This window comes from Tistrella mobilis (assembly GCF_039634785.1).
Classification (GTDB): domain Bacteria; phylum Pseudomonadota; class Alphaproteobacteria; order Tistrellales; family Tistrellaceae; genus Tistrella; species Tistrella mobilis.
Genome location: NZ_JBBIAB010000003.1, coordinates 228,824 through 341,831 on the forward strand (window position 1 = coordinate 228,824; position 113,008 = coordinate 341,831).

Here is a 113,008-nt window from a genome sequence, read left to right on the forward strand (position 1 = left end):
CCCGGCCTTCGACGCGCGGGATGTTGATCCAGTTACGCATCGGCGCTCAACACTCCGCGCTTGATCTGGTCGAGTTCCATCGCCTCGAACAGCGCCTTGAAATTGCCTTCGCCGAAGCCCTCATTGCCCTTGCGCTGGATGATCTCGAAGAAGATCGGGCCGATGACGTTTTCGGTGAAGATCTGCAGCAGCATGCCGACATGATTGTCGGGCAGACCGTCGATCAGGATATGGTCGCGGCGCATCCGCTCCAGATCCTCGCCATGGTTCGGCACGCGGGTGTCGACCATGTCGTAATAGCTGGAAGGCGTTTCCAGGAAGGCGACGCCGCGATCGCGCATGCCCTCGACCGAGCGGAAGATCGCCTCGGTGCCGAGCGCGATATGCTGAATGCCCTCGCCGTTATAGGCCTGGAGGTATTCCTCGATCTGCGACTTGTCGTCGGCCGATTCGTTGATCGGGATCCGGATCTTGCCGCAGGGGCTGGTCATCGCGCGCGAATGCAGGCCGGTCAGCTTGCCTTCGATGTCGAAATAGCGGATCTCGCGGAAATTGAACAGCTTGGTGTAGAATTCCGCCCAGTGATTCATCCGCCCGCGATGGACGTTGTGGGTCAGATGGTCGATATAGGTGAGGCCCTGATCATTGGCGGCGGCCTCCGCCCCCTCGATCGGCTCGAAATCGATGTCGTAGATCGTGCCCCGGGCGCCGTAGCGGTCGACCAGATAGATCACGCTGCCGCCGATGCCCTGGATGGCCGGGATGTTCAGCTCCATCGGGCCCACCTGGCCCAGATGCGGCTTGGCGCCCAGTTCCAGTGCGCGCTTATAGGCGAAGCGCGCATCCCTGACCCGGAAGGCCATGGCGCAGGCGCCGGGGCCGTGCACCCGGGCGAAGGACTGCGCGAAGCTCTCGGGCTCGGCATTGACGATGAAATTGATGTCGCCCTGGCGGTAGAGGGTGACGTCCTTGCTGCGGTGACGCGCGACGGCGGTAAAGCCCATCCGCTCGAACAGCGCCCCCATCTCCACCGGGTCGGGGCTGGCAAACTCGACGAACTCGAAGCCGTCGGTGCCCATCGGGTTCTCGAAACCGAACGGCGTATCGCCGCCAATCCTGCTTTCCGCGCTCATCGCTTTCCCCCTCGACGTGCCACGGCTACCATCCTGCCCCCGGGACGGCACGCGGACGACGCCCCGCAGGACTGCGAGGGTCGGGAGACCGGGCCTTCCGGGGCTCGACGTCGCCGTCGGCACCTGATAGTTTCATTTGTAACCAAGTTGCCCCCGGACCCGGGCAATGTCAAGCGGAGGCCATCATCCGGTGAGCGAAAGCGCCAGCCCTGCCCCCGGTTCCAATCCTGCCCCCGGTTCCAATCCCGCCCCCGCCCCCAGTGCCGAGCCGGGTTCCGGTTCCGGCGGCCGGCCGAACCCGGCACGCGGCGAGGACGGCAAGAGCCTGAGGCTGGAGCGTTTCCTGCCCTACCGGCTGTCGATCCTGGCCAACCGGATCTCCTCCACCCTGGCCCGCGCCTATGCCGAGACGTTCGACCTGACCATTCCCGAATGGCGGGTGATGGCGGTGCTGGGCCGGTTTGCCCCCCTTACCGCCAATGCGATCTGCGAGGCGACGCAGATGGACAAGGTGACGGTCAGCCGCGCCGTGCAGCGGCTGGAGCGCGCCCGGCGGATCGAGCGCACCACCGACGCGGCCGATCGCCGCCGGGTGCTGCTGCGGCTGTCGGCCGACGGGCTGGATGTCTATGGCCGGATCGCGCCGCTGGCGCTGGATTACGAAGAACGGCTGATCGCCGAACTGACGCCCGAGGAACGCGACGCCCTGGTCCTGCTGATCGATCGCCTGACCGACATGGCCGCCCGCACCGAGATCTGACCGGATTCATCAACCATAAGTGGATGAAATGGACAAGACTGCCAGGCGGCGGTGCCCTGCGCCGGCAGATGGGTGTGGCAGAATGTGACGCGGCGCAGCACATTTATCGGCTTTGTGTCGTTTTCGATCGATATTTTATGCAGATGACTTCTGTGAAAACTGGCGGAATACAGCCGAATTCTATGCCGTGACAGCCTTCCAGCCCGTGGGTCCACGATGTGTGCACCGCACGATATATCCTCTTGTTGCGCTGCCGCATCCTGCTCTACAGTTAAAGCAGGGTGACATACAGGCGTGACACTTCGGCATCGCAGGATCGGTGCAGCCCCCGGGTGGATCGCCTTCAGCGCGTGACATACACAAGCAATACGCGGCAAACCGCGACCGGAAACGCCTGCTGCGACCGGAAAAAGTGATAGGGGGTTTGGTGATGACCAGTCAGATGCCACTTGCCGTGCGTGCCGCGGCCGATACCGTCGCCGCCGAAGCCGTTTCGGCGCAGAAGGTCCGCGGCCTGATGCAGGGGCTGAGCGACGACGTCCGGCGTTTTTCCAGCGGCAACCAGGAAATCGCAGCCCGCACCCGTCTTCTGGCCCTGAACGCGGCGATCGAGGCCGCCCGCGCCGGCAATGCCGGTCGCGGCTTTTCGGTGGTCGCGGGCGAGGTCAAAAGCCTGGCCGAACAGGCCGACGGCGCCGCGAAACGCTTTCAGGAAGAGATCATCGGCCGCATCGCCGAATGCGAGGCGGTGACCCAGCGGCTGGTGGGCCAGCGCGGCCAGGAACTGGCCCATGGACTGGTCCAGCTGATCGTGCGCAATCTGTATGAACGCACCTGCGACGTGCGCTGGTGGGCGACCGACACCGCCTTCTGGGAGGCGCTGGAACAGCCATCGCGTGAGGCGCTGGAACACGCCGCCATGCGGCTGTCGGTCATCCACCGCTACTACACCGTCTATACCAATCTGGTGCTGACCGACGCCTCGGGCCGGGTGGTCGCCATGGCCGACGACCGCTTCCAGCGCATGCGCGGTGCCGATCTCTCCCGCGAGGCCTGGGTTCGTGACGCGCTCGCCACCCGCAGCGGCGACGAATACATCGTCGACGATGTCCGCGCCGATGCCATGCACGACAACCGCTCGGTGCTGGTCTATGCAACCGCGGTGCGCGAAGGCGGACGCACCGACGGCCGGATCATCGGCACGCTCGGCATCTATTTCGACTGGGAACGCCAGGGCCGCTCGATCGTGGTCGACGAACCCTCGCTTTCGGCCGACGAATGGACCCGCTCGCGGGTGCTGCTGCTGGATCGCGCCCGGCGCGTGATCGCCGCGTCCGACGGCCAGGGGCTTTACCAGACCTTCCACCTGTCGACCGACGGCGCCAAACAGGGCACCTACATGACCGGCGACACCGTGATCGGCTTTTCCGAAACCATCGGCTATCAGGAATATGACGGTCTGGGCTGGATGGGTGTGGTCGTCCAGCGCATGAGGTAAGCCTGGGGCTGCCGTCGGCCGCCCGGTCCGCTAGGATGGGGCGTCCGGCCGCAGCACCCGCCTTCCGCGCGGTCCGGCCAGCCCGGAGCCCGAGCCGCGAGCCATGACCAGCCCCAGCCTTCCCCTGCCCCAGGGCCGCCCGCAAAGCCGGCGCAACCGTCTGGTGCGCCGCCTGCGCGCGATAACCGGCGCCATCATGCTGGTCTTCGTCACCGGCCATCTGATCGCCCATGCCAGCGGGCTGTTCGGCATCGGCGTTGCCCAGAAGGTGCTGGACGTCACCATGGCGCCCTGGACGGTGCCGCCGGGCAGCCTGCTGCTGCCGGCGGCCTTCCTGCTTCACGCAAGTCTGGGCCTGCGCGCGCTCTATCTGCGCCGCAGCCTGCGCATGCCGCCCACCGAGGCGCTGCAGCTGGCGCTGGGCCTGCTGCTGCCGATGCTGCTGGCGGCCCATATCACCGGGGTCGATGCCGCACTCAGCGTCGATGCGGGGGTCGACAGCTATACCCGGATCATGGCCCTGCTCTGGACACCCACCGGGGCGCTGCGCCAGTTCGTGCTGCTGGGGGTGGTCTGGCTGCACGGCATGATCGGTCTCGGCTTCTGGCTGAAGGGGCGCGGGGCCGGGGCGGGCTGGATCGCCGCCTGGCGGATCGGCGCCTGGGCGCTGCCGCTCGCCGCCCTGCTGGGCTTCCTGGATGCCGGCCGCAGCGTGGCCGGGCTGATGAAGCTGGGGCTGCTGTCGCCGACGCTGTCTGCCCTGCCCGCCGATCTCCATGCCCGGGCCCAGGCAAACGAGTTTGCGATGATTGCGAATTGGACCTTCGCAATCTTCGCAACCTTCGCCGCCCGCGGCCTGCGCCACCTGATCTCGCTGCGTCATGGCCGGGTCGTGGTGACCTATCCGGGCGGACGCACGGTGCGGATGCTGCCGGGCGGTTCGGTGCTGGAGGCAAGCCGGCTGGGCAATGTGCCCCATGTCGCGGTCTGCGGCGGCCGCGGCCGCTGTTCCACCTGCCGGGTGGAAATCGTGCGCGGGCTGGAAAACCTGCCGCCGGCCGATGCCGAAGAATCGGCCCTGCTGTCGCGCATCCGCGCGCCCGCGGGCGTGCGGCTGGCCTGCCGGCTGCATCCGACCGGGCCGGTGACGGTGCATCCGCTGCTGAAGGCCCAGGGCCGCGGCCGGCGGCCGTCGGAGGATCCGATGGTGCATGGCGGGCGCGAAAAGCGGGTCGCGATCCTGTTCACCGACATCCGCGGCTCTACCGCCATCGCCGAACAGCGCCCGCCCTATGACATCATGTTCCTGCTGGAACGCTATTTCGAAACCATCGGCGGCGCGGTCGAAGCGGCCGGCGGCACGCCCAACGCCTTTGTCGGCGACGAGGTGATGGCGATCTTCGGTGCCGATGGCGGCGATGGCCCTGAAGATTTCGCCGCGGCGGCGACCCAGGCCCTGCATGCGGCAGGCGAGATCGCCCGCCGGCTGGAGGTGCTGAACCGCAGCCTGGTGCGCGATCTGGGCCAGCCGCTCAGGATCGGCATCGGCATCCATGGCGGGCCGGCGGTTGTCGGCCGGCTGGGTTATGGCGAAACCCGGATGCTGACCGCGGTGGGCGATACCGTCCATGTCGCCCGGCGGCTGGAAGAGCTGACCAAGGCCCATGCCTGCCTGCTGGTGGTGTCTGACGACATCCTGCAGGCGGCGGGACGGGCGCCGGCGACGCTGGATGCCAGCTGCCACGAGATCACCGTCCGCGGCCGGGTGGAGCCGCTGGCGGTGCATGCGGTGCCGGCCGTGGCGGTGGACCGGCTGGGGGGCTGAGCCTCAGCCGGGCCCCGATGCGGGCGCCAGATCGAAGATCGCCCCCTCGCGCTTGGATTCGGCCCGGATCTCCGAGATCGGATGACGGCCGCCCGGCCGCAAACCTCAGGCGACGCCTGCCCTGAGCGTGGTCAGCCGGGTTTCGATGGCGTCCCACACATCCCGTTCGAGCGTAACGCCGTCGAGGCGGTCGATCTCCTGGATGCCGGTGGGACAGGTCACGTTGATCTCGGTCAGGTGGTCGCCGATCATGTCGATGCCGACCAGGGTGAGCCCCCGGGCACGGAGTTCCGGCCCGACCGCTTCGCAGACCTCGCGGTCGCGCGCCGTCAGCGTGGTCTTCACCGGCCGGCCGCCGACATGCATATTGGCCCGGGCCTCGCCCCGCTGCGGCACGCGCAGCACCGCGCCGCGGGGCTCGCCCTCGACCAGGATGATCCGCTTGTCGCCCTCGCGCACCGCCGGCAGATATTTCTGGATCACCAGCGGCTCGCGCCCGCGGAGCGCGTGAAGCTCCAGCAGCGCGCCCAGATTCTCGTCATCCGGCCTGACCCGGAACACCCCCAGCCCGCCGAAGCCATAGAGCGGCTTGATCACGATGTCGCCGTGTTCCTCGCGGAAGGCACGGATCTCGTCGACCGAGGACGACACCAGGCTGGGCGGCATCAGGTCGGGGAAACGGGTGATGAACAGCTTCTCGGGCGCGTTGCGCACCTGCACCGGATCATTGGAGACCAACGTCCGCGGGCCGGCATGCTCCAGCAGGTGGGTGCTGGTGATGTAGGCCATGTCGAAGGGCGGATCCTGACGCAGCAGCACCACATCCATCTCGCGGAGCGGAACGCGTTCCTTGGGGCCCAGGCGGTAGTGATCGTCGCGCACCCGCTGCAGCCCCAGAGGCCGCATCCAGGCCACCGCGCCCTCGGGGGTGAGGCTCAGATCCGAGGGCTGGTAGTGATAGAGGTTATGGCCGCGGCGCAGGGCCTCCAGCCCGAGCATGAAGGTCGTATCGCCATCGAAGTTGATGGTCTCGATCGGGTCCATCTGCAGGGCGACGGTCAGCGCCATATGTCCTCCGGGGCGGTTCTGGAGCGACCGGGACGGGGCTGCGGTTTGGAGATGCAGGGGGCCCGCCAGACGAAAAACTCTCTGGCCGGCACCCTATCATTCTATCATGAGTTGGTCCAGGCCTGCGATTGCACCCAAACCGACGGTTTTGTGATCGGTCACCCCGAGACGACCGGAGCGTCCAGCTCCGGATAGTGGCGGAAAATCCCGTCCTGGTTGAATTCAATCCGGCGGTCGCTGCCGAGATAGGCGGCGATCCGCGGCAGGGCCGCCACGCGATCGACCAGCGCCTCCACCCCCGGCCAGCGCCCGGCAAGACCCGCCATGTGGTTGGGGAAGGCGTAGCGCAGGCCCAGCACGGTCTGGAACAGGCCCAGATCGGCATAGGAAAGACCGGCGCCCACCAGCCAGCCCGATGCGGCCGGGTTGCGGGTCAGCACCTGTTCGTACCAGCCGAGGAATTTGGGGATCCGCTGGTCGCGGAACCCCGCCGCCCGGCGTGCCGCCTCGGGCTTCTGGTCCTCGTAATAGTCCCAGGAGCCGAGCGGGTGATGGACGTCATGGGCCTCGTTCACCAGATCGGCGGTGGTGAGCGCGATCTGCCGCGCAAACAGCCGCGCCGCCTCGTCGGCCGGGGCCAGCCCGTAGGTCTCGCCCAGATAGGCGCAGATCAGCGGCGTCTGGGCGATCAGCAGATCGCCATCCTTCAGCACCGGGCAGGCGAAGGGGGCGAAGGGCTCGCGCTCATCCCCCAGCACGCGCAGAAGCCCGTCCATGCCGCCGCCCTGGCGTTCGGCCAGGCGGGCCATGTCGCGCCAGGGGGCATCGATCGCGACAAGCACCAGGCGGACATATTCGCCCCGCCCCGGCAGGCCCGGCCAGTAGTAGAGTTCCATGCTCATGGGGGTGGGGCTCCTTGGCTGAACCGGGAACCGCCCCCCGCACCCGGCTCAGATCAGGCCGGCGAGCGGTGAGGACGGGTCCGCATAGAATTTGCGCGGCATGCGCCCGGCCAGATAGCCGAGGCGCCCGGCCTCGACCGCGGCCTTCATGGCGCGCGCCATCATCACCGGATCCTTCGCCCCGGCGATCGCGGTGTTCATCAGCACGCCGTCGCAGCCGAGTTCCATGGCCACCGCCGCTTCCGAGGGCGTGCCGACACCGGCATCGACCAGCACCGGCACTTTTGCCTGCTCGACGATGATCCGGATGTTGACCGGGTTCTGGATGCCGAGCCCCGAGCCGATCGGCGCCGCCAGCGGCATGATCGCGCAGCAGCCCAGATCTTCCAGCTTCTTCGCCACGATCGGGTCGTCGCTGGTGTAGACCATGACGTCGAAACCGTCGCGGATCAGGGCCTCCGCCGCCTTCAGGGTTTCGGTCACGTCGGGATAGAGGGTCTTGTGATCGCCCAGGACTTCCAGCTTGACCAGGTTCCAGCCGCCGGCTTCACGTGCCAGGCGCAGCGTGCGCACGGCATCGTCGGCGGTGAAGCAGCCGGCGGTGTTGGGCAGGTAGACGTAGCGCTTCGGGTCGACGTAATCCATCAGCATCGGCGCCGACGGGTCGGTGACGTTCACCCGGCGGACCGCCACGGTCACGATCTCGGCACCCGAGGCCTCGATCGCGCGGGCGGTTTCCTCAAAATCCTTATACTTGCCGGTGCCGACCAGCAGGCGCGAGGTGAAGGTCCGGCCGGCGACGACGAAAGGATCTTCCACGGGCGCGGCGGACGCGTCGGCGCCGCTGCCGCCGCCGATGAAATGCACGATCTCCAGCCGGTCGCCATCGGCCAGCTGCGTGGTCTCGAACGCGGCCCGGCGGACGATCTCCAGATTGCGTTCAACCGCGATCTTCCGCGCATCCAGCCCCAGCTGGCTCAGAAGCCCGGCGACGGTCGGCTCGCCTGCAACCTCGCGGGCCTCGCCGTTGATCATCAGTCGCATACCAGGATCTCCGCTCCACGTGATGTTCGGGCGCGGGTGGCGGAACGCCCGCTTCGAACGGCGTTGCGCCCCGCGGCACGGGTGCTTTATAACGCAGGGCTGACGTGGCGTCCTCTCCTAATCACCGTTCACGGGGTATCGACAGCCCGCATGGCGCCGACCATCCTGGTCCTGAACGGACCGAACCTGAACCTGCTTGGCACCCGCGAGCCCGAGGTCTACGGGCATACGACGCTGGACGACATCCGGCGTCTGTGCGAAGCCCGTGCCGCGGCCCTGGGGCTGGCGGTCGATTTCCGCCAGTCGAACCACGAAGGCGTTCTCGTGGACTGGGTACAGGACGCCCGCACCTCTGCGGCAGGGATCGTGATCAATCCCGCTGCCTACACCCATACCTCGGTCGCCCTGCTCGACGCGCTCACCGCGACGGCACTGCCGGTGATCGAGGTGCATTTGTCGAATATCCATCGTCGCGAAACGTTCCGGCATCATTCCTATGTGTCCCGGACGGCGGTCGGCGTGATCTGCGGCCTGGGGGCCACGGGTTACGCGCTGGCGATCGAGGCGATGGCCGGGCTGATCCCTGGGGGACAGGCCCGCGCGGCCACGAAGGACCAATCGCATGTCTGACACCAAGGCTCGTGCCGTCGATACCGGCCTGATCCGCGAACTGGCGCTGCTGCTCGACGAGACCGGCCTGACCGAGATCGAGGTCGGCGCGGGCGAGGGTCGCATCCGCATCGCCCGCCAGGCGCCGGCGCAGATGACCGCCCCGCAGATGCTGTTCCAGGCGCCCGCCGCCGCCGCGGCCCCCGCGGCGGCCCCGGCCGCCGCAGCCCCTGCGGCACCGGTTGCCGCCGATCCCGCCAGCCATCCGGGCGCCGTGCCCTCGCCGATGGTGGGCACCGTCTATCTGGCCCCGGAACCGGGTGCGCCGGCCTTCGTCGCCGAAGGCCAGAGCGTGCGCGAGGGCCAGACCCTGCTGATCATCGAAGCCATGAAGGTGATGAACCATATCCGCGCCCCGCGGAGCGGCACCGTCAGCCGGCTTCTGGTGCAGAACGGCCAGCCGGTGGAATTCGGCGAGCCGCTGGCGATCATCGAGTGACGCGGGAGCGATCATGTTCGAGAAGGTGCTGATCGCCAATCGCGGCGAAATCGCATTGCGCGTCCATCGCGCCTGCCAGGAGATGGGCATCCGCACCGTTGCGGTCCATTCCACCGCCGATGCCGATGCCATGCATGTCCGTCTCGCCGACGAGAGCGTGTGCATCGGCCCGGCGCCCGCGCGCAATTCCTATCTGAACATCCCGGCGATCATCGCCGCCGCCGAAATCACCGGCGCCGAGGCGGTCCATCCGGGCTATGGCTTCCTGTCCGAGAACGCCCAGTTCGCCGAGATCGTCGAGGCCCATGGCCTGACCTTCATCGGCCCCACCCCGGACCATATCCGGCTGATGGGCGACAAGATCGAGGCCAAGCGCGCCGCCAGGGAGCTGGGCCTGCCGCTGGTGCCCGGCACCGACGGGCCGGTGACCGACGAGGCCGAGGCGATGAAGATCGCCCGCGAGATCGGCTTTCCGGTGCTGGTCAAGGCCGCCGCCGGCGGTGGCGGCCGCGGCATGAAGGTGGCCGAAAGCGCCGAGGGCCTGCGCGAGGCGCTGCAGACCGCCCGCGCCGAGGCCAAGGCCGCTTTCGGATCGGATGCGGTCTATCTTGAGAAGTATCTCGCCAATCCGCGCCATATCGAGATCCAGATCCTCTGCGACACCTTCGGGACCGTGGTGCATCTGGGCGAGCGCGACTGTTCTCTGCAGCGCCGCCATCAGAAGGTGCTGGAAGAGGCGCCGTCGCCGGCGATCGATGCGGCCGACCGCGCCCGCATGGGCGAGATCGTCGCCAATGCCATGCGCAAGCTGGGCTATCGCGGCGTCGGCACGGTGGAGTTCCTCTACGAGAACGGCGAGTTCTACTTCATCGAGATGAACACCCGCCTGCAGGTGGAACATCCGATCACCGAGGCGATCACCGGCATCGATCTGGTGCGCGAGCAGATCCGGGTCGCCGCCGGCCAGCCGCTGGGCTTCACCCAGGAGGACGTACGCGTCCAGGGCCATGCCATCGAGTGCCGGATCAACGCCGAGAACTCCGAGACCTTCGCCCCCTCGCCGGGGCTGGTCGACACCTATCACGCCCCGGGCGGGCTGGGTGTGCGCGTGGACAGCGGCCTCTATCAGGGTTATCGCATCCCGCCCTATTACGACAGCCTGATCGCCAAGCTGGTGGTCCATGGTCGCAACCGCAACGAGTGCATCATGCGGCTGCGCCGGGCGCTGGAGGAATATGTCGTGGGCGGCATCGACACCACCCTGCCCCTGCATCAGCGCATCGCCCGCCATCCGGATTTCGTCGACGGCGTCTACGACATCCGCTGGCTGGAGGCCCTGGTCGCCAATCGCGGCTGATCCGGGAGCATCATGCATCAAGGGGCGGGCGGGCCGGAGGCGTTTCCGGCCCGCCCGTCTGCGTTTGACCCATGCCCCCTTCTCGCGGAGCCCCGTCATGGCCGGTCTCTTCCCCGATCTGCAGACCCCCTGCCTTGTGGTCGACGAGGCGAAGATGACCGCTAATCTCGACCGGATGGCCCGGCGGATCGCCGGGCTCGGCGTGGGCTTCAGGCCGCATCTGAAGACCGCCAAATCGGTGGAGATCGCCCGGCGGATGCTGCCCGACACAGGCGGGCCGGCCACCGTCTCCACCCTTCGCGAGGCCGAGGTCTTCGCGGCGGCGGGCGTGCAGGACATCCTTTATGCGGTCGGCATCACGCCCGCCAAGCTTGATCGGGTGCAGGCGCTGAGGGCCCGGGGCTGCGATCTGGCGGTGATCCTGGATTCCGCCGGACAGGCGCAGGCGGTTGCGGCGGCCGGGGCCGGTGCCGGCCCGATCCCGGTGCTGATCGAGATCGACTGCGACGGCAAGCGCGCGGGCCTCGCCCCCGATGCCGCAGAGATCATCGAGATCGGCCGGATCCTGCACGAAGGCCGCGCGGAACTTCGCGGGGTGATGACCCATGCCGGCGGCAGCTACGACGTCTCGGGCGATGAGGCCCATGCCGCCTTCGCCGAACGCGAGCGCCGGGCGGTGGTGACGGCGGCAGACCGGCTGCGCGCGGCCGGCCTGCCCTGCCCCGTGGTCAGCGTCGGCTCCACGCCCACGGCGCTTGCCGCCCGTGACCTTGCGGGCGTGACCGAGGTCCGCGCCGGGGTCTATGTCTTTTTCGATCTGGTGATGGCCGGGATCGGCGTCTGCGCGGTAGACGAGATCGCGCTCTCCGTCGCCACCACCGTGATCGGCCACCGCCCCGACCGGGGCTGGACCCTGGTCGATGCCGGCTGGATGGCGCTGTCGCGCGATCGCGGCACGGCCGGCCAGGCGGTCGATCAGGGTTATGGTCTGGTGGCGGATGCCGCAGGCCGGGTGATCCCGGATCTGATCGTCACCGGCGCCAATCAGGAACACGGTATCCTGGCCCTGCGCCCCGGTGCGGTGGCCACGCCGCCGGACCTGCCGGTCGGCACGGTGCTGCGCATCCTGCCCAACCATGCCTGCGCCACCGCCGCACAATTCGACGCCTATCATGTCATCCCGGCGGATACTGGCGCCGCCCCGGCGGTCTGGCCGCGTTTCGGTGGCTGGTGACCGGGATGCGGCCGCATGTGGCCGCAACCGGTGACGCGACATCATAAACCGGACCGCCCAGACTTCCCCGGTCAGCCCCGCCCGCCAGCCCGGCGGCGCGGCGCACCATACCGGGGATCATCAAGATGCCGATCTTTACCGCCTGCCTTATCTGCGTGACGGATTTCGGGGCCGTCGGCGACGACGTGACCGACGACACCGCCGCCATCCAGGCCGCCATGGACCATGCCGCCAGCCTGCCCACCGGCGGCTCGGTGCTGTTTCCGGCCGGCTACTACCGCATTTCGGCGCCGCTCATTCAGGACAGCCGGGTCTTCCTGACCTCGGGCGGCGGCCTGTGGGACGTGGTGATCCGCCCCACCACCGGCTTCACCGGCTCGGCGCTGATCAAGACCCGCGGCTTCGACACCTACAATGCCGGCAACTATTCCAGCGTCCGCGACGATGGCATTCCCTATGGCTACGGCGTCTGGGGCCTGGCGCTGGACGGCATGCAGGCCGTCAGCCGCTGCTATGAAGGCTACGGCAAGTTCCGGTACATGAAGATCACCTGTACCGATGCCGTCGACGACTGCTTCTTCCATGCCTGCGGCAAGGATCCGGGCATCGAGACCACGCCGGTCGACGGGGTGATGCGCGACCTCTGGGAAGGCGTGCTCGACATCGACACCGCCCGCAGCGGCCGCTATGGCGTGCACTTCATGGGCCCCCACGACGCCCATATCATCCGTTCGGTGAACGCGCTGCACAGCGACTGGCACTTCTTCATCGACTATGATGACAACCGCGACGGCGGCTGCCGCATCGGCCGCGTGCACACCTATGGCGGCAGCGGGCGCGGCGTCCGCTTCAGGTCTTCGGTTCAGGGCGATCACGTGATCGCCGAGAACGGCGTCCTGATCGAGGGCTATACCGAAACCCTGCTCAACATCATCCAGACCCGCAACTCGTCCTCGCCCGCCTGCGTGCAGATCACCGGCCCCTGCGACATCGGCATGATCCGCGCCAACTGCAACATGGGCGACGTTTATCCGGCGGCGAACGGTGTGGAGGTTTCGGCCTCGCGGGTGAAGATCGGCCAGATGCGCGTTCTCGGCGCCAGCGGCGGCGGGGCCGGCACCGGCCTGGTGATCGCCAGCACCGCTTCGGACTTCTGGGTCGGCAAGGCCGATATCCGCGCCTTCGGCGCCGTCGGCGGCCAGGGTCTGTCGATCGACGGTGCGGACAATGTCCGGATCAACGGGCGCATCTCGTCGTGCAAGACCAACGCCTCCTTCGCGCCCGGCTGCGACGACTGCCATGTGGAATTCGACAGTTACGTTCTGACCGGTCAGCAGCATTTTTCGGGCAGCCCGGGTGCACGCTCCAAACTACTGATCAACGGCTTCGGCGCGACGACGATGGCGAAAGAAGCGGTGGTGGCAGATACCGTCGATACCTCGATCAGTCAGTACGTGTCCAAGACCCTGGTCTTCCCGCGCCCGCTCTCGTATACGCCCAGCCCGGCTCAGGTGAATGTGGTGATGCTGCCGCCATCTGCGCCGCTGGCGGCCGCCCGGCCGGCACGGATCGTGGCGGTTTCCGATACCGAAGCGACGGTCGAATTCGAAGTGACCGGTGCGGTCGCCGGCTCCACCCAGGGTTTCGAACTGCGGGTCGCACCCTGACACACCGAAGGATGACACGGCGATGATTCGCCGCGTCATGTTGACCTGGCGTCACCGGCTTCCGATCTGAAAGGGCGATGCGGCCGGCAATCCGTCGGCCGCGTTACCGTTCAACGACCGGGACCGCCGCCCTTGTCCGCCTCTCCCTTCGATCGTCTGGGCCTGGAAGCCCGCCGCCTTGCCCGCCGCCTGACGCCCGAGGCGCTGGCCGAAGAGGCGGCGTCTCTGCTCGACCGGCCGCTCCGGCTGGGGGTGACCGGTCTTGCCCGGTCGGGCAAGACCGTGTTCACCACCGCGGTTGCCCGCGCCCTGCTGTTTCCCGACCGCCTGCCCTTTCTGCAGGCCCGCGCCGACGGCCGGCTGATCGGCGCCGAGCTGCGCCGGCCGGGCGATCCCGAGATCCCCCGCTTCGCCTACGAAACCCATCTGGCGCGGCTGGCCGGCAGCGATGGTGAGATGCCGGGCTGGCCCGCCTCCACCCGCATGCTCTCGCAACTGCGCATGGGGCTGCGCTGGAAACCGGCCGGCATGGTCAACCGGCGGATCAGGCCTGTACGCGAGCTGACGCTCGACATCATCGACTATCCGGGCGAATGGCTGCTGGATCTGGCCCTTATCGAACGCAGCTTCGCCGACTGGTCGGCCGAGGCGCTGGCCATGCTGCGCCAGGGCAAGCGGGCAGAGCTGGCCCGCCCCTTCCTCGCCCGGCTGGAAACCCTGGATCCGGCCGCCCCGGCCGACGACGTGACGCTCGCCGAGCTCGGCCAGGGCTGGAGCGCGCATCTGATCGCCTGCCGTGCGGCGGGACTTGCCGTCTCGCGCCTCGGCCCCGGCCGTTTTCTGGTGCCGGGCGATCTGGAAGGCGCGCCGGTGCTGGCCTTCTCCCCCCTGCCGGAGCCCAAGGGGCGCGCACCCTCGGGCAGCCTGTATGCCGTGGCGGCGGAGCGTTTTGACCAGTATCGCAAGCGTATCGTCGGCCGCTTCTTCCGCGAGCATTTCGCCCGGCTGGACCGCCAGGTGGTGCTGGTCGACCTGCCCGGCGCGCTCAGCGCCGGGGCCGACGCCGTGGAGGATCTGAAACTTGCCCTGACCGAAAGCCTGGGCGCCTTCCGCTATGGCCGCGGCCACGGCATGATCGGGCGGCTGCTGTCGGGCGTGCGCATCGACCGGGTGCTGTTCGCCGCCACCAAGGCCGACCAGGTGCCGGCCGCCCAGCACGCCCGGCTGGACGCGCTGATGCAGTCGCTGGTGGCCGATGCCGCGCGCGCGATCCGTTTCGAGGGCGCCGAGACCCGCACACTGGCCATCGCCGCGGTCAAGGCGGCGGAAAGCGTGTTCGCCGAGCATGACGGCCGCAACCTCGCCTGCGTGCGCGGCCGCATCGCCGGCCGCGAGCGGCCGTCGGTGGTCTATCCGGGCGAGTTGCCGGCCGATCCGGCCGAGGCGCTGGCCAGGGCCGCCGGTGGCGGTTTCGACTTCCCACCCTTCCTGCCGCCCGAGGGTCTGGTCCGCAACGGCCACGGGATGGCCCATATCCGCCTGGATCAGGCGCTGGATCATCTGATCGGAGACCGGCTCGGATGACCGACCGCCCGCGCATTTTCGACGAACCGGCCGCAACGCCGCCCCGCCGTCCGGCAGCCCCCCATGCGGCGGCGTCCGGCCCGCTGGAGCTGCCCGAAGCGGCCGCCCTGACCGCACGGCCGGCGGAAGAGGCGGCACTGCCCGCCACCGTACCCGGCCGCGGGCTGATGCCGGATCTGGCGCCCGGGGCCGCGACGCGACGCACCGGCCGCCGGCTGCTCTGGGGCGGGCTCGGCGGCCTTGCCGTGGCGCTGATCGGCTTCGAGACCTGGGATCTCGCCACACGCGCCTTCGCCCATGCCGACTGGCTGGGCTGGATGGTCACCGGGCTGGGCGTCGCCACGCTGGGCGGGCTCGGCATTCTGGGCGGCGCCGAGATTGCCGCACTCCGGCGGCTCGCCCGGGTCGACGGGCTGCGGAACGAGGCGGAGCGGCTGGTGGCACCGGAAGCCCTGCACGACCCCGCCGCAGCGGCCGACGCCACAGCCCTGTCCGCACGGGTCGCGGCGCTCTACGAGGCCCGGCCGGGGCTTGCCGCCGCGCGGGCCGATTTCGCCGCCCAGCTGACCGATGCCCATGACGCCGCCGAGGCGCTGGCCCTGACCGAACGCCTGCTGCTGGCCCCGATCGATGCCGAGGCGCGGCGGCTGGTGCTGCTGGCCGCCCGCGACACGGCGCTGGCCACCGCCGCCAGCCCGGCGGCCCTGCTGGATGCCGCGGTGGTGCTGTGGCGCAATGCCCGGCTGGTGCGCGAGGTGGCGGCACTTTACGGCGTGCGCCCGGGCCGGATCGCCAGCCTGAAGATCGTGCGCCGCAGCCTGGGTGCGGCCGCCGTCGCCGGCATGGGCGAGGCCGGCCAGGATACCGCCGTCGACGCGCTGGGCGGCGGGCTTGCCGCCGCGGTCTCGGCCCGGCTGGGCCAGGGCGTGGTCAACGGCCTGGTCGCCGCCCGCATCGGGCTCGGCGCCATGGAGGCCTGCCGCCCCCTGCCCTTCCGGGCGGTAAAGCGGCCGCGCACGACCGATCTGCGCCGCGACATGATGCGGATGCTGACGGGCAATTGACGGCCACTCTTGCCACCCGGCGCCACGGGGTGCAGGTTGGGTGCCGGCTGCAGGTCGGGGACCGGGGCGACGTTGAGGAACGCGGCCGGCCACCCCACATCTGGAGCAGTTTCCTCCCCAGGGACATCCGGCATGCATCTGACGCCCGACCTGCTGCTGCGCGCCTATGTCTGCGGCATCTTCCCGATGGCCGAGTCGGGCGACAAACCCGAACTCTACTGGGTCGACCCCGACCGGCGCGGCGTGCTGCCGCTGGATGGCTTTCACCTGCCGCGCAAGCTGCGCAAGACCATCCGCCGCCAGCCGTTCACCGTGACCGTGGATGCCGATTTCGAGGGCGTGATGTGCGGTTGCGCGGCCCCCGCCCCCGGGCGCGAGCGGACCTGGATCAATGACGAGATCCTGGCGCTTTATACCGAGCTGCACCAGATGGGCCATGCCCACAGCATCGAGGTGCGGGAGGGGGCTGAACTGGTCGGCGGGCTGTACGGCGTGTCGCTGGGGGCGGCGTTTTTCGGCGAAAGCATGTTCAGCCGCCGCACCGATGCCAGCAAGGTGGCGCTGGTCCATCTGGTGGCCCGGCTGAAACGCGGCGGCTATCGGCTGCTCGACACCCAGTTCGTGACCGACCATCTGACCCGCTTCGGCGCGATCGAGATCCCGCGCGGGGTCTATCAGGACCGGTTGCGCAATGCGCTGGGCATCAGGGCGAGCTTCATCCCCGAGCCTTTCGGCTTCGGCGCGGGCACGCCCGATCAGGTGCTGGCGGCGATCGACGGACCGGTGGCACAGCCCCGGCGACGGCGGCCGCGCGATCCGATGGACGATGCCGATGCGGTGGTGTTGGAGGTCTGAGCGGGATCAGCCCGCGGGCTTCGCGGAGCCCTCGTCCGACGGCTCCGGCGCCTTGTCGACGCAGGAGATCGGCCAGATGTCGTAGATCGGGTTGTCGAGTGCGTTCAGACCCGGCGAGGAGGCGAACATCCAGCCGTCGAAGATCCGCTCGGTCGGTGCCGAGGCGGTGGTCTGCTGCACTTCCAGGAAGACCCGGGCCTCGGGGGCCTGTTCCGGCGGCGCGCTTTCGCAATAGCGCACGGTGATCACCAGCGAGCCGAATTCGACCGGCTGGTCGATGGGCGCCACGATCCGGCTGATCCGCGCCGTCACCTTGTTCAGGCCGTTGAAGATCGCGACCTTGCCCGGGATGCCGCCCGTTCCACCCGTCTGCTGCTGCGCGGCGGCAGGGCCCGAGGCCAGAAGCAGGGCGCCGAGCGCCACGGTCGCAAGGCTGCGCATCCTGATCATTCCGCGAACGGATCCTTCTTCGCCGCACCGCCGGTGGCGGGGGCTTCGGCACCGGCCGGCTTCTCCTCGCCGCTGCCGCCGGACGAGAAGAGATAGCGGCCGATCAGCGATTCGAGGCTGACCGAGGACTGGGTATAGGTGATCGCCTGGCCCGGCTGCAGCATGCGATCATCGCCGCCCGGCACCACCGAGACGTATTTGTCGCCCAGCAGGCCCGAACTTGCGATCTCGGCCGAGCTGTCGGCCGGCAGCTTGATCGTGGGGTCGATCGACAGCGTGATCTCGGCGCGATAGGTCTCGGGGTTCAGATGCTGGCCGGTGACGCTGCCGACCTTGATGCCGCCGATGCGGACCTCCGAGCCGGGCACGATGCCGTCGACACTGTCGAAAGCGGCGGTCAGGGCGTAGCCACTGCCGCTGCCGCCGCGCCCGGCGCCGGTATAGGCATGGACGGCGAAGCCGACCGCGACCGCGATGACGGCCGCGCCGAGCAGGGTTTCGACGACACTGCGCTGCAAGCTCTGCTTCCTTCCGGCCGTTGGATCCGGATCAGCTGCGACGGCCGGCAATGGGGGCCGGCCGGCAGATACCCGATCAGATCAGGACGGCGTCCAGGGTTCGTAGTCACCGGTGGCCTTGGGCCGCTCGCCGCCGGCCAGGATATGGCCCTTGGGCAGATAGGCTTCGGCACTGCCGGTGTGGTTCGGCTCGAACGGCTTTTCCCAGGTCTTGCGCGCCAGCGGCGCCTCGACCGGGGTCTTGTCGGTGGTGCCGTGCAGCCAGCGATGCCATTCCGGCGGCACCGTGGTCGGGTCGACACCCTTGCCATAGGTCACCCAGCGCCGGGACGGGTTGTCCTTGTGCCGGAAATAACGGTTCCCGAACTCGTCCTCGCCCACGGACACGCCGTGGCGCAGGGTGTAAAGACGTGTCATGAGATTGGTCATGGGGTCCACTATCCGGATGACTGGCCGCCGCCAAGATAGGGGTTGCCCCCCGGGTGCGCAAGCCTCGGCCGTGCAGGGCGGGCATATGTGCCGTGCAGGGGTGGCCGCGGCGCTGCATTACGCATCGATGACAGTCATCCTGTCCACAGGCCGCTTGTGGAAAACCCGGGGAAAAATCGCCCGGTTCCGGCGCGGAATCAAGGCACTCCGGGGCTTTGCGCGGATGCTGCGCGAACGCGCCGGCGCGCCGGGCTTATCCACACATGACCACACCATATAGATAAAATCCCCCACAAGACCCCCTAGATATTGTAAGGCAGGGCGCTCGGAAAACACTTGCGGCGTGGGGCCGTGCAGGCTTACGATCCGGGTCAGACGGGCAGGCCGAAGACATCTTCCTCGGGGATCCCGCCGCAGATTTGGCGCCGGTCCGGCCGGCGACCTTCGGACATAACCCCAACCCGACAGACCCGACCCCCGACACCACACCCCGCGCGCCCGGGAACGAACCGATGCAGTCGATGCGCCGGTGGCCGGGCTTCGGGGTGTTTCCGTGCCCGGGGCGTCGTTGCGTCGCCATTTTCCGTTGAATCCCACGCGAGCGGGCCCCAAGCCGCCCGCCAGCATGATGGAGGCAGGATACGATGCGGATCGCCCGCAAGCTCACCGTCGATGGCCGCTCCCCTTACCAGGGGATCGAGATGCGGACCGCCACCAGCGAAATCCGCAACCCCGACGGCTCGGTCGTCTTCAAGCTCGAAAATATCGAGGTGCCCGCCTCGTGGTCGCAGGTCGCCTGCGACATCATCGCGCAGAAGTACTTCCGCAAGCGCGGCGTTCCCGCCGTCACCCGGCGCGTGCCCGAAGAGGGCGTGCCCGAGTTCCTGTGGCGTTCGGAACCCGACGAGGCGGCGCTGGCCGCCCTGCCCGAGGGTGAGCGCTATACGGGGGAGCGCACCGCCGCCCAGGTCTTCGACCGCATGGCCGGCACCTGGGCCTATTGGGGCTGGAAGGGCGGCTATTTCGACAGCGAAGCCGATGCGGCCGCCTATCGCGACGAGATGTGCCGGATGCTGGCCGACCAGATGGCCGCACCCAACTCGCCGCAGTGGTTCAACACCGGCCTGCACTGGGCCTATGGCATCGACGGCCCGGCCCAGGGCCATTATTACGTCGACCATGTCACCGGCGAGCTGACCCGCTCGGCCACGGCCTATGAACACCCGCAGCCCCATGCCTGCTTCATCCAGTCGGTCTCGGACGATCTGGTGAACGAGGGCGGCATCATGGACCTCTGGGTCCGCGAGGCGCGGCTGTTCAAATACGGCTCGGGCACCGGCACCAATTTCTCGTCGGTGCGCGGCGAGGGCGAGCCGCTGTCGGGCGGCGGCCGCTCGTCGGGCCTGATGAGCTTCCTGAAGATCGGCGACCGCGCCGCGGGTGCCATCAAGTCTGGCGGCACCACCCGCCGGGCCGCGAAGATGGTGGTGGTCGATGTCGACCATCCCGATATCGAGGCCTATATCAACTGGAAGGTGATCGAAGAGCAGAAGGTGGCGGCGCTGGTCACCGGCTCCAAGCTCGCCAACAAGCATCTGAACGCGGTGATCAAGGCCGCCTCGGATCTGAAGGTGGCCGAGGACGACCGCTTCGACCCGCGCCGCAACCCGGCGCTGAAGGCCGCGGTCAAGGCCGCCCGGGCGGCGCTGATCCCCGAGAATTACGTTCAGCGCGTCATTCAGTTCGCGCGCCAGGGCTATACCGAACTCCACATCCCGGTGTTCAACACCGATTGGGATTCGGAAGCCTATCTGACCGTTTCGGGCCAGAACTCGAACAATTCGGTGCGCGTCACCGATGCCTTCCTGAACGCGGTGCTGGCCGATGGCGAGTGGACGCTGACCCGCCGCACCGACGGCAAGGCCGTGCGCACCATCCGCGCCAAGGATCTGTGGGAGCAGATCGGCAACGCCGCCTGGGCGAGCGCCGATCCCGGTATCCAGTTCGACACCACGATCAACGACTGGCACACCTGCCCCGCCCACGGCCGGATCAACGCGTCCAACCCGTGTTCGGAATACATGTTCCTCGACGACACGGCCTGCAACCTGGCGTCGCTGAACCTGATGACCTTCCGGCGCGAGGACGGCTCGTTCGACATCGAGACCTACGAGCATGCGGTCCGGCTGTGGACCGTGACGCTGGAAATCTCGGTGCTGATGGCGCAGTACCCCTCGGCGACCATCGCCCAGCTGTCCTATGATTTCCGCACCCTCGGCCTCGGCTACGCCAATCTGGGCGGCCTGCTGATGGCCTCGGGCCTTGCCTATGACAGCCACGAGGGCCGCGCCCTTTCCGGTGCGCTGACCGCGATCATGACCGGTGTCGCCTATGCGACCTCGGCCGAGATGGCGAAGGAACTCGGCACCTTCCCGAAATACGCGCCCAATGCCGAGGCGATGCTGCGGGTGATCCGCAACCATCGCCGCGCCGCCCATGGCGCGAGCGAGGGCTATGAGCAGCTGTCGGTGGCGCCGGTGGCGCTGGACCACGCCAACCTGCCCGATCCGCGCCTGGGCGATGCCGCCCGCCGCGCCTGGGACCAGGCGCTGGAGCTGGGCGAGGCCCATGGTTTCCGCAATGCCCAGTCGACCGTGATCGCCCCCACCGGCACGATCGGCCTGGTGATGGATTGCGACACCACCGGCATCGAGCCCGATTTCGCGCTGGTGAAGTTCAAGAAGCTCGCCGGCGGCGGCTACTTCAAGATCATCAACCGCACCGTGCCCGAGGCGCTGGCCAGGCTCGGCTATGAAGAGCCGCGGATCCGCGCGATCATCGACTATGCGGTCGGCCGCGGCACCCTCGCCGGCTCGCCCGCCATCGGCCATGACGCACTGCGGGCCCGCGGCTTCGACGATGCCGCGATCGAGCGGCTGGAGAAGTCGCTGGGCCAGGCCTTCGAGCTGAAATTCGCCTTCAACAAGTGGACGCTGGGCGCCGAGTTCTGCCGCGACGCGCTGGGCTTTACCGATGCCCAGCTCGACGATCCGGCTTTCGACATGCTCCAGGGCCTGGGCTTCTCGAAGGACGAGATCGAGGCCGCGAACATCTGGGTCTGCGGTGCGATGACGCTGGAAGGCGCGCCGGGGCTGGAAGCCCGGCACCTGCCGGTCTTCGACTGCGCCAACCCCTGCGGCCGCAAGGGCACCCGCTACCTGTCGGCCGAAGCCCATATCCGCATGATGGCGGCGGCGCAGCCCTTCATCTCGGGCGCGATCAGCAAGACCATCAACATGCCGAATGCGGCCACGGTGGAAGACTGCAAGGCGGCCTACATGCTGTCCTGGCGGCTGGGCCTCAAGGCCAATGCGCTCTATCGCGACGGCTCCAAGCTCTCGCAGCCGCTGAACGCCATGATCCTGGACGACGATGTCGAGGACGTGGAAGAGGCGGTGGCCGAGTTCGCAGCCAGGCCCGCCGCCGAACAGGCGCGCGTGGTGGCCGAGCGGATCGTCACCCAGTATGTGAGCGAGCGCCAGCGCCTGCCCCATCGCCGCAAGGGGTACACCCAGAAGGCGGTGGTCGGCGGCCATAAGCTCTATCTGCGCACCGGCGAATACGAAGACGGCAAGCTGGGCGAAATCTTCATCGACATGCACAAGGAAGGCGCCGCCTTCCGCAGCCTGATGAACGCCTTCGCCATCGCCATCTCGATCGGCCTGCAGTACGGCGTGCCGCTGGACGAATATGTCGACGCCTATGTCTTCAGCCGGTTCGAGCCCTCGGGCATGGTCGAAGGCAATGACGCGATCAAGATGGCGACCTCGGTGCTCGACTACGTGTTCCGGGAACTCGCGATCTCGTATCTGGGCCGCACCGACCTTGCCCATGTCCAGCCGGTCCAGGCAGCCGATCTGCTGCCCGACAGCGTGGGCCGCGGCGTGCGCGAGGGCACCCGCGAAGACGGCCAGGGCGGCACCCCCACCCCGGCGCCCGCGGTCGCCGCGGCCATGGGGCTCGCCAGCGCCGGCTTCGTGCGCAGCAATCTCTACGTGCTCCGCGGCGGCGCGGGCGGCAACACCGCCACCGCCTATGCCGAGCCGCATGCCCATGCGCATGAAGACCTGTCGCCGACCGCCATCGGCCGTGCCGAAGTGGTCGACGAGCGCCTGGAGGCGATCCGCATCGCCCGCCAGAAGGGCTTCGAGGGCGACCCCTGCGGCGAATGCGGCAACATGACCCTGGTCCGCAACGGCACCTGCCTGAAATGCGTCACCTGCGGCTCGACCAGCGGCTGCTCCTGACCGGCCGGGCGGCCCGTCCGCCCCTGCCTGCACCCCGATGACCACCCGACGCCGCCCCGGTTCCGACCGGGGCGGCGTTCGGTTTTGGTGGCAGCGGCGGCCCGCCATGCCTAGAGTCAGGGCCATGGCCCAGGACATCGCCCCACCCGCCCTCATCGTCCCGGCCGAGTATCCAGAACTCCGGCTGCTCGCCTGGAACCGCGATCCGGCACGACCGCTGCCGGAAGCGGAGGTGTTTGCGCTCTACGAGGCCAATTGGCGCCATGTCGACCAGGACCGCCTGACGCCCCGCGAACGGGCGCTGATCGACCGCCTGACCCGGCGCTGGGGGGCCGGGCGGATGCTGGTCCGATGACCGGCTATCGTCGCCCCGAGCATCAGGCGGTCGCGGTCCTGCTCGATCGGCTGGACGCGGCGGTTCTGGAGGCGGGCGCCTGCCGCTTCGGCGGTGGCACCGCGATCGTGCTGGCGCTTGGGGAATACCGGGTCTCCGCCGATGTCGACTTCCTTTGTGCCAGCACGGAAGGGTATCGCTTCCTCCGTCAGCGCATCTTCGACGGCGGGTTCGGAAGCCTGTTCAGAGCCCCCGTCACCCTGCCCCGCGGCCACCGCGCCGATCAGTACGGCCTGCGTGCCCTGATCGAGATCGACGGCCGACCGGTGAAGTTCGAAATCGTCCGCGAAGCCCGCATCGACCTGGATCCGCCAGATGCCCGGCTGTGCGGCTGCCCGGTGCTGAGCACCGCCGACCAGTACGCCGAAAAACTGCTCGCCAATGCCGACCGCGGGGCAGACAAGGCCGTCGCCTGGCGGGATGCGATCGATCTCGGCATGCTGATCCAGCATCTGGGCCCTGTCCCGGATGCAGCGGTCACAAAGGCCGTCGGCGCCTACGGCCCCTCGGTCCTGGCCGCCCTCTCACGGGTTCACGAGACGCTCGACCTGCCGGACAACCGCCGCCATGCCCGCGATCGCCTGGGCATGACCGGGGAGGATCTGGACAGGGCCGTAGACGCGCTCGGCACCGATCTCCGGCGGCTGACGGGCGGCTGATCCACCAAGGCGACGATATCGCCTCACCTCAACAGTTTCAGGCTCCCGGTCAGCGAGCGCACCCATTTGTCCGGGCCCAGGAGGCCGAAGCCGTCGATCGTCTCGGTGCCGAGATCGCGCGTGGGGAAGGCGGCGACATAGTCGGCGAAGACGTGCAGGCTGCGGGCAAAGCCCGGAAAGGGGACGACGGTGGCCTCTTCGGGGGCCGGCAGGGCCTTCAGCAGCAGGCTGCGGATCACCTCCGCCGGTGCCTGAAGCACGGGAACCGGCAGGTTGGTGATCGTGGCCGTGCTGCGGCCGGCGGCGTCGGTGAGGGCGACGGCGCCGAGTTCAGGCCGGGCGGCCCCCAGGCCGATGGCGATACCGGCGATGGTGTTGGCAAGCAGTCCGGCCGGCAGGGCCGGGTCGATGATGATGGCGATGCGGCTGCTGGCGGCAGTCATCCGGGGATCCCTTCGCATGAAAACCGGGATCGGGCGTCCACCCGCTCCCGGTCGCGAAGTCTGGGCGGCGGCCGCGGGAATGTGCTGTCTATCCACCCGCCGGCAGAGAGGCCGGAAGGCAGGATCGTCCCGGTTTTGCATCAATCGGGGCAGAAGTTTGCGCACCACCGGAAGTGGTGAGTTCCCATACAATCGCAATCACGCCCGAGATGATGGTATACCAGTTCGGGATCAAATCGACCGGATCCAGGATGTGGCCACGCACAATATTTCTTGTGCAACGCAATATCATTCCGATCCGGCGGTCGGGATCAGATCCGAACGCCTCTTCCGGAAATAATCGGGATCGCGCACCGGTTCGGGGATCGCGAAACATGCGGCCCAAACCTCGGAATCGACACCGTTCGCTCTGGTCGGGTTTCGCGGTTGCCAGCGCGCGACGGTTTGGTTACTTAGGTCCGGAGCCTTCAGGGGAGGCCCGCGGAGGGGCTGCGGTGCTGGGGGAGAAATGATGCACCGCACGTGCTTCCGAACACGTTACGGCTGGACGCGCGAAACCACAGCGCGCAGCATTCCATCAGGGCAACCGCCGTCCGGCCGTCCGGCCCCCGCGGGACGATCGGTGCGGCATGCGGCCAACTTCGACATATGGAAGCGATGTCGGCCTTGATTTCCGTACAGAACATCGTGAAGCGCTTCGGCGGGCTCACAGCCGTCGACGACTGCTCGCTGGACGTGCCGAAAGGTTCCATCACCGGCCTGATCGGGCCCAATGGTGCCGGCAAGAGCACGCTCTTCAACATCATCGCCGGGGCCCTGCCGCCCTCCAGCGGCAAGGTGCTGCTGGAAGGCCGCGACGTGACCGGGCTCAAGCCCCATCAGCTGTTCCGGCAGGGGCTGGTGCGCACCTTCCAGATTCCGCACGAACTCGGTCGGATGACCGTGCTCGAGAATCTGATGATGGTGCCCTCCGGCCAGGCGGGCGAGAATCTGATCTCGGCCTGGCTGTCCTGGGGACGGGTGCAGCGCGAGGATGCCGAAATCCGCCGCAAGGCGATGGAGGTGCTCGACATCCTCGAGATCACCCATGTCGCGGGCGAACTGGCCGGCAATCTGTCCGGCGGGCAGAAGAAGCTGCTGGAACTCGGCCGGACCATGATGGTCGACAACTGCCGGGTGATCCTGCTCGACGAACCGGCGGCGGGCGTCAACCGCACCCTGCTGGTCAAGCTGGCCGATGTGATCCGCCGGCTGAACCGCGAGCGCGGCATGACCTTCTGCATCATCGAGCACGACATGGACCTCGTGACCGAGCTGTGCGACCCGGTCATCGTCATGGCCCAGGGCACCGTGCTGACCCAGGGCACCATGGCCGAGATCCGCGCAAACCAGACGGTGCTCGACGCCTATCTGGGCTCGGCCGGCGATCCGGAAGCCTTCCGCCGCAAGGCGTGACGCAGCGAACGAGGAACAGATGAGCCTGCTCGAAGTCGAGGGCGTCCGCGGCGGCTATGGCGAAGTGGACATCCTGAACGGCGTCAACATGCGGGTCGAGGAAGGCGAGATCGTCGTCATCATCGGCCCCAACGGCGCCGGCAAGTCGACGGCCATGAAATCGGTCTTCGGCCTGGTGAAGATCCGCCAGGGCCAGGTCCGCTTTCAGGGCCACGACATCACCAATCTGCGGCCCGACCGCATCGTCCATCACGGCATGTGCTACGTGCCGCAGGAAAACAACGTCTTCCCGACGCTCACCGTCCAGGAAAACCTGGAGATGGGGGCCTTCATCCGGCGCGACGACTATCGCCCGACCATGGAGCGCATCTACGACCTGTTCCCGGTGATGCGCGAGAAGCGCAGGCAGCCCGCAGGCTCGCTCTCGGGCGGTCAGCGCCAGATGGTGGCGATGGGCCGCGCGCTGATGCTGGAACCCAAGCTGCTGCTGCTGGACGAACCGACCGCCGGCCTCGCGCCTGCGATCATCGACCAGATGTTCCAGAACATCATCAAGATCAATGAACTGGGCGTCGGCATCCTGATGGTGGAACAGAACGCCAAACAGGCGCTGGCCATGTCGCATCGCGGCTATGTGCTGGTGCAGGGCCGCGACCGCTATACCGATACCGGGGCGGCGCTGCTCGACAATCGCGAGGTGGCCGAGATGTTCCTGGGCGGCGGAGGCCACGCGGAATGACCGATCTCCTTCAGCTCACCGTCTATGGCATCGTGCTGGGCAGCATCTTCGCGCTGGGTGCCGTGGGTCTGTCGCTGGTCTATGCGATCCTGCGCTTCCCGCATTTCGCCCATGGCGACTTCATGACGCTCGGCGCCTATATCTCGCTCGCCATCGTCACCACCTTCGGCGTGCCGCCGATCATCGCCCTGCCCTTCGGCGCCGCCGGTGCGGTGCTGTTCGCCATTGCCGTCGACCAGACCATCTATCGCCGCCTGCGCAAGACCCAGCCGGTCATCCTGCTGATCTCGTCGGTCGGCACCGCGCTGATCCTGCGCGCCCTGCTGCAGATGATCTTCGGCTCCGAAACCCAGGTCTATCAGTCGGGCATTCAGATGCCGGTGCGGCTGGGCGACATCCGGGTCAAGCCGGCGCATTTCATGATCGTGGGCGTCGCCGCCTTCCTGGTGCTGGCGTTGCACCTGTTCCTGCAGAAGACCCGGGTCGGCAAGGCCATGCGCGCGATGAGCGACAATCGCGATCTGGCGCAGGTCACCGGCATTTCGGTCGACCGGATCGTGATCTGGACCTGGGCGATCGGCATCGCCCTTGCCGCCACCGCCGGCGTTCTGCTGGGCATGGACACCCGCCTGCACCCGACCATGGGCTGGAACATCCTGCTGCCGGTCTTTGCCGCCGCGATCCTGGGCGGCATCGGCAGCCCCTATGGCGCCATCGCCGGCGGGCTGGTGATCGGCATCGTTCAGGAATGGTCGACCATGGTGATCTCGCCCGCCTACAAGCCCGCGGTCGCCTTTGCGATCATGGTGGTGATGCTGCTGGTCCGCCCGACCGGCCTGTTCGCAGGGAGGAAGGTGTGATGATGGGTATGGGTGGTCTTGAAACCTATGCAGTCTTCTTCCTCACCTCGGTCGGCATCTATGCCATCGTCTGCCTGGCGCTGAACGTGCAGTGGGGCCTGTCGGGCCAGTTCAATTTCGGCATCGTCGCCTTCTATGCGCTCGGCGCCTATACCTCGGCCATCCTGACCGGGCCCGACAGCGGCGGCAGCTATCTGGGCGGTTTCGGCCTGCCCCTGCCGATCGGGTTGATCGGCGGCATGATCGTGGCCGGCCTGCTGGGCCTGGTGATCGGGCTGATCTGCCTCAACCTCCGCGCCGACTATCTGGCGATCGCGACCATCGGCATTGCCGAAATCGTCCGCCTGTTCCTGAAGAACGAGGCCTGGCTGACCAACGGCGTGCGCGGCATTCCCGGCATTCCGCGGCCCTTCTTCGACAGCGGCTATTTCGAACTCGCCTATCTGGCGCTGGTGCTGGTGCTGGTGGTGCTGGTCTATCTGGCGATCGAACGCGCCCGCAAGGCCCCCTGGGGGCGCGTGCTCCGCGCGATCCGCGAGAACGAGGACACCGCGGCGGCGGCCGGCAAGGATGTGGTCGGCTTCCGCATCCAGGCCTTCGTCTTCGGCGCGGCGATCATGGGGCTTGCCGGCGGGCTCTACGCCCATTTCATCGGCTTCATCAGTTCCGAAGCCTTCATGCCCGAGGTCGGCACCTTCCTGATCTGGGTGATGCTGATCGCCGGCGGCAGCGGCAACAACAAGGGCGCCATCCTGGGCGCGCTGGTGATCTGGGTCATCTGGTCGGGCAGCGAGTTCATCATCAGCCAGGTTCTGCCGGCCAGCCTGACGACCCAGGCCGGTGCTCTGCGCCTGCTGCTGATCGGCGTGCTGCTGCAGGTGATCCTGCTCACCCGTCCGGCCGGCCTGTTGTCGGAAGAACGGCTCTACCGCACCGGGCGCACCGCCCAGGCCGACCCCAAGGCCCATCGCCGCGAGGTCCGCTGACGACGACCCACCGGTCGCGCACGACCCCGGGGACGGATGCCACGGCATCCGTCCCCGGTTGCGTTTGAAGGTCAGCGCATTGCGGCGGGAAAGCCGTGGCGACGCGCGCCGGCCAGAATGGCGGCCGCGGGCAGCAGCAGCACCAGGGCCACCGGGCCCAGGACGTCCGGCCCCCGAAGGTCGAGCAGCAGACCGCCGACCAGCCCGCCCCCGGCGATGGCAAGGTTCCAGCCTGTGACCAGCATGGACTGGGCGATATCGGCGGCAGGGCCGGCCGCGCGGGCGAGTGCGGTCTGAAACAGGGTTGCAGCCCCGCCGAAGGCAAGCCCCCAGAGGCCGATGGCTGCCACGACCACCGCAGCGTCACTGCCCGCCGCCAGCAGAACGGCCGAGAGCACGAACCCCCAGAGACTGAGCTGCATTGCCTGGCGGAGATGCCGGTCGACCACCAGCCCGGTTGCCCAGATGCCGAGGATGGCAGCCAGGCCGAAGACCGCCAGCACCAGATCGACCCGCGCGCCCAGCCCGGCGAGCGCCAGCAGAGGGGCGATGTATGTGTAAAGCAGGTTGTGGGCGAGGACATAGAGCATCATCACGGCCAGCACGCCCGCCACCCCCGGCAGGGCCAGCACCCGGGACGCCGGCACCCGCTGGCCGGCCGGCTCGCCGGGGAAATCGGGGACGCCCAGCCGGATCCAGACCATCAGCAGCGCGGCCCCCAGGCTCATCAGCGCAAAGCTCGCCCGCCAGCCGATGATGCCCCCCAGGAAAGTGCCGGCCGGCACCCCCAGCGACAGGGCGAGTGGTGTGCCGGCCATGGCGATGGCGATCGCCCGGCCGCGCAACGCATCCGGCGCCATGCGTGCGGCATAACCGGCAAGCAGCGCCCAGAGCACCCCGGCCGCGATCCCGGCGGCAAAGCGTGCGACGAGCGTGAGGATGAAGCTGCCGGAGATGGCCGTGATGCCATTGGCCAGAACGAAACCTGCGACCGAAACCAACAGAAGCGGTCGCCGGCGCAGGCCGCGGGTCGCCAGGGTGACCGGCACCGCGGCCAGCAGCGATCCGGCGGCATAGACCGTGACCATCTGCCCGGCCAGGGCCTCGGGAATGTCGAAAACGGCGGCAATGCCCGGCAGCAGCCCGGCCGGCAATGCCTCGGTCAGCACGGTGATGAAACTCGCGAGCGCGAGGGCGAGCAGGCCACCGAGCGGCAGCCTGCCTGGGGATGATGTCGTCATGTCGGACCCTGCGGAAAGATGTCGGAGGAGGTGCGGCCGCCCGGCCTTGTCTGGTACCGGCTTCCAATAGGCATCAGCACCACCCCGGAATAAACCGGCCGATATGCCGGACTTTCCGGACAGTTCGGTCCGCAATCAGGTCTTCAGATGATCATGCAGCACGTCGACGAAGGCCCGCACCCTGGGTGAGGCCTGACGGCTGGCCGGCCAGACCGCCTGTATCACCCCGTCATGCACCGCCTTGTCGGGCAGCACCTGAACCAGGCGGCCGGCCGCCAGATCGGCGGCGACGGTGAAATCCGGCAGGCAGGTGATGCCGCGCCCGGCCAGCGCCAGATGCAGCAGGGCCTCCACCGTGGTTGCGACCACGCTTTCAGGCAGCGGCACGGTTTCGGGCACCGGCCAGGGCTCCAGCCGGCCGGTCTGGGCGAAGCGGTGATGCAGGCAGAGATGATCCGCCAGATCATCCGGCCCTGCGGGCGTGCCGTGGCGGGCCAGATAGTCCGGGGCCGCGACCAGGATCAGACGGAAGCGGCCGATCAACCGGCTCTTCAGCCGGGAATCCGCCAGCGGCCCGGTTCGGATGGCGACGTCGAAACCTTCTTCGACCAGATCGACCAGCCGGTCTGAGAAATCGAGATGCAGTTCGATCCCGGGATGGGCGGCATTGAACGCGGCCAGCGCCGGCAGCAGCAGGTGATGCACCAGCGGCAGCGCGACACGCAGCCGGCCACGCGGGGTGGTCGCCCGCCGCTCAAGCTCCAGTTCCACCGCCTCGATCTCGCTCAGGATCCGCCGGCAGCGTTCCAGGAACAGCAGCCCCTCATCGGTGAGGCTGAGACTGCGGGTGGTGCGGCGGAACAGGGTGACACCCAGCCGCTCCTCCAGCCGGGCGATGCCCTTGCCCACCGCCGAGGCGGAAATGCCGAGCCGGCGCGAGGCGGCAACGAAGCTGCCCGCTTCCGCGACCTGCAGGAACAGGGTCAATCTGCCGAGCCCGTCCATTCCCCCTCCCCCCGCTCTTGCCGATCCATGGCCGGCATCTGCCCGGTCAGGGCCGGCTGACGGGCGGCAAGGGCCGCCGCCAGATGATCCATCAGCACCCGCACCCTGGGCGTGTCGCGCAGATCGGGATGGGTCAGGATCCAGAGGTCAAAGCCCAGCCCGTTGAGCGTGCGCAACCGCACCAGCCCCGGATCGGCATCACAGAGATAGCAGGCGAAGAGCCCGAGACCGATGCCGGCCCTGACCGCCTGGATCAGCATGCCGGTATGGTCGGTGCGCAGCACGACCTGGCTGTCGGGAATATTGGCCGCCACCCAGCGCGCCTGGGGCAGATCCGCCCGCCCTTGGGCATAGGTCACCCAGGGGGCCTCGGCAAGCGCGGCCCCCGGCGGCAGCGGCAGGCGATCGCGGGCGCCATAGATGCCGTGGACCAGGGTCGCGATCCGCCGGCCGATCAGGCTGTCGGGCGGGTTGCGACTGATCCGGATCGCGATATCGGTCTCGTGCCTGGCAAGGCTGACGGTTTCATGGGAAATGGCAATCTCGGTGCGGATGCCGGGATGCAGCCCCCGGAACGCCGCCAGCGCCTCGGCCAGCCAGGGCGCCAGCGCGCCGAGCGTCGCGATCCGCACCGTGCCGGTCAGCCGCTGATCACGGCCCGACAGCCGCCGTTCCAGCGCCACCAGCCGGGTTTCGACCTCCGCCGCCTCTTCCAGCAGCTCACGGCCGGCGGCGGTGAGCGCATACCCGCCCGGCCCGCGATCGAACAGCCTGAGCCCGAGCCGCGCCTCGAACCCCGCCATCCGCCGCAGCACCGTCGAATGGCGCACACCCAGGGCCCGGCCGGCCCCCGTCAGGCTGCCGGCGCGGGCGACGGCCAGAAACAGCCTCAGATCGTCCCAGTCCATGCCTGCCGCCATCCTGCCCGCCTCCGGAAGGTTCATCTCCATCTGTGCATTCACGCACAGGGCAGGTCAAGTTTCAGCGGCTTGCGCGATGAGGCGGATAGGGAAATCCTCCCCACGTTCCCCGCCTGCCCGGAGACCTGCCAGCCCATGTCCGCCACCGCTGCCCGCCCGCCGCTCGTCACCGCCGTCATCGCCGGCCTGCTGCTGATCGTGGGCGCGGCCATCCGCCTGCTGCCCGAGGCGGGCGCCGCACCGGGTGGTCTCGACGCCGCGGCGGCGCCGGCGGCGGCCCTGGTGGTGATGACGCTCGGGCTCTGGGCGACGGGGCTGCTGCCGGAATCGGTCACGGCGCTGGGCTTCTTCACCATCGCCATGCTGACGGGGCTGGCACCGCCCGAGGTGGTGTTTTCGGGCCTCACCTCCTCGGCCTTCTGGCTGATCTTTTCGGGGCTGGTGATCGGGGTCGCCGTCCGCCATAGCGGGCTCGGCGCCTGGATCGCCGGCCATCTGGCGCGGCGGGTGGGCACCAGCTATCGGGGCGCGCTGCTGGGGGCGCTCGCCTTCGGCCTGGTCATGGCCTTCCTGATGCCGTCGGCCATGGGGCGGATCGTGTTGATCCTGCCGATCCTGGCGGCGCTGGGCGAACATCTGGGCCATCAGCCCGGCGACCGCCGGCATGCGGGGATGATGCTGGCCGGGGTGATCGGAACCTTCCTGCCGTCATTCACCATCCTGCCCGCGAATGTGCCGAACAACATCATGGTCGGCATCCTGGAAGCGGCGGGTGCGCCCGTGCCCAGCTTCTCCACCTATCTGATGACCAATTTCCCGGTGCTGGGGCTGCTGAAGACGCTGGTCCTGGCCGGCGTGCTGCTGTTTCTCTACGGCCGCGGCCGGCAGAAGCCGGTGACGCGCCCCCACCGCCCGGCACCGATGACCCGCGACCAGCGCCGGCTGGCCCTGGTGCTGCTGGTGGCGCTGGGCTTCTGGATGACCGACGCGCTGCACCACATCTCGCCCGCCTGGGTCAGCATGACGGTGGCGGTGATCTGCCTGATCCCGCGCTTCGCCTTTCTGCCGCCCCGCGCCCTGCAGACCCTGAACATGGAGCCGATCTTCTATGCCGGCGGCGTCATCGGGCTCGGTGCGCTGATCGTGCATGCGGGGCTCGGCGACTGGCTGGCCGCCGTGCTGCTCGATGCGGTGGGGCTGCAACCGGGGGATGCCGCCGGCAACTTCCTCCGCACCGGCGGGCTGGCGACGGTGGTGGCGATGGCCACCACCCTGCCCGGCGTGCCCGCCATCCTCACCCCGCTCACCGGCGACCTCGCCGCCGCCACCGGCCTTGCCACCCCCGCCGTCCTGGCGGCGCAGGTGATGGGCTTCTCGACCGTCATCCTGCCCTATCAGGCCCCGCCGCTGATGATGGCGATCCTGATCGGCGGGCTGCCGATCCGCGATGTGGCGAAGCTCTGCCTGCTGACCGCGATCGTCACCATTCTGGTGCTCTGGCCTTTGCAGGTGCTGTGGCTGCGGGTGATCGGGGTGATCTGACCGGCGCCGTCAGCCGCCGGCCAGCGCATAGACCCTGAGCCGGTGCCCGTCGGGGTCGAGGCCCATAAAGCTGTAGCCGAAGCCCTGCTTCATCGGCGCCGCGGCGATGGTGACGCCGCGGGCCTGCCAGTCGGCGAAGGCGGCATCCACCGCGGCATCATCGGCCATGCGGATGCCGAGTTCGGATGCCCCCGGCGCCGCCGACGGCGCCGGCGCAACCACGGATTGTGCCCACAGACCAAGCATCATGCCGCCCTCCAGCGCGAACAGGGCGAAGGCCGGGGACACATCCACCGGGCGGGTGTCGAAGAGATCGGCATAGAAGGTGGCACTGGCCGCCGGGTCGGCGACATAGAGCAGCGCATAGCTCGGATGGGTCATCGTTTCCGCTCCCGTTCGGGCAGCCCCCGATGAGCCGCCCTGACGGGATCATGCGCCCTGGCTGCTGACAGGGTCTGTCAACAGCCGGGGATGTGCGGCGTCGCCCCTGCGGCATGTCATCCTTTGACGCAGACCACCTGCCGCAGGGTGTGGACCACCTCGACCAGATCGGCTTGGGCGGCCATCACCGCGTCGATGTCCTTGTAGGCTTTGGGCGTCTCGTCGAGCACGCCCGCATCCTTGCGGCATTCGACCCCGGCGGTGTCGCGCAGATGATCGTCGAGGGTGAAGCGGCGATGGGCTTCGGTGCGCGAGACCACCCGCCCGGCGCCGTGGGAGCAGGAGCAGAAGCTTTCGGGGTTGCCCTTGCCGCGCACGATGAAGGATTTCGCCCCCATGGAACCCGGGATGATGCCGGGCAGGCCCGCGGCCGCACGCACCGCCCCCTTGCGGGTGACCCAGACCTCGCGGCCGTAATGCCACTCACGCGCCACATAATTGTGGTGGCAGTTCACCGCCTCCAACGCCGCATCAAAGGGCCGCCTGATCACCTGCCGAAGGGCGGCGACCGCATGGTCCATCATCACCCGGCGATTGGTCAGGGCGAAATGCTGCGCCCATTCCACCGCCATCACGTAATCGTCGAAATGCGCCGTGCCCTCGGGCAGATAAGCCAGATCCGCATCGGGCAGATCCAGGTGGTAGCGGCGCATATCCTCTTTGGCGAGCTCGATGAACCGGGTGCCGATCATGTTGCCGATCCCGCGCGAGCCGGAATGGAGCATGATCCAGACCCCGCCCACCTCGTCCAGGCAGACTTCCAGGAAGTGATTGCCGGTGCCGAGCGTGCCCAGATGGACAATGGCATTGCCCTTGACCAGGGCAGGATGCCGGGCGATCAGCGCCCGATAGCCGGCATCGAGGCCGGCCCAGGCTTCCGTCACCGCCGGGGGCAGATCGTCGCCCCACGCCCCGACATCCCGCTTCTTCCGCCCGACCGTGCGGCCATGGGGCACGGCGGCTTCGAGCGCCGAGCGGATGCCCGCCAGGCTGTCGGGCAGATCATCGGCGGTGAGCGAGGTGCGCACCGCCATCATGCCGCAGCCGATATCGACCCCGACCGCGGCCGGGATGATCGCGCCCACGGTCGGAATCACCGAGCCGATGGTGGCGCCCTTGCCCAGATGGACATCGGGCATCACCGCCAGCCATTTGTGGATGAAGGGCATCGAGGCGGTGTTAAGCAGCTGCCGCATCGACAATTCATCGACCGGCACGCCGCGGGTCCACATCTTGACCGGTGCGGCCGGCCGGTCGCGGGCGGGTTCGTAGCGATGCGCCAGAAGATCGAAAGCCATCGGAGGTGGTCCTCAACTGCGAAAGGTGGCGTGGCGCTCTTTGCGAGGCGCGTGCCAGACCGGCCCTGCGCGAGGGAAATCCACCCAAGCCCTTGCTTTGTAACGGCCTGATGGCCAGAGGTCGCACCGGCTGGGCAGAGGCATCCCGGCCGGATATGATCCTGTCATCTCGGAAGTTATACGTCAGGATAAGACCATGTCGAAGCGCCGGGTCGTGATCGGGTTCGTGGGCACCACGCTGGATGTGGCGGCCGGCCCGCATCGCTGGAAGGCCTGGCGGCCGACAATCTCGCTGATCCAGCAGCCGGGGATCGGCATCGACCGGCTGCATCTTCTGCACGGGGCCGGTGCCCGCAAACTGGTGGCGCGGCTTGTCGATGATATCCACCTGATCGCGCCCCGGGTGGAGGTGCGCCCCGAAGAGGTCACGATCCGCGATCCCTGGGATTTCGAAGAGGTCTATGGCCTGCTGCATGATTTCGCGCGCAGCTTTCCCTTCGACACCGAGGCCGAGGACTATCTGATCCACATGACGACCGGCACCCATGTGATGCAGATCTGCTGGTTCCTGCTGGTGGAAGCGCGCTACATCCCGGCACGGCTGATCCAGGTGTCGCCGCCGCCGGCCAGGGAACGGCCGGGCGGTTTCGGCAGCCACACCATCATCGACATCGATCTGGCGCGCTATGACCGCATCGCCGGCCGCTTCGGGCAGGAACGGCGCGAGCGTACCTCGTTCCTGAAAGCCGGGATCGACACCCGCAATCCCGGCTTCAACCGGCTGATCGAGCGCATCGAACGGGTGGCCCTGCATTCGACCGCGCCGATCCTGCTGACCGGCCCGACCGGCGCCGGCAAGACCGCCCTCGCCCGCCGGATCTTCGACCTGAAGAAGCAGCGCCGACAGGTCGATGGCGCCTTCGTCGAGGTCAACTGCGCCACCCTGCGCGGTGACGGCGCCATGTCGGCCCTGTTCGGCCATGTCCGCGGCGCCTTCACGGGGGCGGTGGCCGAACGGGCCGGGCTGTTGCGCGCGGCCGATGGCGGGCTGCTGTTTCTGGACGAGATCGGCGAACTGGGGCTGGACGAACAGGCGATGATCCTGCGCGCGATCGAAGAGGGCCGATTTCTGCCGGTGGGTGCCGATCGCGACGCAGCGAGCCGGTTTCAGCTGATCGCCGGCACCAATCGCGACCTCGGCACCGCCGTGGCGGACGGCCGGTTCCGCGAGGATCTGCTTGCCCGCATCGACCTCTGGAGCTTCGACCTGCCGGGGCTTGCCCGCCGGCCCGAAGACATCGACCCCAATCTCGACGAGGAATTACGCCGTCATGGTGTCCGGGAAGGCCGCCAGGTCTCGTTCAGTCGCGAGGCCCGGCAGCGCTTCCTGGCCTTCGCCACCGGCCCAGGCGGGCTGTGGCCGGGGAATTTCCGCGACCTCGGCGCCGCAGTCACCCGGATGGCAACCCTCGCCCCCGGCGGGCGGATCACCGAAGAGGTGGTGGCGGAAGAGATCGAGCGGCTGGAACGGGCCTGGCAGCGAAGGACTGCTTCGGCCCGGGAGGACCCGCTGCCCGGCCTGTTGGGCGAGACACGGCTGGCGGAGATCGACCCGTTTGACCGGGTCCAGCTGGCCGAGGTCGTGCGTGTCTGCCGCAGCACACCCAGCCTGAGCGCCGCCGGGCGGGCCCTGTTCGCAGCCTCGCGTGCCCGGAAAGCCGCGCCAAACGACGCCGACCGGCTGCGCAAATATCTGGCCCGGTTCGGGCTTGACTGGTCGATGATCAAGGCCAGCCCTGACTGACGGACATGTCCGGTCTCGCCCATCACGGCTGCTGATGGCATTCTGGTGGGCTTTATACCGCAGATGGATGGAGGGCCTGGTGACGATGCTCCGTCGGATCGATCCGGGCATGGACTCCGAGGTGGTGGCCCGGATCGACCGCCGCCTCGACGACCTCGAAGCCGCAGAGGACATGACCATCCTGCTGGCCGTTGAAAGCGGCAGCCGGGCCTGGGGCTTTCCCTCACCCGACAGCGATTATGACTGCCGGTTCGTCTATCTGCGTCACACGGATCGTTATCTCTCGCCCTGGCCGCCGCGCGATGTGATCGAGACCCCGGTCGAGGGCGTGTTCGACGTCAATGGCTGGGATCTGGCCAAGGCGCTGAAGCTGATGCTGAAGGGTAATGCCGTGATCCTGGAATGGCTGCGCTCCCCCATCGTCTATCGGGGAGATCAGGCCTTCCGGCAAGGCTTGCTCGACTTTGCCATGCGTCATGCCGATCGCGAACTGATCGCCCGCCATTATCTGCATCTGGGTGAACGCCAACGCATGACGTATTTCGGCGACGGGCAGTCCGTCCCACAGAAGAAGATCTTCTATGCGCTGCGGCCTGCGGCCGCCCTCAGATGGCTGCGGCTGCATCCGGACGCAGGCATTCCACCGATGCATTTCCCGACGCTGATGGCGGAATGCGAGCCGCCTGCGGCCGTCGCGGCAATCGCCGAGGCACTGATGGCCCGTAAGGCGCGGACCCGAGAACTCGGCACCGAGCCGCTCGACCCGGTTCTGGCCACTTTCATCGACGACACCTTCGCCGAGGCCCGGGCGATCTTCATGACCGGCCGGGTACATCTGGGCGAGGCGGCGCGCGCCGAGGCGGAGACTTTCTTCCGCGACACCATCCGACGCCGCGACGCCCGCCGCTGATCAGGCCGCGTCGGTCGCGCGGTCGAGGCCGAGCAGGCTGGCGATGTCGCAGCGCGGGCGGGTGAGGTCGGCCAGGGTGTAGCGGTCCATATGGGCATAGAAGGCTTCGGCCGCTTCGGCCAGCGCGCCGCGCAGCACGCAGGCGGGCAGGATGCGGCAATTGCCGTGGGTGTCGAAGCATTCGAGCAGGGCGCTGTCGCGCTCGGTTTCACGCAGGACCGCGCCGATGCGGATGTCTTCGGGCGCCTGCCCCAGGCGCAGTCCGCCGCCCTTGCCACGCACGGTTTCCAGATAGCCGAGCCGGCCCAGCTGGTGGACCACCTTCATCAGATGGTTGCGGGAAATGTCGTAGGCCTCGGCAATCTGGCCGATGGTGACCAGCCGGTCGGGGGCCACCGCCACGAAGATCAGGCTGCGCAGGGCATAGTCGGAAAAGGTGGTCAGGCGCATCGGCGTGCTCCGGTGGCGGCGGTGCCGGCCCCTCGGGAGCCGCTTTCTAAGATATATCCCGAATGCGTCTATATGCCAGGGGCATCCGGCCCGGGGCGCCTCCCCCGGACAATAAGACGCGGCGGCCGGTTGCCCGGCCGCCGCGCCTGTCGTCAGGTCTGTATCCCGAAGGATCGATCAGAGCTTGGGCTCGACGATCTCGCGGGTCTCGACGGTGCCGTTCTTGAACTCGTAGATCGCGAAGGTGCCGGACACGTCGCCGGCGGCATCGAAATCGAGCGAGCCGGAAGCGCCGACATAGTCGATGTCCTTGCCTTCCTTGATCAGCTTCACCGCCTTTTCCCACTCACCCGGCAGGATCTTCTCGCCGGGGGCGTTGGCGACCTCGCGGAGCGCATCGCGGATCTTGGTGCCGTCGGTGGAGCCGGCCTTCTCCATGGCCAGCGCCAGGACATAGACCGCGTCATAGGTGGTGTCGATATAGGGCTTGGGCGGCAGCTGCTTGAACTTCGCCTCGTAGGCGGTGCGGAACTTCGCCGCCGCCGGGCTGTCGGCCACGGCTTCCGGCGCGATGCCGACCGTGTCCTTCAGGTATTCCTCGCCGATCGCCTGCGACATTTCGGGCGCCTTCAGGCCGTCGGAGAAGACGAACTTGGTGAACAGCCCCTCTTCCAGCGCCTGACGGACCACGGTGGTGCCGTTCTCAGGGTAGGCGATCAGGACCAGCGCCTCGGCACCGTCCTTGGCGGCATTGGTCAGCTCACCACGATAGGAGGCGCTGCCCGGCTCGAAGGCGAGCGAGGCCGCAACCTTGCCGCCGCCCTTTTCGAAGGTCTTGGCGAATTCTTCCGCCAGGCCCTGGCCGTAGTCGTTGTTGATGTACATCACCGACACGGTCTTGTAGCCCTCGTTCGCGGCGAGCTGGCCCATCACCGTGCCCTGCAGCGCATCCGACGGCACCGAGCGGAACAGGAAGTCCTTGTCGTCGAGCGAGGTGATCACCGGCGAGGTCGAAGCCGGCGAGATCTGCGGCACCATGCGTGCCGCCGAGACCGTGGTGGCGACCGGGATGGTCACGCCCGACGAGAGCGCGCCGACCATCGCGTTGACACCCGCCACCGAGACCAGACGCTGCGCCGCGTCCACGCCCGCCTGGGCGTTGGTCTGGGTGTCGGCCACTTCCAGGGCCAGCTTGCCGCCCAGCACGCCGCCCTGCGCGTTGATCTCTTCCATCGCAAGCTCGGAGCCGGTCACCGAGGCCACGCCATAGGCCTGAAGGTCGCCGGTCAGCGGCATCAGAGCACCGATCTTCGCTCCGGCGGCCCAGGCCGGCGCCGCAGCGACGATCATCGAGGCGACAACGGCCGCAGTGGCGGTCCGGATCGGATTGAGCTTCATCGCTTCCCCATCTTTTTCTGGTTGCGATCCAACATCATGCGTCGACGACCCGGGTGCCGCGGCGTCCGGCGGGGGCCTTGGGCGGTCACCTTCGGCAACCGGCCGGCCCGGATCCGACCACCGCGAGCCGTCGTTCCGGAGCAGGAAAGCCCTGCGCCATCTCTCCCGCGCGGGCCGCCTGTCCCGGCCTCCCCGGGCTCGGGCTGGGGCCATTATGCACGGCTGAGCGCGGAACCAGAAGCGGGGAAACTCGCCTTACGCCTGATAGGAAAGCCATGCAGATCGCGCACGGGTCTGGTGCCATGCAGAAGCTGCATTGTTGCAGTGCGAAATGGACCCCTCCCGAAACCGATCGATCAGGCGTATCTCTAGCTCATCGAAACGACACGATGCGCCGCCGCAGCTCAGGCGCCCCGACCGAGCCCCCCAAGCACGCAGCCCTGAAAGACCTTCAGGATGCGACCGGTCGAGCGGCCCGGCAGCGAAGACGGCGCAGCCCCTAGGAGACCTGTCATGACCGCCTTCATCCCTGGCGTCATCTCGCTGAAGAACGTTGTTGCCCGGATGATCCGGTGGCGCCTGGAGCGTCGGACCTATGCCGAGCTGAAGTCCCTCGACGACCGCATGCTGGCCGATATCGGCATCTCGCGCGGCGAGATCCGCTCGGTCGCGACCCATGGTCGCCAGGGTCACGAGGTTGCCGGCTACGGCGTGTGATCCAGCGAGCCCGGCTGTGGATATAGCCGGAGATCGCGCCTGAAACAAGCTTCGCATCTGGAACCGTCCTCCCCCGGATCCCGATGCGATAACTGAAGCGTTTCCCCCGCTTCAGCCTGCCCGGGCCGCTGCCGCCCTCCCTCGGCAACCGGCCCGACCCCAGCCCGGCGTCTGCTGCGCCTCCGCCTGCCCTCCCTCAGGCCCGAGTGCTGCGCGACGCCGACGGGACCGGTCGTTCCCCACTTGCGACCTGCCCCGCGATGCCTTGACGACGGTCCGGCCGCCCTCCCTCGGCCCCACCGTCCGCCCCTCTCCCCAAGGGGCCGCATCGCCGGGCCGCAAGACGGACCGGTCACCGCATCACGGCCCCGACGCTTCCCCCGTCGGGGCCGTTTTTTTTGCCCGCCCTTCCCCTCCTCTCCTCGCTTTCCGCATCCCTGCCGATGGAACCCGATCGCCGCCCCTGAGGTTGGCATGTCACGGGATCCGTGTCGTTCCTGCGGCCGGCCCGTTGAGTGCACTTCAGGGATGGAGAGGGACGTGTCGCGCCCGACGGACATCTCGCGCCGGGATTTTCTGCGCGCCGCCGCCGCTGCGGGGGTGACCGCATCGGTCATGCCGCTGGGCCAGGCCCTGGGGGCGATGATCCCCGAACGCAGCACCCGCCCGCCCGACTGGCTGGACGAGTCGGGGCGCATCCGCTTTCGCCATGACGGCATCCGCAAGGTGACCGGCGACAAGGTGTTCGCGGTCGACATCCGCGCCCGGGACATGCCCGGCTGGCCCAAGACCCAGGCCCATGCCTTCCTGCTGCGCGCAACCCAGGCCGACCGGGTGTTCGAGGGTGTCGACCTGTCGATGCTGCCGCCCGAACTTGCGCCCGACCGGCTGGTCACCGCGACCGAGCTTGCGGCCGACGGCGTGGCCATGCCCGAACCCGATTTCTATGGCGACCTGCTGCTCAGATCCGGAGAGATACCGCCTCTGCTGGGCCAGCCGGTGGCGCTGCTGATCTATCACGACTATCCGCGCTTCCGCCGGGCGAAGCAGCTGCTGCAGTTCAACCAGGATGCCATCCGCTATGGCCGGGAGACGGGGGTGCAGGCCCGACCGCCCTATGGTCGCGCGCGCTTCGTGCGCATCGGCGGGGCCACCCCCTTCGCCCCCGACATCTATTCCCCCATGACCGGCACGGTGCTGCGCCCGCCCGCCGACAGCAACGACTGGCCGGCGGCCGATGCAGAGGGGGATGCGGCGGCGCGCGCCATGCATGCCGCAGAAGAGATCGCCCGCAGCCTGGAGAGCGCCGACCACGATCTTGCGGTCTTCCGGCGGGAATATCATTCGCCCTATGTCGACCCGGCGGCGCTGGAACCCGACAACGGCAATGCCTGGTACGACCCGGCCGCGGGGCGCCTGCATCTGGTGACCGGCACCCAGTCGCCCTATACCAACGCCACCCATGTGATCGCCATGGTCCGGGCCAGCCGGTTCCGGCTGGACGAACTGCGCTTCAATGCCGGCTACACCGTCGGCTACGGCCAGAAGGAACATCATTCCCTGCCCTATTACGCGGCCATGGCCGCGCTTTACGCCGATGGCCGGCCGGTGCGGCTGGCGCTGAACCGGTGGGAGCATTTCCAGACCGCGATCAAGCGCCACCCCTTCCGGATCGATGCGGCGATCGCGGTCGACCGCCGGACGGGGCAGTTCCATACGCTGCGCATGGATCTGCTGGGCGATGGCGGCGGGCGGATGAATTTCAGCCCCTCGGTGGGCGAGGTCGCGGCAAGTGCGGCGCAGTCGATCTACTATTTTCCGCAAAGCGACCTGTCGGTGCGGGTGGAGGCGTCGCGCGCCCCGACCGCCGGGTCGATGCGCGGCTATGGCACGCTGCAATCGATGAGCGCGACCGAGATGCTGGTCGACGAGATCGCAGACGAGCTGGGGCTGGACGCCATCGAACTGCGCCGGCGCAACCTGCTGACCGCGGGCATGAAGAACACCCAGGGCGCCGTGCCGGCCGGGCTGCTCAGGGCAGGCGAACTGCTGGAGGCCGCCGCCCGCCACCCGCTCTGGACCGAACGGCACGAGCGCAAGCGGCTGCACGACCAGGACCATCCCGGTCATCACTACGGGGTGGGCTTCGCCGCGGTGCAGAAGGATTACGGCACCGGCGCCGAGGCGGCGATCGCCCGGGTGGCGCTGGGCGCCGACGGCCATATCCATCTTCGCCATGTCTGCAACGAGATCGGCAACGGGTCGACCTCGTCGCAGATGCTGGTGGTGGCGGACTGGCTGGGCCGGCCGGCCCATGATGCCGAATTTGCGGTGACCGACTGGCCGGAACTGCCGCTTACCTCGAATGACGAGCCCTATACCATGTCGCAGGCGGCGCAGGATCAGGCGGCGCGCGATCCCCATTGGGTACCGCGGATCACCTCGCCGCGCAGCGCCTCCAACTCGGCCTATTACCTGTCGCATGCAACGCGGGAGGCGGCGCGGATCCTGTTCGAACGCGGGCTGTGGCCGGCGGCGCTGTCGATCTGGCGCGAGGGCATCGGCGGCGGCCAGGCGGCCCCGCTCGCGATCCGGCGCGAGGAGGCGGTCTGGCGCGACGGGTTGCTGGTCGCGGCCTCGCTGGAGCCGCTGCCGCTGGCCAGGCTGGCGGCCCGCGCCCATCAGATGGGGCTGGTGACCGGCGTCGTGGTCCATACCTTCAACCGCTGGTCCTGGACCGAGGCGGAGTTCGAGCTGGAGGACGGCACCCACCGCTGGCCGATCGATGCGCTGGCGCTACGCCGGGGCGATGGCGGCTATGACTTCCAGCCCCGCCGGCGGGTCTTCTACCCGCCCGTCCAGCGCAACAATGCCGCCGTGGTCTATTACGCGCCGGTCGCAACCCTGGTCGAGCTGTCGGTGAACGGGGGTTCGGGCGAGGTCCGGCTGCTGTCGCACCACTCGTGGATGGAATGCGGCAACATGATCGTGCCCGAGCTGGTCTCGGGCCAGCTGCAGGGCGGCATCGCCATGGGCATCGGCCATGCCCTGTTCGAGGAATTGCCGCTGTATGAGGACGGGCCGGGCAACGGTACCTGGAACTTCAACCGCTACCGCCTGCCACGTGCATCGGATGTCGCGGTCTGGTCGCAGACCGGCCAGGTGCTGCCGCCGCTTTCGCCCACCGATCCGCCCAAGGGCATCGCCGAGGTGACCATGATCCCGATCGTGGCGGCGCTCGCCAACGGCATCGCCCATGCGATCGGCCACCGCTTCCGCGACCTGCCGATCCGCCCCGAAAAGATCAGGGAGGTGCTGCTGTGATCCCCGCCACCAGATCGGTGCGGCTGACCGTCAACGGCCGGGATACCGGCCCGGTCGAGGTGCCCGAAGACCTGATGCTGCTTGAATTCCTGCAGGAATATCTGAACCTGACCGGCACGCGCTATGGCTGTGGTCAAGGGGTCTGCCGTGCCTGCACCGTGATCCTGGACCGCCCCGACGGCCGGTCGCGGGCGGTGCCCAGCTGCGTGACCGGCGTCGCCCATCTGGATGGGGCGCGGGTCCGCACCGTCGAAGGCCATGCCAGGCGGAACGAGGATGGCAGCCTGGCGCTTTCCGCCATCCAGCAGGCCTATCTGACCCATTTCTCCTTCCAGTGCAGCTATTGCACCCCGGGTTTCGTCAACGGCGCGACCGTGCTGATCGAACGCCTGGCCCGCGAGCCGGTGCCGCGCCGGGATGTGGAGCGCGTGGTGCTGGAAGGCATGGACCGGCATATCTGCCGCTGCACCGGTTATGTCCGCTATCTGGCCGCGGTGCGCGACGTGATCCTGTCGACGCCGGGTCTGACCACCGACCGGCCGGCGAGCAAACGGGATGACGGATCATGAGGCGGCGGCTGATTCTGGGGGCGCTTGCCCTGGTCGTTGTCGTGGTCGTAGCAGTGGTGGCGGTGCCGCTGCTGACCGGCGCCGGGCCGATCCCACCTGCGACGGTGGACCTGGCCCGGCTGGATGCGGGCCAGCGCACCCGGCTGGTGGAAAGAGGCCGCTACATCGCCCGTGCCGCCGACTGCGCCGCCTGCCATGTGGCCGAGGATGGCCGCGCCTATGCCGGCGGGCTGCCGATGGAAACCCCGGTCGGCACGATCTACGGCACCAATATCACGCCCTCGCACGATCACGGCATCGGCGGCTGGAGCGCGGACGATCTCTATCGGGCGCTGGTCTACGGCATTCTCCCCGATGGCGGCCGGCTGTATCCGGCCATGCCCTATACGTCCTATCACGCCATGACCCGGGCGGATGTGGATGCGCTCTCGGCCTATCTCGCCAGCCTGCCGGCGGTGGAGAAGCCGAACCGGCCGCCGGATCTGGCCTTCCCCTTCAACATCCGGCCGGCGATCGCCTTCTGGAACCTGGTCTTCCGGCCCGAGCCGGGTGATCTGCCCCCGCCTGCAGGCAGTGCCGCGCCGGCCGGCGATCACGCCCGCGGCCGCTATCTGGTCGAGGTGCTGGGCCATTGCGGCGAATGCCATACCCCCCGCAACCTGGCTTATGCGATGGAAGACGACCGGCATCTTCAGGGCGAGGTGATCGAAGGTGCGCTCGCCCCCGACATCACCCCGGCCGGCCTCTCGGCCCGCGGCTGGACGGCGGAAGATCTGACCGGTTTCCTGTCGACCGGCCTTTCGCCCCAGGGGACGATGACTTTCCGGATGTATCCGGTGCTCCACCATTCCACCCGCTATCTGACGGCAGAGGATGTGGGGGCGATCGCCGCCTATCTGACCGAGGGGGCCCCGCCCCCGACACGGCCCGAACCGGTCACGACCGGCCATACGCAGAACCCCGGCCACGACATCTATCTGGGCTTCTGCGCCGGCTGCCACGGGGCCGATGGCGAAGGCCACCCCGCCGCCTCGCCGCCGCTTGCCAGCAACACCACCGCCATGCTGCAGGACCCGCGCAATCTGGTGAAGGTGATCCGCGACGGCATTCCGGCCCGCCCGCTCGCCGGCACCGGCCGGATGCAGGAAATGCCGGCCTTCGGCGACCTGCTCGACGACGGCGAGATGGCGGCGCTGGTCAACTATCTGCGCCGCCGCTGGGGCGGACAGCCCGGCGACGTCACCGCAGAGCGGGTGGCGGAGGTGGGGCCGCGCTGAGCGGCCCTGCCTCAGGCTCCATCCGTCTCAGGCATAAAGCCCTTCGATGACATCCGTGTACTTCCTGTACACATTGCTGCGCCGGATCTTCATGGTCGCCGTCACTTCGTCGTCGTCATGGTCCAGTTCCTTGGTCAGCAGATGGAAGCGACGGATCTGCGACACCGGGGCGAGGCCGGCATTGGCGCGGGCGATTTCGGCCTCGATCAGGGCCCGGACCTTGGGGTTTTCGGCTAGCGAGCGGAAGGTGGTATAGGCGATGCCCTGCTCTTCCGCCCAGCGCGCGACGGTGTCGTAATCGATCTGGATCAGGGCGGCGACGTATTTGCGCCGGTCGCCGATCACCACGCATTCCTTGACATAGGGGCTGGATTTGGCAGCGTTCTCGATCTCGGTCGGCGACAGATTCTTGCCGCCGGCGGTGATCATGATGTCCTTGATCCGGTCGACGATGCGGATATGGCCGTCGACCTCTTCCCCGACATCGCCGGTGTGCAGCCAGCCGTCGCGGATGGTGTCGCGGGTCGCGGCCTCGTTCTTGTAATAGCCGGCAAAGACCGAGCCGCCCCGCACCAGGATTTCGCCGGTGGCGGGGTCGAGCTTTACCTCCACCCCCTCGACGGCGGTGCCGACCATGCCAGGGCGCGCATCCTCGGGCGCCTGACCGATGGCCACGCCCGAGGTCTCGGTCTGGCCATAGGCCTCGACCAGCGGCACGCCGATGGTGCGGAAGAAGCGCAGGATCTCAGGCGAGATCGGGGCCGCGCCGGTGATGGCGACATGCGCCCGGCGCAGGCCGATGAAGTTCTGCAGCGCCCGGAACACCAGCAGATACCAGAGCCCGAAGCGCAGCCGCTGGGCCATCGTCCAGTCGCGGCGCGGCTTCCAGGCAAGCGGCGTGCAATCGCGGACCGCCCGGTCGAACAGCGCCTTCCGCCAGCCGCCGGTCTCGGCCATCTTGATATGGATCGCGGCGTGCAGCTTTTCCCAGATCCGCGGCACGCCCATGAAGAAGCTGGGCGCCACCTCGCGCAGATCCGACTGCACCGTGCGCAGGCTTTCGCCGAACGAGATCCGGCTGCCCAGATAGAGCGGTGCGAAATTGGTCATCGCCTGTTCGGCGACATGGCAGAGCGGCAGATAGCTGAGGCTGGAGGCCTCGCCGTCCAGATGCAGCCGCGCGACCAGCCCGGGCACGACATGGGTGATGTTGCGATAGGTGATCACGGCACCTTTGGGCTTTCCGGTCGAGCCCGAGGTGTAGATCATGAGCGCGGTGTCATCGAGCGTCTGGGCATCGAGCAGCGCATCGGCCCGGCCGGGATCGGCGGCATGGTGTTCGGCGCCCAGCCGTTCCACCTCGTCGAAGGGGATCAGGTCGGGCTCGTCATAGCCGCGCAGGCCGCGCATGTCGACGACCACGATCCGGCGCAGTCGCGGCAGCTCCGCCCGCCGTTCCAGCACCTTGTCGGCCTGTTCCTGATCTTCGACCACCACCACGTCGACATCGGCATGGGCGAGCACATAGGCCACCTCCCCCGCCGGGCTGGTCGGATAGACGCCGACGGTGACCGCACCGATGATGCCGGTGCCCAGCTGGGCGATCACCCATTCGGCGCGGTTTTCGGACAGCACGCCGACATGGCCGCCGGCGCCCACCCCCAGCACCTCCAGCCCCAGGCCGAAGGCGCGGGCGCGCGCGAAATAGCCGGCCCAGGTGATCGGCTGCCAGATGCCGTAATCCTTCTGGCGGATCGCGAGCCGGTCGCCCTGCCGGCGGGCATGCTCGCGCAGCATCTGGGGCATGGTCAGGGTCGGAATCGCCATGGTCATGACAGCCACCGCTTGCGCCGCTTGTAATGCTTGATGTCGCGGAAGGACCGGCCGCCGCCATCCTCGCCGCCATGGCCCAGATAGAATTCCTGCACGTCCTGATTGGCGGCAAGCTGGGCCGGCGTACCGTCGATCACCACCCGGCCGCTTTCCATGATGTAGGCATAATCCGCCACCGCCAGCGCGATGGCGGCATTCTGTTCCACCAGCAGCACCGCGGCCCCGCGCTCGCGGTTGATGCGCAGCACGATCGAGAAGATCTCTTCCACCACCATGGGGGCGAGGCCCAGCGACGGCTCGTCGAGCATGATCAGCTGCGGCTCCGCCACCAGCGCCCGGCCGATGGCCAGCATCTGCTGCTCCCCGCCCGACAGATAGCCGGCCAGCCCCTTGCGCCGCTCTTTCAGCCGCGGGAAATAGCCGTAGACCATGGCCAGCGCGTCGTCGGTGGACCCGACACTGCCGGCGCTGCGGGCATAGGTCGCGGCGATCAGGTTCTCTTCGACCGTCAGATCCTCGAAGACCCGGCGGCCTTCCATCACATGGAACAGCCCGTCATGGACCAGCCGGTCGGGTTCCCGCCCCCAGGCCTCGCGGCCGCGGAAGCGGACATGGCCGGCGGTCAGCCCGCCATTCTCCAGCCGGATCAGGCCGGACACGGTCTTGAGCGTGGTGGATTTGCCGGCGCCATTGGCGCCGAGCAGGGCCACGATCGCGCCGGGGGCGACGCGGATCGACAGCCCGCGCAGCACCTGCACCGTGTGATTGTAGACGACCTCTATGTTCTCGATATCGAGCAGAGGATCGGGAGAGGCTGACGTCATCGGCAGGGCCCCGGTGGCTGTGGCCGGCCCGGACACCTGTCCCGGGCCGGCCGTCGGTCGGACGAGGTCAGGTGAGCGCGATCCAGTCGGAGGCCGGCACGTAGCGCTTCTCCGAGAACTTGACCTGGTAGATGCGGCCCACCGGCACCGAATGGGTCTTCATCGAAATCGGCAGGCCGATGATGCCGCCGGTGTCCCAGTTCTCGATGCTTTCCAGCGCCGCCTTCATGTTTTTGGCGGTCATCTCCTGGCCGCCCTCAATCACCCGCCGGGCGATTTCGGCGAAGAGCATACCGGTGAACCAGCTGGCGACATAGGGGACGGGGCGATAGGTCACGTCCGGCGCATGCTGCTTCGTCCAGGCCCGCATGGCCTCGAAATTGGCGCCGCTGGCGTCACTGTCGTAATAGTTGTAGGGCATCACGCCCATGAAGCCGTCGGAGGGCTCGCCCACCTGATCGATCAGCAGCTTGTCCATGGTGTAATAGGTGCCCATGAACTTCGTCTTCAGGCCCATCTGCTTCATCTGAACGATGAATTCGTTGATCGGCGACAGCACATAGCCGTGGAAGATCACATAGTCGGGGCGCGAGCGGCGCAGCTTCAGCACCTCGGCCGAGACGTCGACGCTGCCGGGTTTGGTCACGATCTCGTCGACCAGCTCGATGCCCAGCGCCTTGGCGCGCGCCTTAGCCGAGGCGATCGGGTCGCGGCCGAATTCGGTGTCGCTGTAGACCAGCGCCAGCTTGGGCGCCGAGCCGCCCGAGGCCTCGTTCTTGATGTATTGCAGCAGGATGCCGACCTGCTCGGCATAGCTGGGGCCGGCGATGAAGTGATAGGGGTAGCGGCCGGGATCGGCCAGTTCCGAAGCGAAGCTCGCCCCCGACATCACCGTCGTGCCCAGCTGAACCAGTTCCGAGGCGATCGCCTTTTCGAAGCCGGTGCTGTCGCCGAAATAGAAGGGCGGCTTGTGGGCGGCGGTGATCTTCTTGAAGGCCGCCACCGACACGTCGACCTTGTAGCCGGTGTCTTCCATCACATAGCGCAGCTGGCGCCCGGCGACGCCGCCATTGGCGTTCTTCCATTCGACGAAATCGTTCAGCCCCTGATGGCCGGCGATCCCGGCAAAGGCGAAGACGCCGGTCATCGGCAGCGAGCCGCCGATCACGATGTCGTCGGCGGCAAGCGCGCTCCGCGGATCGAGCCCGGATTTGAGCGCAAGGCCGAGGGCCGCGGCACCGCCGCCATATTTCAGGAGATCGCGGCGCGAGAGGCCGCGCATGGTGCTGGACATGGGTGTCTCCTCCCTGAAAGGACGCCTGCCGCCGGTTCTGGCCGGCGGTCGTTGACGATCGGGCAGGCCCCGGGCACCGGTCAGGTGCGGAAGGGCCAGAGGTGGAAGAACCGCCGGAGCCTGCGCCACATCTCGGCCAGGCCATGGGGTTCGAAGATCAGGAACAGAACGATCAGCAGGCCGAAGACCACCTCGCGCATCGGCGACAGCACGACCGGGGCCTGCGGATAGAAGGGGGTGACCATGGTGGTGACGAAGCGCAGGGCCTCGGGCACCAGGGTCATGAAGATCGCCCCCAGAATGCCGCCCAGGATCGAGCCCATCCCGCCGACGATGATCGCGGCCAGGAAGAAGATCGACATGGTGAGCGGGAAGCTTTCGGGCGTCACCACCCGGAAGAAATAGGCGAAGAGCCCACCGGCGACGCCCGCATAGAAAGAGCTGAGCGCGAAGGCGTAGAGCTTCCACCGCAACAGGTCGATGCCCAGCACTTCGGCCGAGATGTCGCGGTCGCGGATGGCGATGAAGGCGCGACCGACCCGGGTGCGGAACAGGTTGCGCGCGCCCATGCAGGCGATCACCGCCACCCCCATGATCAGCCAGTACATCGACCGGTCGTCGCCCAGCACCAGGCCGAAGAGGTCGGCCGGCGGCACCTGCAGCCCGCCGATACCGCCGGTGACCGGGTCCCAATGGGCGAAGACGAAATGGGCGATGACCGAGGCGGCGAGCGTCGCGATCGCGAGATAGAGCCCCTTGACCCTGAGCGAGGGCAGGCCGACCAGCACGCCGAAGGCGGCGGAGGCAAGCCCCGCCAGCGGCAGGGTCAGGATGAAGGGCACCCCCCAGCGGCTGGCGAGCACCGCGACCGTGTAGCCGCCGATCCCCATGAAGGCCGCCTGGCCGAGCGAGATCTGGCCGGTGAAGCCGGTCAGGATGTTGAGCCCGGTGGCGCTGATCACGTTGATCGCGACCAGACAGGCCAGATAGATGGTGTAGTCGTTGCCGATCAGGGGAAAGACCAGGATGGCGACGATCAGGGCCGCGAACCACGCCCGGCGCACGGGCGTGTCGAAGATCATCTCGTCGGCGATATAGCTGGTCTTGGCGTCACCGATACGCATCGCGATCCGGTCTCCGGTGCGGTGGTGGCGAAGGGAACGGGGACAGACACCCGGTCAGAGACGCTCGATCTCGCGGGTGCCGAACAGGCCGTAGGGGCGGACGATCAGGATCGCCGCCAGCAGAGAGAAGGTGGCGAGCTGGCGGTATTCGCCGCCGAGATAGGTGCCGGCGATGGTTTCGATCCAGCCCACGAACAGCCCGCCGATCAGCGCGCCCAGAATGCTGTCGAGCCCGCCCAGGATCACGATCACCAGGATCGACAGCCCGACCACGCCCATCTGCGGGCTGAGCCCGCCGCTGGCCGCGACCAGGATGCCCGAGATCGCGGCCGCGAAGGCCCCGGCCATCCAGGCGGCCGAGAACACCTTGGGCACGGCGATGCCCATCGAATAGGCCGCCGCCTGGTCGGACGCCGTGGCGCGGAGCGCCACGCCGCCGCGGGAGAAGCGGAAATAGAGCAGATAGACCACGATCACGCAGGCCGCGATCACGAAGGCCCAGCCCGATTTCGGCGCCACGAACATCTCGCCGATCATGATCGGCTCTCGCGGCAGGAAATCGGGCAGCAGCTGCGGGTCGGCGGTCCAGAGCATTTCGGCCAGGCCGATCAGCACGCTGGCGATGCCCACCGTCACCATCACCACCGAGATCGGGTTTTCGCCCAGCATCGGCCGGATCGCGACCCGCTCGATCACGCCGCCCAGAAGCGACCCGCCGATCACCGCCAGCGGCAGCGACACATACCAGGGCCAGTCCAGGATGCCGGCGAAGGTGAGGAACAGATAGGCCGAGAACATCATCATCTCGCCGACGGCGAAATTGATGACCCGCGTCGCCTTGTAGATGATCACGAAACCAAGGGCGATCAGGGCATAGAGCCCGCCGGTCGCCAGCCCTGCAAGGCTGACTTCGCCGAAGAACAGCCAATCCAACGGCCGCCTCCTTCCACATGCAGGATGCCAGGCAAGGGGGGATATCAGGTCAGACGGGTTGGTCCGGGGAGCGGGACGGTCGGCCGGTCAGGCCGCCGCCTGGCCCGCCTCCAGCCGTGCGCGCATCTGCCCGACATCGCCCGCCCCCAGATAGGCGCGGATGACCTCGGGGTCTTTCTGAACCTCGGCCGGCCGGCCGGCGGCGATGCGCTTGCCGAAATTCAGCACGGCGACATGATCGGAAATGTCCATCACCAGGCCCATATCGTGTTCGACCATGAGCACGGTGACGCCCCATTCCTCTTTCACGTCCAGAATGAAGCGGGCCATGTCCTCGCGCTCCTCGCGGTTCATGCCCGCCACCGGCTCGTCCAGCATCAGCACGGTCGGCCGCATGGCGAGCGCGCGCGCCAGCTCCACCCGCTTCTGGAGGCCATAGGGCAAGGCGCCGACCGGCAGGCCGCGGATATGGTCGATTTCCAAGAAATCGATGATCCGCTCTTCCACCTCCTGCCGCAGCCGCGCCTCTTCCGCCCGCGCCCGGCCCCGATAGATCAGGGCATCGACCAGCCCGGTCTTCAGATGGACATGCGCGCCGAGCTTGATGTTGTCGAGCACGGTCATGCCGCGGAACAGGGCGATGTTCTGGAAGGTGCGGGCAAGCCCCAGCGCGGCACGGGCCGGCGGCTTCAGGCGACTGACGTCGCGGCCGCGGAAGCGCACGGTACCGGTGTTCGGCTTGTAGAAGCCCGAGATGGCGTTGAACAGCGAGGTCTTGCCCGCGCCGTTGGGGCCGATCACGGTGGTGATCGACCCCTCCTCGACGGTGAGCGACACATCGGTCAGGGCAGCCACGCCGCCGAACTTCAGACCGACGCCCTCAACTTCGAGTATGGCCGTCATGTCGCGCCCGCCCGACGGCAGACGCGCGGATGCACCTCTCCCGTCTCCCCGGCACGGGCGCATCCGTGCCGTCGATGGTGACCGTTCACCGGTAATGTCTCCCTCCCTCGCGGGGCGGTCTTTATTATTTTAGAACCACTCCCGTCCCTTCAGGCTAGGAAACTGTCCGGTAGGTGTCAATCGACATTACCCGCGGGTAAGAAGATTTCCACGCTGTAAAAGCGACAGCCCGCGCCCCCGGAGGTCCAGGGGCGCGGGCTGGCCGCAAACGGATAGATTGCACCGGTGGAACCCGGCCGGATCGGCGCCGGTCAGACGGCGACGAAGCGCCAGATGCCGTCCTCACCGGTCTCGCGGCGGATGGCGTTGCGGTGGACCAGATTGTTGATATGGGCCAGCGCCTCGCCGGTGGCGAAGACCAGCTGCTGGGCATCGAGCTTGCGGTTGCCGAACAGCAGCGGGAACGTGTCGCGCACGGTGCAGGGCCCGGCGCGGCAGGCGGTCAGGATCGCGTCCAGCCGGTCGTGATGATGGGCGGCCAGCGCTTCGACCCGGTGATGCAGGCCATAAAACGGCGCGTCATGGGCCGGCAGCACCAGCGTGTCTTCAGGCAGTTCAAGGAATTGCGGCATGTCGGCCAGGAACATCGCCAGCGGGTCGCCGTCGGGTTCGGTCGGCCAGACCGCGACATTGGGGCTGATCCGGGGCAGAACCTGATCGCCCGAAATCAGCACCTTGCGCTTTTCGGAATAGAGCGAGACATGCTCCACGGCATGGCCGCGGCCGATCAGCACCTGCCATTCGTCGCCGCCGAAGGCGACCTTCGCCTCGCGGCTCATGCGCAGGAAGCTTTGCGGCAGTTCCGACACGCCCTTGCGATAGCCGCTGGTGCGGCCGTGGATGCCCTCGATCTCGTCGGTGGTCAGCCCCGCCTTGCGGTAATAGGAGAGCCTGGCGTCATGGGCGCCCGAGGCGACCTCAAACCACACCGCCCGCGCCATCAGCCATTCACCCAGCGAGGCATGGAAACGCGCGCCCTCCCAGCGGCGCACCATCCAGCCGGCCAGGCCCATATGGTCGGGATGGTAGTGGGTGACGACCACGTCGACCACCGGCCGGCCACCGAGCGTCGCCTCGAACACCTGCTCCCACAGATCGGTGGTCATGCGGGTGTTGATGCCGGTATCAACGACGGTCCAGCCCTCGGGCCCGTCGACCAGCCAGAGATTGATGTGGTTGAGCGCGAAGGGCAGCGGCATCCGGACCCAGAAGACGCCCGGGGCGACCTCCAGGCTCTGCCCCGGCTCCGGGCGCGTGGTCAGGGGATAGACGACCCCGGCGGCACGATCCATGTCTTGGCCTTTCCTTGCATCACCTCCCCCTCGTCAGACAGATCCGTCTTCTCAGATCCCGGCCCCCGCCTCTGCGGGCGTTCGGACCGTCGTCGTCTGCGGCACAGGCTTCCCCGCGGCTTCTGGGCGGCCGTCTTGGAAAACCGGGCCGCAACCGGGGCCTGGCGGTCGCCCGCCACGGCCCCGGTGCATGCGCATGTTCCTGGCGATCAGGCCGCGAACTGCTCGGGGCTGAGCGCCATGATCGAGGCCGAACCGGCCTTGACGGTGCGGGCAAGCCCGGCCGCGAGCGGCAGGACCTGCTCGGCATAGAAGCGGGCGGTGATCAGCTTCGCTTCCAGGAAGGCCGCATCATCGGCACCTTCCGAAAGACCGCGGATCGCGGCCGCGGCCGAGATCGCCATCATCCAGCCGCCGGCAACCGTGCCCATCAGCCGGGCATAGGCGGTGGCACCCGAGAGCACGGCCTGGGCATCGCTGCCGGCCCGGGCGATCAACCAGTCGGTGGCATCGTCGGCGGCAGCCACCGCCTCGGCCAGCGCGGCGGCGATGGTGGCGGCATCATCGCCCTCCACCGCCTTCAGCGCGTCGGCGGCAGCGCCCATCTCGGCGACCAGCGCCTTGATCGACTGGCCATTGTCCATCGACAGCTTGCGGCCGACCAGATCCATCGCCTGAATGCCGTTGGTGCCCTCGTAGATCAGGCAGATGCGGGCGTCGCGCAGATGCTGGGCGGCGCCGGTCTCTTCCACATAGCCCATGCCGCCATGGATCTGGACACCGGTCGAGGCCAGTTCGAAGCCCAGATCGGTCGACCAGCCCTTCACGATCGGGATCATCACCTCCACCCGGCGCTGGGCCTGGCGGCGGGCTTCCGCATCCTCGGTATGGCGGGCGCGGTCGATCATCGCGGCGGTATAAAGGCCGAGCGCACGGGCGGCTTCGGTCTGCGACTTCATCAACATCAGATTGCGGCGCACATCCGGATGCATGATCAGCGGTGCCGCACCCTCGGCGCCGGCGGCGCGGCCCTGGCGGCGCTCCTGCGCATAGGCGAGCGCCTGCTGATAGGCGCGCTCGGCGATCGCATAGCCCTGAATGCCGACATTCAGCCGGGCATTGTTCATCATGGTGAACATGTACTGCAGGCCGCGATTCTCTTCGCCGATCAGATAGCCGGTGGCACCGCCACCGTCGCCGAACTGCATCACCGCGGTCGGGCTGCCATGGATGCCGAGCTTGTGCTCCAGGCTCGCGCAGCGCAGGTCGTTGCGCTGGCCCAGCGTGCCGTCGGCATTGACCAGGAATTTGGGCACGATGAACAGCGAGATGCCCTTCACCCCCGCCGGCGCATCCGGGGTGCGCGCCAGCACCAGATGAACGATGTTCTCGGTCAGGTCGTGCTCGCCATAGGTGATGAAGATCTTGGTGCCGGTGATGGCATAGGTGCCGTCATCCTGCTTCACCGCCTTGCTCCGCAGCAGCGCCAGATCCGATCCGGCCTGCGGCTCGGTCAGGCACATGGTGCCGGTCCACTCGCCCGAGACCAGCTTTTCCAGATAGGTCTGCTTCTGGGCGTCGGAGCCGTGGGCGGTCAGCGCCTCCACCGCACCGATGGTGAGCAGCGGGCACAGCCCCCAGGCCATATTGGCCGAATTCCACATCTCGGCGCAGGCCGAGGCGACGGTGATCGGCAGGCCCTGGCCGCCGAATTCCGGCTCAAACGGGATCGAGTTCCAGCCGCCGTCGACGAACTGGCGATAGGCCTCGCGCCAGCCTTCCGGCGTGCGGACCACACCGTTTTCGACCCTGGAGCCGGTCTGGTCGCCGGTGCGGTTCAGCGGCGCGATCACGCCGCCGGCCAGCTTGCCGGCTTCTTCGAGGATGGCGTCCACGGTGTCGGGGGTCGCCGCATCGCAGCCCGGAAGCTGCGACAGGCCTTCGATGTCGACGATCTCGCGCATTACGAAGCGCATGTCGCGGATGGGTGCCGTGTAACCGAACATGGATGTCCTCGGAGTCTCGGGGCCCTGGGGAAGGCTCGGGGCCTTGGGAGAAGGATGCAGATGGCTGGAAAGATCGACCGGCCAGCGTGAAAAGCAAACGCTCGCTTGGCAATATTCCACCACCAGGGGCCGCCCGAAGGACCCCTCTGGTACAAGCCGGCCCCTCGATGCGACCGCCACCCGCCGCAAGGCGGGCTGCTTTCGCCCGACGTTATAGCATCTGCGGCAGACGCGTGCAGGGGATAAACGTCACAGGGCCCGGCACCGCCGCCTGCACGGGCGACGGGCCAGGCCCTGGAGACACGGGGCCCTGGAAACACGGGGGCCCTGGAGACGCGGGCGGGACCGTGGTCAGTCGGCCGCCTGACGGCGGGCTGCCGACGGCGCCGGCGTGACGGCCGCGGCCGAAAAGGCCTCGGTCGCCATGGCCGTCAGGCGGGTCGCCTCGTCCATATAGTCGCGCACGGCCTTTTGGGCGAAGCCGTTCGCCATCTCGATGAAGTCGACCGGCGTGCGGCAGGCGCTCAGCTGTTTCTGGCTGGCGAAGTCGTCGTTCAGCCGGCCCATCACGAACCGGCCGTATTCCTGCGCGATCCGCCCGGCCGCATCCACGACCGCGCGGTTGATCTGGAACCAGGTCTCCACGGCCTCGCGGCCGCCGGTCATCATGGTGTCGAAAGACACCGGCGGCAGAAGCGCCGTCTCGGGTGCTGCGGATGTCGAGGGGCTGACGGTCATGGCTGTTTCCTCCACCTCAGGGGGGCGGTGCGACAGCAGGGGTCGCATTCATCTTCCGTTTACCCTGTCACAAAAATCAATACCTTGATCTGCATCAACTTCCGGTCGGTTTCATGTGCCGATAAACGCCGGATCGAGCCCCAGCTCCGCAACCAGCCAGCGCAGCAGGGCGCGGATGGTCGGCTGGCGCGCGGCCAGACGCGGAAACACCAGATGATGGCCGACATAGGTGATATCGCGGGCCCGCCCCGCCAGCGGCCGGACCAACAGACCCGACCGGATCTCGCGTTCGGCCAGCCGGGTCGATTCCAGCGCCACCCCCAGCCCGTCGGCCGCTGCCGCGATGGCCAGAAAGCTCCGGTCGAACCGGGCGCCCTGGGCCGGCGGCGGCGCCAGGCCGTTCGCCTCGAACCAATGCGGCCAGCGGATCAGCTTGTTGTCGCTCTGCAGCAGCCTCTGGTGCAGCAGATCGGCAGGTTTGCGGATATAGGGCGCCAGGGCCGGGGTGCACAGCGGCACCACCGTCTCTTCGCCGAGGGGGATGACCACGATGCCGTCGCGGGGCTGCACCTCGCCATAAATGATGTCGGCATCGAATTCATTGGTCTCAAAGCGCGCGTAATCGGTGTTGGCTGCCAGGCGGACATCGATCTCGGGATTGGCGTTCAGAAAGCGCGACAGCCGCGGCGTCAGCCAGGTGGCGGCAAAGCTCGGCGCGCAATGCAGCCGCAGCAGCCCGGGGCCGCTGGTCGAAATCAGGTCGATGCCGCGGCGGATCTCTTCGAAACCACGCCCGACATGGCCGATCAGCGCGGCCCCGTCGGGGCTGAGCCGCACCGCACGGGTGGACCGCACGAACAGGGCCACGCCCAGCTGATCCTCCAGCTTGCGCACCGCATGGCTGACGGCGCTGGGGGTCAGGGACAATTCCTCGGCCGCCGCCCGGAACGAGCCGGTGCGTGCGGCGGCCTCGAAGGCACGAAGCAGGGAAAGCGGCAGCGGTGGGGCCATATTACGGATGAACCTGATTCATCAATTGATGCAAACTTCCCGTTTGTCGGGCTGCGCGGGTTTGCCGATGCTTGGGTCAATCAAAACCCAAAACGGCGGAGGAAACCATGCTCCTGAACGGCAGAACGGCCGTGATTTCAGGTGCGGCGAGTGCGCGCGGCATCGGCTACGCCACAGCAAAACTGTTCGCGGACCAGGGCGCCCGGGTGGTGATTCTGGATCTTGACGAAGCGGCCTCGTCTGCCGCTGCCGCGGACCTGCCGGCCACGCCCGCCGGCCTGCCGCATCTGGGCCTCGCCTGCGACGTCACCGACCGCGAGGCCTGCCTTGAAGCCACCGCCCGGATCATCGCCACCTGCGGCCGGATCGACGTGCTGGTCAACAATGCCGGTGTCACCCAGCCGGTAAAGCTGCTCGACATCACCCCCCCCGACTGGGACCGCATCCAGGACGTCAACCTGCGCGGCACGCTCTATCTCAGCCAGGCGATCATCCCGCATATGTGTGCCGCCGGCGGCGGCTCCATCGCCTGCATGTCCTCGGTCTCGGCCCAGCGCGGCGGCGGCATCTTCGGCGGCCCGCACTACTCCGCCGCCAAGGCGGGGGTTCTGGGCCTCGCCAAGGCAATGGCCCGCGAATTCGGCCCGGCCGGCATCCGGGTCAACTGCATCACCCCCGGCCTTATCCAGACCGACATCACCGGCGGCAAACTGACCGACAAGATGCGCCATGAGATCCGCAAGACCATCCCGCTCGATCGGCTGGGCGAGGCCGCAGACGTCGCCGGCGCCTGCCTGTTTCTCGCCTCGGACCTCTCGTCCTACATCACCGGCGCGGTGATCGATGTGAACGGCGGCATGCTGATTCATTGATTTGGCCCTCGCCGGGCGGGTGCTACCGCGCCGGTTTGGCAGCCCCTCGACGGGCGATGCTCCCTTCTTTCCAGTGCTTCGAGGTATTTGATGACCACCGATGTCGATGCGGCGCGTGGGCACGCGCTGGCCAATGTCAGTCTGGCGGAGCGCGCCTGGCGCATCCGGCGGCTGGCGGTGCGGATGGGCGAGGTTCAGGGTCAGGGCTATGTCGGCCAGGCTCTCGGGGTCGCCGATCTGCTCGCCGTCTCCTATTTCCACGCCCTGCGCTACCGCCCCGAGGATCCGCTCTGGGAGGGGCGGGACCGCTTCCTGCTCTCGATCGGCCACTATGCCATCGCCCTTTATGCCGCGCTGATCGAGGCCGGCATCATCCCCGAAGACGAGCTTGAGACCTATGGCACCGACGACAGCCGGCTGCCGATGTCGGGCATGGCCGCCTATACCCCGGGCATGGAGATCACCGGCGGCTCGCTGGGCCACGGCCTGCCGATCGCGATCGGCATGGCGCTGGGGCTGAAGCGCAAGGCCTCCACCTCGTTCATCTACAACCTGATGTCCGATGGCGAGCTTGGCGAAGGCTCGACCTGGGAGGCGGCGATGTCGGCCGGCCATCACCGGCTCGACAATCTGATCGCGCTGGTCGACTTCAACGACCAGCAGGCCGACGGCCATTCCCGCCAGGTGCTGTCGGCCGAACCCGTCACCGACAAATTCCGGGCCTTTGGCTGGCATGTCCAGCGGGTCGACGGCAACGATATCGATGCGCTGCGCACGGCCTTCGACACCGCACGTGAGCTGGATGAACCCAAGCCCCGGGTCATCATCTGCGACACCACCATGTGCAAGGGCGTGCCGTTCCTCGAAGCCCGCGAGATCACCCATTTCATCCGGGTCGAACCCGATGAATGGCAGCTGGCCCTGGCTGCGCTCGACGAAGGAAAGCCCGCATGACCGCCCTGAAGCGCCCCGCCGGCCGCCCCGCGCCGGTCCGCGATCCCTCGCGCCCCCGGCTGACCACCTCGGCCATGATCGCCTCGCTGGCGGCCGAGGGCCAGCGCACCGAACCCGCCCCCTTCGGCCATGCCCTGGTCGAACTGGCGAAGACCCGGCCCGACATCGTGGGCCTGACGGCAGATCTTTCAAAGTACACCGATCTGCACGTCTTCGCGAAGGCCTTCCCCGACCGCTTCTACCAGATGGGCATGGCCGAACAGCTGCTGATGGGGGCAGCCGCCGGCCTCGCCCGCGAAGGCTTCATCCCCTTCGCCACCACCTATGCGGTCTTCGCATCGCGCCGTGCTTATGATTTCGTCTGCATGGCGATCGCCGAGGAAAGCCTGCCGGTCAAGATCGTCTGTGCCCTGCCGGGCCTGACCACCGGCTATGGCCCCAGCCATCAGGCGACCGAGGATCTGGCGATCTTCCGCGGCCTGCCGAACATGACCATCGTCGATCCCTGCGACGCGATCGACATAGCCCAGGCGGTGCCGGCGATCGCCGCCCATGACGGGCCGGTCTACATGCGGCTGCTGCGCGGCAATGTCCCGGCGGTTCTGGACGAGTACGACTACAGCTTCGAACTGGGCAAGGCGAAGCTGCTCCGCGACGGGGCCGAGGTACTGTTCATCTCAAGCGGGCTGATGACCATGCGGGTGCTGGAGGCGGCGAAATCGCTCGCTGCCGACCGGATCGGCGCCGCGGTGGTGCATGTACCGACCATCAAGCCGCTCGACACCGAAACCATCCTGCGCGAGGCCGCCCGCCCCGGCCGGCTGGTGGTGGTGGCCGAAAACCACACCATCATGGGCGGGCTGGGCGAGGCGGTGGCCGCAACCCTGATGCGGGGCGGCGTTCATCCGGCCTTCCGGCAGATCGCCCTGCCCGATGCCTTCCTGGATGCGGGCGCCCTGCCCACGCTGCACGACCGCTATGGCCTGTCGGCCGCAGCCGTGACCACCGCCGTGAAGGGGTGGCTCTGAAGGGGGGGCTCTGAGGGGGAGCCCGATCCCGCCGACACCAGACCGGTTCCGGGCCGGACAAACCCGGACGACCGGCACCGAAAACCGGGCCGGCGCCACACGGAAAGACCAAAAGGGGGGAAAACCACATGCCGATCGAAATGCGTCGCCGCACCTTCCTGGCCGCAGGTGCCGGGCTGTTTGCCGCCCCGGCGATCCTGAGCCTGACCGGCGGCCGCGCCCGCGCCGCCACCACGCTGACCCTGGGCCATGGCGCCGCCGCGGGCAATCCGCGCGCCGTCGCCGCCGAAAAATTCGCCGAACTGGTCAAGGCACAGACCAATGGCGAAATCGCGATCAACATCGCGGGTTCGGAACAGCTGGGCAACGACGTCGCCATGCTGACCTCGATCCGCACCGGCAGCCTGGACCTTACCGCCAACAGCCAGGGGGCGGCATCGGGCATCGTGCCGGAAATCGCGGCGCTGGGCCTGCCCTTCCTGTTCAGGGATGCCGCCGCGGCGATCCGCGTGCTCGAAGGGCCCATCGGCACCGATCTGGATGCCGCTTTCGGCAAGGTCGGCATGATCCCCCTCGACTGGTGGGACAACGGCATCCGCCACGTCACCAATGCCAGGCGGCCGGTGGCAACGCCCGAGGACCTGAAGGGTCTGAAGATCCGCACCCCGGCCGACCCGATGACGATCTACATCTTCACCGCCCTCGGCGCCGCCACCCAGCAGATCGCCTTCAGCGAACTTTACGTGGCGCTCCAGCAGGGTGTGGTCGACGGCCAGGAAAACCCACTCGCCAATATCGCGAGTTCCAAGCTCTACGAGGTCAACAAATACATCAGCCTGACCGCCCATAAATGGGAATCGACCCCCTTCCTGATGTCGCCGATCGCCGCCGCCCGCGTCGGCAAGGATGGGCTTGCGGCGATCAAGGCGGCAGCGAAGGAAGCGGGCGTGCTCCAGCGCCGGCTGATGGCCGAAGCGGACGTGAAGCTGCTTGCCGACTTCAAGGCCAACCCGGCAGTGGCGGTGAACGAGGTCGACCATGCGGCCTTCGTGCAGGCGACCGAGCCGGTCAACGCGGCCTGGATCGACAAGCCCTTCGGCGGCTTCGTCAAGCGCCTGATCGACGCCGCCAAGGCCTGATGGAGGCAATCATGAAGACGCTTTCGGCCGGCGGCCCGTTCGTGGCCGCCGCCGACGGCGTCGACCGGGTGCTGGGCGCGATCTGCCGCGCCGTGCTTCTGGTGACGCTGTCCCTGATGCTGGTTGGGTTGGGCGTGAACGTGGTGATCCGCTACGCCGCAACCCAAGGTGGCATCGACTGGATCAACGAGGCGACCGAATTCCTGTTCCCCTGGGCGATCGCCGCCGGGATCGTGCTCGCCGTCCAGCGCGGCGCCCATATCGCCGTCGACGTGCTGTTCGGTTTCTTCGGCCCGCGCGGCGCCCGGGTGCTGGGCACGGCGATCCATCTTCTGGTCGCGGTCGCCTATCTGCTGCTGCTGAAGGTGACGATCGGGCTGATCGAAATCGTCTCGATCGAGATGAGCCCGCTGCTCGGCATCTCCCGATCCTGGGCCTATTGGGCACTGGCCTTTGGCGCCGGTGGCGCCGCCTTCGCCAATGCCGCGATCGCGCTCAGGGTCGCGCTGAACGGCATCTCCGCCCTGCCCGCCGCCCCGGCCGAGGAGAGCGTGACATGATCGGCGTGATGGTCTTCGTCTTTCTGGGCCTGCTGATCCTGGCGGTGCCGGTCGGCCATGTGCTGATGATCGCCTCGGGTGCCGCGGTGATCTCGCAGGGCATGCTGCCGCTCAGCATCATTGCCCAGCAGATGTTCAACCAGACCCAGTCCTTCCCGATGCTGGCCCTGCCCTTCTTCATCCTGGCCGGCAGCCTGATGATGAGCGGCCGGCTGGGCGACCATCTGATCGGCTTCGCCAAGATGCTGGTCCAGCGCTATCGGGGCGGCCTTGCCTCGGTCTCGGTGGTCGGTTCGGCAGTCTTCGGCGGGGTGTCGGGATCGGCGGTCGCCGATGCCACGGCGCTCGGCTCGATGCTCATCCCCTGGCAGAAGCGCGAGGGCTATCCCGGCGGTTTCGTCGCCGCCAACAATGCTGCCTCGGCGATGATCGCGATCCTGATCCCCCCCTCGATCCCGCTGATCCTCTATTCGCTGGTCTCGGGCGTCTCGGTCGCTGCCCTGTTCGTTGCCGGCGTGCTGCCGGGCGTGCTGATCACGGTCGGCTTCGTGATGATCTGCAACATCTCGGCACGACTGCGCGGCTTTCCGCTGCATCGCGACCCTTTCGACTGGGCGGCCTTCCGCCATGTCGGGCTGCGCGCCCTGCCGGCGCTGGCCTTGCCGGTGCTGATCCTGGTGCTGCTACGGTTCGGCTTCGCCACGCCCACCGAAGTCTCGGTGCTGGCCACGATCTATGCCATGGCGGCGGGCGTGCTGATCTATCGCGATCTCACCCTCGACCGGGTGGTCAAAGCGATGATCCAGGCGGGTGTCGCAACCGGCGTGGTGATGCTGGTGATCATGGGCTCGGCCGCCGTCGGCTGGCTTATGACCTTCGCCCAGATCCCGCAGAATTTCGCCGCCTGGTGCGTGGAAACCCTGCGCCACCCCTGGGCGATCATCCTGGCGATGAACGTGATCATGCTGATCGTCGGCATGTTCATCGACCTGCCGGCCGCGATCCTGCTGCTGGGGCCGATCTTCGTGCCGCTGGCCCAGACCATCGGGCTCGACCCGCTGCAGCTGGGCATCATGATGGTGCTGAACCTGGCCGTTGGCCTGTTCACGCCGCCGGTGGGCACGACGCTGTTCATCTCGGCCTCGATCGCCCGGGTGCCGATCCTGACGGTCACCCGCGAACTCTGGCCGTTCTACCTGTTCACGCTTGCGGTGGTGCTGGCCTTCAGCTTCATCCCCGCCCTCACCCTCGGCTGATCCATGACCTCACCCCGACTGGTCTTTCTGGACCGCGGGACGCTGTCGCCTGCAACCCGGCTGCGCCGCCCCGCTTTCGACCACGACGTCGTGGTGCATGACCGCACCGCTCCCGATCAGGTGGCCGGCCGCATCGCTGGCGCCAGTATCGTGATCACCAACAAGGTGCGGATCGGGGCGGAGGCGCTGGACGCGGCACCCGATCTGCGGCTGATCGCAGTTGCCGCGACCGGCACCGATGTCGTCGACCTCGCCGCCTGTGCCGCGCGCGGCATCACCGTCTGCAACATCCGCGACTATGCCCGCCACACCGTGCCGGAACACACCTTCGCGCTGATCTTCGCCCTGCGCCGCAGCCTTCTGGCCTATGCCGATGCGGTCAGGGCCGGGCGCTGGCAGGCGGCCGGGCAGTTCTGCTTCTTCGACCACCCGATCCGCGATCTGGCGGGATCGCGCCTTGGCATCATCGGCGACGGCGCGCTCGGCCGCGCGGTCGGGCGGATCGGAACGGCGCTGGGGCTGGATGTCGTCTTCGCCGCCCACAAGGGCCGCAACGTCGCGGGGCCGCAAGGCATGGGGCCCCTTTACACCGATTTCGACAGGGTGCTGGAAACCGCCGACATCCTGACCCTGCATGCCCCGTTGATCGAGCCTGGCCCCCATGGCCCGGGCACGAGACACATGATCGGCCGGCCGGAATTCGCCCGCATGGCCCGCCGGCCCCTGCTGATCAACACCGCGCGCGGCGGGCTGGTCGATGAAACCGCCCTGGTCGAGGCGCTGGAAGCCGGGCAGATCTCCGGCGCCGGTTTCGACGTCGCCACCGCCGAACCGCCGGCGCCGGATCATCCGCTGATGCGCATCGCGCAGCGACCCGATGTGATCGTCACCCCCCATGTCGCCTGGGCGGCTGAAGAGGCGATCCAGACGCTCGCCGATCAGCTGATCGACCTGATCGAGGCCTTCATGGCCGGCCGGCCGCGCAATGTCGTCGCCGGCCCGGGGGCCGGATCATGACCGGTGGTACCGATCCCCGCCGGGCGATCTTCGACGCCGCCGTGGCCGCCTGCGATCCGGGCCTCGTGCTGCCGGCCCATCTGCCCGATGCCCCGCCCCGTGGCCGGGTGGTGCTGCTGGCCTGCGGCAAGGCCGGCGCGGCGATGATCGCGGCCGCGGCCCGCCGGTATCGCGCAGCGGGGCTCCCCCCCGATCGCCTGCAGGGCCTGGCGGTGGTGCGCCATGGCTATGGCCCCCGCGACGGCGACGATCTGCCGGCGGGGGTGGAGGTGGTGGAGGCCGGCCATCCGGTGCCGGACGCGGCCGGCCTTTCCGCCACCCGCCGAGTGCTGGCGATGGCGGCGGCGGCAGGCCCGGAGGATCTGGTGCTGGCGCTGATCTCGGGCGGGGGGTCCGCCAATTGGGTGTCCCCTGCCCCGGGCATCGATCTTGCGGAGAAACAGGCGCTGACCCGCGCTTTGCTCCGCTCCGGGGCCGATATCCACGAGGTCAATGCAGTGCGCCGGCATCTTTCGGCGATCAAGGGCGGACGCCTCGCCGGGCTGATCCGCGGCCGGCTGGAAAGCTTCGCCATCTCGGACGTGCCGGGCGACGCCCCCGCCGCCATCGCCTCGGGCCCCACGGTCGCCGACCCGACCACGCTGGCGGATGCAAGCGCAGTGCTGGAGCGATATAGCATCGCCCACTCCCCCGCCGTCACCCAGAGACTGCAGGATCCGGCGGCGGAGACACCGAAACCGGGCGATCCCGCCGTCGACCGGCATTCCTTCACCCTGATCGCCCGACCCGCCGATGCGCTGGCCGCAGCCGCCGAGACAGCAGCCGCAGCCGGCTATCGCCCGGTTCTGCTGGGCAGCGATCTTGCTGGCGAAGCGCGGGACGAAGGCATGCGTCAGGCGTCGCTGGCCCTGGCGGCTCAGGCAGAAGGGCACCGGGTGGCGCTGATCTCGGGCGGGGAGCTGACCGTCACGCTCCGCGGCGACGGCCGGGGTGGTCCCAATCAGGAATTCGCCCTGGCGCTGGCGATTGCGCTCGACGGCGCCCCGGGCATCCGGGCGCTGGCAGCCGATACCGACGGCACCGATGGCGGCGCAGGTGCCGCCAGCGATCCGGCCGGTGCGCTGGTCGACCCCGATACCCTGGCACGCGCCCGGGCCGCCGGAACCGATGCCCGCGCGGCCCTGCTGCGCAATGATTCGACCGGCTTCTTTCGGGCGGCGGGCGGGCTGTTCCACCCTGGCCCCACCCGCACCAATGTCAACGATCTGCGGGTGATCCTGATCGACCCGCTGCCGGGGTGAGACGCGTCAGTTCGCGCCCGAGGCCCGCCGGATGAAATCACCGACGGCGGTGCCACGCAGCATGGCCAGACGATAGGCCAACATCGCCCCGCGCTTGCGCAGATCCGTGGTCGCCATGTTGTCGCGCAGCTTCTTCAACCGTTCAGTGTCGAGCATTTCGCAGGCAGCCGGTGAGCGCAGAATGCCCTCGATCGTGCTGTCCAGCAGCTCCGGTTTGGCCGTCAGGGCTTCGTGCCAGTCCGGCGCCTGCAGGCCACGGCGACGTTCCGCCAGCACTTCGCGCGGCAGACGATCGGTCATGGCACGTCGCGCAAGCGCCCGACCGCCGCCATTCTCGACAAAGATCTCGTCCGGCACCCGCATCGCAAACTCGATCAGGCGGATGTCCGAGGTCGGATCCCGGCTGTCCAGCCCCCAGGCGGCCAGCGTACCCTTGTGGTAATTGCCGCCATCAAAGCGCCGCAACACCCTGAGGCGCAATTCGATGCTGTCGAGGCTGGGGCGATAGGAGAGGTCGAAGCCGGCCCTCTCTGCCGCTTCGAAGGCCCGGGCCCGCTTGTCCGGGTGCAGCAGGGAAATATTGGCGAGGTCGTTATTCCGACCGGTCAGCTTCATAAGCCCGACCCAGACCCTTGGGGGCAAGGCCGGGCCGATGGAATGCATCAGCATGCCGCGCCACCGCCACTGCCCGCCGGCACGGACATGGCCGCGCGCCTCCTTGAACCAGCGCAGGAAGCGCCCGGACAGGAACAGCTTGGGATAGAAGGTATAGCCGTCATAGCTGAGGCTCATATTCCCCATCTGCCCCGACAGCACAACGCGATGCCCGGCCTTCCGGGCCATATCGTTGATCTGATGCATCCAGACATGATTGCAGGGGTTGAGAACCGGACGGTCCATGAACTCGAAGCTCGTGCCCAGCATCTCCATCGGTGATGTGCCGTCGTTGATCACGCGCACATGATCGACATTCGGATACAGCCGGGCAGTCGCCGAGGCCAGTGGCCATTCATCAGCCATCCGGTCACGATCGACGAACCGGTCGTCATAGCCCGGCCGAACGGTGGAGGTATAGGCCGTCACCCGGCCCGGCGCGATCAGACGCGCGGCCGTGGCCGTCACCGACGAACTGTCGAGCCCGGAACTCAGATGGGTTGCCACCCGGTCGCCCGCGCCCCTCAGCCGGCAGCGCACCGCCCGGTCCAGTTCGGTGCGCAGGGCCTCGGCATATTCGTCACGGCTGGACAGGCGAAGAAGCGGCGGCGCGGGGTTCCACCAACGCTCGGCGCGGACGCCGCCATCGGCCGTCACCACGGCGCGGTGGCCGGGCAGGAGGCGTTCGATGCCCTCGAAGAAGGAATTGGTCCCCAGCTCCGGCAGCAGGGCCAGGAAGCCGTTGAGCCGCTCCATATCAGGCGCCATGCGCAGCCAGGGCAGTGCGAGCAGACCGCGGGGCATGCTCGCCACGGCAAAGAACCGGCCACCGCCGGGCAGGGTTCCGGCGTGGTAGTGCAGCGGCAGGGCGCCCAAATGGTCGCGGGCCATCAGCAGGCGGCGTTCGCGGGTATCCCAGACGACGAAGGCGAAGTCGCCGTAGAAATGGTGGACGCAGTCCAGTTCCCAGCGCTCGAACGCCGCCATGGCCAGATCGGAATCAGCCATAGTTTTCAGCCGGTCGGCGCTGATGCCCAACTCCTGCGCCAGATCCTCGCGGTTGTCCAGACGCAGATCGGCCACCATGACGAAGCGGCCGCCGGCGCCTTCCACCGGCTGGCGGTCGTAAATGTCTTCAGGCAGCGACGGGTTGAGCCGCAGCCCGATGGTGATCCGGTCGTCGCCCCAGACCTGATTCGCCGCCCCCGGGCGGGCATGCGGGGCGTAGATGGCCTGCGCGGCAAGAATCCGGCCGAGTGCGGCATCGCCTTCGGTGTTGCCGTCGACCTGCCAGAAAGCGGCGAGCGCGGTCATGCGCGGGTCCTCCGGCTCCGGAGGGCAACACGGCAGATGGCAGGGTCAGGAAGGCTCATGAGGCGATACGTCCCGGGAAATGCGAACCGGCCCGGATCATAGCCGATTCCGGGCCGGTCACACATCCTCTCTTTCCAGTCCCGACGGCCGTCAGGCGCGCCCGGATACCAGGCGGCGGAAGAGCTGAACCGGCCGCGCCGGCTCGGGACCATGCGGCTGCAGCACCAGGAACTCGGCCCAGCGGGCAATCGGCCGATCCTCGGGCGCTTCCACCGTGGTGAAGCCGCAATCGAGCAGCATGACGAACTGGTCGGGCAGAACATGGCCGCGGGCGCGGATCTCACCCTCATAGCCCATGTGCTCACGCAGCGTGCGGGCGATGGTGAAGCCGCGGCCGTCGCGGAATTTCGGGAAGTCGATCGCCACCAGATCGATCCGGTCCAGCACCTCGCGCAGCCGCTCGGGCCGGGCATCCGCCCCCAGCGCCACGCCGCGCGCCAGCTCGTCGCCCGCCATCTCGGGCGTGCCGGCCCGGGCCGCCAGGAAACGGGCCAGCGGCAGGATGGTCTCGGGCGAGGTTACCGCCTCGCCCTCGGCCGCCACCTGCCAGCGATCCGCGATCGGCTGCCCCTGATCATTTAGCAGAGCCATAGAGCGCTTCCTTGAACGGGGTGATGCCGATGCGGCGATAGGTGTCGATGAAGGTCTCGCCGGCCTCGCGGCGGGCGACATGGACGTTGACGATGGTCTCGATCGCGTCGACCACGTCTTCATATGAGACCGACGGACCCACGATCTGCCCCACGGCCGCCTGCTCGTCCGCCGCACCGCCCAGCGTGATCTGATAGGCTTCGACGCCGCCGCGGTCCAGGCCCAGAATGCCGATATTGCCGATATGGTGATGGCCGCAGGCATTGATGCAGCCCGAGATGTTCAGCGTCAGCCGGCCGATATCGTGCTGGCGGTCCAGATCGGCGAAACGTTCGGCGATCCGCTGGGCGACGGGGATGCTGCGGGCGGTGGCCAGCGCGCAGTAATCCATGCCCGGGCAGGCGATGATGTCGCTGACCAGCCCGATATTGGCGGTCTCCAGCCCGGTGCCCTGCAGGGCCTGCCACAGCGCGTACAGCGCGTCCTGGCGGACATGGGGCAGAACCAGGTTCTGTTCATGCGCCACCCGGATCTCGCCGAAGGAGTGCCGGTCGGCAAGATCGGCGACCAGGTCCATCTGCGCATCGGTGGCATCACCCGGAATGCCGCCCACCGGCTTCAGCGAGATCACCGCCGAGATGTAGCCCGGCCGCTTGTGCGGGTTGGTGTTGGTCCGCACCCAGGCCGCAAAGGCCGGATCTGCGGCTTTCGCGCGCTCGAAGGCGTCGGAGACGGCCGGCAGCGTCTCGAAATCCGGGTCGATGAAGCGGGCGGCGATCGCCTCGACCACCTCGGGCTCAAGCCGGTAACCCTCGGCATCCATCGCCGCGAATTCTTCCTCGACCATCTCGCGGAAACGCTCGGGCTTCGTCTCGCGGACCAGGATCTTGATCCGGGCCTTGTAGAGATTGTCGCGCCGGCCGAGGGCGTTATAGACCCGCAGCACCGCTTCCATGTAGCGCAGGAAATCGGGCACCGCCACCCAGTCGGCAACCCTGGTCGCCACGATCGGCGTGCGGCCCAGCCCGCCGCCGACATGGATCTCGAACCCGATCTCGCCCGCCGCATTGCGCTTCGCCAGCACGCCGATATCGTGCAGCCGCACGGCCGCGCGGTCATTCGGGCTGCCGGTGATGGCGATCTTGAACTTGCGCGGCAGGAAGGTGAATTCCGGGTGGTCGGTCGACCACTGGCGCAGGATTTCGGCGAAGATGCGCGGATCGACCACCTCGTCCGCAGCCGCCCCCGCGAACTGATCGGTGGTCACATTGCGAATGCAGTTGCCGCTGGTCTGGATGGCGTGGATGTCGGCATCGGCCAGCACCTCCAGAATGTCGGGGGTGTCGACCAGCCGCGGCCAGTTGAACTGGATGTTCTGCCGGGTGGTGAAATGGCCATAGCCCCGGTCATAGACCCGGGCGACATAGGCCAGCTGGCGCATCTGGTCCGACGACAGCACGCCATAGGGCACGGCCACCCGCAGCATATAGCCGTGCAGCTGCAGATAGAGGCCGTTCATCAGCCGGAAGGAGCGGAACTCCTCTTCGGTCAGCTCGCCGGCGATGCGACGCTCCACCTGACGGCGGAAGACCTCGGCGCGATCCTTCAGGAAAGCGCGGTCCTGCTCGTCGTAATTGTAGATGCCGGCGGTCGCGCGATGCTGCGGCCGGGGGGCGTCGGTCACCGGCGGCGCCGGCGGCCAGCCGGTCTCCCCCGCCTGCTTGCCCAGATCGGCGCGCACGCTGGGGCCACGGCTGCGGATGCTCTCCCGCCGGGTGGTCGGCACCGGGCGGTCGCCGTCCACCTGGGCCGGCGCCTCGGCCACCGAGACGACCTCCTGGCGACGCTCACCTTCGGCCGCAAGCGCGCGCCCGGCCTCCAGCGTGTCGCGGTCGAAGACGGCGGCACCATCCACCCGTTCCACCCAGTCACCGGCCTGGTTCAGCCAGACGGCGACGCCGTCGGTCAGGCGGTTGGCGGAAATCACATGCAAGCTCATGACCCGAACTCCTGCTCACCGCCGGCTGCGGGGACCGTCGGTGAAGGGGCAATCCGCGAGGACGTTGTTGTTTCGCGGCTTAATCCACACACGGAGATCATATATACGGCCCGCACCGAGAATTGCAACGCAATCTGATGTGAATAAAGGTGATGCCTGCATTGATGCCGGGACAATCTCACCAGAGATAGGCTCAGCCCGAGCCAGGCAGCAACCTTCCGGTAGAAACCCGGGGGAAAAACACCCAGAATTTGTTCAATCAGGCATCCGGGGTGTAGAGGTGCTGAACCACCTCGACGCCACGGAGCGCGAAGCGGCCGACCGAGGCGACCTGCTGGTCCGCCCCGTCCAGCGCATCGACGAAGGCCTGCGACAACAGCAGGCTGCGATCGACCGAGCGGCACATGGCGGCGATGCGGGCGACCTCGTTCACCGCCGGGCCGACGACGGTGAAATCCAGCCGGTCGGGGCCACCGACATTGCCATAGAAAACCGAGCCCACATGCAGGGCGAGATAAAGCCCGGTGGAGGGCAGGTCCGCGCCCTCGCGCATCCGCGCCAGATCGCCGAGGCCCTGCCGGGCCGCAGCGGCGGCGGCCAGCGCCCGTTCCGCGGCCGCATGACGGTCGTCGGCGGGGAAGACGGCCAGAATGCCGTCGCCCATGAATTTCAGCACCTCGCCACCCGCAGCATGGATGGCGGCGACCACCGGTTCGACATGGTCGTTCAGGAAGGGGATCACCTGGTCGGGCGGCAGGCTGCCGCTGATCCGCGTCCAGTCGCGCAGATCGCTGAACCACAGCACGGCGTCGCGCTTTTCGGCGACCCCGCGCACGATCCGCCCCGACATCACCTGGCGGGCGACGTCGCGGCCCAGATAGGTACGGGCGATGGTATGGGCGATGCCGGACAGCGAGGCCGCGCGCATTGCCAGCCCCAGAGACGGCATGATCGCCAGCACCGCCGCCACCTCCGGCTCGGCGAAGCCGCCCGGACGATCGGTGATCCACGAGACGTAGACGCATTCCATGCCGCCCACGCCGATCCCGTCGCCACCGGTGCCGCCGAAGCGGACGATGGTGGCCAGATAGCCGGTCTGGCCCTCGGCACGCAGCTCGGCCAGATAGCTGAATTCGCCATCGGTCGCCGGCGACAGCAGGCGCAGCAGCATCGGCGCGCCGCTCTGCTCCAGATGATTGAACGGGCTGCCCGCCCAGCTGTCCGGATCATGATCGCGGCCATAGGCGATCACCGCCGTTTCTTCCTCGCCGGAGCGCCAGCGAAAGGCATGTCCTTCAAGGATCGGGTGCAGGGTGTCGCAGACCATGTTGGCGCGGGTCAACGGCACCCCCGCCGCCCGCAACCGCTCGGCCGTGCCGTTCAGCAGCGCCTGCTCACCGTCTCCGGCAAGGCCGGTGTCCAGGATCCAGCGGCAGATATCTCCGACGTCGATCGCCATGCCCGGCCTCTTTCGCAAAGCTCCACATCCTGACCGCCTGATATAGACTGGCTGTCGGGTGATACCATGCGCGGAGCCGGCCGATGTCGCAACGCCTCCTCTTCCTGCGTCTTGCAACCGTCACGCGCCGCGACCGCCATCTGGCGACGGGTCAGGTCGCCGATGCCGTGGGCGCCGCCGGGGGCTGGATCGACGGCCACAACCAGTTCTCGAACAAGATGACCACGCTGCGTTTCACGCTGCCCGCGGGCGGTCTGGCGCCGCTCCGCAGCCGGCTGGCCGATCTCAACCTCGCCCTGACCGACGAAGCCGCCGCCGCCCTGGATGCGGCCATTGCCGCCGGCCATGATCCCGACCGCGAGGTCTCGGCCAGTTTCCAGCTGACCTTCATCCATGACGAACCGGATCTCAGGATCGACATTCCGGCCGTGCCGGGGTGACCTTCCGGCCGGCGACCGGCGTCAGGCGACCCGCCACTCCGGCGTGCGCAGAAAGAAGCAGGTCAGATTGTACTTCACCCCGCGCACCGGCGGGGCGCCGCGGTGGAGATGGGTCCAGAAGGGCGGGAACAGGACCAGCAGGCCCTTGGTCGGCTTGATCGCGACCTGCTGATACGGGAATTCGGTGTGCCCGCCCTCTTCCACCGTGCGCAGATAGCAGAGCGCCGAGACGAAGCGGTCATAGGTGTCGCGCGGGCCGGCATCGATATGCCAGCCGAAGCCCTGGCCGGGTTCGATCTTCTCGATGATCGGCACGCTCATCCGGTGGTTCGACGGGTCGGCCATCCGCATCACGGACTGGTATTTCTGCGCATAGGCGCCGAGAGCCTTGTAGAGCGCCGCTTCCACCGGCGCCATCAGGTCGTCCCAATGCGGCCCTTCCATCGAGGCCATCACGCCGCTGCGATTGGCACTCTGCCCGGCGGCGGTGCGGCTGGCGAAGCGGCCCTCGTCCCGTTCGAAACGGGCGATCAGCTGATCGCAGAGCGCGTCCGGAAGGGCCTGGGGAAAGGCATCGACGAAGGCCGGTTGGGGTGGCGGTGCCGGCCGGGTGAGCGGCGGGCGGTGCGGAGCGGGCATCATCGACAGGTCCTTCCATAATCACCAGAGACAGACAAGAAGGCACCAGAGACAGACAAGAAGGTGTGATCGACGGCACATACCCACCTTCCTGCCTGCCCCGGGGAACATGACAGTTGTCACAAATACATAGTCCCGAAGAGCGGTCTCTTCTTTTGGACTCATGACTCAGAATCCTGACGCCTGTCTGAGATTTTCATCACAGATCGGGACAGAACATGCGATTTCCTGCTATGTGGAGAAAAATGTACATCGATCACACTTAATACATATTTGTGAAGTAAATTTCGTCTGCCTTTCGTCCTTGGGGTGATGCAAAATTGATCAAAAATAGAACAATTGAATCGCTGATAAACTTTTGAGGGAATATTCTGGTCGGCGCCAACGACACAACAGGACGAGCCGCCATGAAGACAGCCCGCTTCGTCGCCTGCGCCCTGCCGCTGCTCTGCAGCAGCGCGGCGCTGGCGCAGACGACCACCTATGCACCGGCGGCGGCATCAACCGTCGTCACCCTGCCGCCGCTTCAAGCCGACAGCCTGTCGCCCACCCCGCCCGCCGATGTGAACGGCGGGGCGGCCCAGGCCAATCTGGTCGATGCCGCCTATTTCGCCTGGCAGGAGTTCATCGCCCTCAACTGGCCGGCCCTGAAACAGAACGGCCAGGTGGTGCGCGACACCCCCGACCCGGCCGCAACCTTCGGCGACCCCAATGCCGGCCCGCTGGTCTGGGAAACCTATCGCCACAAGATCGAGATCTTCCCGGGCAGTAATTCGCCGAACGACCCGCCCCATGGGGTACCGCCCGGCACCAATGATCCCTGGGGGTACAGCACGCCGCCATCCTATGTCTATTCGCCGGCGATCTTCGGTGCCGGCGGCCAGGTGCCCGCCTGCCCCGGCCAGCCAGCCGTGGCCCAGCCGGCCTGGATCAATCTGGACGAGACCAGCCAGATCGGCCTTGCCACCATGCATGCCGGCATTCTGGACGGCACGCCGCCCGCCAGCCCGAACAGCGCACCGTCACTGATCCGCTATCTGGCCAAGGCCAACCAGAGCGAGTTCGACTATGTCGTCAGCAACCGGCTCTGGTATATCGGCACCGACGGCACCACGCCGCTGGAGCAGCGCATCGCCACCTGGAAGGCGGGGCTGGCGGCCGGCAAGCCGGCGCCCGAAAACCAGGTCGTGACCCTGCCGGCCGGCACCATCGAGGTCAAATCCGCCTGGCGGCCGCTGGTCGCGGGCAAGGAAGATCCGACCCGCTACCACACCAACACGGTGCGCTATTATGAACCCGGCCCCAACGGCAATCCGTGCTGGTGGGAAGCCAAATGGGCGCTGGTCGCGCTCCACATCATCCAGAAAACGCCGAGCGCACCCCATTTCATCTTCGCGACCTTCGAGCAGGCCGACAACATCCTGCAGCCCGACGGCAGCCCGATCGAGGATGCGAGCGGCAATATCGTCCAGCCGCCGGTGGGCGCCACGCCAACCACGCCTTATCTCGCCTATCAGGACAATCCGACGCATCCCTTCGTGGTTCCGCTCGGCGGCAACCAGTTCTGCAACACCCCGCAGAACCGGCTGTATTTCCAGGAACTGCCGCCGGGCGATCCGTCGGTTCAGCCGGGCACGCCGGTCGGTGGCAATCTCTGCGTCAACACCCGCTACGAGCCGATCAACTATACGCTCCAGCAGATCAACACCAATTTCCAGAACAGCATCCGCTCGTACATTGCCGGCAAGGGCCTCTCGTCGGCGCCCTGGCTGAACTACAAACTGGTCAATGTGCAGGTGATCCCCTTCAATCGTTCAGAGGCCCTGCCCTTCAACAACACCAACTTCATCAGCCCCAAGCTGCGCAGCGCCTTCTATCAGGCCAATATCACGGTCGAGACCGACTACACCCTGCAGCAGTTCAACGGCCGCATCGCCGCCGACAATGCGCCCACCACCTATCCGGAGGGCGGCACGCAGCAGAACTTCCAGAACGTGTACATCCGCAACCCCGGAAACACGTCCTTCACCACCTATCAGATGGGTGGCTGCATGGGCTGCCACGGCAATGCCCAGGTCGGCGGGACCGATTTCAGCTTCATCATCGGCGGCAATCCGTTGAGCCTGAAGCCGGATACGCCCGAGCCTGAGAGCGCGTCGGATGCCCGGGCCTTCTATACCGATCGGCTGAGCCGCCTGCCCTCGTTCAAGCATCCGTAATCGCGGATCCCACAGACGACGACACCCCCGCCGGTCTCCCGGCGGGGGTGTCGTCTGTCGAAACGCCGATGGTGACGATCAGAACTCGTCGTCGGCCATCGCCATCACGGTCTTCGCCCCGGCCATGGCCACCGCGAAGGCGGCCAGATGCTCTGGCAGCACCTGCTCCATGAAGAAGCGGGCGGTCTTGAGCTTGCGCTGGTGGAAGTCGACATCCTCGCCGGCGGAGATCTTCACGGTTGCCACCTCGGCCATCTTCGCCCACATGAAGGCGAGCGCGACCAGCGCGAACATGCGCAGATAGGGCGAGGCCGCAGCCCCCGCCTCGTCGGGATTGGCCATGGCCTTCTGCGCCAGACCGGCCGTCGCCTGCTGCAGGCGCTGGAAGGCCTTTGCGAAGGGGCCGATGAACTCCTTCAGCGCCGGATCCGACTTCTTCGCCGCGATATAGGCATCGGCCGGATGGAAGAAGCGGCGCAGCAGCCGGCCCATCCCGGCCGAGAGCTTGCGGCCGACCAGATCCATGGCCTGGATGCCGTTGGTGCCCTCGTAAAGCTGGGTGATGCGGGCGTCGCGGACATACTGTTCCATGCCATGCTCACGGATGTAGCCGTGGCCGCCATAGATCTGCACGCCGCGATTGGCGTTGTCGAAGCCGAGGTCCGTGAGGAAGGCCTTGATGATCGGGGTCATCAGCTGGACCAGATCATCCGCCTCCTGCCGCACCGCCGGATCGGGGTGGTGATGCGACACGTCGATCTCGGTGCCGATCCAGTAGGACAGCGCCCGCGCGCCCTCGTTCAGCGCGCGCATGGTCATCAGGTTCCGGCGGACATCCGGATGAACCACGATCGGGTCGGCCGACCGGTCCGGATATTTGGTGCCGGTCAGCGCCCGGCCGGCGGTGCGGTCCAGCGCATAGGCGACCGCGCCCTGATAGGCCGCCTCGCCGATGCCCAGCCCCTGCATGCCGACGGCAAGCCGCGCGACATTCATCATGGTGAACATCGCCTGCAGGCCGCGATGGGGCTCCCCCACCATCCAGCCGATCGCGTCGTCGAAGTTGAGCACGCAGGTCGCCGAGGCCTTGATGCCCATCTTGTGCTCGATGGCGCCGCAGGCGACGCCATTGCGCTCCGCCGGTGCACCATTGGCGTCGGGGATGAATTTCGGCACCAGGAACAGGCTGATGCCGCGGGTGCCTTCGGGCGCATCCGGCAGCTTGGCCAGCACCAGATGGATGATGTTCTCGGTCAGATCGTGCTCGCCGGCCGAGATGAAGATCTTGGTACCGGTGATGCGGAAGCTGCCGTCGTCGGCCGGCACCGCCCTGGTGCGGATCAGCCCCAGATCGGTGCCGCAATGCGGCTCGGTCAGGCACATGGTGCCCGACCAGGTGCCGTCGGAGAGCTTGGGCAGATAGCGCGCCTTCAGCTCGTCCGAGGCATGGGCGGCGATGGCGTTGTAGGCGCCGGCCGACAGGCCCGGATACATGCCGAAGGCGAGGTTGGCCGAGCAGATCATCTCCTCGACCACGAAGTTCAGCGTCTTGGGCAGACCCTGCCCGCCATATTCGGGATGGGTGGCAAGCGCCGTCCAGCCACCTTCGATGAAGGTCGCATAGGCTTCCTTGAAGCCACGGGGCGTGCGCACCACGCCGTTCTCGAAGGTGCAGCCTTCCTCGTCGCCCGGGCGGTTGAGCGGGAACAGCTCGTTCTCGCACATCTTCGCCGCCTCTTCGAGCACGGCATCGAAGATGTCGGGGGTGGCGTCCTCGTAACCCGGCAGGTTGGAAATCCGCGAGACGTCGAGCACGTCATGCAGCACGAAGCGGATGTCGCGCAGCGGTGCCTTGTAGGTTGCGGCCATGGGATCGGTCTCCTCTCCGCAGGGCTCAGTTGCGCAGCGGCTTGCCGGTTTCGAGCATGTGCTCGATCCGGGCCAGCGTCGCAGGCGTCTTCAGAAGCGAGATGAAGGCCTCGCGCTCCAGCCGGGTGACATCATCCTCGCGCAGCGTCTCGGTGATGTCGGTGTCGCCGCCGGACAGCACCCGGGCGAGCGCGCCCGAGACCACCACGTCATGCGGCGTGGCCTTGCCCTGCTGGAAGAAACCGTCCACCGCCATCTCCAGCGCCACCCGCGCCGAGGGGCCGGGCAGCGAGATTTCGGCAGCCTCGGGCTTCTGGTAGCCCTCGGCCAGTTCCAGCGCGCGGGCCTTGGCATCGGCCAGCACCCGGTCGCGGTTCATGGTGATCCGGTCGCGGTCGAGCAGCAGCAGCATGTCGCGCGCCTCCTCGGCGCTTTCCGACACCTTCGCGGTCGAGACCATTTCGAAGACCTGGCCCACCGCCGGCATCGGGCCGCCCGGACGACGCTTGTTGGCCATCCAGCGGAACAGCAGCTCCTTGCAGCCGCCCCAGCCCGGCACCACGCCGACGCCGACCTCGACCAGACCCATATAGGTCTCGGCATGGGCCTGGACGGCGTCGCAATGGAGCAGGATCTCGCAGCCGCCGCCCAGCGCCATGCCGGCCGGCGCGCCGACCACCGGGAAGGGTGCGTATTTCAGCGCCTTGTAGGCTTCCTGACCCATGCGGATCATGCCGTCGATCATGTCCCAGGCGGCGATGTTCGAGGCGAAGAGCGCAAGGCCGACATTGGCGCCGACCGAGAAGTTGTCGGCCTCGTTATAGACCACCAGCGCCTTGTAGCCGCCGCGCACGATCTCGGTCGACTTCGCGACCATCTCGAGCACGCCCGGATCGATCGCATTCATCTTGGTGTGAAATTCGAGGCAGAGCACGCCGTCGCCCAGATCCCACAGGCTGGCCGACCCGTTGCCGTCCACCCGCTTCGAGCGCCGCTTGACGTCGGAGAGACGCAGCACGCCTTCCGGCACCGGCACCGGGGCATAGCCGCCGTCACGGGTGGAGAATTCGAGCACGCCATCCGAGATCCGATAGAAGCGGCCGGTCCCATTGCCGGCGACGGCGGCCAGGATCTCGGGCACCTTGCGGCCCTCGGCCTTCAGCCGGTCGGCGAACCAGCCGGCGCCCATACGATCGATCAGCTCGAACGGGCCATACTTCCAGCCATAGCCGAGGCGCATCGCCTCGTCGATCGCCGGCACCTCGTCGGCGATCACCCCCACCAGATCGGCGGTGTAAGAGAGCGCCGAGGAAATCACCGCCCAGGCATAGGCGCCGCCGGCATCCTCGTGCGAGACCAGGGCGCGCAGATCCTTCGCGCCGGCACGGATGCTGGCGAGATCGGGCTTGCGCTTCGCCCGGTACTCACCGGTCGCAAGGTCGAGCGCCTCCTGAATGGTCCGGCCCCCGTCCTTGCGCCGGCGGTAGAAGCCGCCCTTGCCCTTCCGGCCGGTATAGCCCTCGGCGATCATCTTCCGGAACAGGTCGCTGTCGCGGTAGATGGCGTGATAGGCATCATCGGCGGGCAGGGTCGCCTTCATGCTGGCGGCGACATGGGGCATGAGGTCGAGACCGACCAGATCGATCAGCCCGAACACGCCGGTCTTGGGGATGCCGACCGGCTTCGAGAGCAGCGCGTCGACCGCCTCGACATCGAGCTTGCGGTCCATGGCCTCGGTCACCGCTGCCTGCATCCAGAAGGTGCCGATGCGGTTGGCGATGAAGCCGGGCGTGTCCTTGCAGTCGACCACGCCCTTGCCGAGCGCATGGTCGCCGAAGGCGCGGATCGCCTCCACCGCATCCGCACGGGTCTCGGGGCCGGCGACCAGCTCCAGCAGACGCATATAGCGCGGCGGGTTGAAGAAATGGGTGATCAGGAAATCGCTCTTGAACGCCGCCGACCGCCCCTCGACCAGCAGGCCGAGCGGAATGGTGGAGGTGTTCGACGACACGATCGAGCCGGGCTTGCGAACCTCGTCGAGCGTCGCATACAGCTTGCGCTTGATGTCGAGATTCTCGATCACCGCCTCGACGATCCAGTCGACATCGGCCAGCTGGCCCAGATCGTCTTCCAGATTGCCGGTGGTGACGAGCTTCGCGCGGCTCGGATGCATGAAGCTTTTGGGCCTGGTCTTCAGCATCTTCTGGACCGCGCCCTCGGCGAGCGCATTCCGGTTTTCGGCGCCCTTGGGCACGATGTCGAGCAGCACCACCGGCACGCCGGCATTGGCGATATGGGCCGCGATGCCGGCGCCCATGACGCCGGCGCCGATCACGGCCGCCTTCTTGATTGCAGTCATCTCAAAGCATCTCCGGTCGCTTGGGAAAGCCGTCTGGTTCCTGCGTCAGAGCGCTTCGAGGACCGTGGCGATGCCCTGGCCGCCGCCGATGCACTGGGTGGCCAGCGCATAGCGCCCGCCTTCCCGCTTCAGCAGCGCCGCCGCCTTGCCGGTGATGCGGGCGCCGGTGGCGCCCAGCGGATGGCCGAGGGCGATGGCGCCGCCATCCAGGTTCACCCGCGCCGGATCGAGGCCCAGATCCTGGATGCAGGCCAGCGCCTGCGAAGCGAAGGCCTCGTTCAGCTCCACCACGTCCAGATCACCGGCCTTCACGCCGGCGCGGTCCAGCGCCTTGCGGCTGGCCGCCACCGGGCCGATGCCCATGATCTCGGGCGCGCAGCCGGCAACGGCCACCGAGCGGATGCGGGCGAGCGGGGTCAGATTGTTCTTCGCCGCATATTCTTCGGTGCAGACCAGGCAGGCCGAAGCGCCGTCGGTGAGCGGCGACGAGGTGCCGGCGGTGACCACGCCATCCTTCCTGAAGGCGGGGTCGAGCCCGGCCAGACCCTCCACCGAGGCGTCGGGACGGATGCAGCCGTCGGCATCGACCGCCGGGCCCTTCTTCTGGGTGATCGCGACGATCTCGTCGGCGAACCGGCCCTGCTCGCGCGCCGCAGCCGCCTTCTTATGCGAGGCGACGGCGAATTCCTCCTGGGCGGCGCGGCTGATCTGCCACTTTTCGGCGACGTTCTCGGCCGTGATGCCCATCGGCATATAGGCGCCGGGCATCATCTCGGCCAGCACCGGGTTCGGCGCCGGGTTGAAGCCCATCATCGGCACGCGGGTCATCGATTCGACGCCGGCCGCGATGAAGGCCTCGCCCGCACCCAGCTGGATGGCGCCCGCCGCCATGTGCACCGACTGCATCGACGAGCCGCAGAAGCGGTTGACCGTCGCACCCGCCACCGACTGGGGCAGGCCGGCCAGCAGGCCGATCAGACGGGCGGCATTGAAACCCTGCTCACCCTCGGGGAAGGCGCAGCCCAGAATCAGGTCTTCGATCGTCTCGGGATCGATGCCGCTCCGCTCGACCAGGCTCTTGACCACCTGGGCTGCCAGATCGTCCGGACGGACCTTGGTCAGCGCGCCCTTGCGCGCGAAGTGGAAAGGCGAACGGGCATAGCCCGCGATCACGACGCTCTTCATGGGGGCCCTCGGCTCCTGGATTTCTCTCCCGTGCGCCGGTCCGCCGGCGCGCGTGGTTTCTCTGGTGGTCTTACATGGTGGCGCGGGAACCATGACGGTTCCGCGATGCCTCTGGCGACATCCGGCAATCAGCCGGCGGCATCGACGCCCTTGACGGCCAGCGCCGCCAGCACCTGGGCCTCGATGTCGCGCAGCTCGTCGAGGGTCACCATCAGGTCGCTCAGCTGGCCCTGGAGCTGTTCCATCCGCTCGGTGACCGCACTGCGCAGCTGGCGCAGCTGCTCCACCTGGGTGCGGTCGGCCTCGTAGAGGTCCAGGAACTCCTTGATCTCCGCCAGGCTGAATCCCAGCCGCTTGCCGCGCAGGATCAGCTTCAGCCGTGCGCGGTCACGATAGGAATAGACCCGGTTCATGCCCTCCCGTGCGGGCTTGATGAGGTGCTGATCCTCGTAGAACCGGATCGCCCGGGGCGTGATCGAGAACTCCTCGGCCAGCTGGGTGATCGTGAAGGTGTCCGGCATGCGCTCCCCCGCTTGTGCACAGGCCCGGCGGGCCTCGGGGGCGGTGCCACTGCCCCGGGCCCGGTTCTTCGCCTGCGTGGCTCTTCGCCTGTGTGCCATCCCGACCCGGGCATGTTAGTTAACGTTTACGTAAACGTCAACTAACTCCGGATCACGCCGCTCAACCGGCGGCCTTGCGGCGCGCCTCGTATTTCTCCTTCTCCTCCTGCACCAGTTCCTTCTTCGACAGCTTGCCGATCAGGGTCTTGGGCAGGGCGTCGCGGAACTCGATCTGCTTGGGCATCTCGATCGGCGACAGCCGCTCCTTCAGGAAGGCGGTCAGTTCGGCCGCGGTCAGATGGGCGCCGGCCTTCAGCTTCACGAAGGCCTTGACCGTCTGGCCGCGATATTCGTCGGGAATGCCGATGACGGTGCATTCCTCCACCAGATCATGCAGATAGACCGCCTCTTCCACCATGCGCGGATAGACGTTGTAGCCGCCGGCGATGATCAGATCCTTGATCCGGTCGACGATGAAGGCATAGCCGTCCTCGTCCAGATAGCCGACATCGCCGGTGTGCAACCGGCCGCCGGCCATGGTCTTGGCGGTCTCTTCCGGCTTGTTCCAGTAGCCGGCCATCACCTGGGGCCCGCGGATGCAGATTTCGCCGCGGCTGCCCTGGGGCAGCACGGTCTCGCCATCCTCAAGATCGACGATCTCGATCGTGGTGCCCGGCATGGGCAGGCCGATCGAGCCTTCCTTGCTGATGCCGTTGAACGGGTTGCAGTGGGTGACGGGCGAGGTCTCGGTCAGACCATAGCCTTCGACCAGGGTGCAGCCGGTCAGCTTTTCGAAGGTCTGCTTCACCTCCAGCGGCAGCGGCGCACCGCCCGACAGGCAGTAATTGATCGACGAGAGATCGAACTCGCGGATCTTCGGATGATGGGCGATGGCCGTGTACATGGTCGGCACGCCGGGGAACAGGCTGGGCTTCTTCTTCGCCAGCGTTTCCAGAACCTGGTCCAGTTCGAAGCGCGGCAGCATGATCATGCAGGCGCCGGCCAGGACGGAGTAATTCATGCAGACCGTCATGGCGAAGACATGGAACAGCGGCAGCACCACCATGGTGCGCTCCTGCCCTGGCCGCGCATCCGGGAACCAGGCCTCCAGCTGCCGGGCATTGGCATGCAGATTGGCATGGGTCAGCATCGCGCCCTTGGGCAGGCCGGTGGTCCCGCCGGTATATTGCAGCACCGCCACCGCGGTTTCGGGATCGATCTGAACCGGGGCATAGCGCCCGTCATTCTGCATCAGCGCCTTGTGCTGAACGATCCGGGCGCTCTTCTCGACCTTGCCGATCTCCTTGCCCTTGACCAGCGGGAACAGCAGGTTCTTCGGGAAGGGCAGCACGCCGGCCATGGGGCAGACGATGATCCGCTCCAGGCAGGTCTTGCCCAGCAGCTCGTGAACCTTGTCGTAGACCACCGCCAGGTCCAGCGTCACCATCACCCGGGTGCCGCTGTCGTTGACCTGATGCTCGATCTCGCGCAGCGCATAAAGCGGGTTGAAGTTGACGATCGTGGCGCCGATGGTCAGCGCCGCATAGTAGTAGACGATCGAATAGGGGGTGTTGGGCAGAAACAGCCCCACCCGGTCGCCGGGCTTCACGCCGATCTGCTGCAGCCCCTTCGCGGCCTGGCCGACCATCCGCCCGATCTCGCCGAAGGTCAGGATCTTGCCCAGAAAGTCGACCGCCGGCCGATCGGCGAAGGTCTTGACCGCGTGATCCATCAGCGAGGTCAGCGGCGCGGGCGAAATCGTCTTGCGCCAGTTCACGTCGGCAGGATATTTGCGCAACCAGACCGGCTCGGCTCCGCCGGGATCGATCCCGGCACCCATCATCTGTGTCATTGGTCCTCCCGAGACCTTGTCGCGACCCCGGTGCCCGCCCCTGCCCGGCCCGGACCCCGTACCGCTTCCTTGATGAGCCGTCCCCCAACGGCAAAACCGGTTTCCGTATACGTCAACCGGCCGTTCGACTATCCCAGGACACGCGCCCCGGATCAACAGTCACGCCGCGAACCGGCGCCGGATTCTTTGCCAGCCGCATATGCCCGGACGCAACCATGGGTCTGCCCTCAACCCAGAGTTACAATACCCGGAATCATGTCTCAAGACAGGTCGGAACGATCGGGAGGATTGTCAATCGGATCGGGGCAACGTCGGGGATTGAAAGCGCATGACAGGCGGCCCAGTTTCACGGGATCATCGGTGGCATACGGCACGATCCCGGGGGAACAGAAATATGTCGACAGCACCGGAGGATACTCTGGCGCGGATGCTGGACGAGGCAGGCGAGGACAGCTCAGAGGCTGCCGGACACCTCGCTGCCGGGCGCCCGATCTACTACAGAACCTCCGACCTTCCACCGCGGCAGGTCATCAAACAGTATCCTGACGGCCGCAGGGAACTGGTGAGCTTTGAAACCGGCCGGGAAACCCTGATCGGGGAGCTGTCGGCAGCGTGACTCGCCTGTGGGTGATCGCCGGCCCCAACGGCGCCGGCAAATCGAGCCTGACGCGCCGTTACATCTCTCTTTTGACGCGGTTGCACGTCATCAATCCTGACACCATTGCTGCGAATCTTGCGGGCGGCGGCCGCTTCACCGCAGACCAGGCGGCACGCGCCGGCAGAGTGGCCCTGAAGGAGCAGCGCCTTTATCTGGCCGAGCGCCGAAGCTTTGCCGTCGAGACGACACTGACCGGACAGGCCCCTCTCCGCCTTCTGACGACGGCAAGAGACGTCGGCTACAAAACCAGCCTCGTCTATGTCGGTCTGGACGATGTGGGCCTGTCATTGGCGCGCGTCGCGGCACGTGTTTCCGCGGGTGGCCATGACATACCGCCCGCAGATATCCTCAGACGTTTCGACCGAAGCATGGCGAACCTCCACAGGGCCCTGCCGCTGGTGGACAGGCTCTGGCTGTTCGACAACTCCCGAGATCGGTGGCGCCTTATCCTTCGCACGGAAGGCCGACACCTTCGCTTCGCAAGCCCTGACCTGCCGCGCTGGGCAGCAGACATCGTGACAGGTTACAGGCGCTGATCGCCCGCAGACCTTGGGCGACGCGCCCCGATCACTGTTGCAACCACCCCAAGCATCACCTGCCCGGGCACGACGATCATCCGCGCCATGCCGCTGAAGGCATTGGCGTCCTTGTAGATGAAGGGGGTGATCTGTTCGGCGGGGCCGATATGAATATAGAGATACCAGCCGAGGCAGGCCCGGCCCAGCGTCAGAGCGGCGCAGGCTGCCGCCAGCGGCCAGCCGGGGCGCCCCGCCAGTCTGAGGGTGAGGAAGACCAAGGCGAGCAGGCCGCAGACGATGAACTCGACCATGAAAAAGGCGACGTCGACGATGTCGTAGGTCGCATGCATCCCCCGAGGCGGGGCACGCAGCAGGGCCAGGAAATCCAGCACCTCGACCAGCAGAAAAGCCGCATAGGCGCCATAGGCGGCTATGACGAGGCCAAGGATGCGGCGCAGGGCGGTGGTCATCCGACTGCCGTTATCCCTGGGGTTGGAGCGCACGCAGCCGCTCCATATGGGGGCGCATCGCCTCCAGCTCGGCCGCGGGGATCGCCATCACCGGGCGGTTCATCTCTTCCGACGGGCCGTAGCTCTGCAGCAGCTGCTGCTTCTGGGCGTCGGTCAGCTGGTCGCTGTCGCGGATCCGCGTTCTCAGGGCATCACGCTCGGCCCGGGCGGCAACCGATGCCGGGCTGTCGTAATCGAGCGTCAGATAAGCCTGCATGATCCGATCGCCGGTCGCGGCCCAGGCAGCGAGATCGGCAAAACCGCGCTTCATCATCATGGCCGAGGCCTCGTGCCATTCCGGCATGCCCTCGATCGCGGCGGTCATCGCCGCAAGATCCCGGCCCGGCTGCGTCGGCGTCGCCGCCCGATGATCGCGGATCGCCTGGCCGATCTCCGCGCGCCGATCCGGCGGCAGAGCCCCCGACCAGGCCGTGAACGCCTGCCAGCTGTCGAGCCAGCGGCTCACCACCTCGCCGGTCAAGGGACCGTCCTCGGCGACAGCTGCCTCCCCGGCGGCATGCGCGGCGCGGGGGGCGGCCACGACCGCGGTCATCGGAAGGGCGGCGGCAAGCGCCAGAACCAGCAGGCGGCGGGCGATCTGCACGGGCGGATCCTCATGGCGCAGGAGAAGAGAAGGCGGGGAAGCGGGCGACGCCGACGCAGCGCCAGCCCGCCAGATCGGTCTGCCCGCCGGATCAGTCGCTGCCGCCCATGCTCCGGATGCGCTCCAGATGCGGCTGCACCGCGGCAATGTCGGCCGGGTCGGCCTTGCCGGCCTGGTCCATCATCGCCCCGGCATTGCCCAGCATCTGCAGCATCATCTTCTTCTGCTCGGCGGTCATGTCGGGCGAATTCATGATCTGGCTGCGCGCAGCCTCCATCTCGGCCCGCTGGCCCTGGACGTCCTCGCCCTGCATCTCGATCGCCATATAGGCCTGCATCACGCGGTCGCCGACGGTCGCCCAGTCGTCGAGGCCCGAGAAGCCGTGTTTCGAGACGATGCCCGCCGCCTGCGCCGCCTCGGGCGCGCCGGCCATGCGCGACACGGCGGCAGAGAGCATGCGCCCGTCGGCCATATCTCCCATCATCGCCGCAGGGTCGCCGGCCCCGTCCAGCGCCTCGCGACGGTCTTCGGGCAGGGTGTTGCTCCAGGCTTCCAGCGCCTGCGAAGCATCGAGCCAGCGGCCAACCGTGCCGCTGTCGAGGCCGGCCGCGCGGGCGGGGCCGGCAAGGCCCAAAGGCAGCGCCACGGCCAGGGCCGCGGGCAGTGCCAGGGGCAGCGCCGCGGCCAGGCTGGCCGTGGTGGCGCGGAAGGCGGCCGCGGCAAGGCGGCGGCGAAGGATCGCGGTCATCGTCCAGACGTCTCCCATCCAGGCGGGCCTTCTGCCCGCCGGCACGATCGGACCGGGGCCCCGGGCCGGTGGATCCGGCCTCTTGCGGTCCTGATGCGATGCATCACCCGACTATATTGCCGGACCGGCACGCCCGCGTCAGCGGTCGAGACGCGCGGTCAGCTCTTCCGCCGCGGCGGCCAGACGCCGGAACGGCCCCTGCCCTGCCGGGGCACCGGCATCCGCGCGGCCCAGGCGGCGCAGACCCTCGGTTCCGAAACGATCCTTGAGCGACGAGGCGATCCAGCCTTCGGCCTGGGCCGCGCGCCGCGGCGCCAGCCGGTCTTCGGCGACCAGCCAGTCGTGATGACGGTCGGCGGCGGCGATCAGATCCCCGATCCCCTCGCCCGTCGCCGAGGCGACCTTCAGCACCGGCACCTTCCAGCCGTCAGCCCTGAGGCCCACGGCCTTGAGCGCGGTTGCGACATCGGTGCGGGCGCGTTCCGCCGCAGGCCCGATATCGGCCTTGGTCACCACCGCCAGATCCGGGATCTCCATGATCCCCGCCTTCATGAACTGCAGGCTGTCGCCCGAAGCGGGCTGGACGCAGAACAGCACCGTGTCGGCGACCTCTTCCACATCGGTCTCGGACTGGCCGACGCCCACCGTTTCGACCAGCACCACATCGAACACCGCGCGCATCAGCACGGTGGCGGCGATGGTCAGATCGGCAAGCCCGCCCAGCCGGTCGCGGGCGGCCATCGAGCGGATGAACACGCCCTGGTCTTCGGGATCGGTCTGAATCCGGGTCCGGTCGCCAAGCAGCGCGCCCTTGGTACGCTTCGACGACGGGTCGACGGCGATCACGCCCACGCTGCGGCCCTGGTCGCGATAGGACCGGATCAGGGCCGAAAGCAGCGAGGATTTGCCGACGCCGGGCGGACCGGTGATGCCCAGAACCCGGGCGGCCGGCGCCTCGTGCGCGGCATCGAGCAGGGCCGCCGTCTCGGGCCGCCCGGCCCGGCTTTCCAGCTCCGCCAGCGCGCGGGCGAGCGCCGGCTTGCCGCCGCCCCGGATGGCGTCGAGACGGCGGAGGCCGGCAGCGCTGCTGCCGGCCTCCATCCTGTTCCCGTCGGAACCGCCTGTCATGCCGCTGTCCCGGCCGTCAGCCGCGGGCGCGGAGCGCCGCCTGGGCGGCGGCCAGACGCGCGATCGGCACGCGGTAAGGCGAGCACGAGACGTAGTCGAGGCCGGCGCGCTGGCAGAAGTCGATCGACGCCGGATCGCCGCCATGCTCGCCGCAGATGCCGAGCTTGATGTCGGGGCGGGTCGAACGGCCACGCTCGGCCGCGATCTTCACCAGTTCGCCGACGCCATCCTGGTCCAGGCTGACGAAAGGATCCTGATCGAAGATGCCGGCCTCGCGATAGCTGTCGAGGAAGGCGCCCGAATCGTCGCGGCTGATGCCGAAGGTGGTCTGGGTCAGGTCGTTGGTGCCGAAGCTGAAGAACTCGCCCACCTCGGCGATCTTCGCGGCCTGAAGGGCGGCACGCGGCAGCTCGATCATGGTGCCGACCAGATATTCGACCTTCGCGCCCTTCTCGGCGAAGACCTTGGCCGCGGTGTCGTCGACCAGCTTGCGCAGGATCTCCAGCTCACGACGGGTCGCGACCAGCGGGATCATGATCTCAGGGGTCACGGTCTGGCCCAGCTCGGCCGAGACCTCGACCGCGGCTTCCAGGATCGCGCGGGCCTGCATCTCGTAGATCTCGGGATACGAGATGCCCAGACGGCAGCCGCGATGACCCAGCATCGGGTTGCTCTCGTGCAGGGCCGAGGCGCGGGCGGCCAGCTTCTGCGCGTCCATGCCCGAGGCGGCGGCCACCTCGGCGATTTCCTTCTCGCTGTGCGGCAGGAACTCGTGAAGCGGCGGGTCGAGCAGGCGCACCGTCACCGGCAGGCCGGCCATGATCCGGAACAGCGAGACGAAGTCGCCGCGCTGCATCGGCAGCAGCTTGGCCAGCGCCGCGCGACGGCCGTCGGCATCGTCCGACAGGATCATCTGGCGCACCGCGATGATGCGGTCGTCGCTGAAGAACATGTGCTCGGTCCGGCAGAGGCCGATGCCCTCGGCACCGAAGGTGCGCGCGGTCTCGGCATCCAGCGGGGTCTCGGCATTGGTGCGGACCTTGAGGGTGCGGATCTCGTCCGCCCAGGCCATCAGCGTGCCGAAATCGCCCGACAGGTCCGGCTTGATGGTCGGCACGCGGCCGAGCATGACCTCGCCCTTGCCGCCGTCGATGGTGATGGTCTCACCCGCCTTGACGGTGACGTCGCCGACGGTGAACTGGCCCTTCGCATAGTCGATGCGCACGGTGCCGGCGCCCGACACGCAGGCGCGGCCCATGCCGCGGGCGACCACCGCCGCATGGCTGGTCATGCCGCCGCGGGCGGTCAGGATGCCGCGGGCGGCATGCATGCCGTGAATGTCTTCGGGGCTGGTCTCGATGCGGACCAGGATGACGTCCTCGCCGCCCTGCGCACGCTTCTCGGCCTCGTCGGCGGTGAAGACCACCACACCCGAGGCGGCACCGGGAGAGGCCGGCAGACCCTTGGCGATGACCTGCTTGGGCGCCTTGGGATCCAGCGTCGGGTGCAGCAGCTGATCCAGCGCCTGGGCCTCGATGCGGGCCACGGCCTGCTCGTGGGTGATCAGCCCCTCTTCCGCCATGTCGACCGCGATCTTGAGCGCGGCGGCAGCGGTGCGCTTGCCGTTGCGGGTCTGCAGCATATAGAGCCGGCCCTGCTGGACCGTGAACTCGATGTCCTGCATATCCCGGTAGTGCTGCTCCAGCCGGTCCTTCACGGTGACCAGCTCGGCGAACACCTCGGGCATCTCCTCTTCCATCGAGGGATCGGAGGATCCGTTGGCCTGCTTGCCGGCAACCGTCAGGTGCTGCGGGGTGCGGATGCCCGCCACCACGTCCTCGCCCTGGGCGTTGACCAGGAACTCGCCGTAGAACTCCTTGACGCCGGTCGAGGGGTTGCGGGTGAAGGCCACGCCGGTCGCGCAGTCATCGCCCATGTTGCCGAACACCATCGCCTGCACGTTGACGGCGGTGCCCCATTCGGCGGGGATGTTGTGCAGACGGCGATAGGTCTTGGCGCGCTGGTTCATCCACGACCCGAACACCGCGCTGATCGCGCCCCAGAGCTGCTCGCGCGGGTCATCCGGGAACGGACGGCCCAGCTCGCGCTCGACGATCGCCTTGTAGTCGTCGATCAGCGACTTCCAGTCCCCGGCGGTCATCTCGGTGTCGAGATGGTAGCCGCGCTCTTCCTTGCGCGCCTCCAGCCGGTCCTCGAAGAAGCTGTGGTCGACGCCCAGCACGACGTCGGAATACATCTGGATGAAGCGACGATAGCTGTCATAGGCGAAGCGCTCGTCGCCACTGCGGCGGGCGAGGCCTTCGACCGTCACCGGGCTGAGGCCCAGGTTCAGCACCGTATCCATCATGCCGGGCATCGAGGCGCGGGCACCGGAGCGGACCGAGACCAGCAGCGGGTTCTCGGCATCGCCGAAGCGCATGCCCATCTCGGTCTCGACCTTGGCCAGCGCTTCCGACACCTGCGCCTCAAGCTCGGCCGGATAGCTCTGGCCGTTGGCGTAGTAATAGGTGCAGACCTCGGTGGTGATCGTCAGACCGGGCGGAACCGGCAGGCCCAGATTGCTCATCTCGGCCAGGTTCGCACCCTTGCCGCCGAGAAGATTACGCATGTCAGCGGTGCCTTCGGAGCCGTTGCGGCCGAAACTGTACACCCACTTGGTCATCGGTCGACTCACCCTTCGATCTTCGAAAAATCGGCCACGGCTTCCAGCGCCGCCCGGATCTCGGACAGCAGGTGGAGCCGGTTGCGCCGACGCTCCGGCATATCGCAATTGACCGTCACACGGTCGAAGAACGCGTCGACCGGCACCCGGATCCCCGCCAGAGCCGTCATCGCCCGCTCGTATTCCTCCCCGGCCAGCGCCGCAGCGATATCCGCCCGCGCCTGCACGAGGGCGCCGTGAAGCGCCACCTCTTCGGGTTCGACCAGCAGCGCCGCATCGGCGTCGCCACCATAGGTCGTCCCGTCCTTCTTCTCTTCGATACGCACGATGTTGCTCGCCCGCCGGTACGCCGCCAGCAGGTTCGCCCCATCCTCGCCGTCCAGGAACGACTGCAGGGCCCGCACGCGCGCCAGCAGCCGAACGACGTCGTCGTCATCCACACCGGCCAGCGTCGCCGCGATCAGATCATGGCGCACGCCGCGGTCGCGCATCAAGACCTTCAACCGATCAGCGAAAAAGCCCATCAGATCGCCATGCAGGCGGTCGATGTCGATCTCGCCCAGGATCGGCCGGTAGCCTTCGGCCGCCGCCGAAATCGCCGCCTTGAGCGGCAGGCGCACGCCGGTCTCGATCAGGATGCGCAGCACGCCCAGCGCAGCACGGCGCAGCGCGAACGGATCCTTGGACCCCGTCGGCTTCTCGTCGATCGCGAAAAAGCCGGCCAGGGTGTCGAGCTTGTCGGCCAGCGCCACCGCCACCGACAAGGGGGCGGTCGGCACGCCGTCCGACGCACCGGCCGGCGCATAGTGATCGCCGATCGCCTGGGCGACCTCGGCGGGCTCGCCGTCATGGGTCGCGTAGTAGCGGCCCATGATGCCCTGGATCTCGGGGAATTCGCCGACCATGCCGGTGACGAGATCGGCCTTGGCCAGCCGGCCCGCCCGCTCCGCCAGCGCCGGATCGGCACCCGGCACATGGGCCGCCAGCTGTCGGGCCAGCGCCGCGATCCGCCCGGCCTTGTCGGCGACGGTGCCGAGCTTCGCCTGGAACAGGATCGCCTGCAGCCGGTCGAGACGCGCATCCAGGCGGGTCTGACGGTCGGTATCCCAGAAGAATTTGGCGTCGGCCAGGCGCGCGCGCAGCACCCGCTCGTTGCCGTGCACGATGACCTTCGCGCCTTCGGCATCGGGGGCGAGGTTGCTCACCAGCACGAAGACCGGCGCCAGACGGCCCTCGGCATCCTCGGCGACGAAATAGCGCTGATGGGTGCGCATGGCCGAGACCAGAACCTCGGACGGCACATCCATGAAGGCATCGTCGATACGGCCGGCCAGCACGGTCGGCCATTCGACCAGCCCGGCCACCTCTTCCAGCAGGCCTTCATCGGCGCGCAGCATCAGCCCCAGATCCGAGGCGAGTGCCGCGGCATCCGATGCGATCTTCCGCCGCCGCTCGGCCGCGTCCAGCACCACATGGGCGCCGGCCAGCGCCGCGCGATAGCCGGCAAAGTCATGCACCTCGATCGTGGCCGGCGCCAGGAAGCGATGGCCCTGGGTGGTGTTGCCCGCGGTCAGATGGCCGAAGCGGACCGGCACCACCGCCCCGCCGAACAGGCAGAGGATCGAGCGCAGCGGCCGCACCCAGCGGATCTGATGGGCGCCCCAGCGCATGGATTTGGGCCAGGGCAGATCGGCGAGCGCGCCCGCGATCAGCTCGGGCAGCACCTCGATGGTCGGGCGGCCCGCTTCAAACACGTCGAGGAACCAGAAACTGCCCTTGGGCGTCTCGCGCTCGATCAGCGACGAACGGTCGGCATTGTTGGCGGCGAGGAACCCCGCCAGCGCCTGTTCGGGCGCACCGACCCGCGGGCCGCGACGCTCTTCCGCCCGGTCGGGCTGGGCGTCGGCCAGATCGTGGATCACCAGGGTCAGGCGGCGCGGGGTCGAAAAGGCCTCGGCCCGGCCGAAGGTGATCCGCTGGGCGGTCAGCCGCTCGGTCACCAGGCGCGCCAGATCGTCGGCGGCCCGGCCCTGCATGCGGGCGGGGATCTCTTCCGACAGAAGTTCGAGAAGCAGTTCGGCCATGGGATCAGGCCTTTCCGGCGGCAGAGACGGAGGGGCTGCCCGCAATCCAGGCCTCGCAGCAGCCCTTGGCCAGCGCCCGCACCCGGCCGATATAGGCCGCACGCTCGGTCACGCTGATCACGCCGCGCGCATCCAGCAGGTTGAAGAGATGGCTGGCCTTGATGCACTGGTCATAGGCCGGCTGGGCCAGACGTGCCGCCAGAAGGCGGGCGCATTCGGCCTCGGCATCGGCGAAGTGCCGGAACAGCATGCCCGTGTCGGCGTGCTCGAAATTGTGCGCCGAATAGTCGCGCTCGGCCCTGAGGAAGATGTCGCCATAGCGAACGCCGCGGTCGTTATAGGCCAGGTCGTAGATGTTCTCCACGCCCTGGATGAACATCGCCAGGCGTTCCAGGCCATAGGTCAGCTCACCCGAGACCGGCTCGCATTCGATGCCGCCGACCTGCTGGAAATAGGTGAACTGCGACACCTCCATGCCGTCGCACCAGACTTCCCAGCCAAGCCCCCACGCGCCGAGGGTCGGGCTTTCCCAGTCGTCCTCGACGAAGCGGATGTCATGGACCAGCGGATCGATCCCCAGAACCGCCAGGCTGCCCAGATACAGCTCCTGCAGGTTCTCGGGCGACGGCTTCATGATCACCTGGAACTGGTAATAATGCTGCAGCCGGTTGGGGTTCTCGCCATAGCGACCGTCGGACGGCCGGCGCGACGGCTGAACATAGGCCGCATTCCAGGCCTCGGGGCCAAGCGCCCTGAGCGTGGTGGCCGGATGGAAAGTTCCTGCGCCGACTTCCATGTCATAGGGCTGCATGATGACGCAGCCCCGCTCCGACCAATAGTGCTGGAGACGGAGAATGATCTCCTGGAAAGACGGCGCGCCTTTGCGCTCTGTCGCCATGCTCAGCCCGCTGATGCGTGTCGGCAATCCTGCCGCCGACCGGTTCGTTTGGTGCGGCGCGAACATAGCCGCCGGCCGGTTGAGGGTCAAGGATCGCGCGCTTCGCGCAAGATGCGTGCGCAGCCGGGCCGCCCTGCCTTCCCCCCGTTTCCGGGGGAGATGCGGCGGCGCATCTATGATTAAGGGTTGGTTAACGCCTTAAATACACGCAAAGGATGCAGCCCTGCCCGATCGGACCTCATCCGACCGGGCAGTCGGCGCGGCCACAGGGGCCGGCGCCCGGCACCACGAAGCTGCCGCAGCGGGCGCAGCGGTCGGCATCGGCCACCTCGCGCGCGGCACGGCGGCGGCGCGGCACATGGCGGGGTTCCCGCCGGTCTTCGCGGCGGATCGCCTCGCGCCGCTGGCCGAAAACCCGCGCCAGCCGGGCCCCGGTGAACACGGCCAGCACAACCAGCACCAGCAGCAGAATTTTCGACAGACTGAGCATGACGCCGCGTCCTCTAAAGACCGTAGCGCGACCAGAGCGCGCGGGCTTCGACCTGCTCGACCAACCCGGCAATGGCGGCCGAACCGGCGCGCTCGGCCTGCAAGCCCAGCCTCACCCGGCCGAACAGGCCGCTACGCTCTTCGATCATGGCGAAGCGGACCGCGTCGCCGAAACGGCTGCGCATCACGCTGCGCAGATCGCCCAGCCCGTCGGCCAGCCCCAGTTCCACGGCCCGCGCGCCGACCCAGACATCGCCTTCGAACAGCGGCGTATCACCGGCTTTCTGAAGTCGCTCACCCCGGCGCTCGCGCACCACCTCGATGAAGCGCTGGTGCACCTGTTCCTGAATGCCGCCCAGCCAGGCGATATCCTCGGCCTTCTCGGGCTGGAACGGGTCGAGCCGCATCTTGGAATTGCCCATGGTATAGACCCGGCGGTCGAGCCCGAGGCGCGCCATGGCCCGGTCGAAGCCGAAGCCGGCCGAGACCACGCCGATCGAGCCGACCATCGAGGTTTCGTCGACGAAGATCTCGTCGCCGGCCATCGCCAGCCAGTAGCCGCCGCTTGCCGCGACGTCCTCGACGAAGGCGATCACCGGCAGCTTCCTTTCGGCGGCGCGCGCCCGGATATGCTTCCAGATCAGCGAGGACTGGGCCGGCGAGCCGCCGGGGGAGTTGATCACCAGCGCCACGGCCTTCGCCTCGGGCACCTTGAAGGCACGCTCGATCAGCGGCTTCAGCGCCTCGTGCGACAGGTTCGCCTGGAAGCTGCGGCCGGACATGATCATGCCCTCGAGCCGCAGCACGGCCACGACCGGCGGCGGATTGCGGAACCGCTTCACCGGCAGCAGGCGGAGCAGGCGGCGGAAGCGGCTGGGCTTGTCGGTCAAGGCGGCGTGTCTCCCGGATAAAGAGGTTGGGGGATCATATCGAGTGGCCGGCCGGGGCTGTCAACGCCGGGCCGGGGCTATTGGCGCCGGGTCGGGCCATCAACCCCGGGATGGGGTCGCGAGCGACAGCGGTGCTGCATCTTCCAGCACCGCCCGGACCGGCGGCGTCCAGTCCCGCCCCTCCCCCGCCAGCACCAGCGGCGCCAGCAGGGTAAGCGGCGCCCGCCGGCCCTTGCGGGCCTGAACGATCACCCGGCCGGCCGGCCGGCCGTCGCCCACGGTGTGCACCGGCAGAACGCGGATGTCGCCGGCGGGCCCGGCCAGCGCGGTCAGGATCTCGGCCAGCCGGTCGGCGCGCATGACGATGGTGAAGCTGCCGCCGGGCTTCAGCCGCTTCAGCCCGGCGGCGATCCAGGCGCCGAGGCCGATCCCGTTCTCGACATGGGCGGCGCGGCGGCCGGGATCCGGCGGCGGATCGGCGCGGACCTCCTCGAGAAACGGCGGGTTGGTCAGAACATGGTCGAAGGGCTCTGCCCGCGGATCGTCCGGCCCCTGCAACCGGGCACCGACATCCGTCTCCACCACGGTCAGCGCCGCACCGGCGAGCCCCGCATTCACCCGCGCAAGCGCGGCCGCACCGGCATCGCGTTCCACGCCCACCAGCCCGAGCCCGGGCACACGGGCGGCGAGGCAGAGACCGGCCGCCCCGGCGCCGAGGCCCAGATCCAGCACCCGTTGCCCCGGCTCCGCCGGCACGGCGGCGGCCAGCAGCACCGGGTCGACCGCGGCGCGATAGCCGCGGATGAACTGAACGAGTTGCACCCGCCGGCCCAGAAGATGATCCAGGCTGACCGTCGACGGATCGATGCCGTGACGGGCGAGCCTGTCCTGAAGATCGATCGGCGTCGCCATGTTCACCGTCGGGGCCCCAGCATGCGCGCCACCAGCCCGGCCAGACCGCCGGTGGCCTGCGGTGCCGGCCGGCGCGGCGGGGCCGAGATCGGCGCGGTCTCCCCCAGCCCCTGCGCCGCCTCGTCGAGCAGGCGGCGGGCGCGCGGCGCCAGGGCGTCATCCACCATCAGCCGGCGCGGAAAGGCACCGATGGAACCTTCGGCCAGGCTCATCTGTTCGTCGAAGACCAGGCTGTCGATGCCTTCGGCGGCCAGAACCGCGCGTGCCCAGGACAGGCGCACCGGATCGGTGGTCAGCAATACGACATCCATCAGCGGCGATCCCGGGAAGGTGAGGTCATGGCCGCCTCCCGGTCAGGCGCTGAACGAAGGGCGCTGAACGGAGGGCGCGGAAGGGAGGGGGCGAGGTGAAGAGACGGTGACGGGCACCGGACATACGCGCAGCGGCTTGTGCAACGCACACGAGCGCGGCAGGATGTGCGGCGACACACTATACCCACCCCACGCGTCGCTGCGCATCTTGACCGCGCCGCGCGCCACTTCATATGCTCCCCAGCGCCGTGCGGAGCGTCAAGCCCTGCCGGCCCCGGGTCCAACGTTGCCCTCTTTTTCAACGTTGCCCTGAAACAAGACGGATCGGCTGCTCTCTCGTGGATGCGCGCGCACATTCCTCGCAAGAGGTCCTCTCGACCCTTCAGGCTCTGGTGGCAGATGACCTGAAGCGTGTCAATCAGGTCATCATCGACAACATGCAGAGCCAGGTGGGGCTCATCCCCCAGCTGGCCGGCCATATCGTCTCGTCCGGCGGCAAGCGGCTGAGGCCCCTGCTGCTGCTGATGTCGGCCCGGCTCTGCGGCTATGCCGGCGACCGGCACGTACCGCTGGCGGCGTGTGTGGAGTTCATCCACACCGCAACACTGCTCCATGACGACGTCGTGGACGAAAGTGAGCTGCGGCGCGGCAAGGCCACCGCCAATGCGGTCTTCGGCAACAAGGCCAGCGTGCTGGTCGGCGACTTCCTGTTCAGCCGCGCCTTTCAGCTGATGACCCGCGACGGCTCTCTGGAGGTGCTGCGCATCCTGTCGGATGCCTCGGCGGTGATTGCAGAGGGCGAGGTGATGCAGCTGCTCACCTCCAACGATCTGGAAACCGACGAAGCGGCCTATCTGCGCGTCATCGAAAGCAAGACCGCGAAGCTGTTCGAGGCCGCCTGCCAGATCGGCCCGGTGGTCGCCGACCGTCCGGCTGCGGATATCGAAGCGCTGGCGCGCTACGGCATGGCGCTGGGCGTGATCTTCCAGCTGACCGACGACCTGCTGGACTATTCGGCAGAGCAGGCGGCGCTGGGCAAGACCATCGGCGACGATTTCCGCGAAGGCAAGATCACCCTGCCGGTGATCGTGGCCCACGAGCGCGGCACGGCCGAGGAACGGGCCTTCTGGTCCCGGACCATGGAAGAGCTGGACCAGCGCGAGGGCGACCTGGAACAGGCCATCGAGCTGATGCGCCGCCACGACGCTTTCGGCGAAACCCTGCGCCGCGCCGAGACTTACGGCGAGATCGCCCGCGCCTCGCTGCAGGGCTTCGCCGACGGGATCGAACGCCGCACCCTGGACGAACTGATCTCGTTCTGCATCGCCCGCGGATTCTGATCGAAAACCTGCTTGCAGGGGCCGCCGGATCCCGCTATAAGGCGCCCCACGGACGCACCGGAGTGTAGCTCAGCCTGGTAGAGCACCGTCTTCGGGAGGCGGGGGCCGCAGGTTCGAATCCTGCCACTCCGACCAACTTCGGTATGTCCGATCGACACACCCCGGCAGGGCAACCTGCCGGGGTGTCGTCGTTCGGGGGACAGGCGGGCAGATCCCGCGCGCCGCAAGGGTTGCGGATGGTCTTCCCTGCACTGCGGCATTTTGCGAGGGGCAAATGTCGACTCACATTGCAACCTGATGGTGATCGCGGCACCATCATGCAATGCATACGGATCAAATGTGACGCGGTCGTGCCACATCCCCGGTCTGTCATCCTGAACCACCGGACCCCTCTCTCATGGCTGACGGAGAAGCCCTCGACGACGCGATGGAAGACCGCGTGCAGCACGCCGACCGGCTGCTGCGCATGGCGGTCAACCGGATTCCGGAAGCGGTGATCATCTACGACACCGATGATCGCGTCGCCTTCGTCAATCAGGCCTATTGCGATTTCTTCCCCTATATGCCCCCGGTCGGGGAGCTGATGGGCCAGAGCTTCGAAGACGTCATCCGCCACAGCATGGTGGCACCGGGTGTCGTGCTCGATCCGCTGGCCCGGACCGATCCGGATGCCTATATCGCCAAGCGCCGCCACCGGCTGCACAACCCGAAGCCCCAGCCCTTCGAGCAGCTGACCGCCGGACGCTGGCATCTGGTCCGCGAGGTCAGGGTGCCGGGCGTCGGCTTTTTCGGCCTGCGCAGCGATATCACCGACATCAAGCAGCGCGAGATCGAGCTGAAGATGGCGCGCGACCACCTGGCCCGCCAGACCCAGCAGCTGGCGGAGGCCCGCGAGGTGGCGATCCGTGCCCGCGAGATCGCGATCGCCGCCCGCCTGGAAGCCGAGCGCGCCAACACCGCCAAATCGGAATTCCTGGCGCGGGTCAGCCACGAGTTGCGCACCCCGCTGAACGCGATCCTGGGCTTTTCCGAAATCATCCGCGATCAGCTGCTGGGCGATCAGGCGCCGCAGCGCTATGCCGAATACGCCGCCGACATTCACCATGCCGGTTCCCATCTGCTGAAGCTGATCGACGACATCCTCGACATGGCCAAGATCGAGGCCGGCCGGCTGGATCTGATGGTCGACGAGGTGGATCTCCACGGCCTGCTGCGCGAGCTGGTGCACACCTGCCGGCCGCTGGCCCGCCGGAACACCAACCGGTTCGAGACGCAGATCCCCAACGACATCGGCACGTTGAAAGGCGATGTCACCCGGCTGCGGCAGGTGGTGCTGAACCTTCTGTCCAATGCCTGCAAATTCACCCGCGGCGGCGCGGTGACCCTGGCCGCCCGACGGCTCGGCTCCGTCGACGGCCGGGGCGACCTGATCGAAATTACGGTCACCGATACCGGCATCGGCATGACCGAGGCGCAGCTTGCCCGGGTTTTCGAAGATTTCATCCAGGCCGATGCCTCCATCGCCCGCACCTATGGCGGCACGGGGCTGGGCCTGCCGATCTGCCGGCGGCTCTGCCTGCTGATGGGTGGGGATATCCGCCTGGACAGCAGCCCCGGCAGGGGCACCATCGCCCGGGTGATCCTGCCGGTGGCCGGCCCGCCCGGCATTCGCCCCGCCCCGGCCGACTGACGCACCCCGCAACCATAAGGCGTTGCATCCAGCGACACGTCCCCGACAGCGCTTGCTATTTCTCGCAAGGGTTGTTCATATAGGATTCAAAACAACATTAGGGTTTGCAACGACCGCAGCCGGCAGACGGATGCGGACGAAGGGGGGATGATGTCGTCTGACACGCCGACCAGTGGATCGGTCCGCCCCAAAGCGGGGAGCGGTCTGGATCCGCGCCTCAGGCGGGCCCAGGCCCGCCACGCCTTCGCGATCCTGGTGCTGCCGGCCATCGGCAGCCTGATCGCCATCGGCCTCGCCGTCCATGACGGCGGCGTCCCGGCCGCGGCCCTGATTATTCTGCTCGTGTCCTATATGGCCACCTATGCGGGCATCACCGTCGGGCTGCACCGGCTGTTCGCCCATCGCGCCTTCGAGACCACGCCATGGCTGCGGGCGGTGTTCGCCGTGCTCGGCTGCATGGCGGCCCAGGGACCGGCGATCTACTGGGCGGCCAATCACCGGGTCCATCACATCCGTTCGGACCGTGACGGCGACCCGCACAGCCCGCGGATCGCGAACGGGCGGCAGCTGGGGCGCTGGGAAGGGTTCTGGCACGCCCAGGCCGGCTGGACCTTCAGCCACCGCCCGGCGGATGTCTTCGCCGTGACCCGCGACCTGACCCGCGACCGGCTGCTGATGTGGATCAACCAGCGCTATCTGTGGTGGGTGGCCCTGGGGCTGATCCTGCCGGCGCTCGCGGGTGCGCTCGCCATCGGCGGCATCCAGGGCGCGGTGCTGGGCCTGCTGTGGGGCGGCGCGGTGCGGCTGACCCTCAGCTACCACTTCACCAATGCGATCAATTCGCTCACCCACATGATCGGCACCCGGCCCTTCGGCGGCCGGAACACATCGACCAATCTGTGGCCGATCGCCCTGCCGACCCTGGGTGAGGCCTGGCACAACAACCACCATGCCTTCCCCACCTCCGCCCGCTTCGGCCTGGCGGTCTGGGAGGTGGATATCGGCTGGTGGATCATCCGCAGCCTGGAAGCCGTGGGGCTTGCCTGGAATGTCCGCCGCCCCCTGCCCGAGAGCATAAGCGCCAAGCGCGCCGCAGCCGCCGCAGGCATGCAGGTCGACGACGACGACCGCGTGACGGCCTGAATGCCCCGCCCGGCCGCCCTGATTGCGGCCGCATCTCACCCCGGGTGGCCTGATCAGAAATTATCGCGCTGGACGCGAAATTTTCTCTGGTCTCAAGCGTATATCATGCGCATATCAACCCAAGATTGAGTGTTTTCCAGCCTCTCTGACCCTTCCAACGCCGGGCGCAGCCCGCAGCCGGAGACTTGTTCCATGAACACCCAGACCACGCTTCCTGGCGCCCAGCAGGCCGCCGCTGGTGCCCAGGCGGCCACCCGCCCCGATGCCGCGGCTATCGAGGCCTGGCTCGTCGACTATCTGGCCGACCGCCTGGGCCGCGATCGCTCCGAAATCCGCCGGACCGAACGCTTCGAGCGCATGGGCGTCGATTCGCTCGCCGTCGTTTCGATGACCGGCGAGCTGGAAGAATGGCTCGGCCGCAAGGTGGAGCCCACGCTCGCCTACGATCACCCCACCGTCCAGGATCTTGCAGCCGCCCTTGCCGGCTGAGGCCGTGCCCCGACCGGAGTTCGCGCCATGTCACCTGATACCAACCAGATCCATCCCACCAGCCCCGCCGGCGGCCACCCCGGCACGTCGTCGGATGCGCTGCGTTCGCATTACGACATCGGGACCGACTTCTTCGGTCTGTGGCTCGACCCGTCGCTGACCTATTCCTGCGCGCTCTACGAGGCCGGCGATACCGATGATCCGGCGGGCTTCCTGGCCGCCCAGACCCGCAAGCTGGACTTCCACATCGATCAGGCCCATGCCGCCGGCGCGGAGCGGGTGCTGGATATCGGCTGCGGCTGGGGTTCGATGATGCGGCGGCTGGCGGAGCGCGGCGCAGGCCACGTCACCGGCATGACCATGACCGAGGCCCATCGCACCCATGTGACGAGCTTCGGCGACCCCAGGCTCGAGGTCGCCCTGACCCCCTGGGCGGGGTTCGAGCCCGAGGCGCCCTATGACGCGATCGTGTCGCTGGAGGCCTTCGAACATTTCGCCCGGCTGGACTCGACCGAGGCGGAGAAGAAGGCCGGCTATCGCGCCTTCTTCGAACGCGCCCATTCCTGGCTGAAGCCGGGCGGGCGGATGTCGATCCAGACCATCGTCTACGGCCGGGCGACCAAGGCGGATTTCAGCGCCTTCTGCGCCGCCGAAGTCTTCCCCGACAGCGACCTGCCGCGCCTGCACGAGATCATGGAAGGCTGCGACCGCCTGTTCGAGGTGGAGCGCCTGCGGTGCGACCGCGAGATGTATGTCCGCACCTTCCAGAGCTGGCTCGACGGGCTTCGGGCCAATCGCGCGGCGGCCGAAGCCATCGTCGGTCCCGCCGTGGTCGATCGGTTCGAGAAGTATTGCGGCGTGTTCATGATCGGCTTCCACACCGGCGCCATGAACCTGGCCCGGATCGGCTTCCGCAAGGCCGGCTGAGCGAAGGGGGCATCGATGACCGCCGATACCACCGCCACCACCCTGGTCCACCGCCTTGAAGACCTGGCCCGCGACCGCGGCGACGCGCTGGCCTATGTCTTCCTGGCCGATGGCGAGCGCGAACAGGCCCGGATCGACTATGCCGGGCTCGGTGCCCGCGCCCGGGCGATCGCCCGCGGCCTGCTGGCGGTGGCGGAACCGGGAGACCGGGCCCTGCTGCTGCATCAGCCGGGCATGGGGTTCATCGAAGCCTTTTTCGGCTGTCTGGTTGCGGGTCTGGTTGCGGTGCCGGCCTATCCGCCGCGCCGCAACCAGTCGCTCGACCGGCTGGGGGCCATCGTCTCGGGCTGTGGCGCCCGGGTGATCCTGATCGCCGGGGACCAGCGCGCCCAGCTGGAACCCCGCTTTGCCGAGGCCGGCGCCGAGGGGGCCGGCGCCATCGCCGCCGCCCGGATTCTGGCGACCGACGAGATGGCGACCCTGCCCGAAGACCTGCTGCCGCGTGCACCCGCCGTCGGGCCCGACGATCTCGCCTTCCTGCAATACACCTCGGGCTCGACCGGTGATCCCAAGGGGGTGATGGTCAGCCACGGCGCGCTTGCGGCCAATCAGCGGCTGATCCGCCGCGCCATGGGCCATGGGCCCGAAACGGTTTTCGCCGGCTGGCTGCCGCTCTATCACGACATGGGGCTGGTCGGGAACCTGCTTCAGCCGCTCTGGCTGGGCATTCCGTCGGTGCTGATGGCGCCCGCCGCCTTCCTGCAGAAGCCGATGCGCTGGCTCAGGGCGATTTCCGACTGGAAGGCCACCACCGCCGGCAGCCCCGATTTCGGCTACGACCTGTGCGTGCGCCGCTTCCGCCCCGATCTCTGCGAGGGGCTGGACCTGTCGTCATGGAGCGTCGCCTATAACGGCGCCGAGCCGGTCCGGGCCGAGACGCTGGAGCGCTTCGCCGCCACCTTCGCCCCCTACGGCTTCCGTGCCGACGCCTTTTATCCCTGCTATGGCATGGCCGAGACGACGCTGATGATCTCGGGCGGCAGCCAGGGCATCGCGCCGCCGGTCATCGACGTGGACGGCAGCGCGCTCGATCTGGGCCGGGTGGTGCCGCCGGTCGCGGGTGCCATCACCCCGCCCCGCCGGCTGGTGAGGTGCGGCCAGCCGGGCCAGGGGCTGGCGGTCGCGATCGCCGACCCCGAAACCGGCCGCACCCTGCCGGACGGCCGGATCGGGGAAATCCTGGTCACCGGCACCAGCCTGGCCCGCGGCTACTGGCAGCGCCCTGAGCTGACCGACGAGGTCTTCGGCGCCCGCCTGCCCGGCGACGACCGCCGCTGGCTGCGCACCGGCGATCTGGGCTGCCGGATCGACGGCGAGCTTTACGTCACCGGCCGGATCAAGGAACTGATCATCATCCGCGGCCGCAATCACTACCCGCAGGATGTCGAGACCGCGATCACCGCCGCCTGCCCCGATCTTGCCGCCGGCGCCGCGGCTGCGGTGTCGGTAGATGGACCGGATGGCGAGACGGTGGTGGCGATGATCGAGGCCGAGCGCGAGCGCATGCGCCGCCTGAACGGGCCCGAAATCTTCGCCGATGCGGTCGAAGCGGTGGCGGCGGCCCTGGAACTGCGTCTGGACCGGCTGGTGATCCTGAGGCCCAACACCATCCTCAGAACCTCGTCGGGCAAGATCCGGCGGCGCGAGATGCGCGCCCGGCTGCTGGCGGGCTTGCTCGATCCGCTCTGGGACAGCGCCGCGCGCGAACCCGTCCGCCAACCCGAAGCCGCGGAGGCGTGACGGATGGAGCCCGCCTGGTCGGCGCAAGAGGAGCTGCGCATCTTCCGCCATGCCGTGCGCGGCTTTCTGGCCACGGAATTCGTGCCCCGGCTCGACGCCTGGCGCGCGCAGGGCATCGTCGACCGCCAGGCCTGGACGGCGGCGGGTGCGATGGGCCTGCTGCTGACCGAGCACGACCCGGATCTGGGCGGTGGCGGCGGCAGTTTCGCGACCGAGGCGATCGTCTACGAAGAGCTGGCGCGGATCGGCGACACATCCTTCTGCAAGGGCGTGCATGAATGCTGCGCGGGCTATATCCGCGCCTATGGCACGCCGGAACAACGGCGCCGCTGGCTGCCGGACCTTGCCGCCGGGCGGCGCATCGGCGCCATCGCCATGACCGAGCCCGGCAACGGATCGGATCTGAAGGCGGTGCGCACCACCGCCCGGCCGCAGGGGGACCACTATCTGGTCTCGGGCTCCAAGACCTTCATCTCCAACGGCGCCTCGGCCGATCTGATCCTGCTGGTGGCGACCGTGGACCCGGCAGCGGGCGCGAAAGGCATCACCCTGCTGGTGCTGGAAACCGACGACCTGCCCGGCTTCCGCCGCGGCCGACGGCTTGCCAAGATGGGCCAGTGCGGCCAGGACACCTCGGAACTCTTTTTCGACGACATGATCGTGCCGGCCACCAACCGGCTGGGGGCGGCCGACGGTCTGGGGTTCGGCCAGCTGATGTCGCAGCTGGCCTATGAACGCCTGATCATCGCGGTGCAGGCGGTGACCTTTGCCGAGCGCGCGCTGGCGCTCGCCGTCGACCATGCCATGACCCGCGAGACCTTCGGCCGGCCGCTGATCGACCATCAGGCGCTGCGCTTCGCCCTGGCCGATGCCCGTACCGAAGCCCATACCGGCCGGGTGCTGGTCGACGACTGCATCGCCCGCATCATTCAGGGCCGGCTGGACGCCGAAACCGCGGCCATGGCCAAGCTCTGGACCACCGAGATGCAGGGCCGGGTGGTCGATGCCTGCCTGCAGGTCTTCGGCGGGGCGGGCTACATGGCCGAACACCCGCTGGCACAGATGTATGTCGATGCCCGCGCCCAGCGGATCTATGCCGGCTCCAACGAGGTGATGAAGGAAATCGTCGCCCGCGGCCTGGCGACATTGAAGGGGTCCCCGCAATGACCGATACCCGGCCGCTCGACGCCCGGCGCGCCATCGACGCCCGCGCGCTCTACGACCACCTGACCGGCAATGGCAGCCGGTTCCTGCGCGTGGGGGAGCTGCTGACCGCGGGGGCGGAAGCCGCCCCCGAGCTGCTGCCCGATGCGCAGACCCTTGCAGCCGAAGCCGCCCGGCCGCTTTCGGCCAAGACCGGGGTGGAGATGGCCCAGGCGCTGTTCCTGCAGGCGATCTTCGCCGACCGCGCCCGCGGCCTGCATCTTTGCCATGCGATGCAGCTGCCCCGCCCCGAGGCCGCCGCCAATGCCGCGCGGCTCGCCCGGGACGGCGTGCTGGATCTGGGTCTGGTCCGGGTGGAACGGCACGGCCGGCTGCTGGTGGTGGAGAACCGCAATGCCGGCCGGCTGAATGCCGAGGACGTGCCCACCATCGACGCGCTGGAACATGCGGTCGATGCCGCCCTGCTGGACGAAGAGAGCACCGCCTGCATCCTGCGCGGCGGCGTGGTCGACCATCCCCGCTATGCCGGGCGCCGGCTGGCGGGGGCCGGGCTGAACCTCACCGATCTCTACGAGGGCCGCGTGCCCTATGTGATGTATATCGAGCGCGAAATGGGCTGGGTCGCCAAGGTCTTCCGCGGCCTGGCGGCCCCCGACCGCCTGCCCGACGAACTGGCCGAGACGCGCGAGAAGGCCTGGATCGGGGTGATCGACGGCTTCGCGATCGGCGCCGCCACCCAGGCGCTGCTGGTCTGCGACGCGGTGGTGGCAGAGGCCGGCAGCTGGTTCAACGTGCCCGCCCGCAAGGAAGGGCTGGTGCCGGGCTGCACCAATCTGCGCCTGCCGCGGATCATGGGCGACCGGCTGGCCCGCCAGATCATCATGAACGGCCGCACCATCCGCGTGGACGAGCCCGAAGCCCGGCTGCTGATCGACCGCGTGGCCGAACCCGACGGGCTGGAGACCGCGATCGACGAGGTGGCGGCCGATCTGGTCGATGGCGGCGTGGTCTCGATCGCCGGCAACCGCCGCGCCTTCCGGGTGGCCCAGGAACCGCTGGACCTGTTCCGCGCCTATCTTGCGACCTATACCCGCGAGGTGGCGGTCTGCCATCTGAGCCCGGCGCTGGTCGCCAATCTGGAGCGGCACTGGACCGGGCGGAAGGCGCGCGGCTGAGCGGCTCAGGCGGTCGCGACCCAGCCCCGCCAGGTGAAGGCGGCGAAAAACAGGCTGACGTCGCGGAAGCCGCCCTCCTCCAGGATCGCGGTGTCGGTGGCGGGGTCGAAGGTCATCAGGCTGCGGCGCACCGCTTCGCGGGCACCGTTGGTCTGTTCGACATCCACGCCCATCGACACCGCATAGGCGGCATAGCGCGACAGCCAGAGATCGCGTTCCGCCGCCCCTTGCGGAAAGCTGGAATGGGCGGCGACGAACGGCGCGCCGGGCACCAGGCGGCGGTGGATCCCGGCCACCGTCCGCCGGCGTTCGGCCGCGTCGAGGAAATGCAGGGTCAGCAGGCAGGTCAACGGCCGGGGATCGCGCGGCAGCGGCGCTCGGATCAGACCGCCTCGGCCGGGGTGTCGAACAGGAAACAGCCGGTGATGCGGTGCCGGCCGTCGACCATCTGCAGCGTGTAGACCGCCATCACCACCCCGCCTTTGCGGGTCTGCAGCATGGCCCGCTGCACGAAGCGGCCGTCGGCAAGGCGCCAGGCCGGGCCATAATCCACCCGCACGGGCCGGATCACGGCCGGATAGGCATGGTGCACCATGCGCAGAAAGCGATCGGGCGTGCCGAACCGCGCCTGAAGGGCGGGTGCCGCCATGGCGAACGCCGCGGCGGCATCGTCGCGGGCCAGCGCCGCAAGCTGGCGGTCGATGGCGGCAATCACCGCCGACCGCTCGGCCGCATCGGCCGCCACGGCCACGGGAGCCGCGGTCCGGGCCGGATGATCCGCCCGCGGGTGATCGGCCGCAACCACCACCAGCGCCGTGCCGATCAGCAGCGATGCCGCGATCTTGATCCATCCCCGGCCGATGGCCGGCAAGCCTTGCTGACGGGACATCTCCGGGCCTCCCCCCTGTCGCCGCGCGCGTACCCCATGTTCATGACATGGGGTGCCGCGGGGGAAGATCCAGGGTGATCAGGCGGTTGCAAGGCGCGGCTGGCGAAGGCCCAGGAGCTGAAGCTCGACCAGCACCGCCACCACCACCGCCTGGCCGATGACCAGCGCATAGCCGGGGCCCGTCGGCTCCACCCAGCCCAGAACCAGAAGGGCGATGCTGTCGACGACCCAGAGCAGGTTCAGGATGGCGAGCGTGCGCACCGCCCCGCGGGGCAGCGGATCGCGCGTCGCAATCAGCAGAATGCCGCCCGCGATCACCACCAGGGCGATACCGGTAGCGGTCAGCAGCCCGCGCGGCAGGCCGGTCAGTTCGGCGACCGGGCCGCCGGCGATCAGGAACAGGGCAGCCATGCCAAGCCCGCTCAGGGCATCGAACCAGAGCACGCGGCGCAGCAGGGTCGGGTTGACGGTCATGACGGGTCTCCTTCAGGGAGCAGTGCCGGACGGGGCCCCTTGCCCGCCGTCCTGCCCCCATCAGACACCGGCGATCCCCCGCCGGCGATTATGCCGGAGGTAATGATCACGATGACGTTATGCCCCCCTTATCATGAGGCTTTGTCATGAGGCTTTCATCGATGTGGCCGCATCATGACCCGCGACGAAACCGGAAACGCTCCCCATATATAGTCGTCCCACCCGAGGCCGCAGCTCTTGCGGCCACCTTCGGAACGGACAGGAAAACATGACCGATGCCGAGCTTCATGGCTGCCTCGACTTTATCCGTCAGACTGAAAAGCTGAAGGACGTCCTGCGCAATTCCTACACCGCCTCCGGCCGTCACGAGAGCACTGCTGAGCACAGCTGGCGTCTGGCCCTGATGGCGATGGTGCTGGGCCCGGATCTGGGCCGGGATGGCGAGCCGGTCGACCTGCTGCGCGTGCTGAAGCTCTGCCTGATCCACGATCTGGGCGAGGCGATCGGCGGCGATGTGCCGGCGATCCGGCAGACCGGCGGACCGGACAAGGCGGCGCAGGAACGCGCCGACCTGATCACCCTGATGGAACCGCTGGATGCCGCACGCCGCGCCGAATTCCTGGCGCTCTGGGATGATTACGAGGCGGCCGCCACGCCGGAGGCCCGGCTGGTCAAGGCGCTCGACAAGATGGAAACCATCATTCAGCACAATCAGGGTGCCACCGCCCCCGATTTCGATCACGGCTTCAACCTGGATTACGGCCGTCGCTATGCCGAGGGTCACCCGCTGCTGGCCCGGCTGCGTCGCCTGGTCGATGCCGACACCCGCGCACGGATGGCGGAGGTGACCCCGCCGCCCAGGCGCACCGGCTCGGAGGGGTGATGATCCGCCACCGCCTCAATCGGGCATGACCTGATCAGGCATGATCTGATCGGGCATGGCCTGATCGACCATGGCCAGCAGCTCGTCGCGCCCGGCGCCGTCGCGGGCCTGGATCGACATGCCCTGGATGACGGCGCCGTAAAGCCGGGCCAGGGCCCCGGCATCGGTTCCGGCAGGCCAGCGCCCGGCAGCGATGCCGCGGCGGATGCAGGCGGCGATGGCCGCAATGGTATCGCGGCGCAGCCGTGCGGTCTCCGCCGCCACCGCATCATGCTCGGGCGCGCAGGTGATCAGGGCGGTGGAGATCAGGCAGCCGGCGGGTTGGCCGGGATCGGTGAAGGCGATGGCGGTTTCGCGCAGCAACCGCCGGATCGCCGCCCGGGGATCGGGCTCCTCGTCCAGCGCGCGGATCGTGAACAGCCCCGGCCCCGCACGATAGGCCGCCATCACCTCGCGATACAGCTCTTCCTTCGACCCGAAAGCGGCGTAGAGGCTGGGCGGGGTGATGCCCATCGCCTGGGTCAGGTCGGCAACCGAGGTGCCCTCATACCCCCGTTCCCAGAACAGGCGCATGGCGCGTGCCAGGGCCGCATCACGGTCGAAGCTGCGCGGGCGGCCACGGCCCTGACGCGGGGCCGGGGATGGGGATGACGGGTTTTTCATAGCGATCGATATATATTTCTGTTGCGCGGGGACAGGCATCTGCTCATTAATATAGCGACTGCTATTAAAATGGAGAAGCGCCATGCGCAGCCTGTCCGTCGCCGCATCCCTTGCGGCGGTCACGCTCCCCCTCGCCCTGACGCCGGCCGCAGCCGACGACAAGACCAAGGCCGACAGGACCACGGGACACAAGACCTTGGGCGCCCGGATCGACCGGGTGGTCGACACGGCGATCGCCGAGGGGCGGATCGCCGGTGCCGTGGTCCTGGTCGCCGAGGACGGCCGGCTTGTCCATCGCCGCGCCGCCGGCCATCTGGACCGCGAGGCGGGCCTGCCGATGCGCGAGGATGCGATCTTCCGCTTCGCCTCGGTCAGCAAGCCCTTCGTGGCGGCGGCAGCGCTGGCCCTGGTCGATGACGGGGTTCTGGATCCCGACGCGCCGATCACTCGCCATCTGCCCGGTTTCCAGCCGGCAACCACAGATGGCGACCGGCCGGTGATCACGCTGCGCCAGTTGCTCAGCCACACCGCCGGGCTCGATTACGGTTTCTTCCAGCCGGCCGACGGCCCCTATGCCCGGGCGGGCATCTCGGACGGCCTGGATGATCGCCCCGGCCTGACCCTGGCCGAAAACCTGCGCCGGCTGGCCCTGGTGCCGCTGCGCAACCGGCCGGGTGCGGCCTGGCATTACTCGCTGGCGATCGATGTTGCCGGCGGGCTGATCGAAGCGGCGACCGGCCGCCCCCTGCCCGATGTGGTCCGCGAGAAGGTGACCGCGCCCCTCGGCCTTGAAGACACCGGCTTCACCGTCGCCGACACCACCCGGCTGGCGGTGGCTTATATGGACGGTCCCGAAGGCAGGGTCCCGCGGCGGATGGCGGCGGCCGAGGCGGTGCCCTTCGGCGGCAGCGCCGTGCATTACGCGCCGGGCCGGATCCTCGATCCCGATGCCTGGCCATCGGGTGGTGCCGGCATGGCGGGGACCGCCGCCGATGTCCTGGCGCTGCTGGAAGCGATCCGTACCGGCGGCGGCGGGGTGTTGAGCCCCGGAATGGCGGCGGCTTTCGCCCGCCCGTCCACCGGCGACCTGCCGCTGGACGTGAGCGGCCCCGGCTGGGCCTTCGGGCTCGGCGCCGCGGTGCTGACCGATCCGGTCCTGGCCGGCAGCCCGCAAAGCCCGGGCACATGGGCCTGGGGTGGTGCCTATGGCCATTCCTGGTTCGTCGATCCGGTCCGGAAGCTGACCGTCGTGGCGATGACCAACACCGCCCTCGCCGGCATGACCGGGGCCTTCCCGGATGCCCTGCGCGATGCGATCTATGCCGACTGACCGGCCCCGCCCTGACCAACCCAACCCTCACCAGTCCCGCCCTCGGGCCAGAGGGCCGCAACCGTTCGGGCCACGATGGCCGGCACGGTGTCGCCGGGCGCGATGGCCAGCCGGCCGTCGATGATCAGCATCGACAGGCCGTGAACCAGTGCCCAGCGCGCCCGAGCCAGATCGGGATCGATGTCGGGGGTTGCCCCCATCGCATGGGCGGCTTCGGCATCGGCGGCGATCAGCTGTTTCTGGGCCGGATCGAGCGGCCCGACCATCAACCGGAACAAGCCCGGATTTGCGCAGGCGAAGCTGACATAGGCCTGCGCTTGTGCCAATGATCGCGACCGGGGATCAACCCCCTGATCGGCCGCGGCTTTCAGCGCCGCCCCCAACTCGCGAAAGCCCTGCGCGGCCAGCTCGGCGAGCAGCGCCTCGCGGTTCTCGACATGGCGATAGGGCGCCATGGCCGAGACGCCCGCCTGGCGTGCCACCTCGCGCAGCGACAGCCGGTCATGGCCGTCCGCCTCGACCAGGCGGCGGGCGGCCGCGATCAGCACCGGCTTCAGATCGCCGTGATGATAGCCGTGGGATTGTCGTGCCGCACCCGTCTCCCCCATTGACGTCCCTCTCCTTCGCCTTAATGTTTACGATGTAAACATATGAGGGGCGGCCGGTCCAGTCGCCGGCAAGAGACAGGATCAAGGGGGCGAGGCATTATGATCGTCGTGCATCATCTGAACAATTCGCGCTCGCAGCGCGTGCTCTGGCTGCTGGAAGAGCTGGGGCTCGACTACGAGATCCGGCGCTATGAGCGCGACCCGGCAACCATGGAAGCGCCGGCCAGCCTGAAGGCGGTGCATCCGCTGGGCAAGTCGCCGGTGATCACAGATGGCGACGTCACCGTGGCCGAGACCGGTGCCATCGTCGACTACATCCTGGAGCGTTATGGCGATGGCCGGCTGGTGCCGGCCGCCGGCACGCCCGAGCGGCTGCGCTGGCGCTATTGGATGCATTATGCCGAAGGCTCGGCGATGCCACTGCTGGTGATGAAGCTGGTGCTGATGCAGGTACCCGCTCGCAGTCCGGTGCTGATCCGGCCGCTGGCGCGCAAGATCACCGGCGCGATCAATGCCGGCTTCGTCGACCCCCGGCTCAACACCAACCTCGCCTTCTGGGAAGCGGAACTCGCCCGCGGCCCCTGGTTCGCCGGGCCCGACTTCACCACCGCCGACATCATGATGAGCTTCCCGGCCGAAGTGTCGGCACAGCGCATCGAAGGCGCGCGCAACGCCACACGCGTGCAGGATTTCGTGAAACGCATCCACGCCCGCCCGGCCTTCCGCCGCGCCCTGGAGCGCGGCGGCGCCTATGCCTATGCCGACTGACGCCCGCCCGAAAGCCCGGCGTCACCCCTGAAGGCCCCCGCTCCCGCACGGTCCCGTGCGGGAGCAAGCCGCCATTGCGGCGGCGGCCAAGGGGTGCGGAAGCACCCGCTTGGGCCGAGGGACCACAAAGACTCCCGCCATTGCGGCGGCGGCCAAGGGCGCGGAAGCACCCGCTTGGGCCGAGGGACCACAAAGACTACTCCATCCAGGCGATGTCGGTGATGGGGGCCGGTGCGCCATCCACCAGGCGAAGCGGCGTGGCCTTGCCCGTGGCCAGATCCAGCTTGTGGATCACCCCGCCATTGACCATCCAGCCGGCCTCGCCACCCATCTCGGTCGAGACGATGTTGAAGGCGATGGGGGTGTCGACGGTGACGCCCAGCCGGCCGATCGCGGTCAGCACGCCGTCATTCGGCGGTGCCTGCTTCACCAGGGCGCCGATCGTGGCGTCGATGTCGTAAAGCGCGGTGGCTTCGGCCTTCCGGCCGGTGCGCGAATTGGTATAGGCGCCGGCCACGATGTTCGGGGTCTCGCCCTTGTGCATGTCGGCATAGGCGAGCCGGCCATCGACCACCGCCTTGCCGTCGTCGACATTGACCCTGAGATTGGTGCCGTCGGGCGTCATCACCCGCAGCCGGTCGGCGGCCGGGTTGAAATCGACCGTCACACCATGGCGGGCCGACAGCTTCTCCGACAGGGTCGCCCGCACCGTCGCCTCGCCGGTGCCGGGATCGATGGTGACGATCCGGCCATCGCCCGCCAGGCCGTAGAGCCGGCCATCCGCCGGCCGGACATCGATGCCGACCAGGCCGGGCACGCCCGAAATCGCGACCATGCCGGTCACCTTGCCGGTGGCCGGGTCGATCTGCACCAGGCTGCTGTCACCCGCAAGCCCCACCAGCGTGCCGGCAGAGGCCGTGGTCATGCCCGGCATCATCGCCAGCATCGGCAGGGCCAGAGCGGCCGTGGCGGCAGCCCGGACGGCGCCGGTCTTCAGGTATTGAAAGCGTGTCATGGTCGGCGTCTCCCTCTCGTTCGGGGGCGGCGTCGGCGGGACGATCGGGTCCCGCTCCACCCATCAGGGAAACAACGCTGCGACCGGTCGGGATGGATGCACGGTCGTGGCGGATTTTTCCGTCCAGGCCTGCCCGGGCTGCCGGCGGGCGGGCCGGGTTGGACATTTTGCAATGCATTATTTCAAACGTTCAATTGACTCGCGGGAAACTTTCCCCTACATAAGACCTGCGCTCACGAAAGGATCGGTCAGGAAACCCGGCGGACACTGTCGGAAACAGCCGGTCCCTGTTGAACGCCCTGATGACTGGCAATTCGGCGGCGCAGGCTGCGTCTCCCCGGCAGATCCGCCGCCGTTGCTCATCCGTCATCGGTCCCCCTCCTCTCCCCCATGAGTGAGCGGTGACGGATGTCGTCTCGGACGCCCGGCCCCTGGTGGCCCGGGCGTCCTTTTTTTTGGGAGAGAGGAGTCTGTTTGGCCCTCGCCGGGCGGGCGCTCCGCGCCCTTGGCCGCCGCCGCAATGGCGGCTTGTTCCCGCACGGGGCGTGCGGGAGCGGAGCCTGCATGGCTGAGATCGAGCCTCTGATCGGTCAGCGGCTGGGGCGATCAGCCGATAGGGGCGGTCAGGCCGGAGATGCGGATGGGGCTGCCGGGTTCGGGGCCGAAGCTGGCGTGGATCAGGCTGGGGCGGCCCATGTCTTCGCCCTGCACCACCTGGATCGCCCCTTCCTCCAGCCAGCGGATGTCGCGCAGATAGCCGGCCAGCGCCGCCGCCGCGGCGCCGGTTGCCGGGTCCTCGTAGACCCCGCCGATGGCAAAGGGGTTGCGGGCGTGGAAGCGGGTGCGGCTTTCCGCGGTCACGAAGATGAAGGTGGCGAGCGACTGTTCCGCCTGCAGCGCCGCACCGCGCGCAAAGGCATACCCCAGCTGCGACAGGCGGCGGCGATCCTTCAGCGCCACCACCAGATGGTTGGCGCCGGCATGGATCAGCCGCACCGGCAGATGCGGGTCCAGATCCGCATCCGTCAGCCCGAATTCCTCCAGCACGCGCCGCACATAATCCGCCGGCGGCAGCCGGGTCCAGGTCGGCGGCGAGGTCAGCGCCGCGGCCCAGCCATCGCCTTCCGGGATCGCCTCGACCGTGATCCGGCCGGCATTGAGGGTAAGATCATAGACCCCCGCCCCCACGCGGGCGCCAAGCGCCGCCCCAAGGGCGATGGTAGCATGGCCGCAGAACGGCACCTCCTGGCGCGGCGCGAAATAGCGCACCCGCCAGCCGCCCGCTGCCCCGCCCTGATCGGGAACCGCAAAGGCGGTTTCGGAATAGCCGACCGCCTTCGCCACGGCCAGCATCTCGGCCTCGGTCGGCCAGCTGTCGGCAAAGACCACCCCGGCCGGATTGCCGCCATCGGCATCGGCGGTATCGGGGGTGAAGGCGGCAATCTTGAGCACGGTCTCTGGCTTCAACACAGTCTCATCCCTCCGGTTGCCGCTGTCTTGAGGATGACCGTATGATGGTGACACCTGATGCTCAATCCCGATAGTGTCACGGTACACTTTTGACCGGAAGGCAGAACACCCATGCGCCGCCCCTCGGACTGGACCCCCCGCCTGGCTGCGGGTGACGGCGCGCTGGCC

103 protein-coding genes and 1 tRNA gene (2 of these 104 cut by a window edge) are annotated in these 113,008 nt (G+C 68.1%); 50 read left to right on the forward strand and 54 right to left on the reverse strand.

The window, feature by feature from the left end; genetic code table 11:
* Both WI697_RS05775 and hppD read right to left on the reverse strand, forming a co-directional pair.
* A protein-coding gene (locus WI697_RS05775) for a homogentisate 1,2-dioxygenase (RefSeq protein WP_062770646.1) crosses the window boundary here: on the reverse strand, positions 1 to 40 show its 5' end (the start). Its footprint begins 1,112 nt before the window's first position; the window shows 40 of its 1,152 coding nt (coding positions 1–40); the start codon lies at positions 38 to 40; the stop codon falls past the left edge of the window.
* The gene (gene hppD / locus WI697_RS05780) at positions 33 to 1,133 is read right to left on the reverse strand and encodes a 4-hydroxyphenylpyruvate dioxygenase (protein ID WP_345957778.1); all 1,101 of its coding nucleotides are present in this window, start codon (positions 1,131 to 1,133) and stop codon (positions 33 to 35) included. The genes WI697_RS05775 and hppD overlap by 8 nt, the downstream gene beginning before the upstream one ends.
* 190 nt (positions 1,134 to 1,323) lie before the next feature.
* Here hppD and WI697_RS05785 point away from each other — a divergent pair, with 190 nt between their 5' ends.
* The 3 genes from WI697_RS05785 (at position 1,324) to WI697_RS05795 (ending at position 5,216) form a co-directional block, all read left to right on the forward strand.
* Positions 1,324 to 1,893, forward strand: a complete 570-nt coding sequence (locus WI697_RS05785) for a MarR family winged helix-turn-helix transcriptional regulator (protein ID WP_345957779.1) — start codon at positions 1,324 to 1,326, stop codon at positions 1,891 to 1,893.
* Positions 1,894 to 2,323: 430 nt separating this feature from the next.
* Complete coding sequence (locus WI697_RS05790) at positions 2,324 to 3,391, forward strand: methyl-accepting chemotaxis protein (RefSeq protein ID WP_345957780.1); 1,068 nt, start codon at positions 2,324 to 2,326, stop codon at positions 3,389 to 3,391.
* A gap of 103 nt (positions 3,392 to 3,494) precedes the next feature.
* A complete protein-coding gene (locus tag WI697_RS05795) occupies positions 3,495 to 5,216 on the forward strand; it encodes an adenylate/guanylate cyclase domain-containing protein (protein WP_345957781.1) in 1,722 nt (573 codons plus the stop codon).
* 105 nt (positions 5,217 to 5,321) lie between these two features.
* On the opposite strand, the gene gshB is transcribed toward WI697_RS05795, so the two are convergent.
* The 3 genes from gshB to thiS form a co-directional block, all read right to left on the reverse strand.
* On the reverse strand, positions 5,322 to 6,284 hold the full coding sequence (gene gshB, locus WI697_RS05800) for a glutathione synthase (protein ID WP_345957782.1): 963 nt from the start codon (positions 6,282 to 6,284) through the stop codon (positions 5,322 to 5,324).
* Positions 6,285 to 6,442: 158 nt separating this feature from the next.
* Positions 6,443 to 7,186 carry a glutathione S-transferase gene (locus WI697_RS05805; protein ID WP_345957783.1) on the reverse strand — a complete coding sequence of 248 codons (744 nt, stop codon included), beginning with the start codon at positions 7,184 to 7,186 and terminating at the stop codon, positions 6,443 to 6,445.
* Between the two features lie 48 nt (positions 7,187 to 7,234).
* Positions 7,235 to 8,230, reverse strand: coding sequence for a sulfur carrier protein ThiS (thiS, locus tag WI697_RS05810; protein ID WP_062767444.1), 996 nt, complete (start codon positions 8,228 to 8,230; stop codon positions 7,235 to 7,237).
* 150 nt (positions 8,231 to 8,380) lie between these two features.
* Between thiS and aroQ the strand changes: the two genes are divergently transcribed.
* From aroQ to aat, 8 genes are all read left to right on the forward strand, one after another.
* A complete protein-coding gene (gene aroQ, locus WI697_RS05815) occupies positions 8,381 to 8,860 on the forward strand; it encodes a type II 3-dehydroquinate dehydratase (protein ID WP_014748330.1) in 480 nt (159 codons plus the stop codon).
* On the forward strand, positions 8,853 to 9,338 hold the full coding sequence (gene accB / locus WI697_RS05820; RefSeq protein WP_296716421.1) for an acetyl-CoA carboxylase biotin carboxyl carrier protein: 486 nt from the start codon (positions 8,853 to 8,855) through the stop codon (positions 9,336 to 9,338). Before aroQ ends, accB begins: the two co-directional genes overlap by 8 nt.
* A gap of 13 nt (positions 9,339 to 9,351) precedes the next feature.
* A complete protein-coding gene (accC, locus tag WI697_RS05825) occupies positions 9,352 to 10,695 on the forward strand; it encodes an acetyl-CoA carboxylase biotin carboxylase subunit (RefSeq protein WP_345957784.1) in 1,344 nt (447 codons plus the stop codon).
* A gap of 97 nt (positions 10,696 to 10,792) precedes the next feature.
* A complete protein-coding gene (locus WI697_RS05830) occupies positions 10,793 to 11,929 on the forward strand; it encodes an alanine racemase (protein WP_345957785.1) in 1,137 nt (378 codons plus the stop codon).
* 125 nt (positions 11,930 to 12,054) lie between these two features.
* Positions 12,055 to 13,596 (forward strand): glycoside hydrolase family 55 protein, encoded by a 1,542-nt coding sequence (locus WI697_RS05835; protein WP_062767438.1) that lies wholly within the window; start codon positions 12,055 to 12,057, stop codon positions 13,594 to 13,596.
* Positions 13,597 to 13,728: 132 nt separating this feature from the next.
* Complete coding sequence (locus tag WI697_RS05840) at positions 13,729 to 15,180, forward strand: YcjX family GTP-binding protein (protein ID WP_345957786.1); 1,452 nt, start codon at positions 13,729 to 13,731, stop codon at positions 15,178 to 15,180.
* A complete protein-coding gene (locus WI697_RS05845) occupies positions 15,177 to 16,244 on the forward strand; it encodes a TIGR01620 family protein (protein ID WP_345957787.1) in 1,068 nt (355 codons plus the stop codon). The genes WI697_RS05840 and WI697_RS05845 overlap by 4 nt, the downstream gene beginning before the upstream one ends.
* 132 nt (positions 16,245 to 16,376) lie before the next feature.
* Complete coding sequence (gene aat / locus WI697_RS05850; RefSeq protein WP_345957788.1) at positions 16,377 to 17,099, forward strand: leucyl/phenylalanyl-tRNA--protein transferase; 723 nt, start codon at positions 16,377 to 16,379, stop codon at positions 17,097 to 17,099.
* A 6-nt stretch (positions 17,100 to 17,105) separates the two neighbouring features.
* Here aat and WI697_RS05855 read toward each other — a convergent pair whose 3' ends face one another.
* The 3 genes from WI697_RS05855 to WI697_RS05865 all read right to left on the reverse strand — a co-directional run bounded on the left by WI697_RS05855 (position 17,106) and on the right by WI697_RS05865 (position 18,496).
* On the reverse strand, positions 17,106 to 17,549 hold the full coding sequence (locus WI697_RS05855) for a DUF2155 domain-containing protein (protein ID WP_345957789.1): 444 nt from the start codon (positions 17,547 to 17,549) through the stop codon (positions 17,106 to 17,108).
* Positions 17,546 to 18,067, reverse strand: a complete 522-nt coding sequence (mlaD, locus tag WI697_RS05860; RefSeq protein WP_062767430.1) for an outer membrane lipid asymmetry maintenance protein MlaD — start codon at positions 18,065 to 18,067, stop codon at positions 17,546 to 17,548. The genes WI697_RS05855 and mlaD overlap by 4 nt, the downstream gene beginning before the upstream one ends.
* A gap of 81 nt (positions 18,068 to 18,148) precedes the next feature.
* A complete protein-coding gene (locus WI697_RS05865; protein ID WP_062767428.1) occupies positions 18,149 to 18,496 on the reverse strand; it encodes an NADH:ubiquinone oxidoreductase subunit NDUFA12 in 348 nt (115 codons plus the stop codon).
* Between the two features lie 644 nt (positions 18,497 to 19,140).
* On the opposite strand from WI697_RS05865, the gene WI697_RS05870 reads away from it, so the two are divergent.
* From WI697_RS05870 to WI697_RS05880, 3 genes are all read left to right on the forward strand, one after another.
* A complete protein-coding gene (locus tag WI697_RS05870; RefSeq protein ID WP_345957790.1) occupies positions 19,141 to 22,803 on the forward strand; it encodes a vitamin B12-dependent ribonucleotide reductase in 3,663 nt (1,220 codons plus the stop codon).
* A 124-nt stretch (positions 22,804 to 22,927) separates the two neighbouring features.
* Complete coding sequence (locus WI697_RS05875) at positions 22,928 to 23,158, forward strand: hypothetical protein (protein ID WP_296716442.1); 231 nt, start codon at positions 22,928 to 22,930, stop codon at positions 23,156 to 23,158.
* Positions 23,155 to 23,856, forward strand: a complete 702-nt coding sequence (locus WI697_RS05880) for a nucleotidyl transferase AbiEii/AbiGii toxin family protein (RefSeq protein WP_296716444.1) — start codon at positions 23,155 to 23,157, stop codon at positions 23,854 to 23,856. Before WI697_RS05875 ends, WI697_RS05880 begins: the two co-directional genes overlap by 4 nt.
* A 23-nt stretch (positions 23,857 to 23,879) precedes the next feature.
* Here WI697_RS05880 and WI697_RS05885 read toward each other — a convergent pair whose 3' ends face one another.
* Positions 23,880 to 24,299, reverse strand: a complete 420-nt coding sequence (locus tag WI697_RS05885; RefSeq protein ID WP_298652677.1) for a DUF2000 domain-containing protein — start codon at positions 24,297 to 24,299, stop codon at positions 23,880 to 23,882.
* Between the two features lie 648 nt (positions 24,300 to 24,947).
* On the opposite strand from WI697_RS05885, the gene WI697_RS05890 reads away from it, so the two are divergent.
* The 4 genes from WI697_RS05890 to WI697_RS05905 are packed head-to-tail and all read left to right on the forward strand — an operon-like array spanning position 24,948 to position 28,339.
* Positions 24,948 to 25,754 (forward strand): ABC transporter ATP-binding protein, encoded by an 807-nt coding sequence (locus WI697_RS05890; protein WP_345957791.1) that lies wholly within the window; start codon positions 24,948 to 24,950, stop codon positions 25,752 to 25,754.
* Between the two features lie 19 nt (positions 25,755 to 25,773).
* Positions 25,774 to 26,493 carry an ABC transporter ATP-binding protein gene (locus WI697_RS05895; protein WP_062767419.1) on the forward strand — a complete coding sequence of 240 codons (720 nt, stop codon included), beginning with the start codon at positions 25,774 to 25,776 and terminating at the stop codon, positions 26,491 to 26,493.
* Positions 26,490 to 27,353 (forward strand): branched-chain amino acid ABC transporter permease, encoded by an 864-nt coding sequence (locus tag WI697_RS05900; RefSeq protein WP_062767418.1) that lies wholly within the window; start codon positions 26,490 to 26,492, stop codon positions 27,351 to 27,353. Before WI697_RS05895 ends, WI697_RS05900 begins: the two co-directional genes overlap by 4 nt.
* A gap of 2 nt (positions 27,354 to 27,355) precedes the next feature.
* On the forward strand, positions 27,356 to 28,339 hold the full coding sequence (locus WI697_RS05905; protein ID WP_062767416.1) for a branched-chain amino acid ABC transporter permease: 984 nt from the start codon (positions 27,356 to 27,358) through the stop codon (positions 28,337 to 28,339).
* A 71-nt stretch (positions 28,340 to 28,410) separates the two neighbouring features.
* Here the strand turns inward: WI697_RS05905 and WI697_RS05910 are convergent, their stop codons facing one another.
* The 3 genes from WI697_RS05910 to WI697_RS05920 all read right to left on the reverse strand — a co-directional run bounded on the left by WI697_RS05910 (position 28,411) and on the right by WI697_RS05920 (position 31,505).
* Positions 28,411 to 29,580 (reverse strand): MFS transporter, encoded by a 1,170-nt coding sequence (locus WI697_RS05910; RefSeq protein ID WP_345957792.1) that lies wholly within the window; start codon positions 29,578 to 29,580, stop codon positions 28,411 to 28,413.
* A 135-nt stretch (positions 29,581 to 29,715) separates the two neighbouring features.
* On the reverse strand, positions 29,716 to 30,585 hold the full coding sequence (locus tag WI697_RS05915; RefSeq protein WP_062767413.1) for a LysR family transcriptional regulator: 870 nt from the start codon (positions 30,583 to 30,585) through the stop codon (positions 29,716 to 29,718).
* Positions 30,564 to 31,505, reverse strand: coding sequence for a LysR family transcriptional regulator (locus WI697_RS05920; RefSeq protein WP_345957793.1), 942 nt, complete (start codon positions 31,503 to 31,505; stop codon positions 30,564 to 30,566). Before WI697_RS05920 ends, WI697_RS05915 begins: the two co-directional genes overlap by 22 nt.
* Before the next feature lie 135 nt (positions 31,506 to 31,640).
* On the opposite strand from WI697_RS05920, the gene WI697_RS05925 reads away from it, so the two are divergent.
* Entirely contained in the window at positions 31,641 to 33,047 is a 1,407-nt protein-coding gene (locus tag WI697_RS05925; protein ID WP_345957794.1) for an SLC13 family permease, read from the forward strand.
* A gap of 9 nt (positions 33,048 to 33,056) precedes the next feature.
* Here the strand turns inward: WI697_RS05925 and WI697_RS05930 are convergent, their stop codons facing one another.
* Together WI697_RS05930 and WI697_RS05935 are read right to left on the reverse strand one after the other, a co-directional pair.
* Entirely contained in the window at positions 33,057 to 33,428 is a 372-nt protein-coding gene (locus WI697_RS05930; RefSeq protein WP_345957795.1) for a VOC family protein, read from the reverse strand.
* Between the two features lie 116 nt (positions 33,429 to 33,544).
* Positions 33,545 to 34,786 (reverse strand): RtcB family protein, encoded by a 1,242-nt coding sequence (locus WI697_RS05935; protein ID WP_345957796.1) that lies wholly within the window; start codon positions 34,784 to 34,786, stop codon positions 33,545 to 33,547.
* 196 nt (positions 34,787 to 34,982) lie between these two features.
* Here WI697_RS05935 and rtcR point away from each other — a divergent pair, with 196 nt between their 5' ends.
* Together rtcR and WI697_RS05945 are read left to right on the forward strand one after the other, a co-directional pair.
* The gene (rtcR, locus tag WI697_RS05940) at positions 34,983 to 36,590 is read left to right on the forward strand and encodes an RNA repair transcriptional activator RtcR (RefSeq protein WP_345957798.1); all 1,608 of its coding nucleotides are present in this window, start codon (positions 34,983 to 34,985) and stop codon (positions 36,588 to 36,590) included.
* A gap of 85 nt (positions 36,591 to 36,675) precedes the next feature.
* Positions 36,676 to 37,500 carry a nucleotidyltransferase domain-containing protein gene (locus tag WI697_RS05945; RefSeq protein ID WP_345957879.1) on the forward strand — a complete coding sequence of 275 codons (825 nt, stop codon included), beginning with the start codon at positions 36,676 to 36,678 and terminating at the stop codon, positions 37,498 to 37,500.
* Here the strand turns inward: WI697_RS05945 and WI697_RS05950 are convergent, their stop codons facing one another.
* Together WI697_RS05950 and WI697_RS05955 are read right to left on the reverse strand one after the other, a co-directional pair.
* Positions 37,501 to 37,950: an Rrf2 family transcriptional regulator gene (locus WI697_RS05950; protein ID WP_296716472.1), complete on the reverse strand. Its 450-nt coding sequence runs from the start codon at positions 37,948 to 37,950 to the stop codon at positions 37,501 to 37,503.
* Positions 37,951 to 38,127: 177 nt separating this feature from the next.
* Positions 38,128 to 39,348: an ABC transporter substrate-binding protein gene (locus WI697_RS05955; protein WP_296716475.1), complete on the reverse strand. Its 1,221-nt coding sequence runs from the start codon at positions 39,346 to 39,348 to the stop codon at positions 38,128 to 38,130.
* Between the two features lie 513 nt (positions 39,349 to 39,861).
* Here WI697_RS05955 and WI697_RS05960 point away from each other — a divergent pair.
* The 4 genes from WI697_RS05960 (at position 39,862) to WI697_RS05975 (ending at position 45,235) form a co-directional block, all read left to right on the forward strand.
* On the forward strand, positions 39,862 to 40,065 hold the full coding sequence (locus WI697_RS05960) for a DUF1127 domain-containing protein (RefSeq protein ID WP_014748361.1): 204 nt from the start codon (positions 39,862 to 39,864) through the stop codon (positions 40,063 to 40,065).
* A 528-nt stretch (positions 40,066 to 40,593) separates the two neighbouring features.
* On the forward strand, positions 40,594 to 43,389 hold the full coding sequence (locus tag WI697_RS05965; protein ID WP_345957799.1) for a xanthine dehydrogenase family protein molybdopterin-binding subunit: 2,796 nt from the start codon (positions 40,594 to 40,596) through the stop codon (positions 43,387 to 43,389).
* Positions 43,386 to 43,958: a (2Fe-2S)-binding protein gene (locus WI697_RS05970; RefSeq protein ID WP_345957800.1), complete on the forward strand. Its 573-nt coding sequence runs from the start codon at positions 43,386 to 43,388 to the stop codon at positions 43,956 to 43,958. Before WI697_RS05965 ends, WI697_RS05970 begins: the two co-directional genes overlap by 4 nt.
* Complete coding sequence (locus WI697_RS05975) at positions 43,955 to 45,235, forward strand: cytochrome c (protein ID WP_345957801.1); 1,281 nt, start codon at positions 43,955 to 43,957, stop codon at positions 45,233 to 45,235. Before WI697_RS05970 ends, WI697_RS05975 begins: the two co-directional genes overlap by 4 nt.
* Positions 45,236 to 45,262: 27 nt before the next feature.
* Here the strand turns inward: WI697_RS05975 and WI697_RS05980 are convergent, their stop codons facing one another.
* The 10 genes from WI697_RS05980 to WI697_RS06025 all read right to left on the reverse strand — a co-directional run bounded on the left by WI697_RS05980 (position 45,263) and on the right by WI697_RS06025 (position 57,253).
* Complete coding sequence (locus tag WI697_RS05980; RefSeq protein ID WP_345957802.1) at positions 45,263 to 47,068, reverse strand: AMP-dependent synthetase/ligase; 1,806 nt, start codon at positions 47,066 to 47,068, stop codon at positions 45,263 to 45,265.
* A complete protein-coding gene (locus tag WI697_RS05985) occupies positions 47,065 to 47,892 on the reverse strand; it encodes an ABC transporter ATP-binding protein (protein WP_345957804.1) in 828 nt (275 codons plus the stop codon). The genes WI697_RS05980 and WI697_RS05985 overlap by 4 nt, the downstream gene beginning before the upstream one ends.
* 67 nt (positions 47,893 to 47,959) lie before the next feature.
* Positions 47,960 to 49,186 carry an ABC transporter substrate-binding protein gene (locus tag WI697_RS05990; RefSeq protein WP_082828741.1) on the reverse strand — a complete coding sequence of 409 codons (1,227 nt, stop codon included), beginning with the start codon at positions 49,184 to 49,186 and terminating at the stop codon, positions 47,960 to 47,962.
* Positions 49,187 to 49,266: 80 nt separating this feature from the next.
* Complete coding sequence (locus WI697_RS05995; RefSeq protein ID WP_062767394.1) at positions 49,267 to 50,310, reverse strand: branched-chain amino acid ABC transporter permease; 1,044 nt, start codon at positions 50,308 to 50,310, stop codon at positions 49,267 to 49,269.
* A 54-nt stretch (positions 50,311 to 50,364) separates the two neighbouring features.
* The gene (locus tag WI697_RS06000) at positions 50,365 to 51,243 is read right to left on the reverse strand and encodes a branched-chain amino acid ABC transporter permease (RefSeq protein WP_296716504.1); all 879 of its coding nucleotides are present in this window, start codon (positions 51,241 to 51,243) and stop codon (positions 50,365 to 50,367) included.
* A gap of 87 nt (positions 51,244 to 51,330) precedes the next feature.
* Complete coding sequence (locus tag WI697_RS06005) at positions 51,331 to 52,146, reverse strand: ABC transporter ATP-binding protein (RefSeq protein WP_062767390.1); 816 nt, start codon at positions 52,144 to 52,146, stop codon at positions 51,331 to 51,333.
* Positions 52,147 to 52,457: 311 nt separating this feature from the next.
* Positions 52,458 to 53,498: an MBL fold metallo-hydrolase gene (locus tag WI697_RS06010; protein WP_014748371.1), complete on the reverse strand. Its 1,041-nt coding sequence runs from the start codon at positions 53,496 to 53,498 to the stop codon at positions 52,458 to 52,460.
* Positions 53,499 to 53,707: 209 nt separating this feature from the next.
* Complete coding sequence (locus WI697_RS06015; protein WP_345957805.1) at positions 53,708 to 55,504, reverse strand: acyl-CoA dehydrogenase; 1,797 nt, start codon at positions 55,502 to 55,504, stop codon at positions 53,708 to 53,710.
* 351 nt (positions 55,505 to 55,855) lie between these two features.
* Positions 55,856 to 56,242 carry a phasin family protein gene (locus tag WI697_RS06020; RefSeq protein WP_062767384.1) on the reverse strand — a complete coding sequence of 129 codons (387 nt, stop codon included), beginning with the start codon at positions 56,240 to 56,242 and terminating at the stop codon, positions 55,856 to 55,858.
* Between the two features lie 111 nt (positions 56,243 to 56,353).
* Complete coding sequence (locus WI697_RS06025; protein WP_345957806.1) at positions 56,354 to 57,253, reverse strand: LysR substrate-binding domain-containing protein; 900 nt, start codon at positions 57,251 to 57,253, stop codon at positions 56,354 to 56,356.
* A 107-nt stretch (positions 57,254 to 57,360) separates the two neighbouring features.
* Here WI697_RS06025 and WI697_RS06030 point away from each other — a divergent pair, with 107 nt between their 5' ends.
* From WI697_RS06030 to WI697_RS06065, 8 genes are all read left to right on the forward strand, one after another.
* Positions 57,361 to 58,125: an SDR family NAD(P)-dependent oxidoreductase gene (locus WI697_RS06030; RefSeq protein ID WP_345957807.1), complete on the forward strand. Its 765-nt coding sequence runs from the start codon at positions 57,361 to 57,363 to the stop codon at positions 58,123 to 58,125.
* A gap of 90 nt (positions 58,126 to 58,215) precedes the next feature.
* Complete coding sequence (locus WI697_RS06035; protein WP_062769194.1) at positions 58,216 to 59,079, forward strand: transketolase; 864 nt, start codon at positions 58,216 to 58,218, stop codon at positions 59,077 to 59,079.
* Positions 59,076 to 60,107 carry a transketolase family protein gene (locus tag WI697_RS06040; protein ID WP_062769191.1) on the forward strand — a complete coding sequence of 344 codons (1,032 nt, stop codon included), beginning with the start codon at positions 59,076 to 59,078 and terminating at the stop codon, positions 60,105 to 60,107. The genes WI697_RS06035 and WI697_RS06040 overlap by 4 nt, the downstream gene beginning before the upstream one ends.
* A 128-nt stretch (positions 60,108 to 60,235) precedes the next feature.
* Entirely contained in the window at positions 60,236 to 61,246 is a 1,011-nt protein-coding gene (locus tag WI697_RS06045) for a TRAP transporter substrate-binding protein (protein WP_345957808.1), read from the forward strand.
* An 11-nt stretch (positions 61,247 to 61,257) separates the two neighbouring features.
* Positions 61,258 to 61,806: a TRAP transporter small permease gene (locus WI697_RS06050; protein ID WP_062769185.1), complete on the forward strand. Its 549-nt coding sequence runs from the start codon at positions 61,258 to 61,260 to the stop codon at positions 61,804 to 61,806.
* A complete protein-coding gene (locus tag WI697_RS06055) occupies positions 61,803 to 63,062 on the forward strand; it encodes a TRAP transporter large permease (protein WP_062769182.1) in 1,260 nt (419 codons plus the stop codon). Before WI697_RS06050 ends, WI697_RS06055 begins: the two co-directional genes overlap by 4 nt.
* Before the next feature lie 3 nt (positions 63,063 to 63,065).
* Positions 63,066 to 64,079: a D-2-hydroxyacid dehydrogenase gene (locus tag WI697_RS06060; RefSeq protein ID WP_062769179.1), complete on the forward strand. Its 1,014-nt coding sequence runs from the start codon at positions 63,066 to 63,068 to the stop codon at positions 64,077 to 64,079.
* Complete coding sequence (locus WI697_RS06065) at positions 64,076 to 65,380, forward strand: glycerate kinase type-2 family protein (RefSeq protein WP_062769176.1); 1,305 nt, start codon at positions 64,076 to 64,078, stop codon at positions 65,378 to 65,380. Before WI697_RS06060 ends, WI697_RS06065 begins: the two co-directional genes overlap by 4 nt.
* Positions 65,381 to 65,386: 6 nt before the next feature.
* Here the strand turns inward: WI697_RS06065 and WI697_RS06070 are convergent, their stop codons facing one another.
* The 4 genes from WI697_RS06070 to WI697_RS06085 all read right to left on the reverse strand — a co-directional run bounded on the left by WI697_RS06070 (position 65,387) and on the right by WI697_RS06085 (position 71,457).
* Positions 65,387 to 67,348: an asparagine synthetase B family protein gene (locus tag WI697_RS06070; protein WP_062769173.1), complete on the reverse strand. Its 1,962-nt coding sequence runs from the start codon at positions 67,346 to 67,348 to the stop codon at positions 65,387 to 65,389.
* 150 nt (positions 67,349 to 67,498) lie between these two features.
* Positions 67,499 to 67,999 (reverse strand): DUF934 domain-containing protein, encoded by a 501-nt coding sequence (locus WI697_RS06075; protein ID WP_296716520.1) that lies wholly within the window; start codon positions 67,997 to 67,999, stop codon positions 67,499 to 67,501.
* Positions 67,983 to 69,998 carry a DUF2849 domain-containing protein gene (locus WI697_RS06080; RefSeq protein ID WP_345957809.1) on the reverse strand — a complete coding sequence of 672 codons (2,016 nt, stop codon included), beginning with the start codon at positions 69,996 to 69,998 and terminating at the stop codon, positions 67,983 to 67,985. Before WI697_RS06080 ends, WI697_RS06075 begins: the two co-directional genes overlap by 17 nt.
* A gap of 259 nt (positions 69,999 to 70,257) precedes the next feature.
* Entirely contained in the window at positions 70,258 to 71,457 is a 1,200-nt protein-coding gene (locus WI697_RS06085) for an adenylate/guanylate cyclase domain-containing protein (RefSeq protein WP_345957810.1), read from the reverse strand.
* An 83-nt stretch (positions 71,458 to 71,540) separates the two neighbouring features.
* On the opposite strand from WI697_RS06085, the gene WI697_RS06090 reads away from it, so the two are divergent.
* Positions 71,541 to 71,897 carry a hypothetical protein gene (locus tag WI697_RS06090; RefSeq protein ID WP_345957811.1) on the forward strand — a complete coding sequence of 119 codons (357 nt, stop codon included), beginning with the start codon at positions 71,541 to 71,543 and terminating at the stop codon, positions 71,895 to 71,897.
* Between the two features lie 21 nt (positions 71,898 to 71,918).
* On the opposite strand, the gene WI697_RS06095 is transcribed toward WI697_RS06090, so the two are convergent.
* Entirely contained in the window at positions 71,919 to 72,539 is a 621-nt protein-coding gene (locus WI697_RS06095; protein ID WP_345957812.1) for a 2OG-Fe(II) oxygenase family protein, read from the reverse strand.
* Between the two features lie 404 nt (positions 72,540 to 72,943).
* Between WI697_RS06095 and WI697_RS06100 the strand changes: the two genes are divergently transcribed.
* Positions 72,944 to 74,755: a hypothetical protein gene (locus WI697_RS06100; protein WP_345957813.1), complete on the forward strand. Its 1,812-nt coding sequence runs from the start codon at positions 72,944 to 72,946 to the stop codon at positions 74,753 to 74,755.
* Between the two features lie 78 nt (positions 74,756 to 74,833).
* Here WI697_RS06100 and WI697_RS06105 read toward each other — a convergent pair whose 3' ends face one another.
* The 5 genes from WI697_RS06105 to WI697_RS06125 all read right to left on the reverse strand — a co-directional run bounded on the left by WI697_RS06105 (position 74,834) and on the right by WI697_RS06125 (position 82,580).
* The gene (locus WI697_RS06105; RefSeq protein ID WP_345957814.1) at positions 74,834 to 76,624 is read right to left on the reverse strand and encodes an acyl-CoA dehydrogenase C-terminal domain-containing protein; all 1,791 of its coding nucleotides are present in this window, start codon (positions 76,622 to 76,624) and stop codon (positions 74,834 to 74,836) included.
* Between the two features lie 25 nt (positions 76,625 to 76,649).
* Positions 76,650 to 78,983 (reverse strand): 3-hydroxyacyl-CoA dehydrogenase/enoyl-CoA hydratase family protein, encoded by a 2,334-nt coding sequence (locus WI697_RS06110; protein ID WP_345957815.1) that lies wholly within the window; start codon positions 78,981 to 78,983, stop codon positions 76,650 to 76,652.
* Positions 78,984 to 79,028: 45 nt separating this feature from the next.
* On the reverse strand, positions 79,029 to 80,168 hold the full coding sequence (locus tag WI697_RS06115; RefSeq protein WP_014748383.1) for a thiolase family protein: 1,140 nt from the start codon (positions 80,166 to 80,168) through the stop codon (positions 79,029 to 79,031).
* A 128-nt stretch (positions 80,169 to 80,296) separates the two neighbouring features.
* Positions 80,297 to 80,689, reverse strand: coding sequence for a MerR family transcriptional regulator (locus tag WI697_RS06120; protein WP_014748384.1), 393 nt, complete (start codon positions 80,687 to 80,689; stop codon positions 80,297 to 80,299).
* A 160-nt stretch (positions 80,690 to 80,849) separates the two neighbouring features.
* A complete protein-coding gene (locus tag WI697_RS06125) occupies positions 80,850 to 82,580 on the reverse strand; it encodes a long-chain-fatty-acid--CoA ligase (RefSeq protein ID WP_082828843.1) in 1,731 nt (576 codons plus the stop codon).
* A 427-nt stretch (positions 82,581 to 83,007) separates the two neighbouring features.
* Between WI697_RS06125 and WI697_RS06130 the strand changes: the two genes are divergently transcribed.
* Together WI697_RS06130 and WI697_RS06135 are read left to right on the forward strand one after the other, a co-directional pair.
* Entirely contained in the window at positions 83,008 to 83,196 is a 189-nt protein-coding gene (locus WI697_RS06130) for a hypothetical protein (protein ID WP_062769147.1), read from the forward strand.
* Positions 83,193 to 83,774 (forward strand): AAA family ATPase, encoded by a 582-nt coding sequence (locus WI697_RS06135; protein ID WP_062769144.1) that lies wholly within the window; start codon positions 83,193 to 83,195, stop codon positions 83,772 to 83,774. The genes WI697_RS06130 and WI697_RS06135 overlap by 4 nt, the downstream gene beginning before the upstream one ends.
* Here the strand turns inward: WI697_RS06135 and WI697_RS06140 are convergent.
* The 11 genes from WI697_RS06140 to WI697_RS06190 form a co-directional block, all read right to left on the reverse strand.
* Complete coding sequence (locus tag WI697_RS06140) at positions 83,762 to 84,226, reverse strand: hypothetical protein (RefSeq protein WP_345957816.1); 465 nt, start codon at positions 84,224 to 84,226, stop codon at positions 83,762 to 83,764. The genes WI697_RS06135 and WI697_RS06140 overlap by 13 nt on opposite strands.
* A gap of 10 nt (positions 84,227 to 84,236) precedes the next feature.
* Positions 84,237 to 84,869, reverse strand: coding sequence for a hypothetical protein (locus WI697_RS06145; RefSeq protein WP_345957817.1), 633 nt, complete (start codon positions 84,867 to 84,869; stop codon positions 84,237 to 84,239).
* A gap of 91 nt (positions 84,870 to 84,960) precedes the next feature.
* Positions 84,961 to 85,617, reverse strand: a complete 657-nt coding sequence (locus tag WI697_RS06150; protein WP_345957818.1) for a hypothetical protein — start codon at positions 85,615 to 85,617, stop codon at positions 84,961 to 84,963.
* A gap of 138 nt (positions 85,618 to 85,755) precedes the next feature.
* Positions 85,756 to 86,718 carry an ArgK/MeaB family GTPase gene (locus tag WI697_RS06155; protein WP_156503357.1) on the reverse strand — a complete coding sequence of 321 codons (963 nt, stop codon included), beginning with the start codon at positions 86,716 to 86,718 and terminating at the stop codon, positions 85,756 to 85,758.
* A gap of 43 nt (positions 86,719 to 86,761) precedes the next feature.
* The gene (gene ppdK, locus WI697_RS06160; protein ID WP_062769129.1) at positions 86,762 to 89,428 is read right to left on the reverse strand and encodes a pyruvate, phosphate dikinase; all 2,667 of its coding nucleotides are present in this window, start codon (positions 89,426 to 89,428) and stop codon (positions 86,762 to 86,764) included.
* A gap of 8 nt (positions 89,429 to 89,436) precedes the next feature.
* Positions 89,437 to 91,512, reverse strand: coding sequence for a glycine--tRNA ligase subunit beta (gene glyS, locus WI697_RS06165; RefSeq protein WP_345957819.1), 2,076 nt, complete (start codon positions 91,510 to 91,512; stop codon positions 89,437 to 89,439).
* 4 nt (positions 91,513 to 91,516) lie between these two features.
* The gene (locus WI697_RS06170) at positions 91,517 to 92,410 is read right to left on the reverse strand and encodes a glycine--tRNA ligase subunit alpha (RefSeq protein WP_041607673.1); all 894 of its coding nucleotides are present in this window, start codon (positions 92,408 to 92,410) and stop codon (positions 91,517 to 91,519) included.
* A 238-nt stretch (positions 92,411 to 92,648) separates the two neighbouring features.
* Complete coding sequence (locus tag WI697_RS06175; protein ID WP_345957820.1) at positions 92,649 to 92,900, reverse strand: hypothetical protein; 252 nt, start codon at positions 92,898 to 92,900, stop codon at positions 92,649 to 92,651.
* A gap of 13 nt (positions 92,901 to 92,913) precedes the next feature.
* Positions 92,914 to 93,789 carry a S49 family peptidase gene (locus tag WI697_RS06180; protein ID WP_345957821.1) on the reverse strand — a complete coding sequence of 292 codons (876 nt, stop codon included), beginning with the start codon at positions 93,787 to 93,789 and terminating at the stop codon, positions 92,914 to 92,916.
* Positions 93,790 to 93,888: 99 nt separating this feature from the next.
* Positions 93,889 to 94,701: a tRNA1(Val) (adenine(37)-N6)-methyltransferase gene (locus tag WI697_RS06185; protein ID WP_345957822.1), complete on the reverse strand. Its 813-nt coding sequence runs from the start codon at positions 94,699 to 94,701 to the stop codon at positions 93,889 to 93,891.
* Between the two features lie 2 nt (positions 94,702 to 94,703).
* Positions 94,704 to 95,012 (reverse strand): putative signal transducing protein, encoded by a 309-nt coding sequence (locus WI697_RS06190; protein WP_014748399.1) that lies wholly within the window; start codon positions 95,010 to 95,012, stop codon positions 94,704 to 94,706.
* Positions 95,013 to 95,350: 338 nt separating this feature from the next.
* On the opposite strand from WI697_RS06190, the gene WI697_RS06195 reads away from it, so the two are divergent.
* The 9 genes from WI697_RS06195 (at position 95,351) to WI697_RS06235 (ending at position 104,740) form a co-directional block, all read left to right on the forward strand.
* The gene (locus WI697_RS06195) at positions 95,351 to 96,352 is read left to right on the forward strand and encodes a polyprenyl synthetase family protein (protein ID WP_014748400.1); all 1,002 of its coding nucleotides are present in this window, start codon (positions 95,351 to 95,353) and stop codon (positions 96,350 to 96,352) included.
* A gap of 58 nt (positions 96,353 to 96,410) precedes the next feature.
* Positions 96,411 to 96,487: transfer RNA gene (locus WI697_RS06200), tRNA-Pro, on the forward strand.
* 262 nt (positions 96,488 to 96,749) lie between these two features.
* On the forward strand, positions 96,750 to 98,042 hold the full coding sequence (locus tag WI697_RS06205; protein ID WP_082828840.1) for a PAS domain-containing sensor histidine kinase: 1,293 nt from the start codon (positions 96,750 to 96,752) through the stop codon (positions 98,040 to 98,042).
* 147 nt (positions 98,043 to 98,189) lie between these two features.
* Positions 98,190 to 99,185: an acyl-CoA desaturase gene (locus WI697_RS06210; RefSeq protein WP_345957823.1), complete on the forward strand. Its 996-nt coding sequence runs from the start codon at positions 98,190 to 98,192 to the stop codon at positions 99,183 to 99,185.
* A 192-nt stretch (positions 99,186 to 99,377) separates the two neighbouring features.
* On the forward strand, positions 99,378 to 99,674 hold the full coding sequence (locus WI697_RS06215) for an acyl carrier protein (protein WP_062769111.1): 297 nt from the start codon (positions 99,378 to 99,380) through the stop codon (positions 99,672 to 99,674).
* 27 nt (positions 99,675 to 99,701) lie between these two features.
* Complete coding sequence (locus tag WI697_RS06220) at positions 99,702 to 100,601, forward strand: SAM-dependent methyltransferase (protein ID WP_062769108.1); 900 nt, start codon at positions 99,702 to 99,704, stop codon at positions 100,599 to 100,601.
* Between the two features lie 15 nt (positions 100,602 to 100,616).
* Positions 100,617 to 102,401 carry a fatty acyl-AMP ligase gene (locus WI697_RS06225; protein WP_345957824.1) on the forward strand — a complete coding sequence of 595 codons (1,785 nt, stop codon included), beginning with the start codon at positions 100,617 to 100,619 and terminating at the stop codon, positions 102,399 to 102,401.
* A gap of 3 nt (positions 102,402 to 102,404) precedes the next feature.
* Positions 102,405 to 103,568, forward strand: a complete 1,164-nt coding sequence (locus WI697_RS06230; RefSeq protein WP_345957825.1) for an acyl-CoA dehydrogenase family protein — start codon at positions 102,405 to 102,407, stop codon at positions 103,566 to 103,568.
* Positions 103,565 to 104,740 carry an enoyl-CoA hydratase/isomerase family protein gene (locus WI697_RS06235; protein WP_062769099.1) on the forward strand — a complete coding sequence of 392 codons (1,176 nt, stop codon included), beginning with the start codon at positions 103,565 to 103,567 and terminating at the stop codon, positions 104,738 to 104,740. The genes WI697_RS06230 and WI697_RS06235 overlap by 4 nt, the downstream gene beginning before the upstream one ends.
* Before the next feature lie 5 nt (positions 104,741 to 104,745).
* Here the strand turns inward: WI697_RS06235 and WI697_RS06240 are convergent, their stop codons facing one another.
* The 3 genes from WI697_RS06240 to WI697_RS06250 form a co-directional block, all read right to left on the reverse strand.
* Positions 104,746 to 105,090, reverse strand: a complete 345-nt coding sequence (locus WI697_RS06240) for a class I SAM-dependent methyltransferase (RefSeq protein WP_345957826.1) — start codon at positions 105,088 to 105,090, stop codon at positions 104,746 to 104,748.
* Between the two features lie 32 nt (positions 105,091 to 105,122).
* Entirely contained in the window at positions 105,123 to 105,629 is a 507-nt protein-coding gene (locus WI697_RS06245) for a DUF4864 domain-containing protein (protein ID WP_345957827.1), read from the reverse strand.
* A 78-nt stretch (positions 105,630 to 105,707) separates the two neighbouring features.
* Positions 105,708 to 106,103, reverse strand: a complete 396-nt coding sequence (locus tag WI697_RS06250; RefSeq protein WP_345957828.1) for a hypothetical protein — start codon at positions 106,101 to 106,103, stop codon at positions 105,708 to 105,710.
* A 268-nt stretch (positions 106,104 to 106,371) separates the two neighbouring features.
* On the opposite strand from WI697_RS06250, the gene WI697_RS06255 reads away from it, so the two are divergent.
* Positions 106,372 to 106,986 carry an HD domain-containing protein gene (locus WI697_RS06255; RefSeq protein ID WP_345957829.1) on the forward strand — a complete coding sequence of 205 codons (615 nt, stop codon included), beginning with the start codon at positions 106,372 to 106,374 and terminating at the stop codon, positions 106,984 to 106,986.
* Between the two features lie 15 nt (positions 106,987 to 107,001).
* Here the strand turns inward: WI697_RS06255 and WI697_RS06260 are convergent, their stop codons facing one another.
* The gene (locus WI697_RS06260) at positions 107,002 to 107,649 is read right to left on the reverse strand and encodes a TetR/AcrR family transcriptional regulator (RefSeq protein ID WP_345957830.1); all 648 of its coding nucleotides are present in this window, start codon (positions 107,647 to 107,649) and stop codon (positions 107,002 to 107,004) included.
* 82 nt (positions 107,650 to 107,731) lie between these two features.
* Between WI697_RS06260 and WI697_RS06265 the strand changes: the two genes are divergently transcribed.
* Entirely contained in the window at positions 107,732 to 108,979 is a 1,248-nt protein-coding gene (locus tag WI697_RS06265) for a serine hydrolase domain-containing protein (protein ID WP_345957831.1), read from the forward strand.
* Here the strand turns inward: WI697_RS06265 and WI697_RS06270 are convergent.
* Positions 108,967 to 109,587 (reverse strand): TetR/AcrR family transcriptional regulator, encoded by a 621-nt coding sequence (locus tag WI697_RS06270; protein ID WP_345957832.1) that lies wholly within the window; start codon positions 109,585 to 109,587, stop codon positions 108,967 to 108,969. The two genes, WI697_RS06265 and WI697_RS06270, sit on opposite strands and share 13 nt — an antisense overlap.
* 99 nt (positions 109,588 to 109,686) lie before the next feature.
* Here WI697_RS06270 and WI697_RS06275 point away from each other — a divergent pair, with 99 nt between their 5' ends.
* Positions 109,687 to 110,355 carry a glutathione S-transferase family protein gene (locus tag WI697_RS06275; RefSeq protein ID WP_345957833.1) on the forward strand — a complete coding sequence of 223 codons (669 nt, stop codon included), beginning with the start codon at positions 109,687 to 109,689 and terminating at the stop codon, positions 110,353 to 110,355.
* Positions 110,356 to 110,551: 196 nt separating this feature from the next.
* Here WI697_RS06275 and WI697_RS06280 read toward each other — a convergent pair whose 3' ends face one another.
* Entirely contained in the window at positions 110,552 to 111,370 is an 819-nt protein-coding gene (locus tag WI697_RS06280) for a DUF4394 domain-containing protein (protein WP_345957834.1), read from the reverse strand.
* Positions 111,371 to 111,976: 606 nt separating this feature from the next.
* A complete protein-coding gene (locus WI697_RS06285; RefSeq protein ID WP_385997755.1) occupies positions 111,977 to 112,840 on the reverse strand; it encodes a PhzF family phenazine biosynthesis protein in 864 nt (287 codons plus the stop codon).
* A gap of 111 nt (positions 112,841 to 112,951) precedes the next feature.
* Between WI697_RS06285 and WI697_RS06290 the strand changes: the two genes are divergently transcribed.
* Positions 112,952 to 113,008, forward strand: the 5' end (the start) of a protein-coding gene (locus tag WI697_RS06290) for an aminotransferase-like domain-containing protein (protein ID WP_345957836.1). Its footprint extends 1,335 nt past the window's final position; only the first 57 of its 1,392 coding nucleotides appear in the window; the start codon lies at positions 112,952 to 112,954; its stop codon lies beyond the right edge, outside the window.

Excerpts from the sequence above, each read along its gene's own strand:
- WI697_RS06215 (WP_062769111.1), top strand. The coding sequence starts at position 99,378 with ATGAACACCCAGACCACGCTTCCTGGCGCCCAGCAGGCCGCCGCTGGT.
- WI697_RS05790 (WP_345957780.1), top strand. The coding sequence starts at position 2,324 with ATGACCAGTCAGATGCCACTTGCCGTGCGTGCCGCGGCCGATACCGTC.
- accC (WP_345957784.1), top strand. The coding sequence starts at position 9,352 with ATGTTCGAGAAGGTGCTGATCGCCAATCGCGGCGAAATCGCATTGCGC.
- WI697_RS06010 (WP_014748371.1), bottom strand. The coding sequence starts at position 53,498 with ATGGATCGTGCCGCCGGGGTCGTCTATCCCCTGACCACGCGCCCGGAG.
- WI697_RS05980 (WP_345957802.1), bottom strand. The coding sequence starts at position 47,068 with ATGACCATGGCGATTCCGACCCTGACCATGCCCCAGATGCTGCGCGAG.
- WI697_RS05845 (WP_345957787.1), top strand. The coding sequence starts at position 15,177 with ATGACCGACCGCCCGCGCATTTTCGACGAACCGGCCGCAACGCCGCCC.
- WI697_RS06250 (WP_345957828.1), bottom strand. The coding sequence starts at position 106,103 with ATGACCGTCAACCCGACCCTGCTGCGCCGCGTGCTCTGGTTCGATGCC.
- WI697_RS06100 (WP_345957813.1), top strand. The coding sequence starts at position 72,944 with ATGAAGACAGCCCGCTTCGTCGCCTGCGCCCTGCCGCTGCTCTGCAGC.
- WI697_RS05915 (WP_062767413.1), bottom strand. The coding sequence starts at position 30,585 with ATGGACGGGCTCGGCAGATTGACCCTGTTCCTGCAGGTCGCGGAAGCG.
- WI697_RS06045 (WP_345957808.1), top strand. The coding sequence starts at position 60,236 with ATGCCGATCGAAATGCGTCGCCGCACCTTCCTGGCCGCAGGTGCCGGG.
- aat (WP_345957788.1), top strand. The coding sequence starts at position 16,377 with ATGCATCTGACGCCCGACCTGCTGCTGCGCGCCTATGTCTGCGGCATC.
- WI697_RS05975 (WP_345957801.1), top strand. The coding sequence starts at position 43,955 with ATGAGGCGGCGGCTGATTCTGGGGGCGCTTGCCCTGGTCGTTGTCGTG.
- WI697_RS05835 (WP_062767438.1), top strand. The coding sequence starts at position 12,055 with ATGCCGATCTTTACCGCCTGCCTTATCTGCGTGACGGATTTCGGGGCC.
- WI697_RS06050 (WP_062769185.1), top strand. The coding sequence starts at position 61,258 with ATGAAGACGCTTTCGGCCGGCGGCCCGTTCGTGGCCGCCGCCGACGGC.
- WI697_RS05990 (WP_082828741.1), bottom strand. The coding sequence starts at position 49,186 with ATGTCCAGCACCATGCGCGGCCTCTCGCGCCGCGATCTCCTGAAATAT.
- WI697_RS05910 (WP_345957792.1), bottom strand. The coding sequence starts at position 29,580 with ATGACGACATCATCCCCAGGCAGGCTGCCGCTCGGTGGCCTGCTCGCC.
- WI697_RS06015 (WP_345957805.1), bottom strand. The coding sequence starts at position 55,504 with ATGTTCGGTTACACGGCACCCATCCGCGACATGCGCTTCGTAATGCGC.
- WI697_RS06005 (WP_062767390.1), bottom strand. The coding sequence starts at position 52,146 with ATGACGGCCATACTCGAAGTTGAGGGCGTCGGTCTGAAGTTCGGCGGC.
- WI697_RS06130 (WP_062769147.1), top strand. The coding sequence starts at position 83,008 with ATGCTGGACGAGGCAGGCGAGGACAGCTCAGAGGCTGCCGGACACCTC.
- WI697_RS05920 (WP_345957793.1), bottom strand. The coding sequence starts at position 31,505 with ATGGCGGCAGGCATGGACTGGGACGATCTGAGGCTGTTTCTGGCCGTC.
- WI697_RS06270 (WP_345957832.1), bottom strand. The coding sequence starts at position 109,587 with ATGGGGGAGACGGGTGCGGCACGACAATCCCACGGCTATCATCACGGC.
- WI697_RS05885 (WP_298652677.1), bottom strand. The coding sequence starts at position 24,299 with ATGACTGCCGCCAGCAGCCGCATCGCCATCATCATCGACCCGGCCCTG.
- WI697_RS05925 (WP_345957794.1), top strand. The coding sequence starts at position 31,641 with ATGTCCGCCACCGCTGCCCGCCCGCCGCTCGTCACCGCCGTCATCGCC.
- WI697_RS06280 (WP_345957834.1), bottom strand. The coding sequence starts at position 111,370 with ATGACACGCTTTCAATACCTGAAGACCGGCGCCGTCCGGGCTGCCGCC.
- WI697_RS06175 (WP_345957820.1), bottom strand. The coding sequence starts at position 92,900 with ATGCTCAGTCTGTCGAAAATTCTGCTGCTGGTGCTGGTTGTGCTGGCC.
- WI697_RS06230 (WP_345957825.1), top strand. The coding sequence starts at position 102,405 with ATGGAGCCCGCCTGGTCGGCGCAAGAGGAGCTGCGCATCTTCCGCCAT.
- WI697_RS06150 (WP_345957818.1), bottom strand. The coding sequence starts at position 85,617 with ATGACCGCGATCCTTCGCCGCCGCCTTGCCGCGGCCGCCTTCCGCGCC.
- WI697_RS06085 (WP_345957810.1), bottom strand. The coding sequence starts at position 71,457 with ATGGCGATCGACGTCGGAGATATCTGCCGCTGGATCCTGGACACCGGC.
- glyS (WP_345957819.1), bottom strand. The coding sequence starts at position 91,512 with ATGGCCGAACTGCTTCTCGAACTTCTGTCGGAAGAGATCCCCGCCCGC.
- WI697_RS06220 (WP_062769108.1), top strand. The coding sequence starts at position 99,702 with ATGTCACCTGATACCAACCAGATCCATCCCACCAGCCCCGCCGGCGGC.
- WI697_RS06120 (WP_014748384.1), bottom strand. The coding sequence starts at position 80,689 with ATGCCGGACACCTTCACGATCACCCAGCTGGCCGAGGAGTTCTCGATC.
- WI697_RS06020 (WP_062767384.1), bottom strand. The coding sequence starts at position 56,242 with ATGACCGTCAGCCCCTCGACATCCGCAGCACCCGAGACGGCGCTTCTG.
- WI697_RS06260 (WP_345957830.1), bottom strand. The coding sequence starts at position 107,649 with ATGAAAAACCCGTCATCCCCATCCCCGGCCCCGCGTCAGGGCCGTGGC.
- WI697_RS06030 (WP_345957807.1), top strand. The coding sequence starts at position 57,361 with ATGCTCCTGAACGGCAGAACGGCCGTGATTTCAGGTGCGGCGAGTGCG.
- WI697_RS06140 (WP_345957816.1), bottom strand. The coding sequence starts at position 84,226 with ATGACCACCGCCCTGCGCCGCATCCTTGGCCTCGTCATAGCCGCCTAT.
- WI697_RS05945 (WP_345957879.1), top strand. The coding sequence starts at position 36,676 with ATGCTCCGTCGGATCGATCCGGGCATGGACTCCGAGGTGGTGGCCCGG.
- WI697_RS05855 (WP_345957789.1), bottom strand. The coding sequence starts at position 17,549 with ATGATCAGGATGCGCAGCCTTGCGACCGTGGCGCTCGGCGCCCTGCTT.
- WI697_RS05895 (WP_062767419.1), top strand. The coding sequence starts at position 25,774 with ATGAGCCTGCTCGAAGTCGAGGGCGTCCGCGGCGGCTATGGCGAAGTG.
- WI697_RS06080 (WP_345957809.1), bottom strand. The coding sequence starts at position 69,998 with ATGAGCTTGCATGTGATTTCCGCCAACCGCCTGACCGACGGCGTCGCC.
- WI697_RS06090 (WP_345957811.1), top strand. The coding sequence starts at position 71,541 with ATGTCGCAACGCCTCCTCTTCCTGCGTCTTGCAACCGTCACGCGCCGC.
- WI697_RS06115 (WP_014748383.1), bottom strand. The coding sequence starts at position 80,168 with ATGAAGAGCGTCGTGATCGCGGGCTATGCCCGTTCGCCTTTCCACTTC.
- WI697_RS06210 (WP_345957823.1), top strand. The coding sequence starts at position 98,190 with ATGATGTCGTCTGACACGCCGACCAGTGGATCGGTCCGCCCCAAAGCG.
- WI697_RS06185 (WP_345957822.1), bottom strand. The coding sequence starts at position 94,701 with ATGGCGACGCCGATCGATCTTCAGGACAGGCTCGCCCGTCACGGCATC.
- hppD (WP_345957778.1), bottom strand. The coding sequence starts at position 1,133 with ATGAGCGCGGAAAGCAGGATTGGCGGCGATACGCCGTTCGGTTTCGAG.
- ppdK (WP_062769129.1), bottom strand. The coding sequence starts at position 89,428 with ATGACCAAGTGGGTGTACAGTTTCGGCCGCAACGGCTCCGAAGGCACC.
- WI697_RS05930 (WP_345957795.1), bottom strand. The coding sequence starts at position 33,428 with ATGACCCATCCGAGCTATGCGCTGCTCTATGTCGCCGACCCGGCGGCC.
- WI697_RS06110 (WP_345957815.1), bottom strand. The coding sequence starts at position 78,983 with ATGACTGCAATCAAGAAGGCGGCCGTGATCGGCGCCGGCGTCATGGGC.
- WI697_RS06070 (WP_062769173.1), bottom strand. The coding sequence starts at position 67,348 with ATGACCGCGCTCGCCGCTTTCTGGCAGGTCGACGGCAACACCGAAGGC.
- WI697_RS05935 (WP_345957796.1), bottom strand. The coding sequence starts at position 34,786 with ATGGCTTTCGATCTTCTGGCGCATCGCTACGAACCCGCCCGCGACCGG.
- WI697_RS05805 (WP_345957783.1), bottom strand. The coding sequence starts at position 7,186 with ATGAGCATGGAACTCTACTACTGGCCGGGCCTGCCGGGGCGGGGCGAA.
- WI697_RS05965 (WP_345957799.1), top strand. The coding sequence starts at position 40,594 with ATGGAGAGGGACGTGTCGCGCCCGACGGACATCTCGCGCCGGGATTTT.
- WI697_RS06075 (WP_296716520.1), bottom strand. The coding sequence starts at position 67,999 with ATGGCTCTGCTAAATGATCAGGGGCAGCCGATCGCGGATCGCTGGCAG.
- WI697_RS05890 (WP_345957791.1), top strand. The coding sequence starts at position 24,948 with ATGGAAGCGATGTCGGCCTTGATTTCCGTACAGAACATCGTGAAGCGC.
- WI697_RS06065 (WP_062769176.1), top strand. The coding sequence starts at position 64,076 with ATGACCGGTGGTACCGATCCCCGCCGGGCGATCTTCGACGCCGCCGTG.
- WI697_RS06235 (WP_062769099.1), top strand. The coding sequence starts at position 103,565 with ATGACCGATACCCGGCCGCTCGACGCCCGGCGCGCCATCGACGCCCGC.
- WI697_RS06225 (WP_345957824.1), top strand. The coding sequence starts at position 100,617 with ATGACCGCCGATACCACCGCCACCACCCTGGTCCACCGCCTTGAAGAC.
- WI697_RS06095 (WP_345957812.1), bottom strand. The coding sequence starts at position 72,539 with ATGATGCCCGCTCCGCACCGCCCGCCGCTCACCCGGCCGGCACCGCCA.
- WI697_RS06105 (WP_345957814.1), bottom strand. The coding sequence starts at position 76,624 with ATGGCCGCAACCTACAAGGCACCGCTGCGCGACATCCGCTTCGTGCTG.
- WI697_RS05905 (WP_062767416.1), top strand. The coding sequence starts at position 27,356 with ATGGGTATGGGTGGTCTTGAAACCTATGCAGTCTTCTTCCTCACCTCG.
- thiS (WP_062767444.1), bottom strand. The coding sequence starts at position 8,230 with ATGCGACTGATGATCAACGGCGAGGCCCGCGAGGTTGCAGGCGAGCCG.
- WI697_RS06060 (WP_062769179.1), top strand. The coding sequence starts at position 63,066 with ATGACCTCACCCCGACTGGTCTTTCTGGACCGCGGGACGCTGTCGCCT.
- WI697_RS05830 (WP_345957785.1), top strand. The coding sequence starts at position 10,793 with ATGGCCGGTCTCTTCCCCGATCTGCAGACCCCCTGCCTTGTGGTCGAC.
- WI697_RS05880 (WP_296716444.1), top strand. The coding sequence starts at position 23,155 with ATGACCGGCTATCGTCGCCCCGAGCATCAGGCGGTCGCGGTCCTGCTC.
- WI697_RS05985 (WP_345957804.1), bottom strand. The coding sequence starts at position 47,892 with ATGACGTCAGCCTCTCCCGATCCTCTGCTCGATATCGAGAACATAGAG.
- WI697_RS06275 (WP_345957833.1), top strand. The coding sequence starts at position 109,687 with ATGATCGTCGTGCATCATCTGAACAATTCGCGCTCGCAGCGCGTGCTC.
- gshB (WP_345957782.1), bottom strand. The coding sequence starts at position 6,284 with ATGGCGCTGACCGTCGCCCTGCAGATGGACCCGATCGAGACCATCAAC.
- WI697_RS06205 (WP_082828840.1), top strand. The coding sequence starts at position 96,750 with ATGGCTGACGGAGAAGCCCTCGACGACGCGATGGAAGACCGCGTGCAG.
- aroQ (WP_014748330.1), top strand. The coding sequence starts at position 8,381 with ATGGCGCCGACCATCCTGGTCCTGAACGGACCGAACCTGAACCTGCTT.
- WI697_RS05955 (WP_296716475.1), bottom strand. The coding sequence starts at position 39,348 with ATGAAGCTCAATCCGATCCGGACCGCCACTGCGGCCGTTGTCGCCTCG.
- WI697_RS05875 (WP_296716442.1), top strand. The coding sequence starts at position 22,928 with ATGGCCCAGGACATCGCCCCACCCGCCCTCATCGTCCCGGCCGAGTAT.
- WI697_RS06255 (WP_345957829.1), top strand. The coding sequence starts at position 106,372 with ATGACCGATGCCGAGCTTCATGGCTGCCTCGACTTTATCCGTCAGACT.
- WI697_RS06190 (WP_014748399.1), bottom strand. The coding sequence starts at position 95,012 with ATGGATGTCGTATTGCTGACCACCGATCCGGTGCGCCTGTCCTGGGCA.
- WI697_RS05950 (WP_296716472.1), bottom strand. The coding sequence starts at position 37,950 with ATGCGCCTGACCACCTTTTCCGACTATGCCCTGCGCAGCCTGATCTTC.
- WI697_RS06170 (WP_041607673.1), bottom strand. The coding sequence starts at position 92,410 with ATGGCGACAGAGCGCAAAGGCGCGCCGTCTTTCCAGGAGATCATTCTC.
- WI697_RS06155 (WP_156503357.1), bottom strand. The coding sequence starts at position 86,718 with ATGGAGGCCGGCAGCAGCGCTGCCGGCCTCCGCCGTCTCGACGCCATC.
- WI697_RS06125 (WP_082828843.1), bottom strand. The coding sequence starts at position 82,580 with ATGACACAGATGATGGGTGCCGGGATCGATCCCGGCGGAGCCGAGCCG.
- rtcR (WP_345957798.1), top strand. The coding sequence starts at position 34,983 with ATGTCGAAGCGCCGGGTCGTGATCGGGTTCGTGGGCACCACGCTGGAT.
- WI697_RS06245 (WP_345957827.1), bottom strand. The coding sequence starts at position 105,629 with ATGTCCCGTCAGCAAGGCTTGCCGGCCATCGGCCGGGGATGGATCAAG.
- WI697_RS05900 (WP_062767418.1), top strand. The coding sequence starts at position 26,490 with ATGACCGATCTCCTTCAGCTCACCGTCTATGGCATCGTGCTGGGCAGC.
- WI697_RS05960 (WP_014748361.1), top strand. The coding sequence starts at position 39,862 with ATGACCGCCTTCATCCCTGGCGTCATCTCGCTGAAGAACGTTGTTGCC.
- WI697_RS05870 (WP_345957790.1), top strand. The coding sequence starts at position 19,141 with ATGCGGATCGCCCGCAAGCTCACCGTCGATGGCCGCTCCCCTTACCAG.
- WI697_RS05795 (WP_345957781.1), top strand. The coding sequence starts at position 3,495 with ATGACCAGCCCCAGCCTTCCCCTGCCCCAGGGCCGCCCGCAAAGCCGG.
- accB (WP_296716421.1), top strand. The coding sequence starts at position 8,853 with ATGTCTGACACCAAGGCTCGTGCCGTCGATACCGGCCTGATCCGCGAA.
- WI697_RS06055 (WP_062769182.1), top strand. The coding sequence starts at position 61,803 with ATGATCGGCGTGATGGTCTTCGTCTTTCTGGGCCTGCTGATCCTGGCG.
- WI697_RS06265 (WP_345957831.1), top strand. The coding sequence starts at position 107,732 with ATGCGCAGCCTGTCCGTCGCCGCATCCCTTGCGGCGGTCACGCTCCCC.
- WI697_RS06025 (WP_345957806.1), bottom strand. The coding sequence starts at position 57,253 with ATGGCCCCACCGCTGCCGCTTTCCCTGCTTCGTGCCTTCGAGGCCGCC.
- WI697_RS06040 (WP_062769191.1), top strand. The coding sequence starts at position 59,076 with ATGACCGCCCTGAAGCGCCCCGCCGGCCGCCCCGCGCCGGTCCGCGAT.
- WI697_RS05995 (WP_062767394.1), bottom strand. The coding sequence starts at position 50,310 with ATGCGTATCGGTGACGCCAAGACCAGCTATATCGCCGACGAGATGATC.
- WI697_RS06035 (WP_062769194.1), top strand. The coding sequence starts at position 58,216 with ATGACCACCGATGTCGATGCGGCGCGTGGGCACGCGCTGGCCAATGTC.
- WI697_RS05865 (WP_062767428.1), bottom strand. The coding sequence starts at position 18,496 with ATGACCAATCTCATGACACGTCTTTACACCCTGCGCCACGGCGTGTCC.